General features: G+C 69.7%; 101 protein-coding genes and 4 tRNA genes (2 of these 105 running past the window's edge). 37 read left to right on the forward strand and 68 right to left on the reverse strand.

All coding sequences use genetic code 11. The features are described 5' to 3' along the window. Positions 1-308 carry the beginning of an arginase family protein gene (locus AC1PK7_RS12800; protein ID WP_481098374.1) on the reverse strand. It extends 571 nt beyond the left edge of the window, so 308 of the gene's 879 nt are visible here — the first part of the coding sequence; its start codon is at positions 306-308; its stop codon lies beyond the left edge, outside the window. A 1-nt stretch (position 309) separates the two neighbouring features. Then, on the reverse strand, positions 310-1,377 hold the full coding sequence (locus AC1PK7_RS12805) for a GNAT family N-acetyltransferase (protein ID WP_481098375.1): 1,068 nt from the start codon (positions 1,375-1,377) through the stop codon (positions 310-312). A 112-nt stretch (positions 1,378-1,489) separates the two neighbouring features. Here AC1PK7_RS12805 and AC1PK7_RS12810 point away from each other — a divergent pair, with 112 nt between their 5' ends. Continuing rightward, a complete protein-coding gene (locus AC1PK7_RS12810; RefSeq protein WP_160947413.1) occupies positions 1,490-1,762 on the forward strand; it encodes an acyl carrier protein in 273 nt (90 codons plus the stop codon). A gap of 6 nt (positions 1,763-1,768) precedes the next feature. Continuing rightward, positions 1,769-3,007, forward strand: coding sequence for a beta-ketoacyl-[acyl-carrier-protein] synthase family protein (locus AC1PK7_RS12815; protein WP_481098376.1), 1,239 nt, complete (start codon positions 1,769-1,771; stop codon positions 3,005-3,007). Between the two features lie 65 nt (positions 3,008-3,072). On the opposite strand, the gene AC1PK7_RS12820 is transcribed toward AC1PK7_RS12815, so the two are convergent. The 11 genes from AC1PK7_RS12820 to AC1PK7_RS12870 form a co-directional block, all read right to left on the reverse strand. Next, a complete protein-coding gene (locus AC1PK7_RS12820) occupies positions 3,073-4,428 on the reverse strand; it encodes an aspartate aminotransferase family protein (protein WP_420010221.1) in 1,356 nt (451 codons plus the stop codon). Between the two features lie 122 nt (positions 4,429-4,550). After that, positions 4,551-5,243 carry an MtnX-like HAD-IB family phosphatase gene (locus tag AC1PK7_RS12825; RefSeq protein WP_481098377.1) on the reverse strand — a complete coding sequence of 231 codons (693 nt, stop codon included), beginning with the start codon at positions 5,241-5,243 and terminating at the stop codon, positions 4,551-4,553. 550 nt (positions 5,244-5,793) lie between these two features. Beyond that, entirely contained in the window at positions 5,794-6,780 is a 987-nt protein-coding gene (acuI, locus tag AC1PK7_RS12830; RefSeq protein WP_481098378.1) for an acrylyl-CoA reductase (NADPH), read from the reverse strand. Positions 6,781-6,816: 36 nt separating this feature from the next. Continuing rightward, positions 6,817-7,434 carry an acrylate utilization transcriptional regulator AcuR gene (acuR, locus tag AC1PK7_RS12835; protein ID WP_420010063.1) on the reverse strand — a complete coding sequence of 206 codons (618 nt, stop codon included), beginning with the start codon at positions 7,432-7,434 and terminating at the stop codon, positions 6,817-6,819. Positions 7,435-7,612: 178 nt separating this feature from the next. After that, positions 7,613-9,766: a LamG-like jellyroll fold domain-containing protein gene (locus tag AC1PK7_RS12840; protein ID WP_481098379.1), complete on the reverse strand. Its 2,154-nt coding sequence runs from the start codon at positions 9,764-9,766 to the stop codon at positions 7,613-7,615. Positions 9,767-10,062: 296 nt separating this feature from the next. Then, complete coding sequence (locus tag AC1PK7_RS12845) at positions 10,063-10,323, reverse strand: hypothetical protein (protein WP_481098380.1); 261 nt, start codon at positions 10,321-10,323, stop codon at positions 10,063-10,065. Positions 10,324-10,330: 7 nt separating this feature from the next. Continuing rightward, positions 10,331-10,624, reverse strand: a complete 294-nt coding sequence (locus AC1PK7_RS12850) for a hypothetical protein (protein WP_481098381.1) — start codon at positions 10,622-10,624, stop codon at positions 10,331-10,333. 53 nt (positions 10,625-10,677) lie between these two features. After that, the gene (locus AC1PK7_RS12855) at positions 10,678-10,968 is read right to left on the reverse strand and encodes a hypothetical protein (RefSeq protein ID WP_481098382.1); all 291 of its coding nucleotides are present in this window, start codon (positions 10,966-10,968) and stop codon (positions 10,678-10,680) included. A gap of 125 nt (positions 10,969-11,093) precedes the next feature. After that, positions 11,094-11,180 (reverse strand) — tRNA-Leu (locus tag AC1PK7_RS12860). Positions 11,181-11,368: 188 nt separating this feature from the next. After that, on the reverse strand, positions 11,369-12,775 hold the full coding sequence (gene hemN / locus AC1PK7_RS12865; protein WP_481098383.1) for an oxygen-independent coproporphyrinogen III oxidase: 1,407 nt from the start codon (positions 12,773-12,775) through the stop codon (positions 11,369-11,371). Positions 12,776-12,819: 44 nt separating this feature from the next. Next, positions 12,820-13,263 (reverse strand): group III truncated hemoglobin, encoded by a 444-nt coding sequence (locus AC1PK7_RS12870; RefSeq protein ID WP_481098384.1) that lies wholly within the window; start codon positions 13,261-13,263, stop codon positions 12,820-12,822. 226 nt (positions 13,264-13,489) lie between these two features. Here AC1PK7_RS12870 and AC1PK7_RS12875 point away from each other — a divergent pair, with 226 nt between their 5' ends. From AC1PK7_RS12875 to AC1PK7_RS12885, 3 genes are all read left to right on the forward strand, one after another. After that, positions 13,490-13,795: a hypothetical protein gene (locus tag AC1PK7_RS12875; protein WP_019800681.1), complete on the forward strand. Its 306-nt coding sequence runs from the start codon at positions 13,490-13,492 to the stop codon at positions 13,793-13,795. Positions 13,796-13,806: 11 nt separating this feature from the next. Beyond that, positions 13,807-14,928, forward strand: coding sequence for a 4Fe-4S dicluster domain-containing protein (locus AC1PK7_RS12880; RefSeq protein ID WP_481098385.1), 1,122 nt, complete (start codon positions 13,807-13,809; stop codon positions 14,926-14,928). Positions 14,929-15,160: 232 nt separating this feature from the next. Then, entirely contained in the window at positions 15,161-16,177 is a 1,017-nt protein-coding gene (locus tag AC1PK7_RS12885) for a DUF2268 domain-containing putative Zn-dependent protease (RefSeq protein ID WP_481098386.1), read from the forward strand. A 135-nt stretch (positions 16,178-16,312) separates the two neighbouring features. On the opposite strand, the gene AC1PK7_RS12890 is transcribed toward AC1PK7_RS12885, so the two are convergent. The 3 genes from AC1PK7_RS12890 to AC1PK7_RS12900 all read right to left on the reverse strand — a co-directional run bounded on the left by AC1PK7_RS12890 (position 16,313) and on the right by AC1PK7_RS12900 (position 17,856). Beyond that, positions 16,313-16,627, reverse strand: coding sequence for a putative quinol monooxygenase (locus AC1PK7_RS12890; protein ID WP_481098387.1), 315 nt, complete (start codon positions 16,625-16,627; stop codon positions 16,313-16,315). A gap of 69 nt (positions 16,628-16,696) precedes the next feature. Further along, positions 16,697-17,497, reverse strand: a complete 801-nt coding sequence (locus AC1PK7_RS12895) for an alpha/beta fold hydrolase (protein ID WP_481098388.1) — start codon at positions 17,495-17,497, stop codon at positions 16,697-16,699. Continuing rightward, positions 17,494-17,856, reverse strand: a complete 363-nt coding sequence (locus AC1PK7_RS12900) for a nuclear transport factor 2 family protein (protein WP_481098389.1) — start codon at positions 17,854-17,856, stop codon at positions 17,494-17,496. Before AC1PK7_RS12900 ends, AC1PK7_RS12895 begins: the two co-directional genes overlap by 4 nt. A 105-nt stretch (positions 17,857-17,961) precedes the next feature. On the opposite strand from AC1PK7_RS12900, the gene AC1PK7_RS12905 reads away from it, so the two are divergent. Continuing rightward, on the forward strand, positions 17,962-18,756 hold the full coding sequence (locus tag AC1PK7_RS12905) for a helix-turn-helix domain-containing protein (protein ID WP_481098390.1): 795 nt from the start codon (positions 17,962-17,964) through the stop codon (positions 18,754-18,756). Between the two features lie 140 nt (positions 18,757-18,896). On the opposite strand, the gene AC1PK7_RS12910 is transcribed toward AC1PK7_RS12905, so the two are convergent. The 3 genes from AC1PK7_RS12910 to AC1PK7_RS12920 all read right to left on the reverse strand — a co-directional run bounded on the left by AC1PK7_RS12910 (position 18,897) and on the right by AC1PK7_RS12920 (position 20,322). After that, positions 18,897-18,972 (reverse strand) — tRNA-Gly (locus AC1PK7_RS12910). 398 nt (positions 18,973-19,370) lie between these two features. Beyond that, entirely contained in the window at positions 19,371-19,844 is a 474-nt protein-coding gene (locus tag AC1PK7_RS12915) for a DUF4087 domain-containing protein (protein ID WP_481098391.1), read from the reverse strand. Between the two features lie 19 nt (positions 19,845-19,863). Further along, positions 19,864-20,322, reverse strand: coding sequence for a hypothetical protein (locus AC1PK7_RS12920; RefSeq protein ID WP_481098392.1), 459 nt, complete (start codon positions 20,320-20,322; stop codon positions 19,864-19,866). Between the two features lie 248 nt (positions 20,323-20,570). Here AC1PK7_RS12920 and AC1PK7_RS12925 point away from each other — a divergent pair, with 248 nt between their 5' ends. From AC1PK7_RS12925 to AC1PK7_RS12950, 6 genes are all read left to right on the forward strand, one after another. Next, positions 20,571-21,143 (forward strand): RNA polymerase sigma factor, encoded by a 573-nt coding sequence (locus AC1PK7_RS12925; protein WP_481069268.1) that lies wholly within the window; start codon positions 20,571-20,573, stop codon positions 21,141-21,143. Next, entirely contained in the window at positions 21,124-22,173 is a 1,050-nt protein-coding gene (locus tag AC1PK7_RS12930) for a FecR family protein (RefSeq protein ID WP_481098393.1), read from the forward strand. The genes AC1PK7_RS12925 and AC1PK7_RS12930 overlap by 20 nt, the downstream gene beginning before the upstream one ends. A 67-nt stretch (positions 22,174-22,240) precedes the next feature. Further along, on the forward strand, positions 22,241-25,270 hold the full coding sequence (locus AC1PK7_RS12935) for a TonB-dependent receptor domain-containing protein (RefSeq protein WP_481098394.1): 3,030 nt from the start codon (positions 22,241-22,243) through the stop codon (positions 25,268-25,270). A gap of 127 nt (positions 25,271-25,397) precedes the next feature. Next, positions 25,398-27,068, forward strand: coding sequence for a tetratricopeptide repeat protein (locus AC1PK7_RS12940; RefSeq protein WP_481098395.1), 1,671 nt, complete (start codon positions 25,398-25,400; stop codon positions 27,066-27,068). A gap of 77 nt (positions 27,069-27,145) precedes the next feature. Then, on the forward strand, positions 27,146-28,348 hold the full coding sequence (locus AC1PK7_RS12945; RefSeq protein WP_481098396.1) for a DUF3142 domain-containing protein: 1,203 nt from the start codon (positions 27,146-27,148) through the stop codon (positions 28,346-28,348). Then, positions 28,335-30,542, forward strand: a complete 2,208-nt coding sequence (locus tag AC1PK7_RS12950) for a hypothetical protein (RefSeq protein WP_481098397.1) — start codon at positions 28,335-28,337, stop codon at positions 30,540-30,542. Before AC1PK7_RS12945 ends, AC1PK7_RS12950 begins: the two co-directional genes overlap by 14 nt. Positions 30,543-30,606: 64 nt before the next feature. On the opposite strand, the gene AC1PK7_RS12955 is transcribed toward AC1PK7_RS12950, so the two are convergent. After that, a complete protein-coding gene (locus AC1PK7_RS12955; RefSeq protein ID WP_481098398.1) occupies positions 30,607-31,173 on the reverse strand; it encodes a hypothetical protein in 567 nt (188 codons plus the stop codon). A gap of 30 nt (positions 31,174-31,203) precedes the next feature. Then, complete coding sequence (locus AC1PK7_RS12960) at positions 31,204-31,671, reverse strand: STY0301 family protein (RefSeq protein WP_481098399.1); 468 nt, start codon at positions 31,669-31,671, stop codon at positions 31,204-31,206. A gap of 227 nt (positions 31,672-31,898) precedes the next feature. Here AC1PK7_RS12960 and AC1PK7_RS12965 point away from each other — a divergent pair, with 227 nt between their 5' ends. Together AC1PK7_RS12965 and AC1PK7_RS12970 are read left to right on the forward strand one after the other, a co-directional pair. Beyond that, a complete protein-coding gene (locus AC1PK7_RS12965) occupies positions 31,899-32,294 on the forward strand; it encodes a DUF2628 domain-containing protein (protein ID WP_019802298.1) in 396 nt (131 codons plus the stop codon). 159 nt (positions 32,295-32,453) lie between these two features. Beyond that, positions 32,454-34,616 (forward strand): TonB-dependent siderophore receptor, encoded by a 2,163-nt coding sequence (locus AC1PK7_RS12970; protein WP_481098400.1) that lies wholly within the window; start codon positions 32,454-32,456, stop codon positions 34,614-34,616. Positions 34,617-34,712: 96 nt separating this feature from the next. Here AC1PK7_RS12970 and AC1PK7_RS12975 read toward each other — a convergent pair whose 3' ends face one another. Beyond that, the gene (locus tag AC1PK7_RS12975) at positions 34,713-35,897 is read right to left on the reverse strand and encodes a hypothetical protein (protein WP_481098401.1); all 1,185 of its coding nucleotides are present in this window, start codon (positions 35,895-35,897) and stop codon (positions 34,713-34,715) included. 388 nt (positions 35,898-36,285) lie between these two features. Between AC1PK7_RS12975 and AC1PK7_RS12980 the strand changes: the two genes are divergently transcribed. From AC1PK7_RS12980 to AC1PK7_RS12995, 4 genes are all read left to right on the forward strand, one after another. Continuing rightward, positions 36,286-36,359 (forward strand) — tRNA-Cys (locus AC1PK7_RS12980). Between the two features lie 192 nt (positions 36,360-36,551). Beyond that, positions 36,552-37,841: an NRAMP family divalent metal transporter gene (locus AC1PK7_RS12985; RefSeq protein WP_481098402.1), complete on the forward strand. Its 1,290-nt coding sequence runs from the start codon at positions 36,552-36,554 to the stop codon at positions 37,839-37,841. A gap of 147 nt (positions 37,842-37,988) precedes the next feature. Further along, positions 37,989-38,573, forward strand: coding sequence for an SOS response-associated peptidase family protein (locus tag AC1PK7_RS12990; protein ID WP_481098403.1), 585 nt, complete (start codon positions 37,989-37,991; stop codon positions 38,571-38,573). A gap of 223 nt (positions 38,574-38,796) precedes the next feature. Continuing rightward, positions 38,797-40,128, forward strand: coding sequence for a sigma 54-interacting transcriptional regulator (locus tag AC1PK7_RS12995; RefSeq protein WP_017917328.1), 1,332 nt, complete (start codon positions 38,797-38,799; stop codon positions 40,126-40,128). A gap of 73 nt (positions 40,129-40,201) precedes the next feature. Here the strand turns inward: AC1PK7_RS12995 and AC1PK7_RS13000 are convergent, their stop codons facing one another. From AC1PK7_RS13000 to kdsB, 17 genes are all read right to left on the reverse strand, one after another. Next, the gene (locus tag AC1PK7_RS13000; protein WP_481098404.1) at positions 40,202-40,981 is read right to left on the reverse strand and encodes a TIGR04290 family methyltransferase; all 780 of its coding nucleotides are present in this window, start codon (positions 40,979-40,981) and stop codon (positions 40,202-40,204) included. Between the two features lie 31 nt (positions 40,982-41,012). Next, the gene (locus AC1PK7_RS13005; RefSeq protein ID WP_017917327.1) at positions 41,013-41,285 is read right to left on the reverse strand and encodes a hypothetical protein; all 273 of its coding nucleotides are present in this window, start codon (positions 41,283-41,285) and stop codon (positions 41,013-41,015) included. After that, complete coding sequence (locus AC1PK7_RS13010) at positions 41,272-42,387, reverse strand: CgeB family protein (RefSeq protein WP_481098405.1); 1,116 nt, start codon at positions 42,385-42,387, stop codon at positions 41,272-41,274. The genes AC1PK7_RS13005 and AC1PK7_RS13010 overlap by 14 nt, the downstream gene beginning before the upstream one ends. Then, the gene (locus AC1PK7_RS13015; protein WP_481098406.1) at positions 42,387-43,478 is read right to left on the reverse strand and encodes a CgeB family protein; all 1,092 of its coding nucleotides are present in this window, start codon (positions 43,476-43,478) and stop codon (positions 42,387-42,389) included. Before AC1PK7_RS13015 ends, AC1PK7_RS13010 begins: the two co-directional genes overlap by 1 nt. Then, positions 43,471-44,595 carry a CgeB family protein gene (locus AC1PK7_RS13020; RefSeq protein WP_481098407.1) on the reverse strand — a complete coding sequence of 375 codons (1,125 nt, stop codon included), beginning with the start codon at positions 44,593-44,595 and terminating at the stop codon, positions 43,471-43,473. The genes AC1PK7_RS13015 and AC1PK7_RS13020 overlap by 8 nt, the downstream gene beginning before the upstream one ends. Beyond that, positions 44,592-45,755: a glycosyltransferase family 4 protein gene (locus tag AC1PK7_RS13025; protein ID WP_481098408.1), complete on the reverse strand. Its 1,164-nt coding sequence runs from the start codon at positions 45,753-45,755 to the stop codon at positions 44,592-44,594. Before AC1PK7_RS13025 ends, AC1PK7_RS13020 begins: the two co-directional genes overlap by 4 nt. Continuing rightward, on the reverse strand, positions 45,745-46,758 hold the full coding sequence (locus AC1PK7_RS13030; RefSeq protein ID WP_481098409.1) for a Gfo/Idh/MocA family protein: 1,014 nt from the start codon (positions 46,756-46,758) through the stop codon (positions 45,745-45,747). The genes AC1PK7_RS13025 and AC1PK7_RS13030 overlap by 11 nt, the downstream gene beginning before the upstream one ends. Further along, the gene (locus AC1PK7_RS13035) at positions 46,755-47,717 is read right to left on the reverse strand and encodes an MDR/zinc-dependent alcohol dehydrogenase-like family protein (RefSeq protein WP_481098410.1); all 963 of its coding nucleotides are present in this window, start codon (positions 47,715-47,717) and stop codon (positions 46,755-46,757) included. Before AC1PK7_RS13035 ends, AC1PK7_RS13030 begins: the two co-directional genes overlap by 4 nt. Beyond that, complete coding sequence (locus tag AC1PK7_RS13040; RefSeq protein WP_481098411.1) at positions 47,714-49,834, reverse strand: NAD-dependent epimerase/dehydratase family protein; 2,121 nt, start codon at positions 49,832-49,834, stop codon at positions 47,714-47,716. The genes AC1PK7_RS13035 and AC1PK7_RS13040 overlap by 4 nt, the downstream gene beginning before the upstream one ends. Beyond that, a complete protein-coding gene (locus tag AC1PK7_RS13045; protein ID WP_481098412.1) occupies positions 49,831-50,988 on the reverse strand; it encodes an NAD-dependent epimerase/dehydratase family protein in 1,158 nt (385 codons plus the stop codon). Before AC1PK7_RS13045 ends, AC1PK7_RS13040 begins: the two co-directional genes overlap by 4 nt. Then, positions 50,975-51,982, reverse strand: coding sequence for a UDP-glucuronic acid decarboxylase family protein (locus AC1PK7_RS13050; RefSeq protein ID WP_481098413.1), 1,008 nt, complete (start codon positions 51,980-51,982; stop codon positions 50,975-50,977). The genes AC1PK7_RS13045 and AC1PK7_RS13050 overlap by 14 nt, the downstream gene beginning before the upstream one ends. A 534-nt stretch (positions 51,983-52,516) precedes the next feature. Further along, positions 52,517-52,592 (reverse strand) — tRNA-Gly (locus tag AC1PK7_RS13055). Positions 52,593-52,628: 36 nt separating this feature from the next. Further along, positions 52,629-53,264: a CDP-diacylglycerol--glycerol-3-phosphate 3-phosphatidyltransferase gene (gene pgsA / locus AC1PK7_RS13060; RefSeq protein ID WP_010342633.1), complete on the reverse strand. Its 636-nt coding sequence runs from the start codon at positions 53,262-53,264 to the stop codon at positions 52,629-52,631. A gap of 9 nt (positions 53,265-53,273) precedes the next feature. Then, a complete protein-coding gene (gene uvrC, locus AC1PK7_RS13065) occupies positions 53,274-55,133 on the reverse strand; it encodes an excinuclease ABC subunit UvrC (RefSeq protein WP_371182571.1) in 1,860 nt (619 codons plus the stop codon). Then, positions 55,130-56,551: a hypothetical protein gene (locus AC1PK7_RS13070; protein ID WP_481098414.1), complete on the reverse strand. Its 1,422-nt coding sequence runs from the start codon at positions 56,549-56,551 to the stop codon at positions 55,130-55,132. The genes uvrC and AC1PK7_RS13070 overlap by 4 nt, the downstream gene beginning before the upstream one ends. Next, positions 56,548-57,036: a low molecular weight protein-tyrosine-phosphatase gene (locus AC1PK7_RS13075; protein WP_371182575.1), complete on the reverse strand. Its 489-nt coding sequence runs from the start codon at positions 57,034-57,036 to the stop codon at positions 56,548-56,550. The genes AC1PK7_RS13070 and AC1PK7_RS13075 overlap by 4 nt, the downstream gene beginning before the upstream one ends. Further along, on the reverse strand, positions 57,033-57,815 hold the full coding sequence (gene kdsB / locus AC1PK7_RS13080) for a 3-deoxy-manno-octulosonate cytidylyltransferase (protein ID WP_481098415.1): 783 nt from the start codon (positions 57,813-57,815) through the stop codon (positions 57,033-57,035). Before kdsB ends, AC1PK7_RS13075 begins: the two co-directional genes overlap by 4 nt. 214 nt (positions 57,816-58,029) lie before the next feature. Between kdsB and AC1PK7_RS13085 the strand changes: the two genes are divergently transcribed. Further along, complete coding sequence (locus tag AC1PK7_RS13085; RefSeq protein WP_481098416.1) at positions 58,030-60,216, forward strand: TonB-dependent siderophore receptor; 2,187 nt, start codon at positions 58,030-58,032, stop codon at positions 60,214-60,216. Positions 60,217-60,459: 243 nt separating this feature from the next. Here AC1PK7_RS13085 and lpxK read toward each other — a convergent pair whose 3' ends face one another. From lpxK to AC1PK7_RS13110, 5 genes are read right to left on the reverse strand one after another with little or no spacing between them, the layout of a single operon-like run. Next, positions 60,460-61,494: a tetraacyldisaccharide 4'-kinase gene (gene lpxK, locus AC1PK7_RS13090; protein WP_104609562.1), complete on the reverse strand. Its 1,035-nt coding sequence runs from the start codon at positions 61,492-61,494 to the stop codon at positions 60,460-60,462. Further along, positions 61,491-63,263, reverse strand: coding sequence for a lipid A export permease/ATP-binding protein MsbA (gene msbA / locus AC1PK7_RS13095; protein ID WP_371182580.1), 1,773 nt, complete (start codon positions 63,261-63,263; stop codon positions 61,491-61,493). Before msbA ends, lpxK begins: the two co-directional genes overlap by 4 nt. After that, positions 63,260-63,697, reverse strand: coding sequence for an ExbD/TolR family protein (locus AC1PK7_RS13100; RefSeq protein WP_010342642.1), 438 nt, complete (start codon positions 63,695-63,697; stop codon positions 63,260-63,262). Before AC1PK7_RS13100 ends, msbA begins: the two co-directional genes overlap by 4 nt. A 4-nt stretch (positions 63,698-63,701) precedes the next feature. Next, the gene (locus tag AC1PK7_RS13105) at positions 63,702-64,364 is read right to left on the reverse strand and encodes a MotA/TolQ/ExbB proton channel family protein (protein ID WP_481098417.1); all 663 of its coding nucleotides are present in this window, start codon (positions 64,362-64,364) and stop codon (positions 63,702-63,704) included. Beyond that, positions 64,258-66,810, reverse strand: a complete 2,553-nt coding sequence (locus tag AC1PK7_RS13110; protein ID WP_481098418.1) for a DNA internalization-related competence protein ComEC/Rec2 — start codon at positions 66,808-66,810, stop codon at positions 64,258-64,260. The genes AC1PK7_RS13105 and AC1PK7_RS13110 overlap by 107 nt, the downstream gene beginning before the upstream one ends. A 257-nt stretch (positions 66,811-67,067) precedes the next feature. On the opposite strand from AC1PK7_RS13110, the gene AC1PK7_RS13115 reads away from it, so the two are divergent. Next, complete coding sequence (locus AC1PK7_RS13115) at positions 67,068-68,132, forward strand: SDR family oxidoreductase (protein ID WP_481098419.1); 1,065 nt, start codon at positions 67,068-67,070, stop codon at positions 68,130-68,132. A gap of 646 nt (positions 68,133-68,778) precedes the next feature. Here the strand turns inward: AC1PK7_RS13115 and lolD are convergent. The 9 genes from lolD to AC1PK7_RS13160 all read right to left on the reverse strand — a co-directional run bounded on the left by lolD (position 68,779) and on the right by AC1PK7_RS13160 (position 75,427). Continuing rightward, positions 68,779-69,486, reverse strand: coding sequence for a lipoprotein-releasing ABC transporter ATP-binding protein LolD (gene lolD, locus AC1PK7_RS13120; RefSeq protein ID WP_481098420.1), 708 nt, complete (start codon positions 69,484-69,486; stop codon positions 68,779-68,781). A 37-nt stretch (positions 69,487-69,523) separates the two neighbouring features. Continuing rightward, on the reverse strand, positions 69,524-70,768 hold the full coding sequence (locus tag AC1PK7_RS13125) for a lipoprotein-releasing ABC transporter permease subunit (protein ID WP_010342649.1): 1,245 nt from the start codon (positions 70,766-70,768) through the stop codon (positions 69,524-69,526). A gap of 23 nt (positions 70,769-70,791) precedes the next feature. Further along, the gene (locus AC1PK7_RS13130) at positions 70,792-71,244 is read right to left on the reverse strand and encodes a hypothetical protein (RefSeq protein ID WP_481098421.1); all 453 of its coding nucleotides are present in this window, start codon (positions 71,242-71,244) and stop codon (positions 70,792-70,794) included. Further along, positions 71,195-71,443: an FAD assembly factor SdhE gene (locus AC1PK7_RS13135; RefSeq protein WP_481098422.1), complete on the reverse strand. Its 249-nt coding sequence runs from the start codon at positions 71,441-71,443 to the stop codon at positions 71,195-71,197. Before AC1PK7_RS13135 ends, AC1PK7_RS13130 begins: the two co-directional genes overlap by 50 nt. A 127-nt stretch (positions 71,444-71,570) precedes the next feature. Further along, positions 71,571-72,353, reverse strand: a complete 783-nt coding sequence (locus AC1PK7_RS13140) for a succinate dehydrogenase iron-sulfur subunit (protein ID WP_017908442.1) — start codon at positions 72,351-72,353, stop codon at positions 71,571-71,573. Positions 72,354-72,458: 105 nt separating this feature from the next. Beyond that, positions 72,459-74,249 (reverse strand): succinate dehydrogenase flavoprotein subunit, encoded by a 1,791-nt coding sequence (sdhA, locus tag AC1PK7_RS13145; RefSeq protein ID WP_010342654.1) that lies wholly within the window; start codon positions 74,247-74,249, stop codon positions 72,459-72,461. A 33-nt stretch (positions 74,250-74,282) separates the two neighbouring features. Beyond that, complete coding sequence (gene sdhD, locus AC1PK7_RS13150) at positions 74,283-74,669, reverse strand: succinate dehydrogenase, hydrophobic membrane anchor protein (RefSeq protein ID WP_010342655.1); 387 nt, start codon at positions 74,667-74,669, stop codon at positions 74,283-74,285. Beyond that, on the reverse strand, positions 74,666-75,058 hold the full coding sequence (gene sdhC / locus AC1PK7_RS13155; RefSeq protein ID WP_017912577.1) for a succinate dehydrogenase, cytochrome b556 subunit: 393 nt from the start codon (positions 75,056-75,058) through the stop codon (positions 74,666-74,668). The genes sdhD and sdhC overlap by 4 nt, the downstream gene beginning before the upstream one ends. Positions 75,059-75,118: 60 nt before the next feature. Beyond that, positions 75,119-75,427 (reverse strand): DUF1674 domain-containing protein, encoded by a 309-nt coding sequence (locus AC1PK7_RS13160; RefSeq protein ID WP_309252725.1) that lies wholly within the window; start codon positions 75,425-75,427, stop codon positions 75,119-75,121. Between AC1PK7_RS13160 and ygfZ the strand changes: the two genes are divergently transcribed. Then, positions 75,329-76,201 (forward strand): CAF17-like 4Fe-4S cluster assembly/insertion protein YgfZ, encoded by an 873-nt coding sequence (gene ygfZ / locus AC1PK7_RS13165; RefSeq protein WP_481098423.1) that lies wholly within the window; start codon positions 75,329-75,331, stop codon positions 76,199-76,201. The two genes, AC1PK7_RS13160 and ygfZ, sit on opposite strands and share 99 nt — an antisense overlap. 26 nt (positions 76,202-76,227) lie before the next feature. On the opposite strand, the gene AC1PK7_RS13170 is transcribed toward ygfZ, so the two are convergent. After that, the gene (locus AC1PK7_RS13170; protein WP_481098424.1) at positions 76,228-77,352 is read right to left on the reverse strand and encodes an ABC transporter ATP-binding protein; all 1,125 of its coding nucleotides are present in this window, start codon (positions 77,350-77,352) and stop codon (positions 76,228-76,230) included. Between the two features lie 441 nt (positions 77,353-77,793). Between AC1PK7_RS13170 and zwf the strand changes: the two genes are divergently transcribed. The 5 genes from zwf (at position 77,794) to AC1PK7_RS13195 (ending at position 83,728) form a co-directional block, all read left to right on the forward strand. Next, positions 77,794-79,230: a glucose-6-phosphate dehydrogenase gene (zwf, locus tag AC1PK7_RS13175; RefSeq protein ID WP_481098425.1), complete on the forward strand. Its 1,437-nt coding sequence runs from the start codon at positions 77,794-77,796 to the stop codon at positions 79,228-79,230. After that, positions 79,227-80,234, forward strand: coding sequence for a glucokinase (glk, locus tag AC1PK7_RS13180; RefSeq protein WP_481098426.1), 1,008 nt, complete (start codon positions 79,227-79,229; stop codon positions 80,232-80,234). Before zwf ends, glk begins: the two co-directional genes overlap by 4 nt. Next, positions 80,231-80,950 (forward strand): 6-phosphogluconolactonase, encoded by a 720-nt coding sequence (gene pgl / locus AC1PK7_RS13185; RefSeq protein ID WP_481098427.1) that lies wholly within the window; start codon positions 80,231-80,233, stop codon positions 80,948-80,950. Before glk ends, pgl begins: the two co-directional genes overlap by 4 nt. Before the next feature lie 137 nt (positions 80,951-81,087). Beyond that, positions 81,088-83,004, forward strand: a complete 1,917-nt coding sequence (gene edd / locus AC1PK7_RS13190) for a phosphogluconate dehydratase (protein ID WP_017909680.1) — start codon at positions 81,088-81,090, stop codon at positions 83,002-83,004. Positions 83,005-83,074: 70 nt separating this feature from the next. Next, positions 83,075-83,728 (forward strand): bifunctional 4-hydroxy-2-oxoglutarate aldolase/2-dehydro-3-deoxy-phosphogluconate aldolase, encoded by a 654-nt coding sequence (locus tag AC1PK7_RS13195; RefSeq protein WP_481098428.1) that lies wholly within the window; start codon positions 83,075-83,077, stop codon positions 83,726-83,728. Positions 83,729-83,888: 160 nt separating this feature from the next. On the opposite strand, the gene AC1PK7_RS13200 is transcribed toward AC1PK7_RS13195, so the two are convergent. The 9 genes from AC1PK7_RS13200 to AC1PK7_RS13240 form a co-directional block, all read right to left on the reverse strand. Further along, on the reverse strand, positions 83,889-87,014 hold the full coding sequence (locus tag AC1PK7_RS13200; protein ID WP_481098429.1) for a discoidin domain-containing protein: 3,126 nt from the start codon (positions 87,012-87,014) through the stop codon (positions 83,889-83,891). A 407-nt stretch (positions 87,015-87,421) separates the two neighbouring features. After that, positions 87,422-88,258, reverse strand: coding sequence for a carbohydrate ABC transporter permease (locus tag AC1PK7_RS13205; protein ID WP_010342667.1), 837 nt, complete (start codon positions 88,256-88,258; stop codon positions 87,422-87,424). Further along, the gene (locus AC1PK7_RS13210) at positions 88,255-89,136 is read right to left on the reverse strand and encodes a carbohydrate ABC transporter permease (RefSeq protein WP_010342668.1); all 882 of its coding nucleotides are present in this window, start codon (positions 89,134-89,136) and stop codon (positions 88,255-88,257) included. The genes AC1PK7_RS13205 and AC1PK7_RS13210 overlap by 4 nt, the downstream gene beginning before the upstream one ends. Further along, positions 89,133-90,428: a sugar ABC transporter substrate-binding protein gene (locus AC1PK7_RS13215; RefSeq protein ID WP_420010223.1), complete on the reverse strand. Its 1,296-nt coding sequence runs from the start codon at positions 90,426-90,428 to the stop codon at positions 89,133-89,135. Before AC1PK7_RS13215 ends, AC1PK7_RS13210 begins: the two co-directional genes overlap by 4 nt. A gap of 11 nt (positions 90,429-90,439) precedes the next feature. Next, the gene (locus AC1PK7_RS13220) at positions 90,440-92,029 is read right to left on the reverse strand and encodes a glucoamylase family protein (RefSeq protein ID WP_371182598.1); all 1,590 of its coding nucleotides are present in this window, start codon (positions 92,027-92,029) and stop codon (positions 90,440-90,442) included. 130 nt (positions 92,030-92,159) lie between these two features. Then, a complete protein-coding gene (locus tag AC1PK7_RS13225) occupies positions 92,160-95,132 on the reverse strand; it encodes a TonB-dependent receptor (protein WP_481098430.1) in 2,973 nt (990 codons plus the stop codon). 105 nt (positions 95,133-95,237) lie between these two features. Continuing rightward, positions 95,238-96,251, reverse strand: a complete 1,014-nt coding sequence (locus tag AC1PK7_RS13230) for a LacI family DNA-binding transcriptional regulator (RefSeq protein ID WP_017909687.1) — start codon at positions 96,249-96,251, stop codon at positions 95,238-95,240. 236 nt (positions 96,252-96,487) lie between these two features. Continuing rightward, positions 96,488-96,772: a BolA family protein gene (locus AC1PK7_RS13235; RefSeq protein ID WP_481098431.1), complete on the reverse strand. Its 285-nt coding sequence runs from the start codon at positions 96,770-96,772 to the stop codon at positions 96,488-96,490. After that, positions 96,769-97,068 (reverse strand): YciI family protein, encoded by a 300-nt coding sequence (locus AC1PK7_RS13240; RefSeq protein ID WP_481098432.1) that lies wholly within the window; start codon positions 97,066-97,068, stop codon positions 96,769-96,771. The genes AC1PK7_RS13235 and AC1PK7_RS13240 overlap by 4 nt, the downstream gene beginning before the upstream one ends. 374 nt (positions 97,069-97,442) lie before the next feature. On the opposite strand from AC1PK7_RS13240, the gene AC1PK7_RS13245 reads away from it, so the two are divergent. The 3 genes from AC1PK7_RS13245 to AC1PK7_RS13255 are packed head-to-tail and all read left to right on the forward strand — an operon-like array spanning position 97,443 to position 100,904. Then, entirely contained in the window at positions 97,443-98,384 is a 942-nt protein-coding gene (locus AC1PK7_RS13245; RefSeq protein WP_010342676.1) for a segregation and condensation protein A, read from the forward strand. Positions 98,385-98,407: 23 nt separating this feature from the next. Next, complete coding sequence (gene scpB / locus AC1PK7_RS13250) at positions 98,408-99,367, forward strand: SMC-Scp complex subunit ScpB (RefSeq protein WP_152182036.1); 960 nt, start codon at positions 98,408-98,410, stop codon at positions 99,365-99,367. Next, the gene (locus AC1PK7_RS13255) at positions 99,360-100,904 is read left to right on the forward strand and encodes a pseudouridine synthase (RefSeq protein ID WP_371182606.1); all 1,545 of its coding nucleotides are present in this window, start codon (positions 99,360-99,362) and stop codon (positions 100,902-100,904) included. The genes scpB and AC1PK7_RS13255 overlap by 8 nt, the downstream gene beginning before the upstream one ends. A gap of 175 nt (positions 100,905-101,079) precedes the next feature. On the opposite strand, the gene AC1PK7_RS13260 is transcribed toward AC1PK7_RS13255, so the two are convergent. Further along, positions 101,080-101,526 carry a pesticin immunity protein gene (locus tag AC1PK7_RS13260; RefSeq protein WP_481098433.1) on the reverse strand — a complete coding sequence of 149 codons (447 nt, stop codon included), beginning with the start codon at positions 101,524-101,526 and terminating at the stop codon, positions 101,080-101,082. Positions 101,527-101,773: 247 nt separating this feature from the next. On the opposite strand from AC1PK7_RS13260, the gene AC1PK7_RS13265 reads away from it, so the two are divergent. Then, positions 101,774-102,481: a hypothetical protein gene (locus AC1PK7_RS13265; RefSeq protein ID WP_420010103.1), complete on the forward strand. Its 708-nt coding sequence runs from the start codon at positions 101,774-101,776 to the stop codon at positions 102,479-102,481. Positions 102,482-102,680: 199 nt separating this feature from the next. Here AC1PK7_RS13265 and AC1PK7_RS13270 read toward each other — a convergent pair whose 3' ends face one another. The 4 genes from AC1PK7_RS13270 to AC1PK7_RS13285 all read right to left on the reverse strand — a co-directional run bounded on the left by AC1PK7_RS13270 (position 102,681) and on the right by AC1PK7_RS13285 (position 105,808). After that, complete coding sequence (locus tag AC1PK7_RS13270; protein ID WP_010343786.1) at positions 102,681-103,118, reverse strand: hypothetical protein; 438 nt, start codon at positions 103,116-103,118, stop codon at positions 102,681-102,683. Positions 103,119-103,459: 341 nt separating this feature from the next. Further along, positions 103,460-104,287 carry an amidohydrolase gene (locus tag AC1PK7_RS13275; RefSeq protein WP_481098434.1) on the reverse strand — a complete coding sequence of 276 codons (828 nt, stop codon included), beginning with the start codon at positions 104,285-104,287 and terminating at the stop codon, positions 103,460-103,462. After that, a complete protein-coding gene (locus AC1PK7_RS13280; RefSeq protein ID WP_481098435.1) occupies positions 104,284-104,592 on the reverse strand; it encodes a hypothetical protein in 309 nt (102 codons plus the stop codon). The genes AC1PK7_RS13275 and AC1PK7_RS13280 overlap by 4 nt, the downstream gene beginning before the upstream one ends. A 67-nt stretch (positions 104,593-104,659) precedes the next feature. After that, positions 104,660-105,808, reverse strand: coding sequence for a pyridoxal phosphate-dependent aminotransferase (locus AC1PK7_RS13285; protein WP_481098436.1), 1,149 nt, complete (start codon positions 105,806-105,808; stop codon positions 104,660-104,662). Positions 105,809-106,011: 203 nt separating this feature from the next. Here AC1PK7_RS13285 and ccmA point away from each other — a divergent pair, with 203 nt between their 5' ends. The 7 genes from ccmA to AC1PK7_RS13320 form a co-directional block, all read left to right on the forward strand. Beyond that, positions 106,012-106,659: a heme ABC exporter ATP-binding protein CcmA gene (ccmA, locus tag AC1PK7_RS13290; RefSeq protein ID WP_010343781.1), complete on the forward strand. Its 648-nt coding sequence runs from the start codon at positions 106,012-106,014 to the stop codon at positions 106,657-106,659. Then, complete coding sequence (gene ccmB, locus AC1PK7_RS13295) at positions 106,656-107,351, forward strand: heme exporter protein CcmB (protein WP_017907306.1); 696 nt, start codon at positions 106,656-106,658, stop codon at positions 107,349-107,351. The genes ccmA and ccmB overlap by 4 nt, the downstream gene beginning before the upstream one ends. A 128-nt stretch (positions 107,352-107,479) precedes the next feature. Beyond that, entirely contained in the window at positions 107,480-108,229 is a 750-nt protein-coding gene (ccmC, locus tag AC1PK7_RS13300; protein ID WP_010343777.1) for a heme ABC transporter permease CcmC, read from the forward strand. Further along, positions 108,226-108,402, forward strand: a complete 177-nt coding sequence (locus tag AC1PK7_RS13305; RefSeq protein WP_017912865.1) for a heme exporter protein CcmD — start codon at positions 108,226-108,228, stop codon at positions 108,400-108,402. Before ccmC ends, AC1PK7_RS13305 begins: the two co-directional genes overlap by 4 nt. Then, positions 108,399-108,848 carry a cytochrome c maturation protein CcmE gene (gene ccmE / locus AC1PK7_RS13310; protein ID WP_481098437.1) on the forward strand — a complete coding sequence of 150 codons (450 nt, stop codon included), beginning with the start codon at positions 108,399-108,401 and terminating at the stop codon, positions 108,846-108,848. The genes AC1PK7_RS13305 and ccmE overlap by 4 nt, the downstream gene beginning before the upstream one ends. A gap of 207 nt (positions 108,849-109,055) precedes the next feature. Next, positions 109,056-110,990: a heme lyase CcmF/NrfE family subunit gene (locus AC1PK7_RS13315; protein ID WP_481098438.1), complete on the forward strand. Its 1,935-nt coding sequence runs from the start codon at positions 109,056-109,058 to the stop codon at positions 110,988-110,990. Further along, positions 110,990-111,456: the 5' portion of a DsbE family thiol:disulfide interchange protein gene (locus AC1PK7_RS13320; RefSeq protein ID WP_420010107.1), read on the forward strand. The gene runs 139 nt beyond the window's last position; 467 of the gene's 606 nt are visible here — the first part of the coding sequence; its start codon is at positions 110,990-110,992; its stop codon lies beyond the right edge, outside the window. Before AC1PK7_RS13315 ends, AC1PK7_RS13320 begins: the two co-directional genes overlap by 1 nt.

Raw genomic sequence — 111,456 nt, forward strand, 5'->3', positions numbered from 1 at the left:
TGCACGCCGAACGGGAAGCGCATGTTGTCCGGATGGTTGTCGAACACCACCACCCGCAACGGCGCCTGCGCGCGCTGCGCCAGGCGCACGATCAACGGCAGGCTCAGGTGATGGAAATCGCCGCTGCCCAGCAGCACGGTGCCGTACCGCGCCGGCAGCGCCTGCTCCAGCGCCGCGCCGAAGCGGCGCAGCCGCGCCATCGAACAGGCGAAGCGCAGGTCGTCGCACCAGTCGCGCAGCGGCAGGCGCACGGCGTCGGGCACCGCGCCCAGCGAATCATCGAGATCGAGCAGGACCGGAGTGCGCATCTCAGTCCTCCTCGGCGGCATCGGCGGCCGGCCCGACGTCATCGGATTCGAACAGCGGCCGCAATCGGCGCAGCACGGCGCGCAGCAGCGGATTGCGCAGGTACACCGCGTGCCAGGTGTAGGTGAAGCTGGCGCCGAGCTGGGCCTTCACTTCCGGATCGGTCCAGCCGGCGACATAGACGGTCAGGCCGTGGCGACAGGCGTAGTCGAGGTTCTCGATCCAGCTCAGCGCGTACAGGTTGTGGTCGCGCGCGTCCGGATAGTGCAGGCCGATGTACTTGTCCAGCAGCCGCCCTTCGTGCACGTAGCACAGGTTCCAGCCGATGATGCGGCCCTGGTGCCGGTACACGAACACCTGCCCGCCCGAGTCGGCGTCGGTCAGCAGCGCGTCGAAGAACGGCGCGGTGAGCAGGTCGAAATGGATCTCGCTCTGCGCATACACCTCCTGGTACAGCGCATAGCAATGCGCGCGCAGCGCCGGATCGGCGAAGGCCGGGCCGGTCGGCAGCACCTCGATCTGCAGGTCGGCGCGCGAGCGCAGCTTGCGACGGATGTTGCGCCGGCGTCCGCGCGAGAGCCGCGCCAAATATTCATCGGTGGAAGCGAAGTCGATCGGCACCCAGGCCAGCGCCTGCCCGCGCAGCAGCACGTAGCCGTTGCGCTCGCAGGCGTCCAGGAACGTCTGTGCCCAGGCGTTGTCGGCGTCGGCCAGCAACGGCGAACGCTGTGGCACGTCCTTGACGATCATCAGCGCGCGGCGCCGGCCCAGTTGCGTACGCCACTGCCGCGGCAACTGCGCCGGATCGGCCGCGCGCGGCAGCCAGGCATATTCGCTGACGGTGCTTCCGACGAAGCTGGTGCGCGGCCGCAGCAGGCGCTGCCACAGCCGCTGCAGCGGCAGCCGCGCCACCTTCGTGCGCAGCGCGGGTTCGGCGGTGGTGAGCAGGTCGAAATCGGCCTCGAAGGCCGGCACCCCGTGCTCCAGGGGCTGGATCAGGAAACCGGCTGGCGGGTGCTGCAGGAACTGCCGCTGCAAGGCCTGCGGCTCGAGTTGGTTGACGAAAGGCATCTGCAAGATTGATCGTCTAGCGTGGAGAATGGATGCTGCGGCCCAGGCCGCAGCGTGCGATCCACCGGCGGCGGGCGCCGCGCGGTGGCCCTTCATTTCGCGGAGCACTGCCATGACCCCGTCCATCGAGTCGCAAATCCACAGCATCGTCGCCAAGCATGGCGAGATCGACCCGGCGCGCCTGACCCCCGATGCCAAGCTGCAGGACCTGGGCGTGGATTCGCTCGAGGCCATCGAAATCCTGTTCGACATCGAAGAACACTTCGACATCACCTTCCCGCAGCGCGACCCGAACCTGGACGACGGTTCGCTCGGCAAGCTGGTGCAGGCGGTCGAGGACGCCCTGGCGGCCAAGGCGGCCAGCGCGGCGCAACCGGCGCACTGACGCGCCATGGGCGCCTCTCCGCACGCGCGGCGCGTCGTCATCACCGGCATGGGCGCGGTCAGCGCGCTCGGCCTGGGCGCCGATGCCCTGTGGAGCGCGATGCGCGAGGGCCGCAGCGGCATCGCCGCCCTGCCCTCGCCCGATCCGCTCAGCACGTTGAAGATGCGCAAGGCCGCGACCCTGCCAGGGTTCGAACCCGACGCCACGCAGACCGGCGGCATCGCCCCCGGCCAGCTCGACCGCATGACCCAGATGGCGCTGGTCGCCGCCCGCGAGGCGATCGCCCAGGCCGGCCTGCCGCACGGCGATGCCGCGCTCGGCGCACGCTGCGCGGTGGTGGTCGGCACCGGCGTCGGCGCCGAACTCAGCCGCGACGAACAATCGCGCCGGCTGTACCGCGACCAGGCCGAACGCCTGCATCCGCTGACCATCGTGCGCAGCATGGCCAACGCCCCGGCCAGCCAGATCAGCATCGCCTTCGGCCTGCGCGGCCCGGCCTTCGCCGTGTCCAGCGCCTGCGCCTCGGCCAACCACGCCTTCGCGCAGGCTGCGCTGATGGTCCGCCACGGCCTGGCCGACGTGGCCATCGCCGGCGGCAGCGAAGCCTGCCTGAGCCTGGCGCTGATCCGCGCCTGGGAAGCGATGCGAGTGGTCAGCGACGACACCTGCCGGCCGTTCTGCGCGCAGCGCAGCGGCCTGGTGCTGGGCGAAGGCGCCGGGATGTTCGTGCTGGAAAGCGCCAAGCACGCCGCCGCCCGCGGCGCGCTGCCGCTGGCGGAACTGGCGGGATTCGGCATGAGTTCCGATGCCGGCGACATCGTCGCGCCGAGCATCGACGGCGCCGCCACGGCGATGCGCCAGGCGCTGCAGGATGCCGGCCTGGCCCCTGAGCAGATCGATTACATCAACGCCCACGGCACCGGCACGCAGGCCAACGACCGCTGCGAAACCCAGGCGCTGCGGCAGGTGTTCGGCGCACACGCCGAGGCGCTGGCGGTCAGCTCGACCAAGGCGGTGCACGGCCATGCGCTCGGCGCGGCCGGCGCGCTGGAACTGGTGGCGGCGATCGGCGCGCTGCGCGAGCAGGTGGTGCCGCCCACGGCCAACTTCCTCGATGCCGATCCCGAATGCGACCTGGACTACGTGCCCAACCAGGCGCGCGCCCGCCAGGTGCAGGCGGTGCTGAGCAATTCCTTCGCCTTCGGCGGACTCAATGCGGTGATCGCGCTGCGCGCGGCGGGCTGAAACGCCCGCCGCCGCAGACAACGGCGGGAGGCAACGCGAACCGCGCGCGTCGTCTCCCGCCCGGCTCATGCGACCTGCTTGGCGCGGGTCAGCAACTGGTCCAGCAAGGACAGGCCCAGGTCGATCTCTTCGTGGCTGATGTGCAGCGACGGCGCCAGCGTGATGACGTTCTTGTAGTAGCCGCCCACGTCCAGGATCAGGCCGATGCGCTTGCCGTTGTGGCGCAGCTCGCCTTCCAGGCCCATGTCGACCATGGTGTCGAGCAGCTTGCGGTTCGGCGTGAAGCCGTCCGCCTGGCAGATTTCCGCACGCAGGGCCAGGCCCAGGCCGTCGACGTCGCCGATTTCCGGGTGGCGCTTCTGCAGGTCACGCAGACCGTCCAGGAAGTGCGCGCCCTTGGCCATCACCATCGACTCGTAGTCGGTCTCGGCCAGCATGCGCATGGTCTCCAGGCCGACCGCGGTGCCCAGCGGGTTGGAGGCGAAGGTGGAGTGGGTCGAACCCGGCGGGAACACGGTCGGGTTGATCAGCTCCTCGCGCGCCCAGATGCCGGCCAGCGGGTTGAGGCCGTTGGTCAGCGCCTTGCCGAACACCAGCACGTCCGGGGTCACGCCGAAATGCTCGATCGCCCACAGCTTGCCGGTGCGGAAGAAGCCCATCTGGATTTCGTCCACCACCAGCAGGATGCCGTACTTGTCCAGTACCCGCTTCAGGCCGGTGAAGAAGTTCGGCGGCGGGATCACGTAGCCGCCGGTGCCCTGGATCGGCTCGACGTAGAACGCCGCGTACTCGCACTGCCCGGCCTTGGGATCCCACACGCCGTTGTACTCGGTCTCGAACAGGCGCTCGAACTTGGCCACGCACTGCTCGCCGTACTCTTCCTTGGACATGCCCTTGGGGCCGCGGAAGTGGTACGGGAATTCGATGAACTGGGCGCGGTCGAAATGACCGAAGCGGCGGCGGTAGCGGTACGACGAGGTGATCGCCGAGGCGCCGAGGGTACGGCCGTGGTAGCCGCCTTCGAAGGCGAACACCAGGCTCTTGCCGGCGCTGGCGTTGCGTACCAGCTTCAGCGAATCTTCCACCGACTGCGCGCCGCCGACGTTGAAGTGCACGCGGCCCTTGCGGCCCCACTTGCGCTCGGCGTCGACCGCGATGGTCTTGGCCAGCTCGATCTTGGTCGGGTGCAGGTATTGGCTGGCGACCTGCGGCAGGGTCTCGATCTGGCGGGTCAGCGCCTGGTTCAGGCGTGGATTGGCGTAGCCGAAGTTGACCGCCGAGTACCACATCTGCAGGTCCAGGTACGGCACCTCTTCGGTGTCGTACAGGTAGCTGCCGTCGCAGCGGCCGAAGATGCGCGGCGGCTCGCTGTAGTGCACGGTGTCGCCGTAGGAGCAGTACTGGGCCTCGTCGGCCAGCATCTGCGCATCGCTCAGCGCGCGCTGGTGGTCGGCACCGGTGCGCAGCAGCGCCTCCGGATCGGGCGCGACATCGCCATGCAGCGGTGCGAGCGAGGAAAGCGAAACATTCCGGTTCATCGGGATCAGGCTCGTTGGGTGACGGGAAGCGGGAAGGACACGGTGGTGGTCGTCGGCACCGCCAGGTCGGGCAGCAGGGCGATGGCGTCGTCGAAACCGGTGATCGCGCAGTGGGCGATCCCGTTGGCGCGGCAATGGCGCAGCAGACCGTCCTTGGCGAACACCAGGTCGGCCTTGCCGGCCAGGCAGAAATCGGAGCGGCCGTCGCCGATCAGCAAGGTCGCGCGCTCGGGCGGCTGTTGCGCCATCACCGCGCACTTGCAGGTGCCGCTGGGGCAGTCCGGCCGCGCATGCGGCGAGGCCATGCGCCATTCGCCCGCGTCGGTACGCAGCAGGCGGTTGGCGATGATCGGCAGATGGTGCAGGCCGTGGCGCGCGAGGATGCGGGCGATGCCGTAGTCCAGGCCGTCGCTGACGATGCTCAGCGGGATGCCCAGGCGCTCGGCCAGCGCCACGAAGCGCACGAAGGCCGGATCGATCCGCACGCCATCGAGCACCCGGTGCAGCGCCTCGACGTCGCCGTCGAGCAGCGCGACCTGCTTGCTCATGCACTCGCGGGCGCCGATCCGACCGGCGACCCAGTCGTCTTCCAGCTCCTGCCAACCGGGGCGCCCGAGGTGCTCGAGCAGGCTGTCGGTCACGTCCTGCAGGGACACGGTACCGTCAAAATCGCAAAGGATGTTCCATTGGGCGCGCAAGGTGGCTCTCCGGCTGATGGGGGCAGAGCCTAGGCACGCTGTCTTTCGCACTCCTTTCGGCGAAGTGAAAGAAAGCGGAGCGTTCACATTGGGCGTGGTAGGCCGGCGCCTGCTCGGCACGGACGCGCGGAAGCGTCAGCCCGGTCCAGGACGCGACGACGCCCGCGTCAGCTCCCAAGCGCTCCGCGGCGCAGTTGCGCGTGGTTTCGGCGGAAAAGCTTGCAAAGCGGGAGATTCGTCGAAGACGGCAACGTGGCCACCTTGGGCCCGCCTTCGGGACGTAAAGCGACGTCCATCCCAACGCAAAGCCGCCTCACTGCGTGCCGGGCCGTGGCTCATTGCCATCAGGAAACCAAGCCGCACCGCCGCCCACCATCCGTTGCGGATTGGGACCGGCGGCGCGCCCGCATGCGACAACGGCTGCACCTCCAGACAGATGGCCTACAGCAAACATCACAACGCCGGCATCGCCCTACCGGCGCGGCGGGCTGACAGGTGGCTTGCGCACGGCACTGCGATCGAGGCTCGCCGCCGAGGCCAGCCCCTCCCCTCAGCGATTGACGTCCACCACCAAGCGTCCGCGCACCTTGCCGTCGAGCAGATCGCGTGCGGCGCCGATGGCCTCACCCAGGCCGATGTCGCGGGTGATGGCGTCGAGCTGTGACAGGTCCAACTCCTTCGCCAGCCGCGACCATGCCTCGATGCGCTCGTGCCTGGGACGGGTGACGCTGTTGATCCCCAGCAGGCTGACCCCGCGCAGGATGAACGGCGCGACGGTGGCGGGAAACTCCATGCCCTGCGCCAGACCGCATGCCGCCACTGCCCCATCGGCGCGCGTACCGGCGCATACGTTGGCCAGGGTGTGGCTTCCGACCGAATCGATCGCTGCGGCCCAGCGCTCGGCCTGCAGCGGCTTGCCTGGTTGCGACAGAGTCGCGCGATCGACGATCTCCTGCGCGCCAAGCGCCTTGAGATAGTCTGCTTCCTGCGGACGGCCGGTGGAGGCGATCACGCGGTAGCCGCGGCGCGCCAGCAGGGAAATGGCGAAGCTGCCGACGCCGCCGTTGGCGCCGGTGACCAGCACCTCGCCATGCTCTGGACGCAGGCCGTGGCGCTCCAATGCGAGCAGGCACAGCATGGCCGTGTAGCCTGCCGTTCCGATCGCCATCGCCTGGCGGGCGCTCAGCGCCTGCGGCAAGGGGATCAACCAATCGCCGTCCACGCGTGCGCGCTGGGCCAGGCCGCCCCAGTGTTTTTCGCCCACGCCCCAGCCGTTGAGCAGCACCGCATCGCCGACGCGATAGGCCGGATCTTCGCTGTGCAGCACGGTACCGGCCAGGTCGATGCCCGGCACCATCGGGAAGCGGCGCACCACGCCGCCCCCTTGACCGGTGATGGCCAGGGCGTCCTTGTAGTTGAGCGTGCTGTACGCGACCTCGACGGTGACCGTCCCCGGCGGCAGGGCCGCGTCGTCCAGCGGCTGCAGCGCGGCGCGATAGCCGGCATCGTCCTTGTCGATGAGGATGGCGTTGAACATGAGCACTCCTTGGATGAGAGAGGGAAGCAAGCCGATCTAGCGTGGCAGGCCGGCGAAGTAGCCCTGTGCGAACACCTGCATCGGCGCGACGCTGCACGCCAGCCGTGCGCGCAGCACCGCGCCCTCCCAGCCGATCCAGAAGTACGCGGCAAGGGCATCGGCATCGGCATGCGCGGCCAGCACGCCCTCCGCCTGCGCTGAACGCAGACAGTCGGCCACCCGCTGCTGCCAGCCCAGCAGCACGGCATCCAGACGCGCGCGGAAGTCGCCGGGCAGCGTGGTCACTTCCTGAGCCAGGTTGCCGACCAGGCAACCACGCTGGAAGTCGAAGCGTTCCATGCCCTCCTGGGCGTCCTCGACGAAGTGGCGCAGACGCTGCAAGGCTGGCACCTCGTCGGCTTGCAGATGACGATCGAGCTTGCGCAGGAAATAGGCGTCGTACGCCTCGAGCACCGCCAGGCCGAAGGCGTTCTTGCTGCTGAAGTAGTGATAGAACGATCCCTTCGGCACCTTGACGCGGGACAGCACGGCGTCGATCCCGGTGGCCGCATAGCCCTGGCTGGTCAGCACCTCTATACCGGCGCGCAACAGCAGGTCGCGCGTGTCCTGCAGCGCGCGTTCCGACTTTGGCGGCCGCCCGCGGCGAGGCTGCACTGACGCGACTGGAAGCTCCATGCGCCGATATTAGACCGACTGTCTCAAAAAATACAAGGCCGAGAACAGGCCGGACGGACCGGCCAGGAGAGACGCGCTCGGTGTGTGCGAGATCGCATCGGTGCGGCCATGCACCGATGCGTGACAAGGCGTGCGGGCAGCGCAGCTCCCCGACCGCTCAGCGGGCCAGGCCTGCGATGAAGGCCGCGTCCTGCGCGCCGCTATAGATGCGCAGATCCTGCATGCGGCCCTTGAAATAAGGATCGCCGCCGTACTGGGAGCGGCCCAGCCAGGTCTGCGTCGTCTCGCCCAACTGGAAGGGATTGATCCAGATGCCGTCTGCAGTGGCGACTTGCTTGCCGTCCACGTAAAGCGTGCCCACCTTCCCCGAGAGTGCGACCGCCACATGCACCCAGCGTCCGGTAGGCAACGCATCGGCCGTGACCGACTCTTCGTTCCAGAACTGATTGCGGGAACTCGAAAAGCGCAGTTTGCCGCTGCCGTCGCGTGTGAGCAGCGCCATGTACGCCACGTCGTTGGAGCCGAAGTCAAAGATGCGCGCGTTGAACACCGACGCATCCAAGTACACCCACACCGCCACCGTGACATCGCCCAATGCCGACACCGCACCGTCGGGCAGCAGCACATGACCGCTGCGACCGTCGAACTGCAAGGCGCTGCCGCCATTACGGCCTGCACCCCAACTGGTGCCGCCCTGCAACTGTCCATGCCGCCCGCGGCCGCTGGCGTCGTTGGCATCGCCGTTGAGCGGCAGGTGCAACCACAGCTCGCCGGGAACCGCCACGCGCGCGGTCTCCGCACCGAGCATCGGCCCGGCGTCCTTGGTCAGTGCAACGATGCGGTAGTACCAGGTGCCCTGCGCGGGAGCGTCGGTGTAGGTACATGGATCGGCGACGCGTGCGATCGCCGCGAACGGGCCGTTGGGCGACGCGGCCCGCTGCACCACGTACAGCGAAGCGCCTGCACTGCCCCACCACGACAGTTGCACCTTTCCGTTGCTCAGGAAAGCGCTGAGGCCGCTGGGTGCGGCCGGCGCGACCGGATCGCGCGCATAGAGCAAGGTGCCGATGCCCGGCTGATCGCCACCATCGACGCGCTCGGGCCGGATCATGTCGCGCATCGCCTCGCTCCAGGGAGCCGCGAGTCCCTTGCGGTTCACATAGTGGTTGCAGATGAGTTCCCAGTTGGGCCGCAGTTGATTGGTGCCCGCCGTCGCGGTGCCCAATCCGAATACCCCGTTGTAGGGCGCGAACGGCAGCATGAACAGCGCATTGCCACTGGTATCGGTCAGATTGGTCTTGGCCACGTATTCCGCACCGGCCAACAACCGGTTGTTCCAATGACCGAACAGATCCTCGCCCTGATTCCAGGCCATCTCGCACAACATGCCGGCCAGCGAGATGCCGAGGGTCGAGTGCCCCTGATCGCGATGGCTCTCCTGCCATTGCCCCAGATACCCAGGATGCAGGTAGTAGACGTTGTTGGCGCTAGCGCCGTTGCCACGACCCGTCTTGTAGTAGCCGCTCGCTTCGGCCATCAGGTCGGTGCGGTCGCAGAACACGCCGATCGCATAGATGGAGCAGATGTTGGCCAGGTCCCAGTTGGCCCAGTAATGCGTGACCTTTCTGATCTCCGTGCCGTTGTGGTTGACCAGGAAGTCGTGGCACTTCGGGTAGAACACGTTGAGCAGCATGGCCTGGAAGCGTGCCAGGTCTTGCTCCGCCCAACCGGAGTACGTCCGCATCAGCTCGGCGGCGTTGGCCCACTGGTTGCCGTAGAGGCCCGAGGCAAGATAGACGTTCGAGTTGCCGCCCAGTTCGGTCAAGGTCGACGACCAGGCATTGAGGAACTCGACGGCCTTCTTCGCATAGCGCTCGTCGTTGCTGATCTTCCAGCGCAAGGCCAGGTGCAGTGTGCGCACCATGTCGCCGATCATCTGCCAATAGTTCTCGCCCTCCACGCCGCGCGTCACCACCGCCAGGGGACGCGGCGTCGCGTCGAGGTTGGTGTCGTTGGTCTTGAGCATCATGTTCCAACCGCCCACCCACGGCTCGGCGTTGGCAGCCAACTTGTCGCGGATGCGCTGCAGGTCGGCCTCGGTGACCAACAGGCCGGGATGCACGATGCCGGACATCCCGGACGCAGCGGTGGCCAGCGCATCGGCACCGCCGACGTGACGCAGCCTGGCAGACGTCGGCGGAGCGCCCACGGCACGTGCGGTGATTCCCAGTGCCAGCGCGCCTGCAGTCCCGAGAAGAAAGGTGCGGCGGCGCTGCAGGATGGCGTCGCCATCGTCGTTCGAATATTGCATGGCCTCTACCCTCCCCATCGAAAAGATGCGGGCGAGTCTAGCCTCAGGCACCGCGCGTATCGGCGATTGGAGCTGCGCCAGCGACCGGCAATGCGACGAACCATGACGCGATGCCGAAGCTTGCGTGATGCGGCGCGCGCCTTGTCATTTGGTAGACACGCGCGTCGCGAGGCCATGGCCGGGTGCCTTCCTTCTCAGAAATACAGATGAGAAATCATCCAGTAAGACGGTCTGGATCGACGATAACGAAGATCCGCCGGGGAAATGCTGGCGGATCCATCTGATTACTTCTTACATCACCAGTTGATGGCAACTCCATTTCCATCAACAATCTTGGCATCACCCAACATAGACCTAGCAAAATTAGCTGCCAGCTCGCTTGCCTGGGTCGGATCAATCCCTAGAATTTTTTTATCTTCCATCAACACTCCAGGCATATGTACGACACAATAGAAGTCATCTTCACCTGAAGGAATCGGCTCCGATATTTTAAGCAAAAAAGGCTCAATACTTCCATTTTTTTCAATAAAAGCATTGACATCTATATTTTCGCTCATTTTATTTTCATCCACACCTAGCTTTGACCTCTATCAATGACGCACGGAGTTGATCGATGTCAAACATGTCGCCTACCAACTGCTCGGTAGTGAGGCATTCCACAGGAGTGCCCGGTTCCGTAGCTGTCAATGCTGAGCCCGTCTCGCAATAGCTATAGACGTCTTGAAAATACCAGATATCACCATCCACATCTTCGTCAGAAAGATTTATCCCAAGAAAAACGTAAGCTGTTATCTCTGGGAAGCGCATCCCTGGATCAAGATAAGTAACCCTATAATAAATTTCATCTACATTTTTCATGCAGCGACCTCATTCGCTACGCAACGAAGTCATGGTGGATTACGGAATTCACGTCAGTAGCGCCTGGCCCCGGTCTCTTCCAACAAGTCATGGAGCCGATCGGCATCCAACATATCACCCTTCAACTCGTCGCCTGTCAGGCATACCACGGGAATGTCTGACTCTGTTGCGGTCAGAGCTGAACCAGATTCGTAATAGCTGAAGACGTCCTGAAAATACCAGGTATCGCCCTCCACATCTTCATCCGAAAGATTCACCCCAAGACAAACGTAAGCCCGTATGACGGGCAAGCGCATCTTTGGGTCCAGATAGGTAACTCGATAGTAGATTTCATCGACCTGCATGCAACCACCTCGTCGGCAGGCAAAGAATTCTTCGGCAGCGCCAGTCCAAGTTCCAGGCTGCAAGACAGCTGCACAGCGGCGGAGCCGATCGGACCCGCCAAAGCACTGAAACTCTTACACACCCATGGTGCCCGGAGCCGGAATCGAACCGGCATGGGGTTGCCCCCGGCGGATTTTAAGTCCGATGCGTCTACCAGTTTCGCCATCCGGGCCTGGTGGCGCGTAGCGTGCCTGATCGCGCGGCGCTTGTGAACCGCAGGGCGCTGCAGATCCACCAGACGCGCCGAACCGAGACACCACATTCCGGCATCGGCAGGCTTGCGCACCACCCCCGAAAAATCCCCGGCACCGCCGCCACGGCGGCACCGGGGATGCCAACGGCAAACGTGGCGCGCGGCGCTCAGATCGCGCGCGAGTAGCGCGCCGGCTGGGCGGGCTGGCGCAGGTAGCGGTCGAAGCACATGGCGATCAGGCGCAGCAACGGGCGGCCGCGGGCGGTGGCCTGGACCACGCCGTCGCGGTAGTCGGCCAGGCCGTCCGCGCACAGCGGCGCCAGCGCGCGAAGCTCCTCGCGGAAATAGCTGGCGACGTCGATGCCGTGGCGCCGCGCCACCGCCGCCACGTCCACCCGCCCCTGGCACATCAGCTGCTGGATCAACTCGGCGCGGAGGGCGTCGTCGGTGCTGAGTTGCAGGCCGCGCAGCACCGGGCTGTCGCCGGCATCCACCGCCGCCTCCCAGGCCGGCAGATCGCGCTGGTTCTGGCTGTAGCTGGCGCCGATGCGGCTGATCGCGCTGACGCCCAGGCCCAGCAGGTCGGTGTCGGCGTGGGTGGTGTAGCCCATGAAGTTGCGGTGCAGGCTGCCCTGCCGCTGCGCGCGCGCCAGGTCTTCCTGCGGCAGCGCGAAATGGTCCATGCCGATGTACTGGTAGCCCGCTGCAGAGAGCCGGCTGACCGCCAGCCCGAGCAGCGCCAGCTTCTGCTCGGCATCCGGCAGATCGGCGTCGGCGATGCGCCGCTGCGCCTTGAACAGCTGCGGCATGTGCGCGTAGCCATAGACCGCCAAGCGATCCGGGCGTGCGGCGATCACCGTCTCCAGGGTCTGCTCGAACCCGGCCAGGGTCTGCCGCGGCAGGCCGTAGATCAGGTCCACGTTGACCGAGCGCATGCCGTGCGTTCGGCAGGCGCGCAGGATGTCCAGGGTCTCGTGCACGCCCTGGCGGCGGTTGATCGCCTGCTGCACCAGCGGGTCGAAATCCTGGATGCCCAGGCTGGCGCGGTTGAAGCCCAGTTCGGCCAGGGCGGCGATGTCCTGCGGGGTCACCGTGCGCGGGTCCAGTTCGATGGACATCTCGCGGTCCGGCGCCTGGCTGAAGCGGAACAGGCCGCGCAGGCCCTGCACCAGTTCGCCGAGCAGCTCGGGCGCGAGGAAGTTGGGGGTCCCGCCGCCCAGGTGCAGTTGCACCACCTCGCGCTCGCCGTCGAAACACGCAGCCATCATCGCCGCCTCGCGCAGCAGCCGCTGCACGTAGGCGCGGCCGCGCTGCGGGTCGCGGGTGATGACCCGGTGGCAGCCGCAGTAGAAACACGGGCTGCGGCAGAATGGGACGTGAACGTACAGCGACAGCGGCCGCCGCGGATCGCTGGCCTGGACCGCGGCGAACAACTGCGCCGGGCCGAAACCGGTCTGGAAATGCGGCGCGGTCGGGTACGAGGTGTAGCGCGGGCCGGGACGATCGTAGCGGCGCAGCAGGTCGGCGTCGAAGGTCCAGGCGGCGGAGGGATCGGGCGCGGTGAGGATGTCCATGGACCGAGCATGCGCGGCGCCCGGCGCGGCCGCCTTGACTTGGATCAATCCGCGCACGCGGCCGACGGCAGCGGCGACACCGGCTCGAACGGGCGCCAGCTCATCTGGTGGCGGCGCCAGAAGGTCTCGGCGATGCGCTGGGCGATGTCGTCGGCCAGCAGCCGCATTGGTTGGTTGGCCAGTTCGGCGGTGGTGGCGCGGAACAGGCCCAGCCAGCGCTGGAACAGCAGGGCGCTGAGTTCGCGCATGGCCATGTGCCGCGGCATCGGCGCACCACGGAAGCGGCGCGTGCCGCGCAGCATCGCCGACCAGAAATCGCACAGCTGCCGCTGGTGCGCGTCCCAGTCCTCGATGTGCGCGGCGAACACCGCCGACAGGTCGGCATCGGCGCGTACGCGGCGGTAGAACGCCTCCACCAGCGCCTGCACCTCCGCTTCGCTGCATAGGTCCGGCCCCGGCAAGGGCATGCCTTCGATCTCGTCCCGCATGGCCCGCTCCACCTCTTTCGACCTGCCCAGTCTCCACGCGGCGGCAGCGGCGGCCTTGATCAGGATCAATGCCCGCCCGGCCCGCGCTGCCTAGTCTGCAGCTGCGGCATGCGCCGACGCCGGTGTCGACGGGGGATCGGCGGCCAGGCGGCTGGCAGGCGCGGCGACGTGTGGCGCCGCTGCCTTGGCGCATGCCGCATCTCCCTATCGCGATGGAACCACCGTCATGCCCTCAGCCGACGATCCGCTGCTCGACCCGCTCGATCCCGACGCGCCGCGCCCGCTGGTGCAGCGGTTGGGAGTGATCCTGTGGCCGAGCTTCCTGGTCGCCGGCGCCATGAGCGTGCTGTTCTTCGCCCTGGTCGATCCGCTGGCGCTGCGCGACATCACCTTCCCCGGCCGCCAGCTGAGCCGCGAACTGGGCTATACGGTGGGCTTCTTCATGTTCTGGCTGGCGACGCTGGCCTCGAGCCTGCTGACCGGCTTTCTGTTGCGTCCGGCGCCGCATGGCGACGACGCGCCGCTGTCCTGAGCGGACTGCCGATGCCGCGTCCCATTCCCCTGCACCTGGTCACTGCGCCCGTCACTGCCACCGGTCCTGCGCCGCCAAAACGCTATACGCAGGTGCGCGGCATCGTGCTTTGGCTGCTGTTTGCCGGTTTCTACATGCTGCCGTGGCTGCGCTGGCACGGTCGTCAGGCGCTGCTGCTGGACCTGCCGGCGCGGCGCTTCGATCTGTTCGGCTGGACCCTGTGGCCGCACGACGTCGGCTGGTTGCTGCTGGCGCTGGGGACTGCCGCGGCGGCGCTGGCGGTGCTCACCACCCTGGCCGGGCGCCTGTGGTGCGGTCTCGCCTGTCCGCAGACGGTGTGGAGCCATGCCTTCGCCTGGATCGAGCGCCGTTTCGCCGGCTGGCCCGCCGCGGCGCGCCACGTGGTGTGGGCGACGGTGGCGCTGTGGACCGGGGTCAGCTTCGTCGGCTATTTCGTGCCGGTCGCCGACCTGGTCGCACGCCTGCATCCATTCGCCTGGAGCGGCTGGGAGACGTTCTGGGTGCTGTTCTACGCGCTGGCCACCTGGGGCAATGCCGGCTTCCTGCGCAGCCAGGTCTGCCGCTACCTGTGCCCGTACGCGCGCCTGCAGCCGCTGCTGAGCGACCGCGACACGCCGCTGATCGGCTACGACGCGATGCGCGGCGAACCGCGCGGCGCCCGCGCCTGCGGCCACGGCAGCATTGCCCAGCGCGGGCGGCGCCTGCTCGATCCCGTCACCGCCCGCGACTATGCCTGGCGCGCCAGCATCGCCCAGCTCGCCGGCCAGGGCGGCAGCCGCGGCGAGGCGCTGGCTGCGTATGCCGGCACCCTGCCCAAGTTCAGCGCCGAGCAGCTCGGCGACTGCGTGGCCTGCGACGCATGCGTGCAGGCCTGCCCGGCCGGCATCGATCCGCGCAACGGCGCGCACTACGCCTGCACCGCCTGCGGCGCCTGCATCGACGCCTGCGATCGCAGCATGGACCGCCATGGGTTCGCCCGTGGCCTGCTGCGCCGGGCCGGCGCCAATGCCATCGACCGCCAGCCGCGGCGCTGGTGGCGGCGGCCGCGGCTGCTGAGCGGCGTCGCCGCGCTGTCGACCGCGCTGATCGCGTGGTGGTGGCTGGCGGCGTAAGCCGATCCAGGCCGGCGCCAGCCGTTCTTGCAACATCGAACGGGCATCGCCGCCCCTGGGCCATGCGAACCCACGCGTGCAAAACAGGAAGCGCTCAGGTGGCGAAGCGCAACCGCGCTACGCTTGAAGCCGCGATCGCCCCCCCCCCTCGCCCGCGTATGCGGACGCGATGGGCGCGACGCATGTCCCACGAAGCGGGACTTTCCCTCCACCGGATCCGCCAGGAGCGAACATGGGACACGCCAGGAATGGGCGCAGGCTGTTGACCTGCATCTGCCTCACCATCGGCCTCTCGACCATCACTCATTCGGCGAGCGCGGCGCCAGCGACCCACTATGTCGATCTCGCCACGCCGTTCGAACAGGCCGCGCTCGAGACGGCGGGCCAACCGGACGATGCACGGATCGCAGCGGTCCGGTCGCGCATCGATGCGATGCTGCCCGGGCTCTATCCAGAAGGTGCCGGCACAGACAAGCGGATCGGCGCCGCATTGCATCAGCTTTCCGCCGATCACGAGGGCTACGACCGCGCCATCGCCGATTTCCCGGCCGCCCTGAGCGGTGCGATCGCGCGATTCAAGCGTGCATTTCCCGGCTTCGCGTCACCGCTGCCGGTCTACCTCTATCACTCGCTTGGGCAGCGCGATGGCGGTTCGGACTACCTGCAGCCCGGCAAGCGGCACGTGATGCTCTTCGGCGCCGACCTGATCGCGAAGTACCACGCCGACGATTCGCTCGAACCGTTCCTGATCCACGAGCTCTTCCATCTGCAACACGCCCGCCACTTCGCCGATTGCGACCAACTCTGGTGCACGCTGTGGCAGGAAGCATTGGCCGTCGACGCGACCGCCACACTGGTGCCGCAGGCGACGGATCATCAATTGCTGCTCGACATCCCCGCACCCATTCGCGCAGCGACCGAACGCCGCTGGTCGGTGGCCCTGTGCTTCGTCGCTGCACATTTCGACGACGCCGACAGCGCGGCGACCTCCAGCGCCCTGCAGATGGGCGGTCGTCCCCCGGATGGGCTGCCGGATCGCTTCGGCTACTACCTGGGTCTGCGGCTTGCCCAGGCGACGGGCCTGGACATCGCCCGGCTTTCGCGCCTCGACAACAAGGCCGCGCGCCCGATCGCCCGGGCTGCGCTGGCGAAACTGATGACGGACGCAGCGGTCACCTGCGCAGCGCCTTCGGTCGGCCCCGCGACGATGCGCCAGCAGACGAACGGTGCGTCAGGCGATGGACGCTGAGGCGCCGATGTCCTTGCACGCAACCGCGCATCGGTCTGCGCGACCTCGGCCAGGTTCGCGGTCGTCTCCACCACGATGCTCGCGCGAAACCGAGTCCAGCCTCCTCCAACCGCACTCCGTCATTCGCGGCCGACCTCAATCGGCGCGCAACACCGTCCAGATGGCGATCTGCCTCGGCGCAAGCAGCAGGTCGTCCAACGCGGCGCGCCACTCCCGCCGGTACGGCCGATGCAGTTGCACGTCGAGGACATCTTCGCGATCGGCCCAGGTCTCGTGCAGCTGGAAGACATTCGGCCGCTCGGGATCGACGTGCAGCGCCGCACGCACGAAGGTCTGCTCGTGACGCATCGCGTCGAGCACCGGGTCGAGCAGCATGCGAAAGCGGTCGACCTGATCCAGCTTGACGTGGAAGGTGATGACGTACGTTTCAGGAAGTGTTCTCGCACTCATGCCAGCGTCTCCGCTATCTGCACTTGGGCGACACGATCGGCGCCGTCGCGTTCGCTCTCGACCCGCAGCTCATGCGCAGCACCTCACCCGCCGCACGATATCGCCGGCAAGCCGCGCCGCATGCGTCACCATCACGCCGTGCGCCACGCCTTCGTAGACGATCAGTTCGGCGCCCGGGATGATCGCCGCATAGACACGGCCACTGGCATCGAGCGGCGCGGACACGTCGCGATCGCCATGCAGGAGGGTGACCGGCAACGTGAGCGCGGCGGCCTCCGCCGAGAGATCGCTCAGCGCGATGGTGCGCTGGAACGCGACCACGGCGCGGCGCGAGCAGTCCAGCACCATGGCGGCCATCCACGCGTTGACGCGGTCCGATGCACCTGGCGCGAAGGGCGCGATATTGGCGTCGATCCAGCCCGACAGGTCGCAGGCGAGCTGCGCGCACAATGCATCCACCATCGCCGGAGTGATCCCGACGTCGCCGACGACCCGCGGGCCGGTCGCGCCGACGAGGATCAATCGCGCGATCCGGGTACGCCCATGGCGCGCGAGGTAGCGGATCGCCTCGCCGCCCGCCCCCGAATGCGCCACCAGGGTGACGCCCTCCAGGTCGAGCGTCTCCAGCACGGCGGCCAGGTCGTCGGCGAGCGCGTCGTAGCCGTAGTCGGCACGGTCGGTCGATCGTCCGTGGCCATTGCGGTCGTACGCGATGGTGCGCAGGCCCGCGGCGTTGAGATGCAGCATGGTGTCGCCCCAGATCCGGCCATCCATCGCCCAGCCCGCCAGCAGGACCACAGGCGGACCCTCGCCCCAGTCGCGCACGAACAGCGCATGACCGTCGCCACGCGCGATGAAGGCCGGCGTCATGCGCTGTCCTTGTCGAGAAAGCCGATGACTTCGGCGATGCGCCCGTCCGCTGCGAGTCGGGCGATATCGGTGCCGGCGGCGATCGGCGCGCCGTGTTCGGGCGACAGCGTCCAGGAAAAGCGCACGAAGGCGCCATGCGCATCGGGCGTGCCGCGCAGCGCGAATCGGTGGCCGGGAACCTGTGCGCGGGCAGCCGCGATCATCGCGGCGATGCCGTCATGGCCTGCGCCCGTCATCATCGGGTCGGCGTAGCGGGCATCGGGGGTCCAGCCGTCCGCCAAGCGCCGGTCGCGCGAGGCCGCATCGGCATCGTTCCATAGCGCAAGATAGGCACGTGCCAGCGTGTCCGGGTCGTTCATCGCCATCTCCTCGTCGTTGATGGGCCGAGCATGCCGATGCCGATCGGACGACGCGATTACCTCACAGGTAATGGCCCCACCGCCGCAGGTCGCTAGGATGAGGACATGACCACACACGCGATCACCGTGGGCGACGTGCTGCGCGACTGGCGGGCCAGGCGCCGGCTCAGCCAACTCGATCTGGCCTGCGCGGCAGAGGTGTCCACGCGCCATCTGAGCTTCGTCGAGAGCGGGCGGGCGGCGCCCAGCCGCGACCTGCTGCTGCGCCTGGCCGAACCGCTGGCGATGCCGCTCAGGGAACAGAACCGGCTGCTGCACGCGGCGGGCTATGCGCCGGTGCATGGCGAACGCGCCCTCGACGCGCCCGACATGGCGGCCGCGCTGGCGGCCGTCGACGCGGTGCTGCGCGCTCACACCCCGTTTCCTGCACTTGCGGTCGACCGTCACTGGAACCTGTTACGCGCCAACGACGCAGCGGCCGCGATGCTGGTCGGCATCGATCCGGCGCTGCTGGCGGCGCCCGTCAACGTGTTGCGCGCGACCCTGCATCCCGATGGCCTGGCGCCGCGCATCGCCAACCTCGCCGAATGGCGGCACCATCTGCTGGCCCGGCTTCGCCTCGACATCGACCGATCGGCCGATCCCGAGCTCGAAAGGCTGCATGCCGAACTCAACGGCTTCCCCTGTCCGGCCAGCGATCGCCCGCATGGCGCTGCCGCGCGGATCGCGGTGCCGCTTTCGATCCGCAGCGGAGCCAGCGGGAGCATCCTGTCGTTTCTCTCCACCACCACGGTCTTCGGTACCGCAACGGACGTGACCCTGGCGGAGCTGACGCTGGAATGCTTCTACCCCGCCGACGATGCGACCAGACAGGCGCTCCTCGCCGGCTCGCTTGCGTGAGCGAAGGCGCAGCGCGCAGCGCCGGCAGCGAGGCCGGATCTGGCGTTCTCAGGGAAAAGACGGATCGCGGAAACGAAAAAAGGAGCTGCAGCTCCTTTTTCGGGGTTTCACCCGCCTCGCAAGAGGCATGTGACGCAATCTGGAGCGGGAAACGAGACTCGAACTCGCGACCTCAACCTTGGCAAGGTTGCGCTCTACCAACTGAGCTATTCCCGCTTGGGAGCCGCGCATTCTACACGCCTCCCTGGAGGTGCGCTAGCCCTTCGTTGCAAAAAAATGTCCGCCGCCGGCCGGCGGCGTGCCAGATCGCGATTCGGCCTTTCCATTCGCGGTTCTGCGGCGTTGGTGCGGACCGGCCAGCCGGCGCGACACGCAACCGCGGCCGTCCGATCCTGAACGCAGCGAACGGTGACCATGGCGAGGTCGGCCGGGCATGACCACCTCGCTGAATCGGAGCCCCACCGCCGGAAACGGGCGCAGCGCCTTCCCGACGCGGCCAGCAAGACGCTCGCGTGGCGTTGGAACCGCCGGCCAACCTGCATCGCGTTGCGCATTCTCGGCAGCAACGCGTCCCCGATGGCAACGCGCCGGCATCCGGCCACGCAACCGAGGCGCTACTTCAGCGGATTCTCCGGCTCCCTGCCCTGCAGCGCCTTGTCCTGTCGGCAGGTCTTCAAGGACTGCACCGTGGCCGCCACGATCGTGGTGACCTCCTGGGTGTCGTCACGCGCGCGCACCTTGAGGCAGGCGCAGCCATAACCGGCACTGCCTGTGCCGGTCGCCACCCAGCGCGCCGGCGGAAACGTCGGCCACGTGCCCTCGGCCTGGTGCCCTCCCTGTTGGCCGACGGTCCACTCGCCGTCCTTGTCCACGAGCGTGGCATTGCCTGGCGTGGGATTGTCGAACCAGCCGCAGCGGGTGACGGTCTGCGCAGGCGGCGCCGCCTGTGCAACAGCGCCCAGGCTCAGCGCGGCGACCAAGGCCGCGCCGATGACGCGCATGCACTGCAGGACGGGGCGCGTTGGGGGCATGAGCTCAGGCGCGAATGGCGAGGCCGGCATCATCGCAAAAACGACCTGTGCCGGCATGCCAGAACGCCGCAGCGCGTCAGCGCCCGTTCCCCTGCTCCTGGTAGTCCGTCAGGTAGTGCTCCGGATTGCTCTGCGCCGACAGATCGGCGTCGTAGCGCACCGAGGTCGGCTTCGGCGTGCCCGGCACGTACAACTCGCCCGTGGCCTCGCTGACGATCAGCAGCACGTAGGGGCGGCCGTCGAGCTGCACGGTGTAGCGCGTGTCCCTGTCGGTGCTGCGCGTGCTGGCGAGCAGGATCCTGCCGTCGATGGCGCTGTCCGCGTCGATGACTTGGATCAGCGCCTGCTGGCGCTCACGCGGGCCATAGCGCAGCGTCGACACTTTCACGCCATCGGCCGAGGCGTAGGCCTTGACTTGCTTGGCCACCTCCGGCCGCGCCGGCTCGGCGGATGCGCTGGTGGTGGCGCCAGCCAGCGGCAGCGCGCACAGCAGGAGGGCGAAGGTGTGGTGACGCAAACGGGACAGCAGGTGCATTGGCCGGGTCCTTGGTGGGAAACTAGATGGAGTGACCGGGCCGATCGCCTCGGCCCGTGCTGGAATAGACGAAGCAGACCGCCGCTTCCCCCATGGCAGCGGACCGAGGAGTAGCACAGTGACAGGACGCACCCTGCTTTGCCGCTGCGGCGGTTCCCTGGCAGCACCGCCCCCCCCGCGCCGCGACGCGCACGCCCAGCGCCTGCGCCGCCGTGCGCGTGCGCGGCGGGCCTGCATGGAGCGATGCCATGGCGAATGAACTGGACCGCTGGTTCGCCCAGCACATCCTCGCCCACGAGTCGGCGCTCATCGCCTACCTGATGCGCTGCTGGCCGCATCCGCAGGAGATCCACGATCTGCGCCAGGAGGTCTACACGCGCGTCTACGAAGCGGCGCGGCGCGCCTTGCCGGACACGCCGCAGGCGTTCCTGTTCGCCACCGCGCGCAACCTGATGGCCGACCGGGTGCGGCGCAGCCGTATCGTCTCCATCGAGGCGGTGGGGAATCCGGACGACCTGAACGTCCTGGTGGACGAACGCTCGCCGGAACGCTGGCTCGGCGGCCGCCAGGTGCTGGCACGGCTGGCCCATGCCCTGGACCGGCTGCCGGACCGCTGCCGCGAGGTGATCTGGCTGCGGCGGGTGGAGGAACTTTCGCAGAAGGAGGTGGCGGTGCGCCTGGGGATCAGCGAGAAGACCGTCGAGAAACACATGGCCAAGGGCGTGCGCCTGCTCGCCGATCATTTCCATGGCGCGGTGGTGACCGCCGCGCCGATGCCCGTCGTGCTGCAGGAACCGCAAGATGGAAAGCTGGGCGATTGAAGCGCTGGCCGCACAGTGGCTGACGCGGCGCGAAAGCGGCAACTGGCGTGAGGCGGACCAGGCCGAACTCGACGCGTGGCTGGAGGCGTCCACCGCGCACCGGGTCGCATTCCTGCGCCTGGACGTGGCCTGGAACGAGGCCGCGCGCCTGCGCGCGCTGGGCGCCGGCATTCCCGCAGGGCACCCGGCGCCGCGCGGCCTGAGCACGGGCCTGACGGTGACGCCGGGACCGTCGCTTCCGCCGCCAGCCACGCCGCGCACGGGCGCTATGCGACCGCGCGCCGCCTCCCGTCGCCGCGGATGGCTGCTGGCCGCGCTCGGGGCCGCGGCCAGCGTCGCGGTCGCCGCCGGGCTGTATCTTCGCCTGGCGCCAGGGATGACGATGGCCCAGGCCTACCGCACCGAGATCGGCGAACTGCGCACCGTCACCCTCGCCGATGGCTCACAGGCGACGCTGAGCAGCGACAGCCTGCTCAAGGCCAGCATCGGGCGGCAGGCGCGCCGGGTGGTGCTGCAGCGAGGCGAGGCGTTCTTCGCGGTCCGCAAGGATCCGACGCGACCGTTCGTGGTGCAGAGCGGGGTGCGTCGCGTGGTCGCGGTCGGCACCCGCTTCGACGTGCGCCAGGACCACGATGCGCTGCGCGTGGTGGTGACCGAAGGCATGGTGCGCATGGAGGAGACCGACGCCATGGACCGCACGCAGGCCGTGCTGCTGCCGGCCGGCAGCATCGCCACGGCGGATGCGCAGGGCGCGCGCGTGCAGCGCAGCAGCATCGCCGAGGCGGAGCGGCAACTGGACTGGCGCCAGGGCTACCTCAGTTTCGACGACGTGGCGTTGCCGCAGGCGGTGGCCGAGATCAACCGCTTCAACCGGCGGCCGCTGGTGCTGGCCGATCCGGCGCTGCAGGCGCTGCGGATCAGCGGCAGCATCCGCTGGAACGACCTGGAGGGCTTCGCGCGGCTGCTGGAACGCGAGTATCCGGTCAGCATGGAAGCGCATGCGGAAGCGGTGATCCTGCACCGCCGTTAGCCGCCGCAGCCGCGCCGTGCTGCGCCACGCCGCACGCCCCGTTCCATCGCACCACCAGGAGGTGGAGATGTCGCATCGCTCGATCCAGCGGAGACTGACGTGCGGCGCGCTGCTCGCCACGGCAGCCGCCGCGGCGATCGCGCAGCCAGGCGGCTTCGACATCCCGGCCGGGCCGTTGGCGCCGGCACTGAACGCGCTGGCGCGGCAGGCAGGCCTGCAACTGCTGTATCGGCCCGACCTGGTCCGCGACCTGTCCACCCGCGGCGTGCACGACATCGCCGATCCGCTGCAGGCACTGGACGCGCTGCTGCAGGGCACCGGCCTGCAGGCCCGGCGCGAGGGCAGCGATCTGGTGCTGCGGCGCTTGGCCGCGGTCGCCGCACCGGCGCCTGTGCCACCTGCTGCCGCGGCGACGGCGCAACTCGCCACGCTGCAGGTGACCGGCTCGCGCATCCCGCGCGCGCAACTGGAGGGGCCGGCGCCGGTGACGGCGATCGACGCCGGGCAGATCCGCGCCAACGGCTTCCAGCGCCTGCCGGATGTGCTGCGCGCGCTGACCCAGAACGGCGGCGAGACCCAGAGCCAGCAATCGGCCAGCGGCGCCGATTACACGCCGGGCGCCGAACAGGTGAGCCTGCGCGGGCTGGGTCCGAACCACACCCTGGTGCTGATCAACGGCCGCCGCGTGGCCGACTTCCCATTGCCGTTCAACGGGCGCAGCAACTTCGTCGACGTGGCGAGCATCCCGCTGGCCATGGTCGAGCGCATCGAATTGCTGAGCGGCAGCGCCTCGGCGATCTACGGCTCCGACGCGATCGCCGGGGTGATCAACATCCTGCTCAAGCGCGACGCCGACGGCACCACCGTGGACGCCCGCCTCGGCCAGAGCAGCCGCGGCGACGCACGCACGCTGCAGGCCAGCCTCACCCACGGCTTCTCCGGCGAGACGCTGTCCGGCCTGGTCAGCGTCGAGGCGAATCTGCACCAGCCGCTATGGGCATATCAGCGCGCCCGCCAGGATTCCAGCAGCGACGCCCCCACCGCGCGCGCGGCGGCGCCGCGGCGCGCGTTCCTGCGCACCGATGCCAACGACGTGTATCTCGATCCGGGCGCGGCGACCTGTGCGCGGCTGGCGTCGCTCAACGATCACGACACCGGCTACAGCGCGCGCGACGGCGAAGGCGGCGGCGGCCTGCCCGGCTACTACTGCGGCAGCCGCCGCGCCATCGGCTACGGCACCGTGCTGCACCGCCGGCGCAGTCTCGATGCCTATGCCACGCTGCACCGCGCGCTGGGCACGCGTGCCGAGTGGTTCGCCGACGTGCAGGTGGGCCTGCAGGACATCGCGCTGATGCGCGACGTACCGGGCTGGGCCTACATGCGCCCGGACGGCAACGAGGAAGGCTATTTCTACAACCGCCGCACCGCCCAGGTGGAGTACTGGAGCCGGCAGTTCGCCCCGGAGGAAATGGGCGGGCTGGACGTGGGCATGGTCCACAACCGGCAGCAGCGGCTCAGCGTGGCCACCGGCGTCGAGGGCGCGCTCGGCAGCGGCGATTGGTCCTACGAGGCGGTGCTGAGCCACTCCCAGGCGCGCCTGCGCACCACCTGGCCGCAGATCGTCGCCGCGCGTGCCAACGCCCTGTTCCTCGGCGAGCAGGTCGGCGTGGACCCGGGCTCGGGCTATCCGATGTTCGATGCCGACCCCGCACGGCTGTACACCGCGCTGACGCCGGCCGAGTACGCCGCGATCGCCGCACGCACCACCTACCGACCGCAAACGCGGGTCGACGCGGCCACGCTGACCCTGCGCCAACCGGCACTGGTCGGCCTGCGCGGCGGCGACGCCGGCCTCGCCCTCACCGCCGAGGTCGGCGCGCAGGCCTACGCCCTGCACCCCGACCCGCTGGCGACCCAGTCCTACTACTACAGCTGGCGCGACGCCGACGGCGCCGGCCAGCGTCGGCGCGGGGCGCTGGCCGCGGAACTGCGCCTGCCGCTGCTGGAGCCGCTGACCGTGGACAGCGCGGTGCGCTACGACCGCTATGTCTACTCCGGCCGCCAGATCGGCCGTTTCACCTGGAGCAACGGTCTGGAATGGCGACCGAGCGACCGCCTGCTGCTGCGCGCCTCGCAGGGGCTGGCGTTCCGCGCACCCGACCTGCACTACCTGTACGCCGGCGAGGGCATCGACGAAAGCGTGGGCACGGACTATCTCCGTTGCGCCCGCGAAGACGCCGCCGTGGCCGCGGCCGATTGCCGCTTCGACAGCGAACCGCTGCTGCGCCGGCGCCGCGGCAACCTGGACCTGAAGCCGGAGACCAGCCGTTCGTGGACGGCCGGGCTGGTGTGGTCGCCGCGGCAGGGGCTGGACCTGAGCCTGGATTACTTCGCCATCGATCTGCGCGACCAGGTGCAGGATCTGTCCGCCGACCGTGCGCTGCGCGACGAAGCCGACTGCCGCCTCGGCCGCCGCCCGCTCGCCTCGCCCGCCTGCCAGCAGAGCATCGCCCGCGTGTCCCGCAGCGCCGACGGCCGGCTCTACGCCGTCGCGCTGGCGCCGATGAACCTGGCGCGCACCACCACCAGCGGCATCGATGCGCTGCTGCACGGGCAACGCGAGACGCGCGTCGGGACGTTCGACGTGTCGCTGGCCTACACCTGGGTCCGCCAGTACCGCACCCAGCTCTACGCCGGCGAGCCGATGCAGGACGCATTCGCGGCGAACAGCGGGGTCGACATGCCGCGCACCAAGGCCAACGCCAGCCTGCGCTGGTCGCGCCAGGCCTGGTCGGCGACCCTGCATGCGCAACGGCTGGGGCGCCTGCCCAGTTGGGAATCGGCCTTCGGCCGCCACGATCCCGGCAGCGGACGATCGCCCTGGATCGGCGCCAGCTACCGCGTCAACGCCACCGTGGAATGCTGGCTCGACGCGCGCAGCACGCTCTCGCTGGCCGCGACCAACCTGCTGGATGCGATGCCGCCACGCGATCGCAGCGCCACCGTGTATCCGTTCTACGACATGTCCTGGTTCGACACCGTCGGCCGCCAGCTATTCGTGCAGTACACCCGGCGCTTCGGGGCGGCGGCGCCCTAGTCGCGCGAGGCGGCACGGTAGGGAAAGCCGCGACTGGCTCGTCTATCTACCGCAACGTCCCCCGCGGGAGACGCTGCCGCGCACTGCTGCCGGTTCCCGCACCGCCCTGTTCCGGAGCATCCGCTGCATGCAGACCCTGATCCAACGCGGCATGGCCGCCCTCCACCAGGACGACCTCGAGGGCCTGTACACGCTGTGGTCCGGCACCACCGTGCTCAACCATCTGCAGGCGGCCGACCTCGACCTGCTGATGCAGCGCTGCGATGCGCGGATCCAGGCAACGCCGGGCGAGGCGGCGCCGTGGCGGCTGAAGTGCCTGGTCTACCTGGACCGCAGCGAACATTTCACCGGCGACCGCGCGCAGGCCTTGCGCACCGTCGCCGCCTGGGCCGAGCGCGCGATCGGCCTGGCCCCGCACGACGCCGAGGCGCACCGCCTGCTCGGCAGCGCGCACTACTGGCTGGACGAACCCGCCGCCGCGATCGACGCCTACCGCACGGCGCATGCGCTGCAGCCACAGGTGGATCTGCAGGTCCGTCTGTTCGAGATGGAAGCGCTGCCTACCGGGCAATCGCCACAGCTGCTGCAGCTGGATTTCCGCGACCGTCACGCCTGCCACTACTACGGCGCCGGCGTGTCCATCGGCAAATGGAAGCACGCGGGGATGGATCCGGCCGACGCCGGCTACGTCGATGCCGTGCAGTTCGCACTCTACGAGCACGGCACCACGCTGTTTCGGCAGGCGCTGGAGTTGGGCGATGCGGCGACCTGCAACACCGACACCCACAGCTTCGCGATGTGCTGCAACAACCTCGGCCTGCTGTACCTGGACCGCGGGCTGTACGCGCAGGCGCAGGCCATCCTCGAGGAAGGCCTGCGCCACAACCAGTTCCAGTTCTTGTACCAGAACCTGCGTACGGCCTATCGCCAGCAGGGCATGCATGCCGAGGCGGCGGAGCTGGCGCTGACCCTGATGCTGGACTACGACCTGGACACGCCGCTGTTCCTGGATTGCGCGCAGGCGGCGTGCAGCCATCTCAACCGCGTCGGCCGCCATGCCGACGTGCTGGAGATCGCCGATGCGGCGCAGGAGGCGTTCGAGGTGCTGCCCGACGACGCCCAGGCCGATCCGGACCTGCTGCGCCTGTACGCGCTGGTACAGGCGCACCATCGCCTCACCGCCGCGCGGGCGCTGGGCCGGCTGCAGCCGCAGCAGGTCGACACCGACCTGTCGCAGGCGGCCGCGCAGGCGAATCCGCACGACCTGGACACGCTGTTCGTGCATGCCAGCGCGCTCGGCGAGGCGCGCGCGTACCCGGCCGCGGTCGACGCCTACGGCGCCCTGATCGCCCAGACCACGCAGCAGCAGGACGCGCAGGCGCGCAAGCGCGCGCGGCACGGGCGCGGCTACCTGCTGCTGTACTATCTGCCGGACGCCAAGGCTGCACTGCAGGACTTCCTCGCCGTGCAGCGCGACGGCACGGACGACTTCTACACGCACTACTACCAGGCCAACTGCCATTACGTGCTCAAGGACTATCGCAGCGCACTGCCGGCCTGCGACGCGGCGCGCGCCCTGCTCGACGACGACCTGTTGCAGGCGGACCCCGGCTCGGCGGCGCAGCTGTACATGATGGAAGCCAATTGCCACATGAACCTCGGCGCCTATCCCGCATCGGTCGCCGCCTTCGAGCGCTCGCTGGCGCTGCACGAGCGCGCGGACGTGCGCGAGAGCTACGACCTGGCCCAGCAACTGGCGGCCAAGCCGAAGAAGCGGCTGTTCGGGCTGTTCTCGTGATGGCCGGCGCATGAGCCACGCTTCGCACACTGCCCGCCCGACGGGGCAGTGGCCGCGCGTGTCCTGACCCGGCCGCCGTGTCGCTGCGCCACGCGCTCCTCGGGCTGAGCCTGCTGCTTGGCGGCTGCGCGGCGTCGCCACCGGCACCGCTGGAGCAGCAGGTCTACGTCTGGCAACGGCAGTGGAGCGCCGCGCACGCAGTGGCGCTGGCGCAGACCCGCGCGGACTTCGCAGCGCTGCGCGTGCTGGCGCTGCAGGCGCATCCGCGCGCCGGCTGGGGCCGCGCCGCGGTGGATCTGCGGCAGCTCGCCGCCGATGGCCGCCCGGTGATCGCGGTGGTGCGGCTGGACGGGCAATTGCCGGCACTGGACGCGGCGCGGATTGACACCGAGGTCCTGCAGTTGGTGCGCCGCTGGCGCGCGGCCGGCGTGGCGCTGCGCGGCGTGGAGATCGACCACGATTGCGCCACCGCGCGCCTGCCCGCCTACGCCGTGCTGCTGCGGCAGCTGCGCGGCGCGCTGCCGACCGATCTGGCGCTGAGCATCACCGCCCTGCCCGCCTGGCTGGACAGCCCGGCGCTGGCGCCGCTGTTGCGCACGGTCGACAGTTCGGTGCTGCAGGTGCATGCGGTGGACGCGCCCGCGGCGGGCCTGTTCGATCCGGTGCAGGCGCGACACTGGGCCGACCGCTACGCCCAGCGCAGCGCCAGGCCGTTCTGGCTGGCCCTGCCGGCCTACGGCGTGGCCCTGGTCGACAACGCCGATGCCGATACCGACGCCACGCCGCTGATCGAAAGCGAAGCGCCGCTGTCGGCACGCGGCACGCGCCACGAATTGCGCGTGTCGCCACAGCAGCTGGCCGTCTTCGTCGAGGCGCTGCACGCGCACCGCCCGCCGCACCTGGCCGGCATCGTCTGGTTCCGCCTGCCGCTGCCGGGCGATCGCCGCGCCTGGTCGCTGGCGACGCTGCAGGCGGTGGTGCACGGGCGTCCCTTGCAGGCGGCGGTGCAGGTACACGCCAGCGGCAGCGGCCCGGTCTACGACCTGATCCTGGCCAACCACGGCACCGCCGCGGCTGCGCTGCCGCGGCGCGTGGTCCTGCACGGCAGCACCTGCGAGGCCGGCGACGCCCTGGGCGATTACCGGCTGCACCTGCCGGAGCAGGGGCCCCGCTTCGACCGCACCACCGCTTCCTCGTCCCTGGCCGCCGGCGAACGCCGGGCACTTGGCTGGGTCCGCTGCCGCAGCCTGCACACAGGTGCCATCGATGTCCTGCCGTGATTCCCGGCGCGCCGCCGCGCTCGCCGTCGCGCTGATCCTGCTGCCGCTGGGCCGCGCCCGCGCCTGCGGCCCGGAGTTCCCCTACCGTCTGCTCGACGACCGCGCCGGCTCGCTGGCGCAGTTGCCGGAAGGCAGCTTCGCCCGCGAGGTGCAACGCCTGGGTGCGCCGATCGACGGCCTCGGCCGCGCCAGCGCAGCGACCCTGCCGCGCTACTGGGACGCCGGCGCGCAGTTCCCGCAGCAGCGCGATGCCGTCGAACGCACGCAACTGGGCGCTGCGCGGTTCGCCCGGATCGAACAACTCCGCGCGCTGGACGACGCGCGGCGCGTCGAGCGCGAAGGGGCCGACCTGCCGCCGGAACTGCGCCTGTACACCGCCGGCGCGGTCGCATTCGCGCAGGGGCATTATCCGCAGGCGGCGGACTATTTCCGCCAGGTGCTGGCCCTGCCCGAAGCGCAGCGCCGCACGCGCAGCACCTGGGCCGCCTACTCGCTGGGGCGCAGCCTCGCGCTGGCCGCCGACGGCGCGTTGGCCGGCGATGCGCTGGCGCAGCGGCAGGCGTACCGACAGCAGGCGCGGCAGGCCTTCCAGCAGACCCGTGCGCTGCGCCTGGCCGGGTTCGACGACCCGCTGGAGCTGGGCATCGCCAGCCTCGGCGAGGAGGCGCGCCTGCTGCTCGCCAGCGGCGACTGGAACGGCGCGATCGGCCTGTACGCAGTGCAGGCGGCGCAGGGCTCTGACACCGGCATGAGTTCGCTCAAGCAGGTGGCCGCCGACCTCGCCCGCCGCAGCGATGCCGAACTGGCGCCGCTGCTGCAGCAACAGGCGGTGCGACGGCTGCTGATCGCCAAACTGCTCAGCGACACCACCGCGTTCGACCCCGAGACCGGTAGCACCCTGTCCTCGGCGCGCTTCCTGCGCCTGCTCGAACAGGCGCAGCGCGAACCGGTGGAAGACGCCGACCGGCTGGCGGCGTTGGCCTATCGCCAGGGCGATTACCCCGCCACCGCGCGCCTGCTCGCGCATGCCGGCGACAGCGGCCTGGCCTGGTGGCTGCGCGCCAAGATGGCCATGCGCGACGGCGACGCGGCGCGCGCCGCCCAGGCCTATGCGCAGGCATCCCGGCGCTTCCCGCCGAACGAAGATTGGGGCACCCGCCGCAACGGCGACTGGAGCAACGAGACGGTCAAACCGCAGTGCCGCATCGAGGGCGAAGCGGCGATCCTGGCCCTGCAACGCGGCAGCTACGTCGACGCGTTCGCACAGCTGTACCGCAGCGGCGACCTCTACTGGGAAGACGCCGCCGCGGTCGCCGAGCGTGTACTCACCGTGCAGGAACTGCAGGACTACGTGGATCGCCACGTCCCCGCTGCGCCGCCGACCGCCGCAGATGCGGCAGCCGAGTACTGGGAGCGGACACCGGCACTGAAACTGCGCGAACTACTGGCGCGCCGGCTGATGCGCGACGGCCGCTACGACCAGGCACTGCCCTACTTCGCCCAGGCCGAACTGCGCGAGGCGGCTCGCCGTTACCGCGATGCACGGCGGCAGGCTGAATCGGCCTGGACCGGCATCGGCCGCGCCGAGGGCCATTACCAGGCCGCATTGATCGCGCGTCGCCAGGGCATGGAACTGCTGGGCTACGAACTGGGGCCGGACAACCGGGTGTACGCCGGCAACTACGCCGAAGCGGCCTCGCATGCGCAGCTGCGCCCGGGCGGCCTGATCGCCGCCGCCGAAGCGCAGCGCTGGACCGCCACCGCCGCCCGGCCCTACCGCCGCTACCACTACCGCTGGATCGCCGCCGCCCTGGCCGATCGCGCCGCCGACGACCTGCCCGCACGCAGCCAGGCCTACGCCGCGGTGCTGTGCCAGGCCACCGACTGGTTGATCACCCTCGACCCGGCGCAGGCGCGCCACTCCTACCAGCGCTATGTCGCGCACGGCGCCCTCAACCCGGTGCCCGGCAAGGCCTATGTGTTCGGCGTGGGCGCCTGCGAGACGCCGGATTTCGAAAGCGCGCGGCGACGCCTGTGGATCGAGCGCGGCCAGGCCATGCGCAAGTTCGTGCACACGCATCGAGTCGCTCTGGGCGCGGCCGGGCTGGCGCTGCTGACCGCGGCGGCCTGGCTGGTGCGTCGCCGCGTGCGGCGCAAGTCGCGCGAAAAGAAGACACAAACGCCGAAGGGCTGAGTCAACCGCCGGGTCGGGCGATCGGGCGCCTGGCAGCAGCCGCCCGCCATCACCGACGAAACCGTCAGGCCCGCGCTACACCGCCCTGGCCAATCCCGAATCCCCAATCCCGAATCCCGAGGTAGGGATCGCCCTCCCTCGCTCGTCTCTTCTCCAGGAGTTTCCCTTTCGGGCTGGAATCGCGTCGGCGCACGCGGCGCCGGCCGCTCCGCCGTCCTGGACGACCGTTCTCCCGATGCAGCACCGCACCACGCGCGACAAGGACGTCACTGCCCGCGACATGCGCCGCGTGGCGTTCGCGTGCCTGCGTCAGTCCCGCATGCACGCAGTCTGGAGACGGCGCACAGTTCCAGCAGCACCAGGCCAGGCAGGCGATCACCATCGCAGCCAAGCAGCACAGGCGCACGCTGCGGCTGCGGCTCAGCAGCGCGTGCACGCCCTGCACCAGCAGCAGCGCGGCCAGCACGCACAGGCCGACCAGGCGCCCGTTGCCGCTGTGCTGGAAATTGGCGGAGGACAACTGCGGATCGGGACAGTCCACCCATGCGTACGGGCTACCGGACACGGCATACAGCAGCAGCATGCCCAACGCATAGCCGCTCCAGGACAGCACCTGCGCGGTGATCGCCACGGCCTTGCGCGCGCCTGCCATCGCGCGACCTCACTCGCACACGAACAGGGTACCGGCGGCCGGCTCGGTGCCGCTGGCACGCAGCGGCCTCGTCTCGCAACGCGCGACGTCCTCGACGCGCCGCGACACCTGCACCAGGCCATCGGGTCCATAGCCGCACACCAGGTAAATACCGTGCGGGTCGGGCGCATCGAAGCGCCAGATCGACACGCCCGCATCACCCGGGCGGCGCGTGTCCTCGTTGCTCGGCACCAGCGCCGCCATTTCCCGCGGCGGCCCGGAATAGACGCCACTGGAGAACAGCCGCAGCGACGGCGCGGCGGCGAATGCGACGCGGGCGTCGGCCGGCAGGTCGGGACTCTGCAATGGCGCTTCGGCCAAGCGCAGGCGCTCGGGACACTGCAGCGTCTGCCTGGCTGCGGCCGGCACCGCCAACAGGGTGGCGACGAGCAGCGGCAGCGCGCGGCGTGCCGTAGCGGAAATGTCCCTCAGAACCATCGCGAGCTCCTGGTCGACTGCGGCATCAAGACCGGCCAGGGCGTCCCTCCTGGCCTACCACTCCCGGCGCTCCCCGCAAACACGGCGAGCCAGCTCGGCGGAGCGCGCCTACGGTGCCCACGTCATCGCCAAAGGTCAACGCGCCACCACCACGCCCGACCGGCGCGGTCGCGCGCGTCGACGCTCCCGCATTCCCCCACCCCAACCACCCGAAGAAGAGAACCCCGATGCACAGCACGACCCACGACTACAGCCAGTACAGCCCGAAATGGCAGTTCCGCTTCACCTTCTACGACACCTACGGCGAACCCAAGTCGGCAAGTTTCAAGGAGGCGATGAAGGCGCTGCCGTTCAAGGAGAAGCTGCGCCTCAACATGAACTGGTTCGCCTTCTTCTTCGGCTTCATCTACCTGTTCGTGCTCGGGCTGTGGCGCAAGGCGCTGATGCTGCTCGCCATCTCGCTGTGCTGCGGCATCGTGCTGACCTTCCTGCCGGACGCGGCCACCCGGGCCTTCGGCATCGCCTACTCGATCCTGGTCGGCATGACCGCCAACTACGCCTACTATCTGGACAGGGTGAAGGGCAGCACCAGTTGGAACCCGTTCGAAGGCATCCGCTGGTAACCGCCCGCTCGCGCAACGCCCAGCACACGCAGCGTCCGCCGCCGCCACGGCGGCGGACCCATCATTCCCTCGCCACCCAGGCCCGCGCCCAGGCAGCCCTTCCCTCCGCGTGTGCGACCCGTTCGTCGCGCACAGGCATCGCAACGAAGGAGCAGCCTGATGTCGCCCATGTTCTACCGCCCGGCGTTCGCGCGCCGCACGCGCCGCGTCGCACCGCTGGCCGCCGCCATCGCCGTCCTTGTCACGGTCGGCCCGCACGCCGCGCATGCGCAAGACGCCACCACCCTGCCCGCCGTGCGCGTCAGCGAGCGCAGCAATCCCGGCACGCGCAGCAGCACCGCCACCAAGACCGACACCAGCCTGCTGGAAACGCCGCAGTCGCTGTCGGTGATCGACGACGCGCGCATGCAGGCCCAGGGCGCACAGACGCTCAAGGACGCGCTGAGCTATACGCCCGGCGTGATCCCCACCCGCTACGGCACCGACTCGCGCTACGACTGGATCTCGCTGCGCGGCTTCGATGCCTATGCGCCCGGCTTCTACCTGGACGGCATGCCGCTGCGCAACAACGGCAACTGGGGCATCTGGCCGATCGAACGCTATGGCGCCGAGCGCATCGAGGTGCTGCGCGGCCCGGCCTCGGTGCTGTACGGACAGAGCGGCCCGGGCGGGCTGGTCAACGCGATCAGCAAGCGGCCGACCGCCGAACCACTGCACGAGCTGCAGGTGCAATTAGGCGATCACCAGCGCCGGCAACTCGCCGGCGACCTGTCCGGGCCGCTCAGCGAGGACGGCACCGTGCTGTACCGCCTCACTGCCCTGGCGCGCGAGGCCGAGCTGCCGGCCGGTGGCATGCGCGACGACCGCCGCTTCCTGGCCCCGGCGCTGACCTGGGCGCCCAGCGCGGCCACCCGCCTCACCCTGCTCTCGCAACTCGGCCGCACCCGCGCCGGCGTGTACCTGCGCATGCGGCCGGCGGTGGGATCGCTGGTGCCGACCGCGATCGGCACCTATCTCCCCAGCCGCCTGTTCGAAAGCGACCCGACCTACAACCGTTTCGACCTGGACACGGCAATGTTCGCCGCGCTGTTCGAACACCGCGTCAACGACGTGCTGCGCCTGCGCCAGAACGCCCGCTACGGCCGCCTGAAGGTGGACTACCGCAGCGTGCAAGGACGCGGTTTCGTCATCGACGATCCCGCCGATCCGCTGGACCTGGCCAACTTCGCCCGACTGCGCCGCAGCGCCTCGGACAGCAGGGAAACGGTGCACGCGCTGAACCTGGACAACCAGCTCGAGCTGCGCCTGCACGCCGGCGCCGTGCAGCACACACTGCTGTTCGGCCTGGACTACCAACGCACGCGCATCGACCAGGTCAGCCGCAGCGGCGGCACCACCACGCCGCTGGACATCCGCCATCCGGTCTACGGCGATCCGGTCCAACTGCCTGCCCCCTGGTACGACGGCATCGCCACGGTGAGCCAGACCGGCCTGTACGTGCAGGACCAGGTGCGCTGGCGCGAGCGCTGGCTGCTGACCGTCGGCGCGCGTTACGACCGCGCCGACAGCCGGCTCGACAGCCGCCTGGACGGCAGCCGCAGCGACATCGTCGAACGCAAGGCCAGCAAGCGCGCCGGCCTGACTTACGTGGCCGCGAACGGCTGGGCGCCGTACCTGAGCTACAGCGAATCGTTCGTGCCGACCGCCACGCGCGACCCGCTGAGCGGCCGCGCGTTCCGCCCGGAAAGCGGGCGCCAGTACGAAGCCGGCCTGCGTTTCCAGCCCGACGGCGGCACCCAGTCGTACAGCGCCGCCGTGTTCGACCTGCGCCGGCGCAACTACCTGACCTACGACCCGGACTACGTCCCGCGCCAGACCGGCGAGACCGTGGTCCGCGGCCTGGAACTGGAGGCGACGCTGCACCCGCTGCCGCGTTTGCAACTGATCGGCTCCTACAGCTACACGCCGACGGTGCACGTCACCGCCAGCAGCAATCCAGGTGAACTGGGCAAGCCGCTGTCGGCGGTCTCGCGCCACGCCGCCGCCCTGTGGGGCGACTATCGCTTCGACAGCGGCATCCGCATCGGCCTGGGCGCGCGCTACACCGGCACCAATCGCGGCGACCTGGACGCCGCGCGCGCCGAGGTGCCGGCATTCACCCTGTTCGACGCACTGCTCGGCTACGACCGCGATCGCTGGAACTTCGCCCTGAACGTACACAACCTCGCCGACAGGACCTACCTCAGCAACTGCGACGCCCACGACAACTGTTACTACGGCGAACAGCGTCGGGTCACCGCGACGGCGACGTATCGCTGGTGAGGCGGCGCGGGCGCGATGGCGGCCTGTGTCCATCGCGCCCGCGTCCTCAGCGAGGCGATGCGCAGGCTGCCTCTCGACACGATGCGGTGGCGAGGCTCACTCACCCACGTTCGTTGCCTTGAAGCCAGCGCGCCCGCAGGCGGCGTCGTAGGCGTAGTCGCCCGCGGCGAGCAGGTGGCGACCGCTGTTGAGATGGGCCGGTGGCGTCTTCAGCGGCCCGCGCCACTGCACGCTGTCCGGCGTCGCCGCCTTGCCGTCGCCGACCGCGAAGGCATAGCCGAATACTGGCTGACCCTTCGCGTCGACGACGTCGAGCCGCAGTTGGGTCGCGTCCGGCACCACGCGCGTGGGATGGCCGGCGAGGTCAGTGGTGTGTTGCAGGCTCTCTGGCGTGGCGGGCGGGACCACCGGGTTGAGCATCATGTAGGACACGCCGGTGTCGGGCAGCAGCTTGCCGCAGACGCGATAGTCGCTGCCGCTGCCCGGGAAACTGGCGCAAGCGGTCGGCGCCAGCCAGTCGCTGGGCGCGCCCGCCGTGGCCGCGCCACGCTGCAGCGGCACCATGGCGAACCCCTGCAATGCCGCCTGGCTGACGCCCAGGGTGATGCCCTTGGCGCTGACGATGTAGCCGGGGCTCATGCGCTGCGCACGCATCTGCACCAGGTTGAGGAACGGATTGCGCGCGGCGTCGACGCCGCGGTCGTAGCCCACCCCCATCATGCCGAAGTTCGGGGAGATGGTGCTGCAGTTGCGCAGCACCTGCGTGCTGCTGCTCAGCGCGGGGCTGCCGTCATAGCCGGCGCAGGTGGCGGGCACCTGCGCCAGCGGCTTGGGTTGCTGGGCCACGTTGGCGACATCGCAGGTGCACTGCGCGGCCAGCACGGTGATGCGATCCACGCGCGCCGCGGCGCTCTTGCCGTCGGCGGAGACGCCGAGCCGCATCGGCACGTCCACGTACTTGCCGGGATGGTATTTGCTGTCGCTCGAGTAGAAGATGTGTCCAGGCGTATTGGAAGCGTCCCAGGCGCTGCGCAGCGCGTCGCTCAGCGGCACCACCACGCCGGTGGAGCCGGTATCCACCTCCAGCACCTGGCTGCCGCTGCTGCGGCCATCGGCATCGCTGCCGAGCTGCACGCGCACCTGATAGGCGAATTTCGGCGTGGCCTTGGAGACCAGCGGCAGGTTCACGGTCTGCGACTGCAGCGCGCAGGTCTGCGCGGCGGCGGTGGCGCTCGCGGCCAGGCAAAGCACGGTGCCGCTCCAGCGTGTCCATCGGTTCATGGCGATGTCTCGGTTGGGTGTGGCGTCATGCTAGAGCGCGGCGGCACGGCGATCGTGCGCGAATCGGCGCGAGGCGGCGCTTGTCTACTGCCACCGGCATGGCGCTGTGGTCGGCATTCCAGTCGCGACGCGGCGCGACGTGCGCATGCAAGGCCTTGCATCCAGCGGCTCGGCAATGCCTGCGCCCCGCGCAGTGCAGGGTTGCCAAGCCGTGGTGCTTGGTACACAATGCAGTCCGTTGCGCGCCGGACTGATTCAAAAACATCTTTTGAATCAACGCGTTGGACGAGAGCCGCAAGGCAGCGTCCGATTCCCGCGCCAGGGCCCCGGCAGCGGGGCTTTGTTTTTGTCGGGCGCCCAGGGCGTTGCGGCAAGACGTCAGTCCACCGGCCTGGTGGCAGAGTGGTTATGCAGCGGACTGCAAATCCGCGTACGCCGGTTCAATTCCGACCCAGGCCTCCATCTTGTTTCGACGCCACGGGCCGCTTGCTGCGGCCCGTTTGCGTTGGTGGCTTGCGGTGCGATCGCCTGCCCCACGCAGGCGCCGCGATCGTGCTGCACCTGCCCGCCTTCACTTCGCGTACGCAGTACCGCCGACGCCGCATTTAGGCCGGCCTGCCTAGGGTCGATGCTCTGCCCAAGCTGCCGATCGCGATGACCCCACCCGCCGCGCATGCCGAGCCCGCGCCTACCCGGCGGCGCGGGCTGTTCCGTCTGCTGGGGTCCGGCGTGGTCACCGGCGCCGCCGACGACGATCCGTCCGCCATCGGCACCTACGCCAGCGCCGGCGCGCGCTACGGCTTCGCGTTCCTGTGGATCGCGCCGGTGCTGTTGCCGATGATGTACCTGGTGGTCTACCTGTCGGCGAAGCTGGGGCGGGTGACCGGCAAGGGGCTGTTCGCGATCATCCGCGACCGCTATCCGCGCTGGGTGCTGTACCCGGCCGTCGGGTTCGCCTTCGTCGGCAACGTGATCGAAGCGGCGGCCAATCTCGGCGGCATCGGCGCGGCGCTGAACCTGCTGATCCCGCTGCCGGTGCCGGCGATCGTGGTCGCAGCGGCGCTGGCGATCTTCCTGCTGCAATTCTTCGGATCCTACCGCCTGCTGAAACGGATCTTCCGCTGGCTGGCGCTGGCGCTGTTCGCCTATGTGGCCGCTGCGCTGCTGGCGCGCCCCGACCTGCGCCAGGTGTTGCGCGGCACCTTCGTGCCGTACGCCGAGTTCAGCCGGGAGTATCTGTCGATGATCGTCGCCTGCATCGGCACCTCGCTGTCGGCCTATATCTTCACCTGGCAGTCCAACCAGGAAGTGGAAGAACAGATCGCCGCCGGACGGCGCAGCGTGGCCGCGCGCCAGGGCGCCAGCGCCGGCGAACTGCGCCGCACCCGTCGCGACGTCATGGTGGGCATGCTGTTCTCCAACATCATCCTGTACTTCATCCTGCTCTCCACCGCCGCCACCCTGCACCGCTCCGGCCAGACCGAGATCGCCACGGCGGCACAGGCCGCGGCCGCGCTGGAGCCGTTGGCCGGGCCCGCGGCCAAGTGGCTGTTCGCGCTGGGCGTGGTCGGGGTGGGCTTCCTGGCGGTACCGGTGATGACCACCGGCGCCGCCTACGACCTGGTGCAGGGCATCGGCCACAAGGGCAGCCTGCACGCACAGCCGCGCGAAGCGAAGCTGTTCTACGCGACCATTGCGCTGGTCACGGCGATCGCGGTGGGGCTGAATTTCCTCGGCGTCAACCCGATGAAGGCGCTGGTGCTGTCGGGCATCGTGCAAGGCATGACGGTTCCGCCGCTGCTGTTGCTGATGATGCGGATGAGCAACGACCGCACGCTGATGCGCGGCCGCGTCAACAGCCGCCTCACCAACGCGCTCGGCTGGATCACCGTGGCAGTGACCTTCGCCGCCAGCGCCTGCCTGCTGGTCACGCTGCTGCGGTAGGCGCGCAAAAGCTGCGCGACTGAAAAACTTTCGCTGGCGCGCGCCGCTGGCTGCGCGGCGCAGGGCGCACCGACGCGCCGGATGGGAAGAAGAAGATGCTGGCACGCGTCCTGCGTCTACAAGGCATCCGCTTTCGGCCGCACCGCGATGATCCTCAGCTTTCTGCAATCCCGCCTGCCCGCCTGGCCGGTGCAGGATCCCGTCACCGCCGGACGTACCAGCGAGATCGCTGCCGGCCAGCAAGCGCAGATCCTGGTGCTGTGGGGCGGCGAAGTGCGCAACGAGCGCGCCCTGTTCGGGCGCCGCGATGCGCCGCAGGACCCGCTGATCACCAGCGAACGTCGCGAACGCGCCTGGCAGGGCGCGCAGACCGCGGTGTGGGAAACGCAGCGCTGCCTGGTGCCGATCGCCGGCTTCCGTAGCGCCGACGCCGCACGTGGCGGCCCCTGGATCTGCGAAGACCCGGGTCCGCTGTTCGCCGCCGGGTTGCGCAGCAGCATGCAGACCCAGGAGGGCTTTCATCTCTCCTGCTTCTCCCTGCTCACCGAGGCGCCTGCAGTGCCCGCACTGCCGGACGAAGTGCCGGTCCTGATCGGCGCCGACGACGTCATCGGATGGCTGTACCTGGATGGGCAGGACGCATTGCGGCGGCTGGAGGTCGCGCAACAGCGGCGCTTCGTCAGCGTCGATGCCCTGCTGCGCGGTCCCTTGCCACCCGAGCGCATGCATTGAGCGCAGCCGCGCGCGGTCGGGAATGTGCCGGATGCCGCAGGCAGGATGCGGCGTCGCGCACAGGCGGTGCTGCAGAGCTGCTCCGTGGATGCGAGCGTTGCACACATTGCTGAAGCGGCCGAATCCGCTTCAGCATGATGAGGGATCGAATCAGGATGTTTTCGCCTTGCGCTCACACATGCGGAGGACGATGGAATGACCTGATTCGCGGAGTACAACCCGCATGACCAAACCCCTGCTTGCGATCGTGGATGGCAACATTTCGTTGTCGGACCATGTGTCCACCTTCTCCCAGCGCCGCGGCCTGGCGCTGACCCGCCTGCCCTCGCTCGAACATGCGCGGCACTGGCTGCAGCAACAACGCGCCGACCTGCTGCTGCTCGACGGCGACGCCGAGCGCGGCGCAGCGATGGACCTGATCAACGGCCTGGCCGGCCGCTCGGACGCGCGCGTGGTGCTGCTGGCCACCGAGGCGCAGATGCCGAAATGGCGCGGGCTGGCCGGCGACAGCGTGCAGCTGCTGCAGCGGCCGCTGCCGTGGACGCAGTTCGACGGCCTGCTCGATCAGATCCTGTGCCGCCTGCCGCCGCGGCGCGGGATGGCACGCTTCGGCCTGGTCGGCGAATGCGCAGCGATCGCGCGCGTGCAGCGCGACATCGCCCGCGTCGCGCCATTGGACATCTCGGTGTTGGTTGCCGGCGAAACCGGCACCGGCAAGGAACTGCTGGCCAAGGCCATCCACGAGGCCAGCGGCCGCAGCGGGCGCCTGGTCGCGGTGAACTGCGGCGCGATTCCGCCGGAACTGCTCGCCAGCCAGCTGTTCGGCCACGAGCGCGGCAGCTTCACCGGCGCCAACCAGCGCCACGCCGGCTATTTCGAACAGGCGCAGGGCGGCACGCTGTTCCTGGACGAGATCGGCGAAATGGCGCCGGAACTGCAGGTGTACCTGCTGCGTTGCCTGGAAACCGGCGCGATCACCCGCGTCGGCAGCGACGCGGAAGTCCGCCTCGACGTGCGCATCGTCGCCGCCACCCACCGCGACCTGCTGGGCGAGGCCAGCACCTTGCGCCGCGACCTGTATTACCGGCTGTCGCAGTACGTCATCGAGTTGCCGCCGCTGCGCGAGCGCGGCGACGACGTGCACCTGATCGCCGACACGCTGCTGGACACGCTCAATCGTCGCTATGGGACCAGCAAGCAGTTCGACACGTTCTCGCGGACCGTGCTGGGACGGCACCGTTGGCCGGGCAACGTGCGCGAACTCTCCAGCGCAGTGACGCGCGGCTATTACCGTGCCGACGGCGAGGTGGTGACCATCGAGCCGCTGCTGCACGGCGAGGTGCCCATGGCGCAAGACGTGCCTTGCCACTGCGGCAACACCGGCGACGCGGTGACGTTCCGCGTGGGCACGCCGCTGAAGCAGATCGAACAGGAGATGCTGGTGCGCACCCTGCGCATCACCGGCGGCGACAAGTCCGCGGCGGCGCGCAGCCTGGGCATCAGCGTGCGCACCATCTACAACCTGATGTCGCGCGGCGACCGTGACGTCAACTGAGCGCGGGAGGGCGCGCCGTCGCGGCGCGCCGCAGCCGTAATGCGGCCATGGCGTCAGGGCGCGGCTGGGCGGATCAGTCCAGGCCGCAGGCCGCGCGCAGTTCCTCTTCGATCGGCGCGACCTGGCCGGGCGGCCGCTGCTGCGGCCGGCACAGGTAGGTTTCTTCGGCGATGCGCGCGTCCACCGCGAACCCGGCGCTGCGCAGCATGGCTTCCACGCCGGCATGGTTCGGTGCCCACCAGTTGGTGGGATCGTCGGCTAGGCGATGCTCGATGAAGGCCATCTTCGGCCAGCCGGGCGCGCACATGCGCCCGCGCTCGAGCATGCCGATGTCGCGCGGCGCCGGATAGACCTCCTCGCCGGGCATGGTCATGGTCTGCAACACCAGAATGCGGCGACACAGGCGACGCACGATGTCCAGGGCCAGCAGCGGATGCCGCAGGTGGTACAGCACGCCCATCATCCACACCAGGTCGTACTGCGCGGCCTCGCGCGCCAGCGCATACAGCTGCATCTGCCGGAAACGCACGTGACGCTCCAGCCCGAACTGCTTTGCGGCCCATTGCGCCTGCCGCAGGTAGTGCGGATTCATGTCGATCGCCACCACCTCGGCGCCGCGCCTGGCCAGCTCGAAACTGTAGAAGCCGGCGTTGCAGCCGATGTCCAGCACCCGCCAGCCGCGCAGGTCGGCCGGGACATGCGGCGCGATCTGCCGCCACTTGCAGGCCGGGAAATCGCCGTACGGATGCGTCGGCAGGGTCTGCCGGCCATCGGGCAGGTGCAGGTTGTGGAACCACGGCCCCAGCGCCTGGATCGGATCGACCGGGTCGAGGGACGGAACGGCGGATTGCATGGCGGTCTCCCGGGAAGGCGCCGAGCGCGGCTCAGCGGTTGACGAACTTGAAGAAGCGGCTCTGGCTGCCGTCGCTGGTCTTCTCCTGATACAGGAAGGCCAGCTCTTCTTCTTCGAACTTGTCGAAGAAGTCGTCCCAGCTGATTTCTTCCAGCGCCGCATCGTCGCGGAACAGGATGCGCAGCACGCCGGCATCCTCGTCGGCTTCGGTGCCGCGCACGCTGGCCGGACGGCCGCCGCGCGCCTCGGCCCAGCGGCGGATCTCGTCGTGATCGGTGGTGGTCTTGGCGTCATGCGAGGGCATGCGAGGATCTCCTGGCGGAGGTGGATGGCGCCGCGTCGGCGACGCGGTCGAGGGCATCGTGCAGGGCCTGCGCGCGATGCGCGGCGGTGTGTTCGGCGAGCACGCGGCGGCGCCCCGCTTCGCCGATCGCCATGCGCTGCGCTTCCGGCAGCTCGCGGAGCCAGCCCAGCACGTCGGCCGCACGCCGTGCGATCAGGATTTCCCTGCCAGGCGCGAACAGCGTTTCCAGGCCTTCCCAGGGATCGGAGATGATCGGCGTGGCGCAGGCCGCCGCTTCGAACAGGCGCACGCTGGGCGACCAGCCGGCCAGCACCATGTCGGCACGGGTCAGATTGAGGGTGAAGCGCTGCTGGTTGTAGAAGTCCATATGCTGCGCCGGCGGCAGGTGCGCGCAGCGCTGCACGTTGTCCGGCCAGACGATGTGTGGCGGATACAGCGGACCGGCGATCACGAAGCGGCCCTGCGGCCAGGCCAGCGCCGGCTGCAGCAACAGCCGCTCCAGCGGCGGCTGGCGGTCGTCGCTGTAGGTGCCCATGTAGCCCAGGTCGTAACGATGCACCTGCGGCTGCGGCCGGTATTGCTCCGGATCGAACGCGCAGTACAGCGGCACGGCGCGCGGGGCGCCATAGACGCGTTCCAAGCGTTGCAGGGTCGGGCCGCCGGTGAAGGACAGATACAGGTCATAGTGCGGAATCAGCGCCGGCGACAGGTAGGCGCAGTCGCCGCGCTGCAGCGCCGCCAGGGTCACCGGGGTGTCGATGTCGTAGAACGCGACCACGCCGCGCGCGGTCTGCTGCACCCACGTGCCCACGGCGATGCCGTCGGGCACGTAGGAACCCACGATCACCAGGTCCGCCGCGGCGATCGCGGCGGCGTGCCGATCCTGCAGTTCCTCGAGGCTGGCATACAGCACCGGCGCGCACGGCAACTGCGCCGGCGGATCCTGGTGCTCGGCGTACCAAGGCACGTCGCGCTCCAGGAACAGCACGCGGTCGCCGCGCGCCTGCAGCGCCGCGATCAGTGCACGGTAGGTGGTGGCATGGCCGTTGCCCCAGGACGAGCGCAGGCTCAGGCCAAGGATGACGATATCGCGCGCGGCCATCACGCCGCCTCCCGCTGGCGCGCGTCCAGCAAGGTTTCCACCTCGCGCGCACGGTGCGTATAGGTGTGGTCGCGCAACAGGCGCTGCCGTGCCCGCGCGCCGATCGCCTGCGCCTGCGCGGCGTCGATGCATTGCAGGTAATGCGCCACCTGCTCGCTGTCGTGCGCGACCAGCACCTCGCGCTGCGGTTCGAGGAACGCCTCGATCCCTTCCCAGGCATCGACGATCAGGCAGGCGCCGGCGCCGGCCGCCTCGAACACCCGCGTCGGCGGCGACCAGCCGAAGCGCGCCATGCTGTCGCGGTTGACGTTGAGCACCATGCGCACGCTGCAGTTGAAGGCGTTGTGGTCGCGCGTGGACACGTGGCCGAGCGTGCGCACGTTGTTCGGCAGGTCTGCGTCCCAGCCGCTGCCGCCGAGCAGGAATCTCGCGTCAGGCAGGCGCCGCGCCGGTTCCAGGAAGAACTGCCGCACCCGCGCCTCGCGGTCCGGCAGGCGGTTGCCGAGGAAGCCCAGGTCGGCAGCGAAACCCGGCTGCAGCGGCGCCGGATGGTGGCTCGAAGGATCCAGCGCGTTGTAGATCGGCACGCAGTCGGCCGCGCCCAGCGCCCGATACGCGCTGACCACGCGCGGCCCGCCGCCGTAGGTCAGCACCAGGTCGTAGCGCGGGATCTGCACGCGGAACGGATCGTCCGCATCGGCCTGCACCCGCTCCAGCGTCGCCGGCGCGTCCACGTCCCAGAACAGGACCTGGGTGCGCGGCGAGCGCAGGCCAAGCACTTCGCGCTCCAGGAACGCATCGAACACGCCGACGCCGCTGGCCTTGACCACCACGTCGGCGCCGCGCGCCTGCTCCAGCGCGCGCGCCGCATCGGCCTCGGCGGCCCCGGGATACACGGTGACCTGCGCCCACTCCGGATCGTCGATGTCGCGGTGCTGCTGGCGCCCGAACGCATCGGGCTCGAAGAAGTGGATGCGGTGGCCGCGCTGCGCCAGTGCATGCAGCAGGCCGCGATAGTAGGTGGCCGCCCCGTTCCAGTACGAGGACACCAGGCTGGAACCGAAGAAGGCGATCTGCAACGGGCTAGGCATGACTGAGGCTCCGGTGGTTGGGGTGCACGGCGGGCGCGTCGAGTTCGGCGAGGACCGCCAGCAGTTCGTCGACGCGGTGCGCGCAACTGTGGCGGGTGCGGATGGTGTGCAGGCCGTGCATGCGCAGCGCCGCGGCCAGCTCGGCGTCGTGCAGCACGTCGTGCAGGTGGCGCTGCATCTGCGCACCGTCGCGCGCCACCAGGTAATCGCGGCCGGGCGCGAACAACTGTTCGGCGTCCTCCCACGGCGCGCACACCAGCGGAATGCCGCAGGCCAGCGCCTCGAACACGCGGATCGTGGGAATGCCGGGCAAGGCGCGCACGTAGGGCCGCCGCGGCACGTGCACGGTGACGCGGAAATGCGCGAACGCCTGCGGCGCGCGATGGTTGGGCAGCCAGCCGGCATAGTCGATACCGGCCGCGGCCAGCGCCTGCAGGGCCTGCGGCGGGTAGCGCACGCCGTGGATGCGCGCGCGCAGGCGCAGGCGCCGCACCGGCTGGATCAGGAAGGTGTCCAGTTCCTGCGCGCGCTCGTCGTCGCCCCAGTTGCCGATCCACAGCAGGTCGCCCTGCTGCGCCTGCCCGAGCTGCGGCTGGAACACGCGCAGATCCGCGGCCTCGTGCCAGGTCCACACGCGCCGGCTCCAGCCATGGCGCAGATACTGCTGGCGCACCGCTTCGCCGAAGGCGAGTACGCCGTCGTAGTCGGACAGATCGAACCGCGCCATCTCGTCAGGGGCGCTGACCGAGCGGTGGTGGGTGTCGTGGAACAACACGCGACATCCGGCAGGCGCCTCGCGGCCGATCCGCGCGATCAGCGCCGGCGCGTTCCACTCGTGCACCAGCGCCACGTCGGCGCCGTCCAGCACCTGCGCCAGATCCAGCGTGGCCAGGTCGTAGCGCGTGCTGCGCAGCTGCGGAAAGGCGTCCGCAAAGGCCTGCAACGGCGCTTCGCCCTCCTCCGCCTGCAGTTGCGCACGGCTCCAGCTGTCGTGCGGCTCGTACACCGCCACCGCGTGCCCGCGCGCCTGCAGTTCGGCGACGATGCCGCGCAGGAAATGCGCATTGCCGTGGTTCCAGTCCGACACCAGCGAGTGATAGAACAGCACGAATTTCATGCACCGACTCCGATCGAGGAAAGCAAGGGGACCGGCGGGCCGGCGCGTCCGGCAACGCGGGGCGTGCCGCGATGCGCGATCAGCGCCCGATAGCGCTGGCGATAGGCCGCGGCCATGGCGGTGGCGGTGTAGTGCCGCGCCTGCGCCACCGCGCGCCGGGCCATGCGCTGACGCAGCAGCGGATCGCCGATCAGGCGCTGCAACTGCGCCGTGAGCGCCCGTGCGTCGTCCGGCGCGACGTACAGCGCCGCATCGCCCCAGACCTCGCGCAGGCTGGGGATGTCGCCCAGCACCAGGGCGCAGCCGGCCTGCGCCGCTTCCAGCGCCGACAGCCCGAACGGCTCGTAGCGCGCCGGCAGCGCATACACGCTGGCGCGGGCCATCCAGCGACGCAGACGCGACGGCGGCAGCTGGCCCAGCAGCAACGCCGGCGCGATCGCCGCGGTGCCGCCGTCCGGATGCGCCGCTTGCCCGGCGATGCGCAGCGCCCAGGGCAGCTGCGGCGCCACCGCGGCCAGCGTCCGCAGATTCTTCGCCTCGTCCCATAGCCGTCCTGCCGCCAGCACCAGGGGCCGCTTGGCGCTGGCCGGCACCGGCCGCGACAGCGGCGCGGTGCCATTGGCGATCACGCTGCACGGCACGTCCAGCGGATACTGCGCGCGCAACGCCGCCAGCATCGCCTGGGTCGGCGCGACCACGTGATCGGCCGCCGCCAGGCCCGCGGCGACCGTGGCGCGGTAGTGATCCCACTCCGGCGGCAGCGCCTCGCCGCGCACCGCCTGCCACCAGGAGCCGACGCAGGAATGCGCGGTCATCAGCACCGGTGCGGGCCACGCCAGGGCGCCGTGCGCATAGTCGTTCAGATGCACCACGTCCGGACGCACCTGCGCCGCCAGTGCCTGCAGCCAGCGCCCGGCCGAGGACACATCGGCCCAGGGATCGTCCATCCACAGCAGCCGGTAGCCGCTGGCATGCAGGCGCAGTCCCTGGATCGCCGCGGCCTCGCGCCACTGCGCCGGCGTGGGGGTCGCGCCCATCGTCGCCAGTTCCACGCGATCGCCCTGCGCGGTCAGCACCCGGCACAGGCTCAGCGCGTACTGCCACACGCCGCCGACGGTGTCGGCGGTCATCAGGATCCGCAGCGGGCGCTCAGCGTCCATAGAGCGCATCCACGGTGCGGGCGACCTCGAGCAGATGCAGCGCCGCCGGGTCGAAACCGGGGTCGGTGGCCAGGCGCTCGGCCCAGTCCAGCAAAGCGCGCCCGCCCCAGGCGTCCGGTGGCGAGGCCAGACGCTCGCAGCGCGTGCCGTCGAAGCGGTCCACGGTGAAGTCGAAGAACGAGCCGTCGACATTGCGCAGTGCCGCGCCGCCACCGGTGCCGTACACGTTGGCCTGGATCACCGCGTCGCAACCGGCCGGCAGCCGCCACGAGCAGGCCATGCGCACGCTGGCGCCGTTGTCCATGCGCCACTGCGCGCTGGCGTAGTCCTCCACCTGCCGCACCGGCCGGGTCAGCGGCCGGCCTTGCGCGTACAGCGCCGCCTGCAGCTCGTGATGGCCGCCGCTGCCGGTGAGCCACATCGCCAGGTCCAGCAGATGGATGCCCAGGTCCATCACGCAGCCGCCGCCGGAACGGGCGATGTCGTAGAACCAGTCCTTGTCCGGGCCGTAGGCGTTGTGGAACAGCAGGTCGATCGCGAACACCTCGCCCAATGCGCCCTGCGCGATCTGCTCGCGCAACGTCGCCATGCCCTTGGCGAAGCGGTAGCTGAAATCCACCGCGAGCAGGCGGTCGTGGCGTTGCGCCAGCGCCAGCACCTGCTCGGCTTCGGCGGCGGTGCGGGTCAGCGGCTTCTGGCAGAACACCGCCAGGCCGCGCTGCAGGGCCGCGGCGGCCTGCGCCGCGTGCGCGCCACTGGGCGTGGCGATGACCACGCCATCCAGGTCCTCGCGCGCAAGCAGCGCCTCCAGGTCGGGCAGCAGGTCGGCGGCCGGTGCGTCCTGGCGTGCGTCGTGCAGCGCCGTCGCGCTGGCATCGGCGATCGCCACCACCTCGCCGAGCCCGCTGTCGGCCAGGGCGCGCATGCGCGCGCGGCCGATCCAGCCGACCCCGAGGAAGCCCAGCCGTGGCGCGCGCCAGCGCGGTTGCGCGTACGCGTTCATGCCAGCACCACGGCTTTGAGGAACCCATCCGGGCGCGCGTCCATTGCAGCGAATGCCTGCGGCAACTGGTCCAGCCCGTAGCGGTGGGTCAACAGCGGGAACGGATCCAGACGCCCGTCGGCGACCGCCTCCACCGCCTCCTGCAAGCCGCGCAATGCCACCTGCGGATCGCGTTCGTGCGCGTTGACCACGTCCAGGCCGCGCCAGTTCCACTGCTGCATGTCGACCTGGCGCGGGCCGTCCTGGTGGTAGCCGGCGATGACCAGGCGCCCGCCCTCGCCACACAGCGCGCTGGCGATATCCAGGGTGACCTGCTCGCCTGCGGCCTCGATCACCCGCAGGCAGCCGCTGCCGCCAGTGAGTTCGTGCACCGCGCCGATGGCGGCATGGCGATCCTCGGTGGCCAGGGTGGCGCTGGCGCCGCACTGGCGCGCGACCTGCAGGGCGTAGTCGCGCCGCGACAGCGCGATCACTTGCGCACCCAGGCCGGTGGCCAACTGGATCAACAGCGCGCCGATGAAGCCCACTCCGACCACCGCCACGGTCTGGCCGGGGCGGATGTCGCTGCGGCGCAGGATGTTCATCGCACAGGCCAGCGGCTCGCCAGGCACGTGGCGGCCGTCCAGCGCCGGCGGCAACCGCACCAGCGCATCGGTCTCGGCCAGGTCGTACTCGGCGTAGGCCCGGCCGGACAATAGCGCGACGCGATCGCCCGGTGCCCAGCCCTGCACCTCGGCACCGACCGCGTCGATCTCGCCCCAGCCTTCGTGGCCCGGCGCACCGGGTTCGAACGGATAGGCGAACCAGGGCCGGCCGGCCCACACAGGCAGATTGGACGCGCACACACCGCAGCCCTGCAGGCGCACCCGCACTTGCTGCGGGGCGGGTTCGGGACGCGACTGGCGCTGCGTGACGATGCGGCCCGGGCCTTCGAACACGGCGGCATGCATGCTGTTCATGCGGCGTGGATCCTCCGTTGCGGTGTGGAAACAGGTGCGGCGCGCCCGGCCTGCGTGTGCAGCCAGCGGTGCAGCCGGGCGATGCCGGCCTCGGCGCCGACGCGAGGTGACCAGCCGGTGGCCGCGGCGAAGGCGCGGGTGTCGGAGACGTAGTAACGCTGGTCGCCGACCCGCGGCGCCGCGTGCGCCAGTTCCAGGCGATGGCCGACCAGCGACTCGATCCGGCGCAGCACCTCGCGCAGGCTGGCGGCATTGGAGGGGCCGCCGCCCATGTTGAACGCCCGCCCGGACAGCCGCGGCATCTGCGCCTGGCATTGCAGGAACGCCTCGACCAGGTCGTCCACGAACAACAGATCGCGGACCTGGCGGCCATCGCCGTATACGGTGATCGGCTGCCCCTGCAGCGCGCGGATCAGGAAATGCGCGACCCAGCCCTGGTCTTCGTTGCCGCATTGGTGCGGGCCGTAGATGCAGCTCATCCGCAGCACTACCGCCTGCAGGCCGAAGCTGCGCGCATAGTCCAGCACGTACTGGTCGGCACCGCCCTTGGAGCAGCCGTAGGGGCTATGGAAATCCAGCGCGCGGCGCTCGTCGATGCCGCGCGCGCGCAGCAGCGGATCGCTCGGCTGGTAGCGCTGCGCGTCGGCTTCCAGCGCGACGTCGTCCAGCGCGCCATAGACCTTGTTGGTGGAGGTGAACAGCAGCGGCGGCGGGCGCCGCGCGCCGCGGATCGCCTCGAGCACGTTGAAGGTGCCGCGCAGGTTGACCTCGAAGTCGTGCGACGGATCCTCCAGGCTGGAGGTCACCGCCACCTGCGCGGCCAGGTGGAACACCTGCGCCGCCTGCGCCACCGCATCGCCGAGCAGATGCCGATCGCGCACGTCGCCCACTTCCACCTGCAGACGCTCGCCGGGATAGTGGCGACGCAGCCACTGCAGGTTGTGCTCCACGCCCGGGCGCGACAGGTTGTCGTAGACGATGACCCGACGTCCGCTGTCGAGCAGGCGCGCGGCCAGATTGGTGCCGATGAAGCCGGCGCCGCCGGTGATCAGCACCGCATCCTGCCCACGCGACCGCGGCAGGGTGTGGATCGGCGCGTGCGCGTCGGCGCGTGGCGCGACCGTCGGCGCCGGCGCGAGGTCCGGGCGCGGTGCGCGCGACAGGTTGGCGCCGTGCTCGTGGTGCAGCGACGCCAGCGCCTGGATGCCGTCGTAGCCCTGCTCGGCCCACAGCCGGTACAGCAGCTTGGCGCGGCCGCGCTCGTCGCGCAGGCCGAAGTGATAGTGGCGCTCGTCCTCGTGGAAACCGTCCTGGTGGCTGATGCTGCCGTGCAGGTCGCGCGCGGCATACCAGTACAGCCGCTCCACCGGCGCATCCAGGGTCTCGCGCAACTGCCGTACCTGCTCGATCTCGTCATGCCGCCAGGTCGAATACCCGGTCTCGCTGAGCCAGACCTGCGGCTGCAGACCGTGCGCGGCCAGCACCGCGCGGACGTCGCCGAGCACCTCCGCCCACGGCCGGCGGCGGAAATCCCAGGTGCCGGGGAAGCCGTGCACGCCGACCGCGTCGATGTGCGCCAGCGCCCCGCGTTGCGCCATCAGCGCCAGCCAGTTCGGATCGGTCGGGCACATGCCGCCGAGCAAGGTCTTCTTGCCCAACTGGTGCGCCCAGTGCGCGGCCTGGCCGATCATCTCGGCGAAGCGCTGCCAGTCGTGGTCCAGGTGCCAGTCCCAGTCGTTGAGGTTGTTCGGCTCGTTCCACAGTTCGATCCACTCGAAGCCGGCGCCGAAGCGGCCCACCACCTGGTCGATGAAATCGGCGAAGGCTTTGCTGTCGCGCGGCGGCGACGCCGTGCGCGGCTCCAGCCCCAGCGATGGCGGGGTGTAGCAGAAGCACGGCAGCACCTCGCAGTGCGCGCTCAGCAGCGGCATCAGCCAGGCGTACCAGCGCTCGCCTTCGGCGGTGTGCCAGTCGGCCCAGGAGAACTGGGTGCGTAGCCGGCGCACGCCGAGCTCGCGCATGTCGCGCAGCAGCGCATGCACCGCATCCTCGTCGCCGATGCGCAACCATTCGATCAGGCCGATCTCGGCCAGCCGTTCGCGTGCCTGTGCGCTCATCCCTGCAACCCCCGCCGCGCCAGCTCGGCATTGGCCGCCTCCACACCGTCGGCAGCGGTCTGCTCGCGCAGCCACTCCACCAGTTCCTCCAGGCCCTGCTGCAGGTCCACCTGCGGCGCATAGCCGATGCGTTCGCGGGCCAGCGCGATATCGGCGAAGCAGTGGCGGATGTCGCCGACCCGGTAGTTGCCGGAGACCTGCGGCGGCAGATCGTCGATGCCCATCGCCGCGGCGATGCGCTGCGCCACTTCGTTGATGCTGACCGCCTGGCCGCTGCCGACGTTGAGCGCCAGGCCGGCGGCGCTTTCGCATTCGTAGGCCAGGCGGCAGGCGCGCGCGACGTCGCTGACATGGACGAAATCGCGGCGTTGCGCACCGTCCTCGAAGATCACCGGCGGTTTGCGGTTGAGCAACCGCGCCGCGAAGATCGCCAGCACGCCGGTGTAGGGATTGGACAGCGCCTGGCGCGTGCCGTAGATGTTGAAGAAGCGCAACGCGGTGGTCGGGATCGCATACGCCTGGCCGACGATCAGGCACAGGCGTTCCTGGTCCAGCTTGGACAGCGCGTACACCGAGGACGGTTCGGCCGGCTTGCGTTCGTCGGTTGGCACCGGCTGCAGCGGGCGCCCGTCCACGCTCGGCTCCCACTGCGCGCGGCGCAATTGCGCCAGCGGGCGCTCGCGCACCGGCACCGGCGTGCCGTCGGCATCGACGTAGGCGCCCTCGCCGTAGATGCTCATGCTCGACGCCACCACCAGCCGCTGCACCGGCCGCTCCACCAGCGCTTCCAGCAGCACGGCGGTGCCGAGATTGTTGGTATGGGTGTAGTGCGCGATCTGGTACATGCTCTGGCCCACGCCGACCGCCGCGGCGAGGTGGAACACCCCGTCCACATCGCGCAGCGCAAGCCGCACCGCCAGCGGATCGCAGACGTCGCCGACCATCAGCTCCACGTCCTCCGCGAGATACGCCGGTCGCGCGGCCTGCGTGCCGTGCACCTGCGCGCACAGGTTGTCCAGCACCCGCACCCGGTAGCCGTGGGCAAGCAGTTCGTCGGCCAGATGCGAGCCGACGAAGCCGGCGCCACCGGTGATCAGCACGCGCTTGCCGGCCTGCGCGCGGCTGGCGCTGCTCCTGAGTTCATGCACAGTCACGTTCCACCTCCAGGTCGGGGATGTCGTGCAGATGCGCCTGGAACCAGGCGATGGTTTGGCGCAGGCCCTCGTCCAGCGCCACCCGCGGTTCCCAGCCGAGCTCGCGCCGCGCCAGCCCGATGTCCGGACAACGCCGGGTCGGATCGTCCTTGGGGATGGGCCGGCGCACGATGCGCGAGGACGAGCCGGTCAGCGCGAGGATGCGCTGCGCCAGTTCGGCCACGGTGATCTCGTGCGGGTTGCCGAGGTTGACCGGACCGGTCCAGCCGTGCGGGCTGCGCATCAGTTGCACGATGCCCTCGACCAGATCGGAGACGTAGCAGAACGAGCGGGTCTGGCTGCCGTCGCCGTACAGGGTCAGCGGTTGCCCGCGCAGCGCCTGCACGATCAGGTTGGACACCACCCGGCCGTCGTCGTTGCGCATGCGCGGCCCGTAGGTGTTGAAGATGCGCCCGACCTTGATGTCGGTGGCATACAGGCGGTGATAGTCGAAGAACGCCGCTTCGGCGCAGCGCTTGCCCTCGTCGTAGCAGGCGCGCGGGCCGATCGGGCTGACCGCGCCGCGATAGTCCTCGCGCTGCGGATGCACTTCCGGCTCGCCGTAGACCTCGCTGGTGGAGGCCTGGAAGATGGTCGCGCCATTGCTGCGCGCCACCTCCAGCAGATTGATCGCGCCTTCCAGGCAGGTCTGCAGGGTATGCAGCGGACGCGCCTGGTAATGCACCGGCGAAGCGCAGCAGGCCAGGTTGAACACCCAGTCGACCTTGGCCTGATACGGCTGCACCACGTCGTGGGCGACGAAGCGGAAACGCGGACGCGCCAGCAGGTGCGCGATGTTGTCCAGCGAACCGGTCAGCAGGTTGTCCAGCACGGTGACGTCGTAACCGTCGTCCAGCAGACGCTCGCACAGATGCGCGCCGACGAAGCCGGCACCGCCGGCGACCAACGCGCGCGGTGGCGCTTGGGTGGTAGGGGAAGGAATTGCGCCATCCATCATCGACTCCTCGCAGAGGCCGGGCGTCATCGCCTGGCGTGGGAGACTCAGCGCAAATCGCGTGCCAAGTACCGGCGAAACCGCAGCGCAATGCGGCGGACGGCGTCGCTGCGCGCGATGCCGCAGACGTTTCGGCGACGGCCTGCCGCGTTCTGTGACCGACGCGTACGCAATGCGTGCATGCGCGCGTGGGCGTGACGTGAAGTCAGCCGCGCGCCTGCAAGGCGCGGAGGAAAAAATTGCCGGACTGGGGCCGCGTCAGCGCGTGACCTGCGCCAGCGGCGCGGCCCATGCTGCAACGGTCGCGAATGCTCGGCCGACCGGGCCGCAGTGAGGGAGGCGGAACGTTCTCGCCTCCGCGCGGCTGGCGCGACCATCGGGACGGCGCATCCGCACCGGCGATGCGCCATGCCCCCGTGTCAGGCGAGCGCCGTGGCTTCGGCCGGCATGCCCGGCATGCGGGCATGAAAAAAGGGCCGAAGCCCTTTTTCGGACATCCGGTGCATCTGCACTGGATGTCGGTACTGCCGAATGTGGAGCGGGAAACGAGACTCGAACTCGCGACCTCAACCTTGGCAAGGTTGCGCTCTACCAACTGAGCTATTCCCGCTTGAGGCCGCGAATTCTACCGGGACCACGCAGCCTGTCAACCGTTGCCTTCGATTTTTTTCGCGTTCTTTTCCGCCACCGCGGCGCGCTCGTCGTCGCGCAGGCTCGGCCAGGCCGCATGCAGGTACTGGATACCCGACAACAGGGTCAGGATCGCGGCGATCGCCAGGGTCCAGTCGCCGACGTGGAAGACGAACAGGCCCATCCACACGCTCTCCGGCGGCGAGCCGTCGGGCATCACCGAGTACAGCAGACACAGCAGCGCCACCATCTGCGCGGTGGTCTTGATCTTGCCGATCATCGCCACGCGCACCTTGGCGCGCTGGCCGATCTCGGCCATCCACTCGCGCAGCGCCGACACCGCGATCTCGCGGCCGACGATCACCGCCGCCCAGAACGCCATCCACGGCGTCGGGTGGCCCTGCACGATCAGGAACAGCGCCACCGCCACCATCAGCTTGTCGGCCACCGGATCCAGGAACGCGCCGAACGCGGAGTACTGGTGATAGCGCCGCGCCACCCAGCCGTCCAGCCAGTCGGTGAACGCGGCCAGGCCGAAGATCGCCGCCGAGGCGAAGTTGGTCCAGGTGTACGGCAGATAGAACACCAGCACCAGCACGGGGATCATCACGATCCGCAGCAGCGTGAGCCAGGTGGGGATGGTCAACTTCATTGCGCTGCTCTACTCGCCTGCCGGATCGGGTACCGGCAGCCCGTGCAGGTTAGCGTAGATTCGTGCAGCCAGTGCGTCATTGATCCCTTCCACCCGCGCGATCTCGGCCTCGCCGGCGGCCTTGAGCCCGGCCAGTCCGCCGAAGTGCTTGAGCAGGCTGGCGCGGCGCCGCGGGCCGATGCCGGGAATGTCCTCCAGCTTGCTGGTCATGCGCGCCTTCTGGCGGCGCCCGCGGTGGCCGGTGATGGCGAAGCGGTGCGCCTCGTCGCGCACCTGCTGGATGAACTGCAGCGCCGGCGACGCCGCGCCCGGCCGCAGTTCGCGCCCGTCCGGCATCACCAGGGTCTCGTGGCCGGCGCGGCGCTCGGCGCCCTTGGCCACGCCGATCAGCAGCACCCCGTCCACACCCAGGTCGGCGAGCGCGCCCGTGGCCTGCGCCAGCTGGCCGGCGCCACCGTCGATCAGCAGCACGTCCGGCAGCACCACGTCGCCCTTGCCCTCGCCTTCGGCGGCGCGACGGAAGCGGCGCTCGATCGCCTGGCGCATCGCCGCGTAGTCGTCGCCCGGCTCGATGCCGCTGATGTTGTAGCGGCGGTACTGGCTGCGCACCGGGCCGCTGGCATCGAACACCACGCAGGAGGCCACCGTGGCCTCGCCCATGGTGTGGCTGATGTCGAAGCATTCCACCCGCTTGACCGGCTCGGCCAGGCCGAGCATCTCGCGCAGCGCCTCGCTGCGCGCATGCTGGGCGTTGCGGCTGGTCAGTTCGGTGACCAGGGTGGCCTGGGCGTTGCGGCTGGCCAGCTCCAGGTAGCCGGCGCGCTCGCCGCGCACATTCCACTTCAGCTGCACCTTGCGCTCGGCGGCCGAACTCAGCGCCGCCTCGATCAGCTCGGCGTCGGGAATCTCGCGGTCCAGCAGCACCTCGCGCGGCGGCGCGTGCTCGACGTAGTACTGCGACACGAACGCGCCCAGCACTTCGGCGGCGCTGTCCTCGCCATTGGTCTTGGGGAAGAACGCGCGGGTGCCGAGATTGCGCCCGTCGCGGAACGCCAGCAGCAGCACGCAGGCGTTGGCGCCCTGGGTGGCGCAGGCCAGCACGTCGAGGTCGGCGGCGCGGCCGTCCACGTACTGCCGGCTCTGCATGCTGCGCAGCGAGCCGAGCAGGTCGCGCAGGCGCGCGGCGCGCTCGAACTCCAGGCGTTCGCTGGCGGCCTGCATGGCCTGCACCAGTTCCTCGCCGAGCTGGTCGCTGCGCCCTTCCAGGAACAGCGTGGAGCGGCGCACCGCCTCGGCGTACTCGTCGGCCGCCACCAGCGCCACGCACGGCGCGCTGCAGCGGCCGATCTGGTACTGCAGGCACGGCCGCGAGCGGTTGCGGAACACGCTGTCCTCGCAGCTGCGCAGCTTGAACAGCTTGTGCATCAGGTTCAGCGTCTCGCGCACCGCGGTGACGCCGGGATACGGCCCGAAGTAGCGCCCGGGCACCGCGCGCGGGCCACGGTGCAGGGTGATCCGCGGCCACTCCTCGCGTGTCAGCAGCACGTAGGGATAGCTCTTGTCGTCGCGCAGCGACACGTTGTAGCGCGGCGACAGCGACTTGATCAGCTGGTTTTCCAGCAGCAGCGCCTCGCCCTCGCTGCGGGTGACGGTGACGTCCATGCGCGCCACCTGCGCCAGCATGGCCATGGTCCGCGCGTTCTTCGGCGAGCCGCTGAAGTAGCTGGACACGCGCTTGCGCAGCGCGCCGGCCTTGCCGACGTAGAGCAAGGTGTCGTCGGCGGCGTACATGCGGTAGACGCCGGGCGCGGTACTGAGGTTGGCGGCAAAGGCCTTGCCGTCGAACGGGGGCAATTCGGGGGTACTCATTCGCCGATCGCGAGGTCGCGCAGTTCGCCGCTGGCGATGTCGTAGCGCAGCACCGCATGCGCATCGGTCTCGGCGATCCACACGGTGCCCGCGCTCACCGCCAGCCCGCCCGGGCCGTGCAGGCGCCGCGGCAATACCGCGGTGGAGAGTTCGCCGCCGCCCAGGCGCAGACTGCGCAGGCTGCCGTTGCCGCTGTCGGCGATCCACAGCAGCGGCGCGTCCGGGCTCAGCGCGATCGCCTGCGGGAACTGCAGGCGGGCACGGCTGCGCGGCCCGTCCTCGTTACCGAAATCCCACGGCCCCTGGCCGCCGAGCAGGGTCTGCACCAGGTCCCCGCGCAACTGCATCGAGCGCACCGCCGAGCCCAGCGCATCGCACACGTACAGCACCTGCTGCACCGCGGCCAGGCTGCACGGCTGCGCGAACGCGGCCAGGTGGCCGCTGCCGTCGCGCAGCTCCAGCGCGCCGGCGCCCGCGCGCCAGCGCAGGCTGCGGCTGCCCAGGTCGTAGCTCCAGATGCGGTTGTCGCCGGCCATCGCCAGGTGCACCTGGTTGTCGGCGATCACCACGTCCTGCGGATGGTTCAACGGCGCCAGCAGCGGTTGCTCCACCCGCCCCTCGACCGGCTCGCCGGCGCGGCCGTTGCCGCACAGCGTGTCGACCTGGCCGGTGAGCAGGTTGATCCGGCGCAGCGCATGGTTGCCGGTGTCGGCCACGTACAGCACGCCGCGCTCCAGCGCCAGCCCGCGCGGACGGTGGAATGCCGCCTCGCCGATCGCGCCATCGATGAAGTCGGCGGTGCCGATGCCGAACTGGCGCAGGACGCGGCCATTGGTGCTGCATTCGAGAATGCGGTGATGACCGCTGTCGGCCACATACAGCAGGTCGTCGGCCACCACCAGGCCGGTCGGGAAGCGCAGCGGCAGGCGCGGCTCCGGCTGGGTCTCGCGGGCGTCGCGCAGGTCCTCGTCCAGCGGCGGCGGCTGCCCGGCGCACAGCGCGTGCAGCGCCTTGTCCAGTTCGGCGCCGCCGATGCCGACCAGGCGCTCGCGCTCGACACCGCCGGCGTCGATCAGCACCAGGGTCGGCCAGGCCTGGATGTCGAAGCGCTGCCAGGCGGCCCAATCGGCATCGAGCAGGATCGGCGCGGACACGCCCTGGCTGCGCAGCAGCTTCAGCGCGCGCTGCGGCTCGCGCTCGCTGTCGAAGCGCGGCACCTGCACCACGATCACCTGCAGCCGTCCGGGATTGCGCGCCTGCCACTGGCCGAGTTCGGCCAGACGCTGCGCGCACCACACCGAGGCGGCATTGACGAAGGCCAGCACCAGCGCCCTGCCCTGCAGATCGCGCAGGCGGATCGGCTCGGCGTTGAGCCAGGCGCCGGACGCGGGAAGTTCCAGGGCGGCGATGGAATTCATCGGCCGATTATGCCGGAGCCGAGGTCGGCGGACAGTCGTGCCACGCTGCCGGCGGCCGCTTCGTCTACCAGTTGCCAGACCTGCTCGAACTGCGCGCTGCCGCCGGTGTACGGATCCGGGATCTCGCTCCGGCCTTGCACGCCGGCCCAGGGCAGCCACAGCGCCACGCGCTCGCGCGCCGACGCCGGTGCGCGCTGCAGCACGTCGCGCAGGTTCGCCGCATCGGCGCACAGCAGCCAGTCGAATTCGGCAAAGTCGCGGTCGCGCAGTTGCCGCGCGCGCAGGCCGGCGATGTCCACGTCGTGCGCGGCCGCGCAGGCCACCGCGCGCCGGTCCGGCGGCTCGCCGCGGTGCCAGTCGCCGGTGCCGGCCGAGTCGACCTCCACCACGCTCGCCAGCGGCGAGCGCTGCAGGTGGTGGCGCAGCGCGCCCTCGGCCATCGGCGAACGGCAGATGTTGCCCAGGCATACCAGTAGCAGCTTCATGCCTGGCCGCCCTGCAGATAGGCCTCGGCGCGCGCCAGGTCCTCGGGCGTGTCCACGCCCGGCGGGAACGGCGCCGGCGACAGCGCCACCGCGATCCGGAAGCCGGCTTCCAGCACCCGCAACTGTTCCAGCGACTCGATTCGCTCCAGCGCGCCCGGCGACATCGCCGCAAACCGGCGCAGGAAGCCGGCGCGATAGGCATAGATGCCGATATGCCGCAGCCACGGGCCGGGCAGCGGCAGCTGCGCCTGCGAGGCGGCGAAGGCGTCGCGGTGCCAGGGGATCGGCGCGCGGCTGAAGTACAGCGCATCGCCGTCGGCGCGGCGCACCAGCTTGACCACGTTGGGATCGAACAGGTGTTCGGCCGCGTCCACCGGCGTGCCCAGGGTCGCCATCTCGGCGCCGCTGTCGGCCAGGGTCCGGGCCACCGCGACGATGCCGGCGACCGGCGCGAACGGCTCGTCGCCCTGCAGGTTGACCACCAGGGTCGCATCGTCCCAGCCGGCGATGTCGGCGCACTCGGCCAGGCGGTCGGTGCCGGAGGCGTGGTCGCTGGAGGTCGTGGCCACATGCACGCCGTCCAGGTCGGCCACTGCGGCGGCGATGCGCGCATCGTCGGCGGCCACCCACACCTGCGTGGCACCCGCGGCGAGCGCACGCCGGGCCACGTGGCGGATCAACGGCTCGCCGCCGAGCGCACGCAAGGGCTTGCCCGGCAGCCGCGAGGCGGCATAGCGGGCCGGGATGGCGACCACGAACGGCGGCACGGCGGCGCTCATGCCGCCACCGCGCCGGCGGTGGGAACGTCACTGGCGGCGGCAGGCAGGTACGGGAGCGGGTCGAATCCGGCCATGAATTGATCTTTCTCCGTCAATTGTTGAGAATAGTTCGCATTCGCCATTCGACGACCGGACTGTCACAGCACGTGTGCCGCTGCGACAGCCTCTGGCGCGACGACCGCGTTGCCTTCCGCCCATTCTATAGACCCCACCGATGAACCTCCCCGCACATCCGCTCCGATCCGCTGCGCCGCCCTCCTCCGCCACCACGCGCCGTGCGCTGTGCCTGGCCATCGCCGCATTGCTGCTGCCGGCTGCGGCCGGCGCCGCCGAGGCCGACGTCAGCGCGACCGGCGACCGGCAACCCACCGAGTTGGAGAAGCTGGATGTGGTCGCGCAGCGCAAGGACGGCTATGCCCCGCCGCCCAGCGCCACCGGCACTGGCCTGGTGCTGAGTCCGCTTGAGACGCCGCAATCGGTGAGCAGCATCGGCCGCGAGCAGATGGACGACTTCGGCCTGCGCAACGCCAACGACGTGCTGGCGCTGGCCACCGGCGTCAACGTGGAGAAGATCGAGACCGACCGCACCTACTACACCGCGCGCGGCTTCGACATCATCAATTTCCAGGTCGACGGGCTGGGCCTGCCGTTCACCAACGGCGGCGCCGAGGGCGACCTGGACACGGCGATGTACGAGCGCGTGGAGGTGCTGCGCGGCGCCAACGGCCTGCTGTCCTCGACCGGCAACCCGTCGGCGACGATCAACTTCGTGCGCAAGCGCCCGACCCAGGACCTGCAGGGAAGCGTCGGCGTCACCGCCGGCAGCTGGGACATGCGGCGGGTGGACGCGGACCTGTCGGGCAAGCTCAACCACAGCGGCAGCGTGCGCGGGCGCATCGTCGCCGCCGGCCAGGACGGCGACAGCTACCTGGACCGCTACTCGCTGAAGAAGCGCAGCGTCTACGGCATCGTCGAGGCCGACCTGAGCGACAGCACCCTGCTCAGCGTGGGCGCCAGCGACCAGAAGAACGAACCCCACGGCGGCATGTGGGGCGCCCTGCCCCTGTACTACAGCGACGGCAGCGCCACCCACTATGCGCGCTCGACCAGCACCTCGGCCGACTGGTCGTACTGGAACAGCACCGACAAGCGCGCGTTCGTGGAACTGCAGCAGGCGCTGGGCGGCGGCTGGCAGCTCAAGGCCGCGCTGAACTACCGCAAGCTGGAGTCGGACGGCAACCTGTTCTACGCCTACGGCACGCCCGATCGCGCGACCGGGCTGGGGCTGTACTCCTACCCCTCGCGCTACCTCAGCCACGAAACCCAGAAGTACGCCGACCTCTACGCCAGCGGTCCGTTCGTGCTGGGCGGACGCGAGCACGAACTGGTCGCCGGCGTGAAGTGGGCCGGCATCGACGTCTCGCAGGTCTCCACCTACCCCGATTCCAGCGACACCAGCGCCTGGTTCGCCCTGCCCAGCCTGGAGAACTGGAGCGGCGACATCGCCCTGCCGGCGTTCACCACCGCGCCGACCGGCGCCGCGTTCGACATGATCCGCCGCAGCGCCTACGCCACCGCGCGCTGGAATCTGAGCGATGCGCTGAAGCTGATCACCGGCGTCAACCACACCCGGATCGAGAGCCGCGGCCAGAACTACGGCGTGCAGCACGTCTACGACGCCAGCAAGACCACCCCGTTCGTCGGCGCGGTGTACACCTTCGATCCGAACTACGCGCTGTACGCCAGCTATGCGGAGATCTTCAATCCGCAGACCGAACTGGACCGCAACCTGCGGGTGCTGGACCCGATCACCGGCAGCAACGCCGAACTGGGCATCAAGGGCCAGTGGCTGCAGCAGCGGGTCAATGCCTCGTTCGCCATTTTCCGCGCCAAGCAGGACAACACCGCCGAAGCCGATGCCTACGTCGGCACGCTGCAGACCTACAAGCCGGTGGACGCCACCTCCACCGGCTACGAGTTCGACATCGCCGGCCGGCTCGGCGAACACTGGCAACTCAATGCCGGCTACACCCAGCTGAGCCTCAAGGACGACGCCGGCAACAACGTGCGCACCTACGTGCCGCGCCGCACCTTCAAGCTCGCCAGCACCTATACCGTGCCGCAGTGGGAAGCGCTGAAGCTGGGCGCGACGCTGACCTGGCAAAGCGACATCTCCCGCGACCAGCAGGCCGTGGACACCAGCGGCAATGAGATTTTCACCCGACAGGACAGCTACGCGCTGCTCGGGCTGATGGCGCACTACGACTTCACCCCGCAGTTCAGCGCCACGCTCAACGTCTACAACGTCACCGACCGCAAGTACATCAACAGCCTGTACTGGGCGCAGGGCTACTATGGCGCGCCACGCAACACCGCGCTGTCGCTGACATACAGGTTCTAGCGCGGTCCGCCGACGCAACGCGGCGCTCAAGGCGTAGGCGGCGACGAGCGGCGCAGCAGGCGAAGGCGCTGCGCTGCCTGCGTACCGCCAAGCACCTCTCGGAAGCGTCTTGAGCGTCCTGTAGGAGCGGCTTCAGCCGCGATGGGACTTACCGGTAACGCCCATCGCGGCTGAAGCCGCTCCTACGGGGAGACGCTGGATCCGGCGCGATTGCGGCGGAAACAGCCGATGCGCGGCGCGCCGCTAGTCGCCGGACTCGCCGGCGCGGCCGCGCAGCTTGTCCAGCCGATCCAGCAGGCCGATCCAGAACGCCGCCGGCAGCTCGGCGACAAGCGGCACGCTGAAGCACCAATCGTTGACGAAGGCGGCGCACTTGACCGCGTCCTTCTCGGTCATCAGCACCGGCAGTTCGCTGCCGAAGGCCAGGTCCGCGGCGCGGTACTGGTGGTGGTCGGGAAAGGCATGCGGGACCACGCCGATGCCCTGCGCGCGCAGCATGTCGAAGAAGCGCTGCGGATGGGCGATGCCGGCCACGGCATGCACGCGCTGGCCGGCGAAGCTGCGCAGCGGCCGCGCACGGCCACCGCGCAACGGCTGCGCGCTGTCGATGCGCAGGCGCATCGCCCATTCGCCGAAGCCGGCTTCGAGCGCGCCGCTGTCGCTGGCTTGGCCGAGGTTGATGACCCGGAAATCGCATTCGTTGCCGCGCGCCACCGGCTCGCGCAGCGGCCCGGCCGGCAGCAGACGGCCGTTGCCATAGCGGCGCTGGCCGTCCACCACCTCGATCTCGATGTCGCGCTGCAGGCGGTAGTGCTGCAGGCCGTCGTCGCAGACCACGATGTCGCAGCCGGCCTGCAGCAGCGCGCGCGCCGCGGCGACGCGGTCGCGGTCCACCCGCACCGGCACCCCGGTCTTGCGCGCGATCAGCACCGGCTCGTCGCCGCCCTGCTCGGCCGACGTGCCCGGCTCGATCCAGCGCGGCTCCTGCGGCTGGCTGCGGCCGTAGCCGCGGCTGGCCACGCCCGGGCTCCAGCCGGCGTCGCGCAGGCGCTGCACCAGGGCGATGGTCAGCGGCGTCTTGCCGGTACCGCCGGCGGTGAGGTTGCCGACCACCACCACCGGTGCGGCGATGCTGTGGCGCTTGCGCCAGCCGCGCCGGTACAGCGCACGGCGCAGCGCGATCGCTGCCGCGTACAGAGGGGTCAGCACGCGCGCGTGCAACGGCGGCGAACCCGTGCCGTACCAATAGGCGGGGGTGTGTGGCCCGCGCTCGCTCATCCGAACTGCCTTTCGCGGAACTGCATGCTGTGCAGGTGCGCATACACCCCGCCCAGCGCCAGCAACTCGTGGTGGGTGCCGCGCTCGACGATGCGGCCGTGGTCCATCACCAGCACCTGGTCGGCGTGTTCGATGGTCGACAGGCGGTGGGCGATGACCAGCGTGGTGCGGTCGGGCATCAGCCGGTGCAAGGCGTCCTGCACCAGCCGCTCGGATTCGTTGTCCAGCGCCGCGGTGGCCTCGTCGAGGATCAGGATCGGCGCGTCCTTGAGCATCGCGCGGGCGATCGCCAGGCGCTGGCGCTGGCCGCCGGACAGGCGCCCGCCCTTGGCCCCGACCTGCGCCTGCACGCCCTCGGGCAGGTGCTCGACGAACTCCATCGCGTTGGCGTCGGCGATCGCCTGCTGCAGTTGCGCCGGGCCCGCGTCGCGCATCTCACCGTAGGCGACGTTCTCGGCGATGCTGCCGTCGAACAGCATCACCTGCTGGCCGACCAGGGCGATCTGCCGGCGCAGATCCTCCAGGCGGTACTCCTGCAGCGGATGGCCGTCGAGCAGGATCTGCCCGGACTGCGGGTCGTAGAAGCGCGGGATCAGCTTGACCAGGCTGGACTTGCCGCTGCCGGAGCGGCCGACGATGGCGGTGACGGTGCCGGGTTCGGCGACGAAGCTGACCTCGGCTAACGCCGGCCGCGCCTGCCCCGGATAGGCGGCGGTGACCTCGCGGAACTCGATCCGGCCCTGCGCGCGCTCGATGTGGCGGGTGCCGCTGTCCTGTTCCTCCGGCGCATCCAGCACCACGAACAGCCGCTGCGCCGAGGCGACGCCCCGCTGCAGCATGTTCTGCACGTTGGTGAGGTTCTTCAGCGCCGGGATGATCGCCATCATCGCGGTCATCAGCGAGACGAACTCGCCGGCGGTCAGGCGCCCGGCCAGCGCCTCGTGACCGGCGATCAGCAGCAGCGCGGCCAGGCCGATCGCGCCCAGCAACTGCACCGCGGCCGAGGAGATGCCGCGGGTGGATTCGACCTTCATCGCCAGATGCAGATTGGTGTCGGCCAGGTGCTGGTAGCGCTCCATCTCGCTGGCGCGCGCGCCGTAGACCTTGACCTCCTGGTTGCCGGACAGGGCCTGCTCGGCGGACTGCATCAGTTCCGCGTTGCTCTCCTGGATGCGATGGCTGACCCGCCGGTAGCGCTTGGCCACGCGGTCCATCACCCAGGCCAGCGGCGGCGCCACCAGCAGGATGGTGACGGTCACGGTCCAGCTGTACCACAGCATCACCGCCAGCGCGCCGACGATCTGCAGGGTCTGCTGCACCATCACCTTCATCGCGTCGACCGCGGCCTGCGCCACCTGCTCGCTGTCCGACCCCAGCCGCACCAGCATCGAGGCCACCGGCTCGGCGTCGAAGCGGCTGCCCGGCAGGCGCAGGTACTTGTCCAGCACGTTGACCCGGAAATCGCGGGAGATGCTCCGCGCCGCACGCCCCATCGACATGTCGGTGACGTAGCCGGCGATGCCGCGCAGCACGAACAGGCCGACGATCTGCAACGGCAGCCACATCGCCACCTCGCGGTTGCGGGCGATGAAGGTCTCGTCGGTGATCGGCTTCATCAGCGCCAGGAAGCCGGAGCCGGCCAGCGCTTCCAGCAGCGCGCCGACGGCGGCGATCAGCAGCAGGCCGCGGTAGCCGCCGGCATAGGACAACAGGCGGCGATAGGTCCGCCAGGGGGAATCCTGGACGGGCACGTCGGTGGGTACATTCACTTGGAGCTTCCGTCCCTGTTGACTTCGGGGGCAGTGGCGATGGCGATGCGGCGGAATCCGAGCTGGCCCAGCGCGTCCTGCGCGGTGACCACCGCCTGGTACGGCGTGCGCGCGTCGGCGCGCAGCAGCACCGGCTGTTCGCGGTCGTCGCCAGCGACCTGGGCGATGCTGCGCTTGACCGACTCCACGTCGGTGCGCAGCACTTCCTGGTCGTTGATGAAGTAATGCCCGTCGGCGTTGATCAGCACGCTCAGCGCGCGCGCCGGCGGAGGCGCGTTGCGGTCGCTGGCGTTGGGCAACTGCAATTGCAGCGTCGAACGGGCATCGAAGGTGGTGGTCACGACGAAGAAGATGATCAGCACCAGGATGACGTCAATCAACGGCACCAGGTCGATATGCGGCTCGTCCTGGCCACGGTCGTCGCGGATCCGCACCGGCTCAGCCCTTGGCCGCCGCGGCGTTCGGCGCGGCGCCACGTGCCGCCGGCGCCGCGGCACGGCCGTGGCCGTCCAGCGTGTCGGTCAGCGCGGTGGCTTCCTGCTCCATCTCGATCACATAGCCGGCGATGCGCCCCTTGAAGTGGCGATGGAAGATCAGCGCCGGCACCGCGATGATCATGCCGGTGGCGGTGCACACCAGCGCCTTGCCGATGCCGCCGGCGAGCTGATTCACATCGCCCAGGCCATGGTCGAGGATGCCGAGGAACATCTGGATCATGCCGACCACGGTGCCGAGCAGGCCCAGTAGCGGCCCGGCCGAGGCGATCGTGCCCAACGCGTTCAGGTAGCGCTCCATGCGGTGCACGACGTGCCGGCCGGTGTCCTCGATGCGCTCGCGCACGATCTCGCGCGGGCGGTTGCGCACGTCCAGGCCGGCGGCGAGCAGCGCGCCCAGCGGCGAATTGCGCCGCAGCGACTCGATGTGGGTGGGATCGAGCTTGCCGCGCGTGGCCCAGTTGCGCACTTCCTGGCCCAGTCCCGGCGGCAACACCTCGCTACGGCGCAGGCTCCAGAACCGCTCCAGGACGATCGCCAGCGCGACCACGCCCAACAGCAGCAACGGCACCATCGGCCAGCCACCGGCCTTGACCAGTTCCCACACGTCGCAACCCTCCGGCACGCTCGGCCGTTCGTTCACTGGCCGATAGGATAGCAGCCGCCCGCGCCCGCTCCGCCGCGTCCCACAGCCGCGCCCGCCAGGGCCGCCGCTCGCGCAGTTGCAGGCCGGCGCGCCCCAGCCACACGCGCAGCGCGCCACCCTGCGGCGTGCCGGCCACCTCGGCGCCGGCGGCCTGCCAGCGCGCCACCACGCCCGGATGCGGATGGCCGAAGCGGTTGCCGTAGGCCGCCGAGACCAGCACCAAGCGTGCGCCGGTGGCGGCGACGAAGGCCGGCTGCGAGGAATGCGCGCTGCCATGATGCGGCGCCACCACCAGGTCGGCGCGCAGCGCCTGCGGCGCCTCGCGCAGCAGCTTGCGCTCGACCACGTCGCCGATGTCGCCGGCCAGCAACAGCGCACCGTGCGCGGTCTCCACGCGCAGGACGCAACTGGACTCGTTGCGCAGATAGGGAAAGTGCCGCGCCGGATGCAGGAACCGGAAACGCACTCCATCCCACTCCCAGGCCTCGCCGGCCACGCAGGGCCGATCCACCGGCAACGGCGCGCCAGCCGGGGCCTGGACCAGGCCGATCGGCAGCGCCGCGCGCACCGCGGCCAGGCCGCCGGCGTGGTCGTTGTCGCCATGACTGATCACCGCGCGATCCAGCCGCGCCACGCCAAGCGCATGCAGCGCCGGCACCACCACCCGCTCGCCGGCGTCGTAGCCATCCTCCACCGCCGGCCCGGTGTCGTACAGCAGTTGATGGTGGGCGGTGCGGACCAGCAACGACAGGCCCTGCCCCACGTCGAACAGCACCAGATCGACCTCGCCCGGCCGCGGCCGCTCCAGCGGCGGGTGCAGCAACGGCAACCACAGCAGCGCCGCCAGCGGCTTGCCCGGCACCGCGCGCGGCAACAGCAGCCAGAACGCGCCCAGCAGGGCCAGCGGCAGCGCCCAGTCGCGCGCCTCCGGCAGCCAGCGCAGCGCGAAACGGCTCTCGCCCAGGGCGACGAACAACGGCCAAGTCAGGTCGAAGCAGGCCGCGGCCAGGCGCCACAGCCAGGCGCCGGCACCGGCATGCAGTGCCTCCAGCGCGGTGCCGAGCAGGGCCAGTGGCACCACCACCAGGCTCCACCAGGGGATCGCCAGCAGATTGGCCAGCGGCCCGACCAGCGAGGCCTGCCCGAACAGCATCGTGCTCACCGGCAGCAGGCCGACCGTGGCCACGCCCTGCGCGGTCAGGAAACTGCGCAGCGTCTCGCGCCAGCCGCGCCCGGCGTCGGGCATGCACCAGGCCAGCCAGGCGACGCCGAGGAAGCTCAGCCAGAAGCCGGCCGAGAGCACCGCCAGGGGGTCGCAGAGCAGCATGGCGATCGCCGCCAGCGCCAGCGCGTCGACCACCCGCACCGGCCGCCGCCACAGCCGGGCCGCGACCACCACGGCGATCATCAGCGCGGTGCGCACGGTCGGCAGGGCCATGCCCGACACCAGGGTGTAGCCGCCGGCGCCGAGCAGCGCCAGCGCCGCCGCGGCCTGGCGGCGCGGCCAGTAGCGGCCCAGTTGCGGCCACAGCCGCCACAGGCCGCCGCCGAGCAACGCGAAGGCGCCGGCGACCAGGCCGACATGGAAGCCGGAAATGGCGATGAGATGGGTCAGGCCGGCGGCACGCAGGATGCGCCAGTCGCGATCGTCCAGCCGCCGCGTGTCGCCCAGCGCCAGTGCCTGCACGTAGCGCGCCGAGGCCTGCGGCACGGCCGCGGCGATGCGTGCGGACATGCCGGCACGCCAGGCGTCGATGCCCTGCCCCGGCGTCAGTTGAGCTGCCGCACGCGGCGCCACCACGTAGCCGCTGGCGCTGATCCGCTGCGCCAGCGCATAGGCCTCGGCATCGAAGCCGCCGGGATTGCTCAAGCCGCGCGGTGCACGCAGGCGCACCTGCAACTGCCAACGCGCGCCGGCGCGCAGGGCGCTGCGCGGTCCAGCCTGGTGCGTGCCGAAGTCGTCGTACCACGCCAGTTGCAGCAGGCGCCCGCGCACCGGCGCCGGCTGCGCCGCGTCGCTGTCCACGCGGAACAGGAAGCGGGTGCGGCGGGTTTCCGCCTGCGGCAGTTCCACCACCTGGCCGCGGACGTCGACCACGCGCTTTTCCCAGTCGGCCGGCAACTGCCTCGCCAGCACCATGCCGGCGACCAACACCAGCCAGCCGGCACCGATCGCGAACGCCCCCAGCCAGCGCCAGCGCGGCGCCGCCACGTACAGCGACGCCCCGGCGAGCAGGATCGCCACGGCCAGCGGCCAGGGCAGCAGGCGCGGCAGCCACAGCGCGGCCAGCACACCGGCGGCGAGGCTGGCCGCGACCGCAGCGCCGAACGGCGCCGGTGCCGGCCAGCGCGACCCGCCAACGCCAGCGACGTCTCGACGCGGCACGGCCTCTGCTGCCAGTTGCATGTGCTTGCCCTCCTTGGCATCGGCGGATCGGACGCAACGACACGACTCCGCGCGGGCATCCACATCGTGCAATGCCATCGTGATCGCCGTGCCAGCGTCGCATCGCGATTCGACGCGGGCCATCGGGCTACGCCGGGACACCGCGTCAGAATTTGCCTAAGCCGAGCGCGCGTCGCGTCACAGTCCTGGCGCAGTTCGCCGCAGCTTCATCGCCAGGCGCCTATGGTGCTGTGCCTAACGTCGTAAGGAGTGCGCGCATGCGCAAGGGCATCGCACTGATCGTCGGAGTCACTGGCATCTCCGGCTACAACCTCGCCAACGTGCTGGTCGCCGACGGCTGGACCGTCTACGGGCTGGCGCGCCGCCCGGTGCCGCAGGAAGGCGTGATCCCGGTGGCGGCCGATCTGCTCGACCGCGACGCCACCGTGGCCGCGCTGCGTGGGTTGCCGATCACCCACGTGTTCTTCTGCACCTGGACGCGGCGCGACACCGAGAAGGAGAACGTCGCCGCCAACGGTGCGATGTTGCGGCACCTGTGCGAAGGCCTGGACGGCGCAGCGCTGCAGCACATGGCGCTGGTCACCGGCACCAAGCATTACCTCGGCTCGTTCGAGCACTACGGCAGCGGCAAGGCGGAGACGCCGTTCCGCGAGAGCGAACCGCGGCAGCCGGGCGAGAATTTCTACTACACGCTGGAAGACCTGCTGTTCGACGCCGCCGCGCGCCACGGCTTCGGCTGGAGCGTGCACCGCTCGCACACCATGATCGGCCAGGCCAACGGCAGCAATGCGATGAACATGGGCGTGACCCTGGCGGTGTATGCGACGCTGTGCAAGCACACCGGGCAGCCCTTCGTGTTTCCCGGCTCGCGCGCGCAGTGGGACAGCCTCACCGACCTCACCGACGCCGGCCTGCTAGGCCGCCAGTTGGCCTGGGCGGCGACCAATCCGGCCGCACGCAACCAGGCCTTCAACACGGTCAACGGCGACGTGTTCCGCTGGCGCTGGATGTGGGGCGAGATCGCCGCGTTCTTCGGCCTGCAGCCGGCGCCGTATCCAGAGGCGCCGATGCCGCTGCAAGCGCGTCTGCAGGACACCGCGCCGGCCCTGTGGCGCGAGATCGGCGAGCAGCATGGGCTGGTGCAAGCGGACGTCAACCAACTCGCCTCGTGGTGGCACACCGATGCCGACCTCGGCCGCGAGTTCGAGTGCGTCAACGACATGACCAAGAGCCGCGATCTCGGCTTCCTCGGCTACTACGACAGCCGCGCCTCGTTCCTGGAGCTGTTCACGCGACTGCGCGTGCAGCGGGTGATTCCCTGAGGCACGCGGCTGGGTGAGGAGTCACCGATGCAGTGGGAAAGCGGCAATCCGGAAGGTTGCCGCCTCTGGGGAACGCGGTGCGCTCCAGGACGGTCGCCGTTGTCGGGACATGCACTGCACTGCCGCGGCGACGCGTTTGCTGCGCATGCTCAACGAAGTTTTTCGGCGCCGACAGCAACCAACGCCGGCGACGTGTCCGGCTTGTTCGTCGCGGCTGAAGCCGCTCCTACATGGGGTGCATGTGTAGGAGCGGCTTTCAGCCGCGACGGGCTCTACCGGTGATGCTCCGTCGCGGCTGAATCCGCTCCTACGGGGCGCTTGCGCTAGAAGTGCTTTCGCCTGTCCGAGGATCTTCGGCGTCGGCAGATGCAAGGAAGCCGCTGCAACTTGCTACCTCATTCGTGGAGCCTCACATCCCTCCACCGCACGGCGAAGCGGCGATGTGCACTGTGGAAGGGACTTCAGTTCCGACGCGCATTGCATCGGGTCGCAGGACACCGCTCTAGTCGTGACCGCAAGCGCTGCACAGCAAGCCAGGCTGTCACGCCTGGCCCCGCACGCAACAGACTTCAGCGGCTCGCGACCTCGGGCCGCGACTATTCCCGACACCCTGCAAGGAGGCGACACATGCCGCCGCCACGCTGGTTCAAACGTCCGCAGGCGCCAATTCGCGCAGCTTGCCCTGGTGCAATTCCAGCACCCGGTCCAGCTTGCGTGCCAGGCTGCGGTCGTGGGTGACCAGAACCAGGCTGGTGCGCTGCGCGCGGTTGAGTTCGAGCATCAGCGCGAACACGTTGGCCGCGGTCTTGTCGTCGAGGTTGCCGGTCGGCTCGTCGCCGAGCACGCAGGCCGGGCGATTGACCAGCGCACGCGCCACCGCGGCGCGCTGGCGCTCGCCGCCGGACAGCTCGCCCGGCTTGTGTTCCAGACGATGGCCCAGGCCCACCGATTCCAGCAGCGCCCGCGCGCGCGCATCGGCATCGGGCATCGGCGCGCCGCCCAGCAGCACCGGCATCATCACGTTCTCCAGCGCGGTGAACTCGGGTAGCAGGTGATGGAACTGGTAGACGAACCCCAGCGAGCGATTGCGCAACTGCCCGCGCGCCGCGTCGGTCAGCGCCGACATGCGCTGCCCGGCCACGTAGACCTCGCCGGAGGTCGGCACGTCGAGGCCGCCGAGCAGGTGCAGCAGGGTGCTCTTGCCGGCACCGGATGCGCCGACGATGGCCACGGTCTCGCCGGCGGCCACGCTCAGCTCCAGCGCGTCGAACACCGGCGTGCGCATCTTGCCTTCGGCGTAGGTCTTGGCCAGGCCTTCGGCGCGGATCGCCGCGTCCGCTTGTGGCTTCTGCATTCCCGACTCCCGATTCCCCATTCCCGATTCCCGGCCCTCATTCATAGCGCAGCGCCTCCGCCGGCTGCGTGCGCGCCGCGCGCCAGGCCGGGTACAGCGTGGCCAGGAAGCTCATCAACAGCGCCACGATGGTGATCACCATGACGTCGTGCGGCTGCATGTCGGTGGGCAGGCCGGTGATGTAGTAGACGTCCTCAGGCAGCAGCTTGATGTTGAACACCGCCTCGATGCCGGCCAGGATCCGCTCCAGGTTGAGCGTCAGCACGATGCCGCCGATCACGCCGGCGACGGTGCCGATCACGCCGATCAGCGTGCCCTGCACCATGAACACCTGCATCACCCCGCCCGGGCTCAGTCCCAGCGTGCGCAGGATGGCGATGTCGGCCTGCTTGTCGGTCACCAGCATCACCTGCGAGGACACCAGGTTGAACGCACCCATCGCGATGATCAGCGACAGCAGGATGCCCATCACCGTCTTTTCCATTTTCAGCGACTGGTAGAGGTTGGCGTTCTCGCGGGTCCAGTCGCTGACCATGTACGGGCCGTGCAGGTTCAGCGCCAGGTCGCGCGCCACGTTCCAGGCCTGGTCCATGTCGTACAGCTTCAGGCGCACGCCGGTGACGCCGTCGCCCATGCGCAGCACGCGCTGCAGGTCCGGCATGCTGGTCACCGCCAGGCCGCGGTCGATCTCGTTGTAACCGGCCTCGAAGATGCCGCTGACGGTGAAGCGCTTGTAGCGCGGCACCATGCCCATCGGGCTGGCCTGCGGCTCGCCGAGCATCACCACGACCTTGTCGCCGACGCCCACGCCCAGCCACAGCGCCAGCTCCTGGCCGAGCAGGATGTTGTAGGACCCCGGGGTCAGGCTGTCGACCGAGCCCTGCTTCATCTTTTGCGCCAACACCGAGACCTTCGCCTCTTCCTTGGGCAGGATGCCGCGGACGATCGCCGGCTGGTTGCGCTGGCCGGTGAGCAGCGCCTCTTCCTCGACGTAGGGCGCGGCGCCGGCGACGCGCTTGTCGCGCATGGCCACGTCCACCGCATGCTGCCAGTCCTCCATCGGCGCGCCCTGCGCGCTGACCGTGGCGTGCGCCGCCATCTGCAGCAGGCGGTCGCGGATCTCCTTCTGGAAGCCGCTCATCACCGCCAGGGTGGTGATCAGCACGGTCACGCCCAGGGCGATGCCGAGGATCGAGGCCATGGAGATGAAGGAGATGAAATTGTTGCGGCGCTTGGCGCGCAGATAGCGCAGGCCGATGGCCACGGGTAAGGGTTTGAACATGCGCAGCCACCATCCAGGGAGCGCTATGGTGCCATTTGCGGCGGCGCAGACGAAGCGGCAAGGGCCGAAGCGGCCAGACGCAGTTCACGTCGTGCCGCCGCCGGCAGCGTGTCCGGCCACCACGCCAGGCGCTGCGTGCGCCCCTGCGCGTCGCGCCAGCACACGAACGCCAGCGGCCCGCGCCAGGCAACCTGCAGGTCGTTCACCGTCGCGCCGTCGACGCTGGGCGCACCGGCACCGGCAGGAAGCACCAACGTGCGCGGCGCCCGCCCGGACTCGCGGCGCAGCAGCCACGCCGCGTACAGCAGCGCCAGCACGGCCGCCGGCCAAGCCAGACGTGGCGGCAGGTCCGAGCCGAGCAGCGACAGCGGCGCCAGCGCGCCGAGCAGGGTCAGCGCGGCCAGCAGCCAGCGCGAGGGGCGCCAGTCAAGCCGGCATGGCGCGGATGGAAGCGATGAGATCGGCGGCGCGTGCATCGGGACAGGCCTCGTAGCCCATGAACCAGCGCCACAACTTATCGTCCTCGCAATCGAGCAGGTATAGGAAAACCCCGCGCTCGGCCTCGGAAGCTTGCCCCCAGCGCCGGTCCAGGTAGCGGCCGAACAACTGGTCCAGTTCGCGCATGCCGCGCCGGCAGCGCCAGCGCAGCTTCTTCAGTTCGGTGCTCTCGTCCATCGCATGCGCCCTTGCCTGGGGGCGGCGCCGCACGGCAGCCGCCGAAAACGAACGCGGCACCGAACCCGAAAGCCGGTGCCGCGCGGTCGGCGGGCAGGCCCGCCGCTTGGAACGTGCGCCGCTGCGATCAGGCGCGGCGCGCCATCATCAGCTTCTTGATCTCGGCGATCGCCAGCGCCGGGTTCAGGCCCTTCGGGCAGGTCCGCGCGCAGTTCATGATGGTGTGGCAGCGGTACAGCTTGAACGGATCTTCCAGATCGTCCAGGCGCGCACCGGTGTCCTCGTCGCGCGAGTCGATGATCCAGCGGTAGGCCTGCAGCAGGATCGCCGGACCCAGGTAACGCTCGCCGTTCCACCAGTAGCTCGGGCAGCTGGTCGAGCAGCACGCGCACAGGATGCACTCGTACAGGCCGTCGAGCTTCTTGCGGTCCTCCGGCGACTGCAGCCGCTCGCGATCCGGCGGCGGCGGGGTCTGGGTGCGGATCCACGGCTTGATCGAGGCGTACTGCGCGTAGAAGTGGGTCAGGTCCGGCACCAGATCCTTGACCACGCTCATGTGCGGCAGCGGGTAGATCGGCACTTCCTTCTTGCCGCAGTCGCTGATCGCCTTGGTGCAGGCCAGCGTGTTGGTGCCGTCGATGTTCATCGCGCACGACCCGCAGATCCCTTCGCGACACGAGCGGCGGAAGGTCAGGGTCGGGTCGATCTCGTTCTTGATCTTGATCAGCGCGTCCAGGACCATCGGGCCGCACGCGTCCAGATCCACCTCGTAGGTGTCGGTCCGCGGGTTGCTGTCGTCGTCCGGATTCCACCGGTAGACCTTGAAGGTCCGCACGTTCTTCGCGCCCTTGGCGGGAAAGTGCTTGCCCTTGCCGATCTTGGAATTCTTGGGGAGGGTGAACTCTGCCATGGCTTTTAAATCCGGGATTGGGGATTAGGGATTGGAGATTCGGGCGAGAGCAGGAAACGAAGCGTTTTCGAATCCCGAATCACCAATCCCCAATCCCGGCTTTGGTCAGTAAACGCGCGGCTTCGGCGGCACCACGTCCACGTCCTTGCTGAGCGTGTACATGTGCACCGGGCGGTAGTCGAAGCTGCACTGGCCCTTGTCGTCGACGGTGACCAGCGTGTGCTTCTGCCAGTTGACGTCGTCGCGGTCGGGGAAATCCTCGTGGGCGTGCGCGCCGCGGCTTTCCTTACGCTGTTCGGCCGAGTTGATCGTCGCCACTGCGTTGAGCAGCAGGTTGTTCAGCTCGTAGGTCTCGATCAGGTCGGAATTCCACACCAGCGAGCGGTCGGACACCTTGACGTCCTCGAAGCTGGCGAAGATGTCGGCCATCTTGTCCACGCCTTCCTTCAGCGTCTTGCTGGTGCGGAACACCGCTGCGTCGGACTGCATGGTGCGCTGCATCTTGTCGCGGATCACCGAGGTCGGGGTGCTGCCGTTGGCGTTGCGCAGCTTGTCCAGCAAGCCCAGCGCCTTGTCGCAGGCGTCGCCCGGCAGGCCCTTGTGCGGCGCGCCGGTCTTGATCGTCTCGGCGCAGCGGTTGGCCACCGCGCGGCCGAACACCACCAGGTCGAGCAACGAGTTGGAGCCCAGGCGGTTGGCGCCGTGCACCGACACGCAGGCGGCCTCGCCGATGGCGTACAGGCCCGGCACCACCGCATCGGGGTTGTCGCCGTCCTTGCGCACCACTTCGCCGTGGTAGTTGGTGGGGATGCCGCCCATGTTGTAGTGCACGGTCGGGATCACCGGGATCGGCTGCTTGTGCACGTCGACACCGGCGAAGATGCGCGCGCTCTCGGCGATGCCGGGCAGCTTGTCGTCGATCACGCCCGGGCCGAGGTGGGTCAGGTCGAGCAGGATGTGGTCCTTGTGCTCGCCGACGCCGCGGCCTTCGCGGATCTCGATGGTCATCGAACGCGACACCACGTCGCGCGAGGCCAGATCCTTGTAGTGCGGGGCGTAGCGCTCCATGAAGCGCTCGCCGCTGCTGTTGCGCAGGATACCGCCTTCGCCGCGCACGCCTTCGGTGATCAGGCAGCCGGCGCCGTAGATGCCGGTCGGGTGGAACTGCACGAACTCCATGTCCTGCATCGGCAGGCCCGCGCGCATCACCAGGCCGCCGCCGTCGCCGGTGCAGGTGTGCGCGGAGGTGGCGCTGAAGTAGGCGCGGCCGTAGCCGCCGGTGGCCAGCACCACACCGTGGGCGCGGAACAGGTGCAGCGAGCCTTCGGCCATGTCCAGGGCGAGCACGCCGCGGCAGGCGCCTTCCTCGTCGAAGATCAGGTCGAGCGCGAAGTACTCGATCATGAAGCGCGCGTTGTGCGCCAGCGACTGCTGGTACAGCGTGTGCAGCATGGCGTGGCCGGTACGGTCGGCGGCGGCGCAGGTGCGCTGCGCGGACGGGCCTTCGCCGTACTTGGTGGTCATGCCGCCGAACGGACGCTGGTAGATCTTGCCGTCCTCGGTGCGGCTGAACGGCACGCCGTAGTGCTCCAGCTCGATGATCGCCGGGATCGCCTCGCGGCACATGTACTCGATCGCGTCCTGGTCGCCCAGCCAGTCCGAGCCCTTGATGGTGTCGTAGAAGTGGTAGCGCCAGTCGTCCTCGCCCATGTTGCCGAGCGCGGCGGAGATGCCGCCCTGCGCGGCCACGGTGTGCGAGCGGGTCGGGAAGACCTTGGTCAGGCAGACCGTCTGCAGGCCCTTCTGGGCCAGGCCGAAGGTCGCGCGCAGGCCGGCGCCGCCGGCGCCGACCACGACCATGTCGTACTTGTGTTCGGTGATCTTGTAAGCGGACATCGAAATGTGGTTCCTAGAGGGGGCGCCGATGGATCAGGCGATGCCCAGCGCGATGCGCGCCACGGCGAAGATGCTGACGATGGCGCCGAGCACGGCGACGAAGCGCACGATGGTCTGCGCGGCCAGGGCCAGCAGCGAGGTGTGCACGTAGTCTTCCAGCACCACCTGCATGCCGAGCTGGGCGTGCCAGAACGCGGCGATCAGGAAGCCGACCAGCAGGATCGCGTTCCACGGCTTGGCCACGGCCTCGGTGGCGGCGACGTAGTCCGAACCGAGCAAGCTCAGCACGAAGATCAGGAACCAGATCGACAGCGGCACCAGCGCGGTGGCGGTCAGGCGCTGCAGCACGAAGTGCTCGGTGCCGGTCTTGGCCGCGCCCAGGCCGCGGACGTTCTTCAACGGGGTGCGATAGCGGCTCATGCGGTGGCTCCCAGCAGCACGTAGGCCCACACGGCGGCGGTCAGCACGAAGCTGAGCACGACCGACAGCCAGCCGATGGTGACGAAGGCGCGGACGGCGTAGCCCTGGCCGAAATCCTGCAGGATGTGGCGCAGGCCGCCGAACAGGTGGAAGGCGAAGCACCAGGTCCAGCCGAACAGGAACACCTGGCCGTACCAGGCGCCGGCGATGTCGCGGAAGCAGTTCCAGGAGGCGGGACCGAGCATCAGCGCCAACAGGCCGGCGGCGATGATCAGGGCACCGATCGACAGCACGATGCCGGTGGCTCGATTCAGGATCGAGGTCACCATCTGGATCTGCCAGCGATAGACCTGCAGATGCGGGGAAAGAGGACGTTCGCGCGTAGCCATTCGCTGGGCTCGTTGTCTCGGCTGGGCGGCGTGCTTAAGGCCGCGTTGGCTCAAAGCTGCTCAAAAATCGATGCAGCGTCCGTTTTTCTCCCAGTCGCCGTAGCGCGTCGGCTCGAGGCCGCCGCGCCCGCCGATCTCCCGCGGCGCAGGCTCGGTCTGCGGAGGGGTGTCCTCGGCGGGCCGCTGCGTTTCGGGATCGGACTCGGGTGTGGGGGTTGGTTGGCCTATCATGCGGGTCTCACAACTCGTCAATTTTAGTCCTCCCCTCTCGTGCCTGACAACCTGAATCTGGAATCCGGCGGTTTTTCCGCCTTGCCACACCTGCAATACGTCGCATTGCGCGGTCCGGATGCAGCGGCCTTCGCCCATGCGCAATTCGCCAACGACGTGCAGGCGCTGGCCGTGGGCCAATGGCAGTGGAACGCCTGGCTCACCGCCAAGGGCCGGGTGATCGCGGTGTTTGCACTGCTGCGCCAGGCCGACGACGCCTTGCTGATGCTGCTGGCCGACGGCGGCGCCGAGGAACTGGCAACGGCACTGGGCCGCTTCGTGTTCCGGCGCAAGCTGCGCGTCACGGTCGAGGACACGCTGCGTGCTTTCGGTCGTTTGAGCCTACCCGAGCAGGCCCGCGGCGCGACGTCGACGCACGATGAGGCCGGCGTGATCGAACTGGACATGGGCGGCGACGGCCTGCCGCGCACCCTGCGCCTGGTGCCGGCGCCGGTCGCGGATGCGCCGGCCGCCGACCCGGCACTGGCGGAGGCCTGGCGCGCGGCCGACCTGCGCCTGGGCCTGGCCCGGCTTGCGCCGAGCCAGCGCGAACAATGGACGCCGCAGCAGTTGGGCCTGGACCGACTGCACGCCTTCAGCGTCAAGAAGGGCTGCTACCCCGGCCAGGAAATCGTTGCCCGCACCCATTTCCTGGGCAAGGCCAAGCGCGCCGCGCAGTTGTTGGAAGTGGAGGCGACCGTCGCCATCGACGCACCGGTGCTGCGCGACGGCCAGCCGTTCGGCAACGTGGTCAGCGTCGCCGGCACCCTGGCGCTGGCGGTGCTGCCGCTGGACGAGACGCCACCGACGGGGCTGGACGTCGACGGCCACCCCGCACGTTGGCAACCCCTGATTGACGGCCTGGCGCGCTGAACGCGCGCCGCAACGCCAGCTTTCGCTTACGGCTGTTGCGAATCCCCAATCCCCAATCCCGACTCCCGCGCCTCCAGGCGCCCCCCACTCTCGGCATCGAAGAAATGCAGCGCGTCGCCGCGCACCGCCACCCGCAGGCGCTCGCCCAGGCCCGGCAGCGCGCGCGGCGCCACCCGCATCACCAGCGGCTGCGCGCCGTGGCTGAGATTGACGAAGATCTCGTTGCCGACCGGCTCGATCACCTCGATGGTGGCCTCGAAGCCGCCCTGTGCGTCGTCGCTGGGCTGCAGGTGCTCCGGCCGCACGCCGATCGCCAGTTCCCGCCCCAGCCATTGCGGCGCGACCTGCGCACCCGGCAGCGGCACTCGCCCGCCGTCCTGCAACTGCAGTTGCAGGCCGCCCTCCTCCACCAGCCGCCCGCGCAGCACGTTCATCGCCGGGCTGCCGAGGAAACCGGCCACGAACAGGTTGGCCGGACGGTCGTACAGCGCCATCGGCGTGTCGATCTGCTGAATCACCCCGTCCTTGAGCACGACGATGCGCTGGCCCAGGGTCATCGCCTCGACCTGGTCGTGGGTGACGTAGATCATGGTGGTGCCGAGCTTGCGGTGCAGTTGCGCGATCTCGGTGCGCACCGAGTGGCGCAGCTTGGCGTCCAGGTTGGACAGCGGCTCGTCGAGCAGGAACACCGCCGGCTCGCGCACCAGCGCGCGACCCAGCGCCACGCGCTGGCGCTGGCCGCCGGACATGGCCCGCGGCAGCTTGTCCAGCATCGGGGTCAGGCCCAGGGTGTCGGCGGCGGCGGCCACGCGCTGGCGGATGACCTCCTTGCTCTCGCCGCGCAGCTTGAGCCCGAACGCCAGGTTCTCGGCCACGGTCATGTGCGGGTACAGCGCATAGCTCTGGAACACCATGGCGATGTCGCGGTCCTTCGGCGCCACCTCGTTGACCACGCGCTCGCCGATGCGCAGCTCGCCGCCGCTGATCTCTTCCAGGCCGGCGATCATCCGCAGCAGCGTGGACTTGCCGCAGCCCGAGGGCCCGACCAGCACCATCAGTTCGCCGTCGGCCACTTCGAAGCTGGCCCCGTGCACGGCGACCTGGCCGTTGTCGTAGACCTTGCGGATGTTGTCCAGTTGTACTTTCGCCATGTATCCGGTTTCCGGCAGTGAGGAACGGGCTGCCGCCGGTCCCTCCCGAGGGCAGTGCATACGAATTCGGGTCGCATCATGCCCGCGCGCAGGCAACAATGGATCGCGATGCGGTATTCTGCCATGTAACCGTTTTCACGGGGCAACATCGAGCCTGGGAGGGCATGTAATGCGATCCGCCAGCCGCCGCTCCGGCGCGCGCCCGTCATCCTGCCGGATGACAGCCGACCTGCAGCATGAGGCATTGGAGAGGTATGCTCAGAGGTCTGGCAGTCGTATTCATCTCCTGGATCGTGCGTTCCCGCCTGGCGGCCCTCCCGCGTCACGCCCTCGCCCGAACCGGCCGGATACAGGCCGTTGCCGCCGTTCGCTTTCCCACGCCACGTCACTCCTAGCCCCCAGGTGATCGACACCATGTCACCCGAAACCGAAACCCGGTCGATGCACGATACCTTCCTGTTGTTCGGCGCCACCGGCGATCTGGCCCAGCGCTACCTGTTCCCCTCGCTGCTGCGCATGCTCGACGACGGCTTCCTGCCGGAAGACTTCCGCATCCGCGCGCTGGCGCTGTCGCCGCACGACACCGCCAAGTTCCACGAGATCCTCAAGCCGCGCCTGCAGGCAGCGATGCCGCAGATCGGCGAATCGATCGTACAGGCGCTGCTGGCGCGCATCGACTACCGCTCGGTGGACCTGCGCGATGCCGAATCGGTGGCCACCGCGGTGCGCGACCTGACCGCGCGCCGCTGCGTGAGCTACCTGGCGATCCCGCCGGGGCTGTACATCAGCACCTGCCAGGGCCTGGCCCTGGGCGGCGCCCTGGCCGCACCGCACCGGCTGATGCTGGAGAAGCCGATCGGCCACGATTCGGACAGCGCCCGCGAGATCGTGCAGGCGATCGGCGCGCTGATCGACGAGGACCGCGTGTTCCGCCTGGACCACTACCTGGGCAAGGCCGCGGTGCAGAACCTGATCGCGCTGCGCTTCGGCAACACCCTGCTGGAAGCGGTGTGGAACCGCAACTACATCGAGTCGGTGGACATCCTGGTCGCCGAGAGCGAGGGGGTGGACGGCCGCGACGCCTACTACGCGCGCTCCGGCGCGCTGCGCGACATGGTGCAGAGCCATATCCTGCAGCTGCTGTGCCTGGTGGCGATGGAGCCGCCGGCATCGCTGGAAGCCGACCGCATCCGCGACGAGAAGGTCAAGGTACTGCGCGCGCTGCGTCCGCTGAGCGCCGAGCACGCCGCCCGCGACAGCGTGCGCGGGCGCTACACCGCCGGCACCATCAACGGCCAGCCGGCGCAGGCCTACCAGCCGCCGGAAGGCAGCGACGTGGAGACCTTCGCCGCGGTCACCGCCTACATCGACAACTGGCGCTGGGCCGGGGTGCCGTTCCGGCTGTGCACCGGCAAGCGCCTGGCCGAACGCTCCACCCGCGTGGTGGTCACGCTCAAGCCGGTCACCCACTGGCTGTTCGAGCGCCCGGCCGCGCAGCAGGTGGCGCCGAACCGGCTGACCTTCCAGTTGCAGCCGCAGGAGAACATCGAACTGGGGCTGATGAGCAGCCTGGCCGGCCCGGAATGGGGCGCGCTGGAACTGCAGCCGCTGGAACTGGAACTGTCGGTGCCCACCGGCCTGCACCGGCGCATCGCCTACGAGCGGCTGATGCTCGACGCGCTCAACGGCAACCATGCGCTGTTCGTGCGCGACGACGAAGTCCGCGCCGCCTGGGCCTGGATCGACAGCGTCAGCGCCGCCTGGGCGCAGGCGCAGCTGCCGCTGCTGCCCTACCCGGCCGGCAGCTGGGGACCGGAGGAAGCGCAGGCCTACGTGTCCTGCGACCAGTCCGGCGCCGCGCCGAAGGTCGCGCAATGAGCGCGCCGCAGCGCCCGGTGCTGGTCGCCGACATCGGCGGCACCAATGCCCGTTTCGCCCTCGCCGATCTCGACGCCTCGGTGCCGCTGCTCGACGACAGCACCCAGACCTACTCGGTGGTGGAATTCCCGTCGCTGGGCGACGCCGCCCGCCACTACCTGGAACAGACCGGGGTGGACGCGCGCAGCGGCACCTTCGCGGTCGCCGGCCGCGTCGACGGCGACGAGGCGCGCATCACCAACCATCCGTGGGTGATCTCGCGGGCGCGCACCCGCGCCATGCTCGGCTTCGACGAACTGCACCTGATCAACGACTTCGCCGCGCAGGCGATGGCGATCAGCCTGCTGCGGCCGCAGGACGTGGTCCAGGTCGGCGGCGCCAGTTGGACGCCGGCGCCGGTCGAGGTGCCGCGCAACTACGGGGTGATCGGCCCCGGCACCGGCCTGGGCGTGGGCGGCCTGCTGATGCGCGGCGGGCGCTGTTTTCCGCTGGAGACCGAGGGCGGCCACGTCAGCTTCCCGCCGGGCACACCGGAGGAGATCCGCATCCTGGAACTGCTCTCGCAGCAGTTCGGCCGCGTCTCCAACGAGCGCCTGATCTGCGGCCCCGGCCTGGTCAACATCCACCGCGCGCTCAGCGAGATGGCCGGCGACGATCCGGGCCCGCTGCAGCCGGAGGACATCACCGCGCGCGCCGCGCAGGGCGACTACCGGGCGATGCGCACGGTGGACGTATTCTGCGCCGTGTTCGGGGCCATCGCCGGCGATCTGGTGCTGATGCAGGGCGCCTGGGAAGGCGTGTTCCTGACCGGCGGGCTGGTGCCGAAGATGCTCGACGCGATCCAGCATTCCGGGTTCCGCCAGCGCTTCGAGCACAAGGGCCGGTTTTCGTCGATCATGGCGCGGGTGCCGTCGCTGGCGGTGATCCACCCCCGTCCCGGCCTGCTCGGCGCCGCCGCCTACGCGGTGGACGCCGCGAGGCAATCCCCAGGAGCCATCGCATGAGCCCCACGCTGTCCGACCGCATCACGCTGATCCGCTACGACGATCCGGACGAATGGATCGACGCGGCGGCGGCCGAGATCGGCACCGCGCTGCGCGAGGAGATCCAGCGCCGCGGCGGCGCGCGCCTGCTGCTGTCCGGCGGCACCACCCCGGCGCCGGTGTACCAGGCGCTGGCCGAGCTGCCGCTGGACTGGTCGAAGCTGGAAGTCGGCCTGGTCGACGAGCGCTGGCTGTCGCCGCAGGACAGCGACAGCAACGCCTACCTGGTCCGGCACAGCCTGCTGGACCGCGCCGAGGAGGCGCGTTTCGAACCGCTGGTGCGGGTCGGCAAGCCGCTGCAGGAGAGCGTGCACGCCGCCAACCTGCACGCGCAGCACGCCCCGGCCGCGTGCATGGCGGTGCTGGGCATGGGCGGCGACGGCCACACCGCCTCGCTGTTCCCCGGCGCCACCGACCTGAACAAGGCGCTGACCAACCCGCTGCCCTACGCCGCGCTCGACGCCACCGGCTGCCCCGGCGCCAACACCTGGCCGCTGCGCATCACCCTGACCCCCGCCGGCCTGGCGCCGATCGGCCAGCGCATGCTGCTGTTGCGCGGCAAGCAGAAGCTGGAGGTGCTGGAGCGCGCGCTGGCCGGCGCCGACCCGCACGAGTATCCGATCCGTGTCGCCTTCGATACGCCGGGCGCGCGCCTGCGCGTGCATTGGTGCGAGTGAGGCGGGGATTGGTGATTAGGGATTGGCAACAGCTACGCGCTGACGCTTTTCCGCTCTTCCGATTCCCCTTGCCGATTCCCGCTCTTCCGATTCCCGATTCCCGTTTCCCGACTCCCCCTTCATAGCCACGTCCGCCAATGAGCCTGCATCCGACCCTCCACGCGATCACCGAACGCATCCGCCAGCGCAGTGCGCCGTCGCGGCGTGCCTACCTGGCCGGCATCGACGCCGCGCTGCGCGACGGTCCGTTCCGTAGCCGCCTGAGCTGCGGCAACCTCGCCCACGGCTTCGCCGCCTGCGGCCCCACCGACAAGAGCCGGCTGGAAGGCGGGATCACCCCCAACCTCGGCATCATCACCGCCTACAACGACATGCTCTCGGCGCACCAGCCGTTCGAGCACTACCCGGAGATCATCCGCAGCACCGCGCGCGCGCTCGGCGCCACCGCGCAGGTGGCCGGCGGCGTGCCGGCGATGTGCGACGGCGTGACCCAGGGCCGGCCGGGCATGGAACTGTCGCTGTTCTCGCGCGACGTGATCGCCCAGGCCACCGCGATCGGCCTCAGCCACGACATGTTCGACACCAGCCTGTATCTGGGCGTGTGCGACAAGATCGTGCCGGGCCTGCTGATCGGCGCGCTGGCCTTCGGCCACCTGCCGGCGGTGTTCGTGCCGGCCGGGCCGATGACCCCGGGCATCCCCAACAAGCAGAAGGCCGAGGTGCGCGAGCGCTACGCCGCCGGCCAGGCCACCCGCGAGGAACTGCTGGCCGCCGAATCGGCGTCCTACCACGCCCCCGGCACCTGCACCTTCTACGGCACCGCCAACTCCAACCAGGTGCTGCTGGAAGCGATGGGCGTGCAGTTGCCCGGCGCCTCCTTCGTCAACCCCGGCACCCCGCTGCGCGAGGCGCTGACCCAGCAGGCGACCGAGCGCGCGCTGCGCATCACCGCCCTGGGCAACGACTTCCGTCCGCTGGGCCGGTTGATCGACGAGCGCGCCATCGTCAACGCGGTGGTCGCGCTGATGGCCACCGGCGGCTCCACCAACCACACCATCCACTGGCTGGCGGTGGCGCGCGCGGCCGGCATCGTGCTGACCTGGGACGACCTGGACGCGCTGTCGCAGCTGGTGCCGCTGTTGGCGCGGGTGTATCCGAACGGCGAGGCCGACGTGAACCACTTCGCCGCCGCCGGCGGCATCGGCTTCGTGTTCCGCGAGCTGATGGATGCCGGGCTGATGCACGACGACCTGGCCACCATCGTGCCCGGCGGCATGCGCGCCTACGGCGACGAGCCGTGCCTGCAGGACGGCAAGCTGAGCTACGTGCCGAGCCCGGCCAAGAGCGCCGACGAGGCGGTGGTGCGCCCGGCGTCCAACCCGTTCGAGGCGCAGGGCGGCCTGCGCCTGCTGCGCGGCAACCTCGGCCGCTCGCTGATCAAGCTGTCGGCGGTGAAGCCGCAGTTCCGCACCATCGAAGCCCCGGCCGTGGTGATCGACGCGCCGCAGGCGCTGAACAAGCTGCATGCCGCCGGCGCGCTGCCGCACGATTTCGTGGTGGTGCTGCGCTACCAGGGCCCGCAGGCCAACGGCATGCCGGAACTGCATTCGCTGGCGCCGCTGCTGGGCCTGCTGCAGAACCAGGGCCGGCGCGTGGCGCTGGTCACCGACGGGCGCCTGTCCGGTGCGTCCGGCAAGTTCCCCGCGGCCATCCACGTGACCCCGGAAGCGGCGCGCGGCGGGCCCATCGCCCGCGTGCGCGAAGGCGACATCGTGCGCCTGGACGGCGAGGCCGGCACCCTGGAAGTGCTGGTGGACGCCGCCGAGTGGGCCGCGCGCCCGCTGGCGCCGAACACCGCGCCGGCCGCGCACGACCTGGGCCGCAACCTGTTCGGACTCAACCGCCGCATGGTCGGCCCGGCCGACCAGGGCGCGCTGTCGATCTCCTGCGGCCCGCCGGCCGCCGACGGCGACCTGTGGAACTACGACGCCGAGTACGACCTGGGCCGCGATGCCGAGGCCGCCGCCGCGCCGCACGAATCCAAGGACGCCTGAGCCGCCTGCCTCACCCTGCCCCGGCCGTGCGCGGCCGGGGCCTCGCCCCCCCTTCGCAACCGAGACGCCCATGACCATCGCCGAACACCAGACCAAGGCCGAGCAGCTGCTGCGCGCGGCCGGCATCCTGCCCGTCGTCACCGTCCACAGCCTGGAAGAAGCGCGCCGCGTGTCGGCCGCGCTGCTGGAAGGCGGCCTGCCGGCGATCGAACTGACCCTGCGCACGCCGGTGGCGATGGACGCGCTGGCGATGCTCAAGCGCGAACTGCCGGACATCGTGATCGGCGCCGGCACCGTGCTCAACGCCACCCAGCTGCAGCAGTCGATCGACGCCGGCGCCGACTTCATCGTCACCCCGGGCACCACCCCGACCCTGGCCGACGCCCTGGCGCAGGCGCCGCTGCCGGTGGTGCCGGGCGCGGCCACCCCCAGCGAGCTGCTGGCGCTGATGGAGCGCGGCTTCCGCGTGTGCAAGCTGTTCCCCGCCTCCGCCGTCGGCGGCCTGGCCATGCTCAAGGGCCTGGCCGGCCCCCTGGCCGAGCTCAAGCTGTGCCCCACCGGCGGCATCGGCGAAAGCACCGCCGCCGAGTACCTGGCCCAGCCCAACGTCGTCTGCATCGGCGGCTCGTGGATGGTGCCCAAGGACTGGCTGGCCGACGGCGCCTGGGACAAGGTGCGCGAGAGTTCGGCCAAGGCGGCCGCGATCGTGTCGGCGGCGCGGTAGGGCCGCGGCGGCCGCGGCTGCGGCCGCCGGGATTGGGGATTCGGGATTGGGGATTCGTATAAGCGGCCCCTCCCCGACGCCCTAAAAAAAGCGCCGGCATGCCGGCGCTTTTTTGCTTTTGCTGTTACGAATCCCCAATCCCGAATCCCCAATCCCGGCCTCACCGCACCTCAATCTGCACATCCGCCGGCAACGCGTGGATGCGCAGTTCGCCGTGCTCCCACTGCGCCGCGTCGCCGTTGACCAGGGTGCGGCCCGGTTCGCCCGGGTACGGCCACGGCAGCACCAGGCCGCCGCTGGGCACGCGCAGGCCGTCGGGGATGTTCAGCAGCAGGCGGTTCTTCTGCCGCCGCAACTGGTAGCTCAGCGGGCCCTGCGGGGTGCGCAGCTGTTCGATCGCCACGCCCTTGCCGTCGAGCCAGTCGGCGGGGATGCCGGCGGCCAGCACCAGGCTGTCGTCGACGTCGCGGGCGTAGGCGAACATGTCCAGCACCGAGCGCACGAAGTCCGAGGCGACCCAGGCATGCGGCAGGTCGCCGAGGAAGAACGGCTTGCGCGGCGTGCGCGAGACCACCTCGGCCCACTGGTTCCACGCCTGCGGCGTGCGGTCCTTGAAGAAGAACTGCGTCGCCTCCCACGCGCGCTCGCGCCAGCCCAGGCGCACGAACGCGGACACGTTGCGCCACTCGTAGGGGGTGTAGTCCTTCCACTCGCGGGTGCCGTCGCGACGGCCGACGAATTCGCTCCAGTAGCGCTCGAAGGTGTTGTCGAGCAGCGCCTGCGGCAACCGGCCCTGCTCGCCGCCCGGCGCCAGTGCGATGGTGGTCGAGGTCGGATCGAAATCGCCCAGCTCCGCCGAGCCCGGCAGGAAGTCGATGTGGTGCTGCTGGGTGGCCGCGTCCAGCGAGGCGTACAGGTCCTGGCGGAACTGGTCGCGCGAGGAGGCGAAGCGCGCGGCATCGTCGATGCGGCCGAGTTCGGCGGCGATGCTCACCGCATCCTTGTAGCCGCGCAGCGCCCAGAAGTTGTCCCAGTACGAGTGCATCGGCTTGGCCGAATAGCCCTCGTGACTGATCGACACCGGCATCATCCCGTAGAAAGCCGCATTGCGCGCGCGGTTCTCGTCGGTGCGCTCGCTCAGCCGCAGCTGCTCCATGTAGGTGTACGCGCCGAGCACGTGCGGCCACATCTGCTCCAGGAAGGCGCGGTCGCCGCTGTAGCGGTAGTAATCGGCGACGCTGTAGATCAGTTCGCCATGGCTGTCGTTCTCCGGCACCGGGTCGCTGCCGCGGTCGTCCACGCAGCACGGCACCATACCGTTGGCGAACTGGTACGGCGCGTACCATTCCACGTACTCGCGGACCACGTCGGCGCGGCCCAGCCGCAGCAGTCCTTCGGAAATCATCGCGCCGTCGCGGATCCAGCTGCGCGAATACGAACGCGTGCCCGGCTGCAGGCGCGGGCCGATGCGCGAGATCAGCATGTGCGCCAGCGCGGTGCGCAGCGTGTCGGTGACCGCCTTGCCCTGCGCCGGCACGTGCAACTGCACGCGGTCCAGCTTCTCGTGCCACTGCGCGGCGACCTGCTGCTGCGCGCGTGTCGCATCGAAGCCCGCCGGCAGCGCGGCGTTGCCGGTCTGCGGGATCACCAGCGCCACCTCGCGCACCTCGCCCGGGGCCAGCCGCCCGCGGTACAGCAAGGCGCCAGAGGCCAGTCCGTCCGGATCCTGCGCCTGCTGCGGCAGGCCGCTGGCGTCGGTGCTCAGCCGTTCGACGTCCATGCCGGCGTCGAACGCGCTGGCGTAGGCGGCGTCCGGCTTCTGCACCGCGAACACCCGCGGCTGGCCGTTGACCTGCACCTGCGTCCCGGCGAAGGCCAACGAGCGGATCGGGCTGACCCCGCCGACGGTGTTGAGGAACTGGCTGGGCGGATTGACCTGGAACGGACGCACCGCCAGCGCCAGTGTGTAGTCGTGCGGCTGCTTGCTCGGATTGCTGAGCCGGTAGCGCGCCACCAGTTGCGCCTGCTCCGGCTCGCCCTGCACGAAGGCGGTCACGCGCAGCGCGGCGTTGTCGTGGCTCCAGTCCACGCTGGGAATCGGCAGGTAGTCGTCCTGCAGGCTCTGTGCGGTCTTGACGTCGGCCCAGCTCAGGCGCTTGCCGTCCAGCAGCAGGAACGGCTCGATGCTGAAGCCGCCCTTGCCCACCTCGATCGCGCCATCCTCGCCGACCAGACCCTGCTCGCGGCCGCCGTCCAGGCCGATGATGGTCCAGTACGGCTGCTCGCCGCTGAAGCCGCGCGGGAACCAGCCGCGGGTGGACTGCGCCGCCACCGACTTGATGAAGTCGTTCTGGGTCGCGGCGAAGGCCAGCGGCTGCAACGCGATGTCGGCGATGCCGTAGCGGAAGCTGGGGCCGTCCTGCAGGTCGAAGCGCACGTAGCGCGCCTCGGTCTCCGGCAGCGCCAGCCAGTCGGTGCCGCCGTTCCCGGCGGTCACGGTGCGCAACTCGCGCCAGCTACGGCCGTCGGCCGAGCCCTGCACGGTGTAGCGCGAGGCGTACACGCCCGGCGCCCACTGCACCTTGGCGCCGCCGAACTCGCGTACCTTGCCCAGGTCCAGCATGATCGTCTGGTTCTTGGCGTTGCCGCTGTACCAGACCGTGTCCGGCTTGCCGTCGGCGATGCGCTGCTCCAGCGCCGGCGCGGTATCGGCGCTGACCTTGACCGTCAGCGGGGAGGTGTCCTGCGGCGGCAACGGGGTCAGGGTCAGCTGGTCGAAGCACACCGTGCCCGCGCCGCCGACCTGGTTGTAGATGGTGAACTCGATCTGCGCGCTGCGGGTCAGCTCCTTCTCCGGGCTCGGCCCCCAGGCCTTGTCGATCTGCCGCTTCTTGTAGGTGACCGTGCTCCACTGCGTGGGGAAGTCGTAGCGCGGACGGTTGACCCACCACACGTTGTCGCCGCTGGCGTCGACCAGCTTGAACTGCAGGTCGTTGCTCGGCGACTCGCCGCGCAGTTGGAACGCGAACTGGTAGTTGTCCGGGTAGTCGATCGGCACGCTGCGGCGAATCCCGGCGTAGCCGGACACGCCGTTGAAGTCGTAGTCCAGGCACAGCGCCTTGGCGCGGCCGCCGCTGGGCGCCTGCACCAGCCGGGTGGAGGCGGTGACCTGGTTGGAGACGACGATCTGCCACTTGTCCAGATCGTTGAAGCTGTCCAGCGTCACCGTGGAGGTCGGCGGCGCGGCGACGGCCTGGGCGGCCGCCAGTCCCAGTATCGCCAGCATTGCGCGTGCGCACGTCGTCGCCATCCCGTCCCTCATCGTGTTCCCCGTTCGTTCGTCGTATCTGCTTCTGTCGAGGGGCGTCGGCCCCGATGGAGTATCCCGTGCCACTGTCGCGGCTGAGCCGCTCCTACAGGCGTGCGCCCAAGGCCACGCGTTCGGCACGGTTTGCGCCTACGACGCTCGATGATACCCATCCATGGCGTGCCTCTCCGACACCGGAACGTCCGGCCCGGCCATCAATGGCCGGGCGTTCGGCGCAATGCGCGCCAGTGGCGCTCGATGTTCCGCATCGATGCTGCCGTCCATGGCGCAACCATCCCACACCAGAACGTCCGGCCCGGCCATCCGTGGCCGGGCGTTCGGGGCGTTCGGGAACGCGCGAGCCAGTGGCTCGCAAGCGCGTTCGCTCACCCCTTCACGCTGCCGAGCAGCAGGCCCTGGATGTAGTAGCGCTGCAGCGCCAGGAACAGCGCCAGCACCGGGATCACCGTGACCACTGCACCGGCCATCATCATCTCCACGTCCATGATGTGCTCGCGCGACAGCGCCGCCAGCGCCACCGGCAAGGTGTAGTGCTCCTGGTCGGTCAGCACGATCAGCGGCCACATGAAGTCGTTCCACGCCGCCATGAAGGTGAAGATGGTCAGCGTCACCAGCACCGGCTTGAGCATCGGCAGCACGATCTGGAAGAAGATCCGCAGCTCGCCGGCACCGTCGATGCGCGCGGCCTCCAGCAGCTCGTCCGGGATCGAACGCGCGTACTGGCGCACCAGGAAGATGCCGAACACCGTCGCCAGCGCCGGCACGACCACGCCGCCGAAGTTGTTGACCAGGTGCAGCTGCTTCATCAGCAGGAACAGCGGCAGCATCGCCACCTGCGCCGGGATCACCAGCGCCGCCAGCAGGATCTGGAAGATCCGCTCCTTGCCGACGAAGCGCAGCTTGGCGAACGCATAGCCGGCCATGGTGTTGATCAGCAGCGAGCCAAAGGTGATCGCGCACGACACCAGCAGGCTGTTGGCGAAGTTGCGGGCCATGCCGGTGCGCGAGAACAGCTCGCCGTAGTTGGCCAGGGTGGCGCCGGTGGGCAGCATCGGCGGCGGGAAGCGGCTGGCCTGCCCCGCCGGCATGAACGACACCGACACCATCCACAACAGCGGCGCCAGGCTGATCACGGCGAGCAGCAGCAGCCCGCCGTTGACCAGCAGCGTGTTCCAGCGCGAGGCGCCGATCTCCCGGCTCATACCAGGTCCCTCTTGCGGCCGAAGCGCAACATCACCGTCGTCACTCCCAGGATGATCAGGAACAGCAGGAACGCCACCGCCGAGGCGCGGCCGAGGTTCCACCACTTGAAGCCTTCCTCGAACATGTAATACAGCACGCTGACCGTGCTTTGCAGGGGATCGCCACGGGTCATCACGTAGGGTTCGGCGAACAGCTGGAAGTAGCCGGACACGGTGATCACCCCGACCACCAGCAGCACCGGTCCCAGCATCGGCAGGGTGATGTGCAGGAACTGCCGCCACTTGGAGGCGCCGTCGATGCGCGCGGCCTCGTACAGGTCCTGCGGGATCGCCTGCAGGCCGGCAAGGAAGATCACCATGTTGTAGCCGAAGTTCTTCCACACCGCGAACAGCATGATGGTCGGCATCGCCCAGTGCGGGTCGCCGAGCCAGTCGATCGGGCCGATGCCCAGGTGCGCCAGGCCGTAGTTGACCAGGCCGTAGCTGGTGTGGAACAGGTAGCGCCAGATCACCGCCACCGCCACCAGCGTGGTCACCACCGGCGCGAACAGCGCGGTGCGGAACAGCGCCTTGAAGCGCGCCACCGGCGCGTTCAGCAGCAGCGCCGCGCCCAGCGAGGCGCCGATGGACAGCGGCACGCCGACGATCACGAAGTATGTGGTGTTCCACAGCGACTTCCAGAACATCGGCGTCTGCAGCAACTCGATGTAGTTGCCGAAGCCGACGAAGCGCAGGTTGTGGCGGTCGGCCAGCGAATACAGGTCGAAGTCGGTGACGCTCAGCGCCAGCGCCGACAGCACCGGCAGGCCGAAGAACACGCCGATCACGATCAGCGCCGGGCCGGCGAACAGCCAGCCGATCAGGGAACCGCGCTTCATGGCGCCGCTCCCGCGGCCGGCGCCGCCGTGCCTTCGCGGTGCTGCTGGTGAATCCAGCGGCGTTTCTCCAGGATCTCGTCGACCCGCTTGTCCAGTTCCCGCATCGCCTTCTCCTGCGGCTCACCGCCACGCACCACGCGCTCGGTGGCCAGCCGCATCTCCTGCACGATGCGCTCCCACTCCAGCACCTTCGGTGCCGGCTTGACCCGTTCCAGCTGATCGCGGAACGCATGCGCCAGCGGATCCTCGGCCAGCGACGGATACGCCCAGGTGCTGCGCCGCGGCGGCATGTCGCCGATCAGCGCGTGGAAGCGCGCCTGGATCTGCGGCCGCGACAGGAACTCGATCAGCTTCCACGCCGCGTCCTTGTGCTCGGACTTGCGGAAGATCACCAGGCTGGTGCCGCCGGCGATGCCCGCGCCGGGGCCGTCCGGGCCGGGCAGCGGCATGGTGCCCCACTGGTCCTTGAGCGCGGCCGGCTGCACCTTGCGGAACTCGCGGATGTTCCACGGGCCGGAGATGTAGAACGCGTAGAACCCGTTGAAGAACTCGTCCCAGACGTTGGAGATCTGCGTCTCCGACATCTTCGGCGCCCAGCCCTGGTCGAACATGTTGGCGTAGAACGCCAGCGCCTTGCGGAAGCCGGGGCTGTTGAAGTTGCCGTAGTTGTCGTGGTCGCGCAGCAGCGGATCGGGCATCTGCAGACCCAGCGACAACTGCTGCTCGAACTCGTTGAGCGGCATCAGGATGGCGTAGCGCTTCGGCCCGACGTGCTTCTTCACCGCCGCCATCGCCTGCTCCCACTCGGCCCAGGTCTGCGGCAGCTTGGTCACCCCGGCGTCGCGCAGCATGTCCTTGCGATAGAACAGCAGGCGCGTGTCCACGTACCAGGGGATGCCGTAGAGGTGACCATCGATGACGCTGGTGTCCCAGATGCCCGGGAAGTAGTCCTTCGGATCGACCACCTTGGAGCGGTCGACGTAGGGCTGCAGCGGCTGCAGCGTGCCCAGTTCGGCGAATTCCGGGATCCAGGTGTTGCCCAACTGGCACACGTCCGGCAGACCGTCGGCGGCGAAGGCGGTGAGCAGCTTCTCGTGCGCGGCGGTCCACGGGATGTTCTGGATGTCCACGTGGATGCCGGGATTCTCCTTCTCGAACTCCGGAATCAGCTCGGCCACCACCTCGGCCTCGCGGCCCATCGCCCAGAACCGCACCACCTCGCCCTGCGGCGCGCGTGCGCAGCCGCACACCGCCAATACAACCAAACCCAGCGAAACCCAACGACCGATCATGCGTGCTGTGCTCATTCCGGCTGCTGCGGCTGGCGCTGGGCGGGGTTGGACTGCGCCTCGGCGGCGGCGGCACGCGACTCGGCGATGCCCAGCGCACGTGCATTGGCCGCCTGCTCATCCTTCTTGGGCAGCGGCTGGGCCTCGCCCTCCGGGGTCAGCCAGCCGCCGGTGAAGCCGGCGCGTTCCAGCCCGGTGCGCAGGTACTTGTTCTTCTTCATCACGTTCCAGACGAACTCGTTGCGGTAGTTGGCGATCATGGTGACGATCGCACCCTGGTCGATGCCGATATAGTCGCCGGCCACCCAGCCGCGGTTGGGAATCATGCGACCGGTCTTGAGCGGAATATCGTAGTTGAAGCTGGGGTTGAACGAATCCAGGAAGCCGTAGCTGGAATACAGGAAGTCGCCGAAGCGCTTGTGCATTTCCTGGGTCGCCGGAATCACCACCTCCGGCGCGAACACGATCGAGGACACCGCCGCGGTCGGCGCGATGGTGCCGTCGTCGAAGGCCTCGAACAGGCCGGCGCCGCGGGTGCGGTAGTGGAAGAACTGGCGCTGCTCGCCGCGGTACTCCTGGGTGGTGTTCTGCGGACCGTCGCTGGCGGTCAGGCCCCACACGTTCTCGCCGTACTCCTTCCACTTCATCGGATTGTCGATGGCGTACTCGCGCTGCGCCAGCGTGGCGCGGCGGCTGTTGAGGAAGTAGTCGATGCCATGCTCGCGCATGTACTGGTCCTGGATGTCGCGGAAGTCGATCCAGACGTGGTTGTACTGGTGCGCGAACAACGGACCGAACGCCAGGTACTCCTGGCCGTAGTACACGCCCCAGTCCTTGTTGTAGGTGCGGGTCCATTCCTGCCACGCATCCGGCTCGATCGGATGGGTGGGCGAACCCAACGCCAGCAGATACACCATCATGCCTTCGTTGTAGCCCATCCAGTCGTGCTGGATGAAGCCGCGCTCGGGATACCAGCCCATCGTGATCAGCGGCTTGCGCTGCTGCATCCACGGCCAGTCCACGCGCCGGTACAGGGTATCGGCGATCTGGCGGATCTCCTTCTCGTCGGCCGTGTCGCCGTCGTAATAGGACTGGGCGAACAGCACGCCCATCATCAGCAACGCGGTATCAATGGTCGACAATTCCACCCACTGGTCGTAGCGCAGCCCCTTCTGCATGTCCAGGAAGTGGTAGTAGAAGCCCTTGTAGCCGGCGCGGCCGGTACGCTGCGGGCCGACCGGCACGTCGCGCAGGAAGCGCAGCGTGGTCAGGGTGCGCTGCACCGCCTGCTCGCGGCTGATCCAGCCATTTTCATAACCGATCGGATACACGGTCAGGGCGAAACCGATCGAGGCGATGGAGGCGAACGGGCGCGACGGATAGCGGTCCACCGCCATGCCGTTCTGCTCGTTGGTGGTGTCCCAGAAGAACTGGAAGGTGCGGCGTTCGATGTCCTCGAACAGTGGGGGCAGTTCCGGCTTGAGAAGCTTCGGCGGCAACTCAGCCTCGACCAGGATGACCTTGACCGGCTTCTTTTCCACCGCCTTCGGCTCCTCGTCGGTCTTCTTGCACGCCGTCAGCAGCACCCCTGCTGCCATCAGCATCAGCGAAAACCTGATGAAACTGCGCTGCTTCTTCATCCCGCCCCCCGTGAAATCGTTTACACGCCCACAAAAAATAACCCACTTTCGCATCGCCGCGGCCCCCGTCCGAGGGGAGCCGCGGCGACCTTGCTTACCAGTTCAAGCCGAACGACAGCTTGAACGTCCGCATCGGCGAGGCAAGCACGCCGCTCGGCGAACCAAACGCCGTATTCAGGTCGGCATAGGTGCCGGTGTCGGTGTTGTAGTCTGCGTAGTTGGTCCAGTTGAACAGGTTGATGACATCGGCGCGCACATTGAACTTGATGCCCGACCCGGTGTCCCATTCCTTGTTCGCCGCCAGGCTGAATTCCTTGTAGCCCAGCGTGGCGTCCGGCTTGTACTGGATGATATAGCACTGGTCGTTGCCCGCCAGGCAGTTGGTGCCGTAGCGCGGGGTCTGGCTGGCCAGCGACAGCTTGGCCGACAGGGTGATGTCGTACGGCAGGTCGTAGATGCCGGTGACCACCAGGCGGTTCTTCGGAATGCCGCCGGCCTCACGCCAGCCGTAGCCGGCCATCGACGGCTGGTCCAGTGCGTAATGCTCGCCGTACTGACGGTTCTCCTTCGCGTCGGAGAAGGTGTAGGCCACGGTCAGGCCCCAGCCCGATTCCTTGTCGTAGGGCTTGTCCAGCTTCAGCGCCAGCTGGTTGTTGCGCGTCTTCAGGCCGTTGGTGCCGAGCACGATCGCGCTGTAGCCGTTGGGCGAGTCGGTGGGCACGCCGGAGGTGGTGCCGGGCAGGAAGAACGAACCGTCGGCACGGCGATTGCCGCGCAGGAACACGAAGCCGTCCTCGCTGACGATGCGGCTCAGGGTCACGTCCGTGTACCAGTCGTTGCCCCAGAAATGCAGCATGTTGCGCATGCCCAGGCTGAACTGGTCGGAGTACGGCACCTTGATGTTGTTGTCGATCAGGTACACCTCGCGGCCGCCGCCGGTGCCGGCGCTGGTGGAGGCGGCCAGCCCGTTCAGGCCGGCCTGGGTCGCATAGCTCCGGTCCCATGCCACGCACGGCTGGCCGAGGCACGGCGTGTTGGCGCTGCTGAAGTAGTAGCTGTAGGAGCGGAAGTTGTTGTTGAGCTGCTCCAGCGCCAGGTAGTCGAACAGGTTGCGGTCGTAGGCGCGGCCGGCACCGCCGTAGATCACGTGCGCCTGGTCGCCGAACAGGTCGTAGGAGAAGCCCAGGCGCGGCTGCCAGGCGTCCTTGAACGCCTTGCGGTTGTTGCCGGTGCTGATGTAGTTGGCGATGTCGTAGTTGGCGTTGTCCAGGTTGCGCCAGGTCAGCAGCGCGCTGGCGACGTCGGCCGGGGTGACGAAGTCGAGGAACGACGGGGTCTTCTCGTAGTCGTAGCGCACGCCCAGGTTCAGGGTCAGGTGCTCGTTGACCTCCCAGTCGTCCTGCAGGTAGATGCCGTACTGCTTGTTCTGCGACTGCACCGAACCGCCGTCGCCGGTGTCGCCGAAGCGCACCCGGTACGGCGTGTCGACATCGCTGAGGATGTTGTAGTAGTACTGCGGATTGGCCGGATTGATCTGGGTCGAATCGAGCTGGATGTCCTTGTACTTCACACCCATCTTGATGGTGTGGCTGCCGTGCCACTCGAGGCTGTTGAGGGTCAGGTCGTCCTGCAGCGTCCAGCCCTTCTGGCCCTTGTTCTGGAAGCTGCTGCCGGCGCCGGCGCTGAGGATGGTGGTCTCGTTGCCGGCCTGCGGCACGTAGGACAGCACGTAGCCGTTGCCGTCGTTGAGCGGGGTCTGGGTCCAGAACGCGCTCTCGTAGCTCAGGTTCAGGTCGTTGAGGAAGGCCTCGCCGCTGTACTGCCAGCGCAGGTTGGCGCGCTTTTCCTTCTGCCCGTTGCTGCTGCCGTGCTGGTAGGTGGTGGTTTCACCGATGTCCGACAGCTCGTCTTCCTTGCGGTACTTGCCGGTCAGTTCGAACAGGTTGTTGTCGCCCAGGGTCCAGTCGATCTTGCCGAAGTACAGGTCTTCCTTGAACGGGGTGCTGTAGGTGGCGACCAGCGGCTGCAGCTGCGCCGGCAACTGGTCGACGCGGTCGGCGTAGATGCCGCCCGGGATCACCGTGTTCGGCGTGGTGTATTCCTTGGCCTCGTAGGCCACGAAGAAGTGCGCGCGGTCCTTGAGGATCGGGCCGCTGAAGGTGGCGCCGTACTGGGTCTCGGAGAAGTCGTCGCGCTGGCCGGCCTTGCGCTCCAGCGGGCTTTCGGCGCGCCAGTCGTCGTTGGTCGTATCCCAGAAGAAGCTGCCGTGGAAATCGTTGGTGCCGGACTTGGTCGAGGCCACGATCGCCGCGCTGCTGACCTGGTCGAACTCGGCCTTGTAGTTGGAGGTGATGACCTTGTACTCGCCGATCGCCGACTGCGGGAACGGGTTGCCGCGGCTGGAATCCTGGCCGCTGACGCCGCCGGTCAGCACGTAGTTCTTCTGGCTGATGCCGTCGATGTAGACGTTGGTACCGTTGGCCGAGGTCGCGCCGGAGCGCACCGTGGTGTTGCCCTTGGCGTCGCGCTGGAACTGCACGCTCGGCACGCTGTCGGCCAACTCCAGGAAGTTGCGCGTGGCCTGCGGCAGCTTCTCGATCTGCACGTTGGAAATGTAGGTGGCGTTCTCCGAGGTGCGGGTTTCCACCAGCACCGGCGGCGCCTGCACCTGCACCGCGTCCAGCGTGGTCGCGCCCTGCCCGTTGGCGGTGGCCGCTTCGCCGCCCACGCCCAGATCCAGGGTGGCGGTCTGGCCGACCTGCACGGTGACGTTCTGCGAGGTGGTCTTGCCGTCGGCGGTGACGTCGATGCGATAGGAGCCCGGCGGCAGGCCGCCGACCGAGTACACGCCGTTGTTGGCCTGCACGCTGCGGCTCAGACCGGTGGCCAGGTTGGTGGCGGTGACCTGCGCGGACGCGGCCGGCGCCGAATCGACCTTGACCTGGCCGCGGATGGTGGCGCCGGTGCTTTGCGCGAACGCCGGCGCGGCGCCCAGCAGCAGGCAACTGGCGAGGGCGCAGCTCAACAGCTTGCGCGTGGGCCGGGCGGAGTGCGGGGTGTGTTGCATGTGGGGTTTTCCCTCCAGGAAGACGTGATGCTCGTTATGGGTGGTGCGTGGTGCTTCGATGGAACGAAGTGGAACAAGCGATGCGGCGCGGAACACCGCGTCGCATCAGGAACGGGCCGTGCTGGAATCGCGCACGACCAACGTAGGAACCAGGGTCTGCCGCTGCCGGTCGTCGGCGTCGGGCCGATCGATCAGTTGCAGCAGGCGATGCATCGCCTGCTCACCAAGCCCGGCGATGCTGACGCGCATGGTGGTGAGAGACGGGTGAACGAAACGCGCCAGCGGGATGTCGTCGAAGCCGGCCAGCGCGATGTCGTTGGGCACGCGCACGCCGCTCTGGGTGAAGGCGTAGAGGCAGCCGAGCGCGGTCATGTCGTTGGCGGCGAACACCGCATCGGGCAGCGTGCCGGCCTGCAGCATCGCCTGCCCCGCGCGGTATCCGGAAGCCTCGTCGAAGTCGCCCGGAAACTCCTGGCCGTGCGCCTCGCCGGAATGACGCGCGATGGCGTCGCGGAAGCCGCGCAGGCGTTCGCGCGCGTCGAAGTTCAGTTCCGGGCCGCCGATGAAGGCGATGCGGCGATGCCCCATCGCCAGCAGGTGTTCGGTCATCGCCACCGCGCCGGCATGGTCGTCGATGCTCAGCACCGGGTACTCGGTGCCCGGCAGGTGGGTGTTGATCAACACCGTCGGCAGCGCCTGCGGCAGGTTGTCGGTGAGGAAGCCCGGGCGCTCGGCGTACGGCGACAGCACCAGCAGGCCGTCGACGCGGCCGCGCATCGCCCGCAGCGCCCGCCCCTGCTCTTCCGGGTCGCCGTGGTAGCTGGACACCAGCAGGTGCTGGCGGCGCGCGCGCGCCGCGCCGTCGATACCGCGGATCAGTTCGGAGAAGAATTCGCCGTACAGGTCGGGCAGCACCACCCCCAGGGTCTGGGTGCGGCGGCTGCTGAGGCTGCGCGCGGCCGCATGCGGGCTGTAGCGCAGGCGCTCGGCCACTTCCAGGACCAGGGTCCGGACCGGCGCGGCCACGTTCTCGTGGCCGTTGAGCGCACGCGACACGGTGGCCACGGAGACCCGGGCCTCGCGTGCGACATCTTTGATGGTGACCGCGCTCTTCGCCATCGTGCCGCCCTCCGCGGCAGAGACCTTGAGAAACTGGCGCGGACTGTAATCGTTTTCAGCGCAAGGCAGAAGCCTTTTGTTATTTCCCCAATAAAATCATTTCTTTTCAGACACTTGGATAATGCGAAAGCGGCCGGAATCGTACCGCAGTGCAACATAATCCAGGTGCAGATTCCGGTTCTGCACGGGGTGCCCACCCCGTTTTCGGGCCAGCGGCACCCCACCCGCCGCGCGCGTCAGCCGCCCGTGCCCGGCACCTCGGCGCGGATCGACAGCGCATGGATATCGGTCTGCATCATCTCGCCCAGCGCCGCGTAGACGGCGCGGTGCCGGGCCAACGGCCCCATGCCGGCAAAGGCCACACTGACCACGCGGACATTGAAATGCCCCCGGCCATCGCGCGCGCCGGCGTGGCCGGCATGACGGTGGCTGTCGTCCTCCACCTCCAGCGCCTGTGGCGCGAACGCAGCCTCCAGCGCGGCGCGAATCCGCGCCACCCGCTCGGCGCCGACCTTGCTCATGGCAGCACCTTGCGGAACGGCCGCACCTCGACCCGCGCATAGACGCCGGCGTCGACATACGGGTCGGCCTCGGCCCAGGCCCGCGCATCGGCCAGCGAGTCGAACGCGGCCACCACCAGGCTGCCGCTAAAGCCGGCCGGGCCCGGATCCTCGGCGTCGATCGCCGGGCACGGCCCGGCCAGCAACAGCCGTCCGGCCTCCTGCAACTGGGTCAGCCGCTGCAGATGCGCCGGCCGCGCCGCCGCCCGCCGCGGCAGCGCATCGGCCACGTCGTACCCCTCGATCACGTACCACATCGCGTCTCCGCCCTCGTTCCTTAATCTATGGACATGGCATTGTAGGACCTGGCCCGGCACGGCGGCGCTGGACACCGACCCCGCCGGCGCATTACCCTTGGTTCCATTGCACGCGGCCGGATGCAGCGGCCCGTCGGTGATCGGCGACCCCAAGCCCCTTCCGACGACCGATTCGCTGCCTGACACCGCCCGCGCAGACGTCCTCCTCCGTAGGTCCCGCCGCCGCGACACGCGTGGCGTGCGTCGTGTGTCTTGTTGAAGTACCGAGCGCGTTGCGGGGACGACGCGCCCTTGAACCGCAGCACTGTCGGCAAGGAGCCGCGCCGGGTCGCGCCTGCCCGGCCCTTCGCCACCGCAACACCGATGTCCAACCGATGACTTCCGAACTCGCGCTCGACGCGAACCCGCCAACCCAGACGACCCCGCCACAGCAGCAGGAAATGCCGCTGGCGGTCGTGCATGGGCAGCCGGTGCTGCAGATCCCGCAGGATCTGTACATTCCGCCGGATGCGCTGGAAGTGATCCTGGACGCGTTCGAAGGCCCGCTGGACTTGCTGCTGTACCTGATCCGCCGCCAGAACCTGGACATCCTGGACATCCCCGTCGCCGAGATCACCCGGCAGTACGTGGACTACATCAACGTGATGCAGGAGCTGCGCTTCGAACTGGCGGCCGAATACCTGGTGATGGCCGCGATCCTGGCCGAGATCAAGTCGCGGATGCTGCTGCCGCGGCCGCCGGCCGAGGACGGCGAGGAAGTGGACCCGCGCGCGGAACTGGTCCGCCGCTTGCAGGAGTACGAACGCTTCAAGCAGGCGGCCGAAGACATCGACGCGCTGCCGCGGCAGGACCGCGACACCACCCCGGTGCACGCCCACGTGCCGGACCGTGCCGCGGTCAAGCTGCCGCCGCCGGTGGAATTGAAGGAAATGCTGCTGGCGCTGTACGACGTGCTCAAGCGCGCCGAACTGTTCAGCGGCCACGCGATCAAGCGCGAGGCGCTGAGCGTGCGCCAGCGCATGGGCGATGTGCTGGGCCGTCTGGACGATGGCAAGTTCCACCGTTTCGAATCGCTGTTCAGTGCCGAGGAAGGCAAGCTCGGCGTGCTGGTCACCTTCCTGGCATTGCTGGAACTGGCCAAGGAGCAGTTGCTGGACATCGTCCAGGAGCCGCTGGCGCACGTCCCCGCCGAGGCCACCGAGCGGCCGCCGATGCCACCGATCTACGTCAAATCGCTGGCGCTGGGCAACACCAACGCGCCGCTGCAGTTCAACAGCGAGTTCGACGACAGCGACGCCGCCGACGCCACCACCTGAGTCCACCGAGAACCTGCCCCCGCATGGATCAAGCGCTGATCAACCGCATCGTCGAGGCCGCCCTGCTCGCCGCCAACCAGCCGTTGCCGCTGGCGCAGTTGCACGGCCTGTTCCCGGAGGAGGAGCCCGCGCCGCCGGGGAGCATCGAGCGCGCGCTGGAACTGCTGCGCGAGGCCTGCGAGGGCCGCGGTGTGGAACTGGTCGAAGTGGCCTCCGGGTTCCGCTACCAGGTGCGCAGCGACGTGCACGCCTGGGTGGCGCGGCTGTGGACCGAGCGCAAGACCCGCTACACCCGCGCCACGCTGGAGACCCTGGCGCTGATCGCCTACCGGCAGCCGATCACCCGCGGCGAGATCGAGCAGGTGCGCGGCGTGGCGGTCAGCAGCAACATCATCCAGGCGCTGGAAGAGCGCGAGTGGATCCGCGTGGTCGGGCACCGCGACGTGCCGGGCAAGCCGGCGCTGTTCGGCACCACCAAGACCTTCCTGGACTATTTCGGGCTCAAGCGCCTGGACGAACTGCCGCCGCTGTCCGAACTCAGGGACATCGGCGAACTGGAACCGCAGCTGCCGCTGGACCGCGACGCGCTGCCGGTCGGCGACATGGCCCAGGCCGATGCCGCGCCGGGCGAGGCCGCCGATCAGGGCGACCAGGGCGACACCACGGCGCAGGCCGCAGCCGCCGGCGAACCCGCCGAGCCTGCCGCGACGGCGCAGGCGGACGCGGCCGTGGCCACAGACACCGACACCAGCGACACCGCAACACCGCACACCCCCGCGACCGACGACGCCCACGCGCCGACGGCCACGGATTCCACGACCGCCCCGACGGGCGAACCCGAAGCCGCGCCGGGAGAGCGCGCGGCGGATGCGAACGAAGCCGAAGACAACGCCGTCGCGACGACGACCGTGGCTGTTGACGATGCCGATTCCGAACCACAGGCCGACGCGCAACGCGCCGGCCGGAGCCAAGTAAATGAGTGACACCTCCCGCAAGCTGTCGTTGAACAAGCTCTCGCTCAAGCGCGACGCCGCTGCCGCCGAGCAGCCGAAACTGGAAGAACGCCTGCACAAGGTCCTGGCCCAGGCCGGGCTGGGCTCGCGCCGGGCGCTGGAACAGCGCATCGCCGACGGCCTGGTCAAGGTCAACGGCGAGGTCGCGCAGACCGGCATGTCGATCCGCAGCGGCGACAAGATCGAGCTGGACGGCCGCAGCTTCGTCGCCAGCGCGCTGACCGAGCCCTCGCGCGTGCTGATCTACAACAAGCCCGAAGGCGAAGTGACCACGCGCGAAGATCCCGAAGGCCGCCCGACCATCTTCGAGGCGCTGCCGGCGCTGAAGGGCGCGCGCTGGATCGCGATCGGCCGCCTGGACATCAACACCACCGGCCTGCTGCTGCTCACCACCGACGGCGAGCTGGCCAACGCGATGATGCACCCCTCCTACGAGATCGAGCGCGAGTACGTGGTGCGCGTGCGCGCCCCGGAAGGCGAAGAGACCGTGCCCGACAGCATGATCGAGCGGCTCTCGCGCGGCGTGTTGCTGGAGGACGGCGGCGCCAAGTTCGACGAGATCGAACGCATCGGCGGCACCGATTCGCACGACTGGTTCCGGGTGGTGGTCAAGGAAGGCCGCAACCGCGAAGTGCGGCGCCTGTGGGAATCGCAGGGCTGCCAGGTCAGCCGGCTCAAGCGCACCCGCTACGGCAAGATCGCGCTGCCGCGCGAACTGCTGCGCGGGCATTCGGTCGAGCTGGCGCAGGACAAGGTCGAGGCGCTGCGCGCCGAGCTGAAGCTGGAGGAAGGCACCCCGTCGGCGCTGACCCTGCAGCCGGTGATCGGCCAACGCAAGGCGGCCAAGGCCACCGTGCAGGTCGGCCGCGGCGGCAACGCCTACGTCAACGGCCACAACACCGCCGACGAAGGCCGCGAGCTGCGTCGCTTCGACACCTTCCGCGAGGACCGCGGCCGCGGCCGCGGTGGCAAGAAGCCGCACGGCGGCCTGACCGTGAGCGGCGAAATGGCCGCCAAGCAATCGCAGAAGCCGTTCAAGCAGCGCACGCCGAAGGGCCCCAAGCCGCTGCCGGACGGCAACCCGGCCGCGTTCCGCACCTGGTACGTGCCCGATGGCGTCAGCACCGGCCCGACCGGCCACCGCAACGCCGGTCCCGGCGGTCGTGGCCAGGGTCAGGGCCAAGGGCGTCCCTACGCCAAGCCGCGTCCGGCCGGTGCCGGCGCCGGTGCGGGCGCCGGCCAGGGCCGCGGTCCGGGCCAGGGCCAGCAGCGCAAGGCGCATCCCTACGGGCATCCGGGCAACGCGCCGAGCTTCCCGTCCGATCACGCCACCCCGGGCTTCAACCCCTACGGCGCCGCGCCGCGGGCCGCGCGCCCGGCCGGCGGCCAGAAGCGCGGCCCGGGTCCGGGCGGACGCCCCGGCGGCGGCAATCGCCCGGCCGGCGGCCGCCCGGGTGGCGGTGGCCGTCCCGGTGGCGGCGGCAACCGCGGTCCGCGCGGCGGCTGAGTCGCGGCGCCGGCGCATCGCGCGTCGGCGCGCACCGCACCCGACAGGGCGCCTGCGCAAGCGGCGCCCTGTTTTTTGAGGGACGCTATCGACAACGGGGACCGCGCGCGCCGTCAGGCTGCGGCAGCCCCCTCACGCAGGTGGTGCGACGGCCCGCATCGCAGCCGCCGTGCACTCACACGCCGGCGGGCGCGTTCTTGCAGTCCGCAAACCCCGCAGGGACCTGCCTGGCGGTCCACATGCCCTGAGACGCTGTCGAAACCAGCAACGCCGAGGTTGCGTTGTAGCTGGGGGCGCGTGACTCGCCGGGCCTGGCCAATCCCGTGTCATGGAAGCACAGGCGCACGGACGTGGCATCGGCCGACAGCACCTCGAAGCGCATCATCCAGCCCTTGTCGGTCTGGAGCAGGCGCGCGCCATCGGCGGTTTTGGTGACATCCACGAAGCCATAGTCCGCGAACGTCGTCTTGCCCGGCAGGCGGCGCGGGCCGACCGAATTGGGGAACGAGGTCAGGTCCAGATGCTGGATGACCGCGTCCGTGATGCCCGCCTGCGGCGGCGCGGCCGGTGACGAAGCGCTGAGGCCAAGCGCGACAAGGCCAACAAGCACTGCGGGGTTCATGCGGACGATCTCGCGTGCAGAGGCAGGATCGGATGATAGGCGCCGGGAACGCCGGCACTCAATGGAGCGGGCCGTGACGGCTGCAGCCGAAGCGGCCCCCGATGGTGTCCCCGCCATTTGCACGACATGCGTGTGGCGATACCAGGGCGACCGGCATCGCACCGTTCGCCCTGCGCGAACGAAGCCGATATCCTGACGCATCTGGCGGCCGCCGCGGGTGGCCGCCCCTCACCGACCAGGAATCCCGATGACACGGAAGATGAAGATCGCCCTGCCGCTGCTGATCGCCGGCGTGCTGAGCCTCGCCGCCTGCCAGAAGGCGCAGCAGAAGGCCCAGGAAGAGATCGCCGCGGCGCAAAACCCCTACCCCGCCAGCTCGCCGCTGCACGCGCCGTTCGATCGCATGCTGCGCAAGCTGGCCAACGATCCGCGCTACGTGGCGCTGCTCAAGCAGAGCGGCCCGCAGGCGCAGCAGGCCGGGTTCCAACTGGCGCAGAACGGCATCGCGCGGCTGGACCACGCCACGCTGGAACAGCGCCTGGAGATCCTGTCGCAGGTCAGCGACAAGGTCGACGTGCCGCAGTGCGCGGTGCTGGCCCGCGGCGGCAATCCCAACGACGCGCAGGCGTTGAGCGCGGCCATGCTGTCGGGCCTGGAAAAGCTGCCGCAGGCGCAGATCGACCGCTGGTTCGACGTCTCGCTGAAGGCCACCGACGCGGAGTTGAACAAGACCCCGGCGCAGCCGGTGGCGCCGCAGCAGATCCAGGCGGCGATGGGCACGCTGGTCAAGTCGCTGCCCGCCGACCAGCAGCAACGCCTGATGCGGGTGTTGCCGCAAATCGCCACGGCCAACGACGAGGACGCCTGCTGGACCGCACGCACGCTGTATCGCCAGACACTGGCGACGCCGGAGCCGGTGCGCGGCCAGTTGGCCTGGGTGTTCGCGCAGCAGTAACCGCGCGCGCGAAGCGCGTCCTCGTCCTGGGCGCGCTTTGCCGGGTCGCATCGCACTTCCGCCCCAGGGCGGGCATCCGCGCGTGGCTGCGGAACCCGTTGACCTAAAAAAGAATCCAGGCGCGATGCGCCTGGATTCTTTGCTTTCTTCGCCTTTTGTCGGTTCTGCCTGCGCCGCAGCGCAAGCAGAACGTGGCGCCTTACCGACGGCGCTCGATCACGAAGTTGCCGACATTGACGCCGAGGTCGACGCCCTCTCCGGTGCCGGCCAGGGCCAGCGAGATGTCGCCCTTGGTGACGACTTGCGCCGTGCTGGACTTCACCACGCCCGCATGGGCTTCGGCGGCGGCATAGGTGCCGAACAGGTCGTTGAGGCTGTAAGCGCCGCTGAAGGTGCCGCGGCCTCCGACGATCTTCGACTTGCCGACCGTCAGGCCACCGCCCTTGCTGCTGATCTTGACCGGGATCACCGCGCCGTCGTTGCAGGTGATGGTGCCGGTGCCCTTGGCGGTCTTGTAGAACACCGACCAGCCGGACAGGTTGAAGGACAGCTTGCAATCGATGTTGCCGGCGGCCTGGGCCTGCGGCGCCAGGGCGGCCGCGCCCAGCAGTGCGAGCAGAGAAAGCGACTTGATCATGTGGGCATTACCGGTGGGAGGACGAGGCGCGAGCGTAGCAACGGGAGTGTCGTGGTCGCGACAAGGCTGCCAGGGCGCCGCGGGTGCGTTCAGCAGGCATTTCCACTCGCGGCGGGCGCGACCGGCCCCGGCCTGGCCGGAGCACAGGCAGGAGGCGAGGCCGGCGCCAAACGTCTCTGAAATCCGTTTGCCATACCTCTGCCTGAGCGCCGTCGCTTTTGTAGGCGCGGCTTCAGCCGCGACAGGCGTAGCCAGAAGGCCGGTCGCGGCTGAAGCCGCTCCTACGACAGGCGTCCTCGGAAATAGCAAGATGAGGTTTCCGGCGTCACTGGAGCCGGAGGCTAGTCGTCCAGGCTGAAGGCGTCCGCATCGAGCATGGCCGGGAAGCGCGCGCGATGCGCCGCCAGCGCCGCGGCGGAGATGGTGGTGGTGGCGACCTGCTCGCGCTCGCGGATCTCCAGTTGCGGCTGGCCGAGGAAATCGATCACCGCGCTGTCGCCGGCATAGTGCAGCTCGTTGCCGTCCACGCCGACGCGGTTGACCGCGGCCACGAAGCACAGGTTCTCGATCGCGCGGGCGCGCAGCAGCGTGCGCCAGGCGTAGGCGCGCGCCGACGGCCAGTTGGCGACGAACAGCTGCAGATCGAAATCCAGCTGACCCGGGCGCTCGACGTCGTAGCGGTTGCGGCAGAACACCGGAAAGCGCAGGTCGTAGCAGACCTGCGGATTGATCCGCCAGCCCTTCCACTCCACGCACAGGCGCGCGCGTCCGGCGGCATAGCGCAGGTGCTCGTTGCCGTAACGGAACAGATGCCGCTTGTCGTAATGCTGCAATGCGCCGTCCGGCGTGGCCCACAGCAGGCGGTTGAACACCTTGGCCTCGCCATCGGCGTCGGGCACGCGCAACTGCACGCTGCCGGTCACCGCCGCACCCAGCCGCGCCGCCTGCTCGCGGATCCACGCCACGGTCGGCCCGTCCATGTCCTCGGCCTGCGCCAGCGCATCGTTGGAGAAGCCGCTGGTGAAGGTCTCCGGCAGGACCACCAGGTCGGTGACGCCGGCCAGCGGCGCCAGCAATTCGGCGTAATGCGCGCGGTTGCCGGCCGGATCGTGCCAGCGGGTATCGCCCTGGACCAACGAGATCCTCAGATCCTGTGCCACCTGTGTCATCCCCAACGTACTCCGATGCAGATCGTGCCGACCAGGCACAGCAGGCCCAGTGTAGGCGTTACCCATGGCAGGTGCCGCACCAGGCGGTTGGCGAGCGCGCCCCGCTCCTGCGGCGTCAACACCGCAAGGTAGCGGTCCACATAGGCCTGCCGCCGGAACGGCACCACGCTGAAATCCATCCCCACCCGCTGGCCACGATCAGCCAGCCCGGTCAGCACATGCCCGTAGAACAGCGCCCCGTCGACCACCGCGCAGACCGCCGCCAGCCCAAACGTCACCCCGAAATAGATGCCTGCCACCGACATGCCCCACCCCGCCCAGGAACCCGCTTCTACGAATCCCAAATCCCGAATCCCCAATCCCGGCGGCTCGTCAGAGCCGCTGCAAGCGCTCGATCGCCGCATCCAGCGTCGCCTCGTTCTTGGCGAAGCACAGCCGGGCAAGGCGCTGGGCGGGCGGCGGGTCCTGGTAGAACGGCGACAGCGGGATCGCCGCCACGCCCTTCTCGATGGTCAGCCACTTCACGAACTCGGTGTCGGGCAGGTCGCTGACCGCCGAATAGTCGACAAGCTGGAAATAGCCACCCGGCACCGGCAGCGGCTTCAGCCGGGTACCCAGCAACTGTTCGCGGAAGCGGTCGCGCTTGGCCTGGTAGAACGCGCCGAGCTGCTCGTCGTGCTCGGGCTGCTCGCGGATCATCGCGGCGAAGGCGTGCTGGGCCGGGCCGAAGCTGGCGAAGGTGTTGTACTGGTGGACCTTGCGGAACTCGGCGCTGAGCGCCGGTGGCGCGATCGCGTAGCCGATCTTCCAGCCGGTGCAGTGGTAGGTCTTGCCGAAGCTGGAGACGACGAAGGCTCGCTCGCGCAGTTCCGGCCAGCGCAGCACCGACTCGTGGCGGCGGCCGTCGAACACGATGTGCTCGTAGACCTCGTCGGAGATCAGGAAGATGTCGCTGCCGCGCAGCAGCTCGGCCACCGCCTGCAGGTCGTCGGCACCGAACATCGCCCCGGACGGGTTGTGCGGGCTGTTGAGCATCAGCAGGCGGGTGCGCGGGGTGATCGCCGTGCGCACCCGCTCCCAGTCCACCGCGAACGTCTGCGGGTCCAGCGGCACGTGCACCGCACGCGCGCCGGCCAGGTCGATCGCCGGCTCGTAGCTGTCGTAGGCCGGATCCAGCACGATCACTTCCTCGCCCGGGCGCACCACCGCGTGGATGGCGTTGAACAGGGCCTCGGTGGCGCCGCTGGTGACGGTGACCTCGGTGTCGGCATCGACCTGGGCGCCGTAGCAGCGCAGCGCCTTCTCGGCGATCGCCTGGCGCAACGCCGGCACGCCGGTCATCGGCGGGTACTGGTTGTGGCCGTCGCGCATCGCCCGGTCCAGCGCCTCGATCAGCCGCGGCGGCACCGGGAAGTCGGGAAAGCCCTGGCCCAGGTTGACCGCGCCGTGCTCGGCGGCCAGTTGCGACATCACGGTGAAGATGGTGGTGCCCACCTTGGGCAGCTTGGTCTGCGGATGCATGCGGGGATCTGCGGGCAGCGGGAAAACGCCGAGTGTACGCAAAGCCGCTTGCCGGCGATGCGGCAACGGCCCGCCGCCCTTGCCGCAGTGCGCGCACATCGCCGCACATGGCCGCCGCCGGCATCCGCCGGACGCCCGCATGCCGATACAATGCGCGCCTTCCCCTGCCGCCCGCCGCCGCGCCATCGCCGCGGCCTTCGCCGATGACCGATCCGCTGTACACCCCGCCGCCGCTGCTGGCCGCGCACGGGCTCACGTTCGCCCGCGACGACGCCGCGGTGTTCGGTCCGCTGGACTTCCACTTGGATGCCGGCGAGGCGCTGCTGGTGCAGGGCGACAACGGCGCCGGCAAGACCACCCTGCTGCGGGTGCTGGTCGGCCTGCTGCGCGCCGAGGCCGGGCGCATCGAGATCGACGGCCACCCGGTGCGGCGCGGCGACCGCGCCCGCTTCATGGCCTACCTGGGCCACCTGGGCGCGCTGAAGGCCGACCTGAGCACCCTGGAGAACCTGCACTATCTGTGCGGGTTGCAGGGGCGCCGCGCCAAGCAGATGCCCGGCAGCGCCCTGGCCATCGTCGGCCTGGCCGGCTACGAGGACACCTTAGTACGGCAGTTGTCGGCCGGGCAGAAGAAGCGCCTGGCGCTGGCGCGGATGTGGCTGTCGCCGGCACCGCTGTGGCTGCTCGACGAGCCCTACGCCAACCTCGACCTGGACGGCATCACCCTGGTCAACCGGATGATCGCCGCGCACCTGCGCAGCGGCGGCGCGGCCCTGGTCACCACCCATGGCGCCTACGCTGCCCCGCCCGTGCGCACGCGCATGCTGACCCTGAGCGGAGTCGCCGCATGAGCCTGGCCACGCCCGTTCCCTCGCTGTGGCAGGCCACCCGGGCGCTGCTGCTGCGCGACCTGCGCTTGCTGTGGCGGCGCCGCGGCGACGCGCTGCAGCCGGCGCTGTTCGCCCTGCTGATCGTGGCCCTGTTCGCGCTGGCGCTGGGCAACCAGCCGCGCCTGCTCGGCGAGGTGGCCGGTGCCGCGCTGTGGCTGGCGGTGCTGCTGGCCGGCCTGCTGGCGCTGGACAGTCTGTTCCGCAGCGATGCCGAGGACGGTTCGCTGGAGCAATGGCTGCTGGCACCGGTGCCGCTGGCCTGGCTGGTGCTGGTGCGGGTGCTGCTGCACTGGGTCACCACCGCCTTGCCGCTGATCGTGGCTGCGCCGCTGCTCGGCGAATTGCTGCACCTGCCGCATGACCGCATGCCGGTGCTGCTGGCATCGTTGGCGCTGGGGACCCCGCTGCTGAGCCTGCTCGGCGCGGTGGTCGCGGCGCTGACGGTGGGCATGAAGCGCGCCGGCATCCTGGTCGCGCTGCTGGCCTTGCCGCTGTACGTGCCGGTGCTGGTGTTCGGCGCCGGCAGCGTGGCGGCGGCGGCGCAAGGCCTGGACCCGGCCGGCGGCCTGCTGTTGCTGGCCGCGGGCCTGGTGGCGGGCCTGGTGCTGGCGCCATTGGCGGCGGCCGCGGCGATCCGCATCTCGCTGAGCTGAGCCATTGGCGCAGCGCGGGCGCGGCGGCGGACGTACCATGCAAGCGCAGTGCTCCCTCGCCGTTCCGCCGTTGTCGCATCGAATGTTGTCGCATCGAAGCCCGCCTTCCGCCAGCTAGAATCGTCCGCATGGCCTCTCTCGTCCGCTGGTTCCACCAACTCGGTTCGCCGCCGACCTTCGATCGCTTCGCGGCGCGCTGGACCCCGTGGTGCTACCTGGCGGCGCTGCTGCTGGCCGGCGTGGGCATCTGGCAGGCGCTGTTCGTGGTGCCAGCCGACCGCCTGCAGAGCGACGCCTTCCGCATCCTCTACATCCATGTGCCCAGCGCCTGGATGAGCCTGTTCGTGTTCGGCCTGATGGCCGTGTACGCCGCCATCGCCCAGGTGTGGCGGATCAAGTTGTGCGAGATCCTGGCGATGGCCTGCGCGCCGATCGGCGCCGCCTTCACCCTGATCACCCTGCTGACCGGCAGCATCTGGGGCAAGCCGATGTGGGGCGCCTGGTGGGACTGGGACCCGCGCCTGACCACCGAACTGATCCTGCTGTTTCTGTACATCGGCGTGATGGGCCTGTACCTGGCCATCGAGGACAGGCGCACCGCCGCGCGTGCGGCCGGGCTGCTGGCCATCGTCGGCGTGGTGCTGTTGCCGGTGATCCGCTATTCGGTGGTGTGGTGGAACTCGCTGCACCAGGGCCAGACCATCCGCCTGTTCGGCCAGTCCAGCATGGATCCGAGCATGCTGCCGCCGCTGTGGCTGATGGTGGCCGCGACCAAGTTCTGGTTCGCCGGCTCGCTGCTGGCGCGCGCGCGCGCCGACAACCTGCGCCGCGAGGCCGGCAAGGACTGGGTGACGCAACTGGCGGAGGCACGCGGATGAACTACCTGCCGTATGTGGTCGGTGCCTACACGGTGTTCGCCGGGGTGCTGCTCGCCGATTTCGTGCTGGCGCGGCTGCAGGTGCGCAACGCGCTGCGGGCGGCACGGCTGCGCGCACAACGCAAGCGCCAGGCCAAGGCCGAACCGGCGCCGCCGCTGGAACTGAGCCGATGAATCCGCAGCGCAAGCGTCGCGTGCTGTGGCTGATGCTGCTGGTGCTGGCCGCGGGCCTGACCACCACGCTGGTGGCGATGGCGCTACAGCGCAATGCCGCCTACCTGTACACCCCGGCCGAAGTGCTGGCCGGCAAGACCGGCGCGCACGCGCGCTTCCGCCTCGGCGGCATGGTCGAGAAGGGCTCGTTCCAGCGCGCGCCCGGTTCGCTGCAGTCGCACTTCCGGGTCACCGACGGCGATGCGCAACTGACCGTGCGCTACGACCGGATCCTGCCCGACCTGTTCCGCGAGGGCCAGGCGGTGGTGGCCACCGGCAGCATGCACGACGGCGTGTTCGTCGCCGAGGACGTGCTGGCCAAGCACGACGAGACCTACATGCCGAAGGAACTGGCGGACAAGATGGGCAGCGCGCATCGCAAGCACGATGTGGGGGCGATGCAGTGAGGGGCTGGAGGGGCGGGAATCGGGATTGGGGAATGGGGAATGGTCCAAGCAAAAGCGCTGGCCCGTTCGTTGGTAGCACCGAGCAGCGTCGACCGAATATAGGGACGCCGCATTGCAAGGCGTGCATCCCGCATCCCGCGTCTGCGGATAGCAAGCATCTGGCGTCGTGTGCCCCCCTGCCCGCTCCCGCGTTCTGGCTCGAGCGCCATGCTGCCTGAGATCGGCCAGCTCCTGCTGATCCTTGCCCTGCTCACCGCCGTATTGCAGGCGGCGCTGCCGCTGGCCGGCGCGCAGCGCGGCGATGCGCGCTGGATGGGCGTGGCGCGGCCGGCTGCGTTCGCGCAACTGGCGCTGGTCGCCGGCGCCTTCGCAATCCTTACCCACGCCTTCGTGACCCAGGATTTCTCGGTGGCCTACGTCGCCGAGAACTCCAACTCGCTGCTGCCGCTGGTGTACCGCTACTCCGCGGTGTGGGGCGCGCACGAGGGCTCGCTGCTGCTGTGGACGTTGATCCTGGCGCTGTGGACCGGCGCGGTGGCGCTGTACTCGCGGCGCCTGCCGGCGCACGTCGTCGCGCGGGTGATCGGCACCCTGGCGCTGGTCAGCATCGGCTTCCTGGCGTTCCTGCTGTTCACCTCTAACCCGTTCGCACGGCTGCTGCCGGCACCGCTGGAAGGGCGCGATCTCAATCCGTTGCTGCAGGATCCCGGCCTGGTGATCCATCCGCCGCTGTTGTACGCCGGCTACGTCGGCTTCGCGGTGCCGTTCGCCTTCGCCATCGCCGCGCTGCTGGACGGCCAGGTGGACGCGCGCTGGCTGCGCTGGACGCGGCCGTGGACCAACGTGGCCTGGGGCTTTTTGACCATCGGCATCGCGCTGGGCAGTTGGTGGGCGTACTACGAACTGGGCTGGGGCGGCTGGTGGTTCTGGGACCCGGTGGAGAACGCCAGCTTCATGCCGTGGCTGGCCGGGGCGGCACTGCTGCATTCGCAGGCAGTCACCGAGAAGCGCGGCAGCTTCGGCGCCTGGACCCTGCTGCTGGCGATCGCCGCGTTCTCGCTGTCGCTGCTCGGCACCTTCCTGGTGCGCTCGGGCGTGCTGACCAGCGTGCACTCCTTCGCCGCCGACCCCGCCCGCGGCCTGTTCATCCTGGTGTTCCTGAGCCTGCTGTGCGGCGGCGCGCTGCTGCTGTACGCACTGCGCGGCGGCCGCGTGGCGGCGGCGGCCGACGAGGCGCGGCAACGCTTCGCCCCGGCCTCGCGCGAGACCCTGCTGCTGGCCAACAACCTGCTGCTGACCTGTGCCTGCGCGATGGTGCTGCTGGGCACGCTGTATCCGCTGCTGGCCGATGCGCTGGACCTGGGCAAGCTGTCGGTGGGGCCGCCCTACTTCGGCACCTTGTTCATCGTGCTGATGGCGCCGCTGGTGGCGCTGCTGCCGTTCGGCCCGCTGACCCGCTGGCAGCGCGAACAGGCGTCGCGGCCGCTGGCGCTGCTGGCGCCGTGGGCGGGCCTGGCGCTGCTGGCCGGGGCGATCGGCTTCTTCCTGGCGCCGCAGGGTGCGTGGAAGACCGCCGCCGGCGTCGCCGCCGCGACCTGGGTGCTGCTGGGCACCGCGCGCTTCGTGTGGAGCCGGCGCCAGCTCAAGGGCAGCCGCTTCACCGCCGAGATGCTGGGCATGACCCTGGCCCACGCCGGCATCGCGGTGTTCCTGGCCGGCGCGCTGCTGGTCGAGGCGCTGGAGCAACAGCGCGAAGTGGCGCTGGCGCCGGGGCAGCACCTGGACCTGGGTCGCTACCGCTTCGAACTGCAGGGCCTGGACCAGCGCAAGGGCCCCAACTACGTGGCCGAGCGCGCGCACGTGCAGGTGTTGCGCGACGATCGCCCGCTGGCGCTGCTGCACCCGGAAAAGCGCCTGTACGCCAGCGGCGGCCAGAACATGACCGAAGCCGGCATCCATCCCGGCCTGTTCGGCGACGTGTACGTCGCCCTCGGCGAGCCGCTGGGCGGCAACGCCTGGGCGATGCGCGTGCACGTCAAACCTTTCGTGCGCTGGATCTGGCTTGGCGCGGCGCTGATGGCGCTGGGCGGTTTCGTCACCGCCGCCGACCGGCGCTTCCGTCGTTCTCCGGAGACCCCCTGATGTCCGCTCCCGCTCCACGTCGCCTGCCGCTGCCCGCCATCCTGCTGGGCGCGCTGTTCTTCCTCGGCCTGCTGGCGTTGATGGTGTATGCGGTGCAACGCTCCGGCAGCGCCGATCGCGACGCGCTGCCGTCGGCGCTGATCGGCAAGCCGGCGCCGGCGTTCGCACTGCCGTTGCTGCACGATGCCTCGATCCGCGTGCGCAGCAGCGAGCTGCTCGGCGCGCCGTACGTGCTCAACGTGTGGGGCAGCTGGTGCCCGGCCTGCCGCGAGGAACATCCGGTGCTGACCCGCTTCGCGCTGAGCAAGCGCGTGCGGGTGATCGGCTACGACTGGAAGGACAGCCGCGAGGATGCGCTGCGCTGGCTGGAGCAGTTGGGCAATCCGTTCCTGGCGGTGCTGTTCGATCCCGAGGGGCGCACCGCGATCGACTGGGGCGTGGCCGCGGCGCCGGAGACCTTCCTGGT

This window comes from Xanthomonas sp. NCPPB 3174 (assembly GCF_056725205.1).

Coding starts and splice junctions, on each gene's coding strand:
- AC1PK7_RS13040 (WP_481098411.1), bottom strand. CDS start 49,834: ATGAGCGCACAGGCACGCGAACGGCTGGCCGAGATCGGCCTGATCGAA.
- AC1PK7_RS13000 (WP_481098404.1), bottom strand. CDS start 40,981: ATGCAATCCGCCGTTCCGTCCCTCGACCCGGTCGATCCGATCCAGGCG.
- AC1PK7_RS12895 (WP_481098388.1), bottom strand. CDS start 17,497: ATGACGCCGGCCTTCATCGCGCGTGGCGACGGTCATGCGCTGTTCGTG.
- AC1PK7_RS13025 (WP_481098408.1), bottom strand. CDS start 45,755: ATGGACGCTGAGCGCCCGCTGCGGATCCTGATGACCGCCGACACCGTC.
- AC1PK7_RS13210 (WP_010342668.1), bottom strand. CDS start 89,136: ATGAAGCGCGGTTCCCTGATCGGCTGGCTGTTCGCCGGCCCGGCGCTG.
- AC1PK7_RS12950 (WP_481098397.1), top strand. CDS start 28,335: ATGTCCTGCCGTGATTCCCGGCGCGCCGCCGCGCTCGCCGTCGCGCTG.
- AC1PK7_RS13110 (WP_481098418.1), bottom strand. CDS start 66,810: ATGCAACTGGCAGCAGAGGCCGTGCCGCGTCGAGACGTCGCTGGCGTT.
- AC1PK7_RS13270 (WP_010343786.1), bottom strand. CDS start 103,118: ATGATCAAGTCGCTTTCTCTGCTCGCACTGCTGGGCGCGGCCGCCCTG.
- AC1PK7_RS12990 (WP_481098403.1), top strand. CDS start 37,989: ATGATCCTCAGCTTTCTGCAATCCCGCCTGCCCGCCTGGCCGGTGCAG.
- AC1PK7_RS12905 (WP_481098390.1), top strand. CDS start 17,962: ATGACCACACACGCGATCACCGTGGGCGACGTGCTGCGCGACTGGCGG.
- acuI (WP_481098378.1), bottom strand. CDS start 6,780: ATGTTCAACGCCATCCTCATCGACAAGGACGATGCCGGCTATCGCGCC.
- AC1PK7_RS12970 (WP_481098400.1), top strand. CDS start 32,454: ATGTCGCCCATGTTCTACCGCCCGGCGTTCGCGCGCCGCACGCGCCGC.
- AC1PK7_RS13010 (WP_481098405.1), bottom strand. CDS start 42,387: ATGGCCGCGCGCGATATCGTCATCCTTGGCCTGAGCCTGCGCTCGTCC.
- AC1PK7_RS12850 (WP_481098381.1), bottom strand. CDS start 10,624: ATGAAAAATGTAGATGAAATTTATTATAGGGTTACTTATCTTGATCCA.
- sdhD (WP_010342655.1), bottom strand. CDS start 74,669: ATGAGCCGCTATCGCACCCCGTTGAAGAACGTCCGCGGCCTGGGCGCG.
- AC1PK7_RS12925 (WP_481069268.1), top strand. CDS start 20,571: ATGGCGAATGAACTGGACCGCTGGTTCGCCCAGCACATCCTCGCCCAC.
- AC1PK7_RS12855 (WP_481098382.1), bottom strand. CDS start 10,968: ATGCAGGTCGATGAAATCTACTATCGAGTTACCTATCTGGACCCAAAG.
- AC1PK7_RS12810 (WP_160947413.1), top strand. CDS start 1,490: ATGACCCCGTCCATCGAGTCGCAAATCCACAGCATCGTCGCCAAGCAT.
- AC1PK7_RS12900 (WP_481098389.1), bottom strand. CDS start 17,856: ATGAACGACCCGGACACGCTGGCACGTGCCTATCTTGCGCTATGGAAC.
- pgl (WP_481098427.1), top strand. CDS start 80,231: ATGAGCCCCACGCTGTCCGACCGCATCACGCTGATCCGCTACGACGAT.
- AC1PK7_RS13315 (WP_481098438.1), top strand. CDS start 109,056: ATGCTGCCTGAGATCGGCCAGCTCCTGCTGATCCTTGCCCTGCTCACC.
- AC1PK7_RS13050 (WP_481098413.1), bottom strand. CDS start 51,982: ATGGATGGCGCAATTCCTTCCCCTACCACCCAAGCGCCACCGCGCGCG.
- AC1PK7_RS12975 (WP_481098401.1), bottom strand. CDS start 35,897: ATGAACCGATGGACACGCTGGAGCGGCACCGTGCTTTGCCTGGCCGCG.
- AC1PK7_RS13115 (WP_481098419.1), top strand. CDS start 67,068: ATGCGCAAGGGCATCGCACTGATCGTCGGAGTCACTGGCATCTCCGGC.
- hemN (WP_481098383.1), bottom strand. CDS start 12,775: ATGGACATCCTCACCGCGCCCGATCCCTCCGCCGCCTGGACCTTCGAC.
- lpxK (WP_104609562.1), bottom strand. CDS start 61,494: ATGAGCGAGCGCGGGCCACACACCCCCGCCTATTGGTACGGCACGGGT.
- AC1PK7_RS13240 (WP_481098432.1), bottom strand. CDS start 97,068: ATGTGGTACGTGATCGAGGGGTACGACGTGGCCGATGCGCTGCCGCGG.
- AC1PK7_RS12915 (WP_481098391.1), bottom strand. CDS start 19,844: ATGCCGGCACAGGTCGTTTTTGCGATGATGCCGGCCTCGCCATTCGCG.
- AC1PK7_RS13275 (WP_481098434.1), bottom strand. CDS start 104,287: ATGACACAGGTGGCACAGGATCTGAGGATCTCGTTGGTCCAGGGCGAT.
- AC1PK7_RS13225 (WP_481098430.1), bottom strand. CDS start 95,132: ATGCAACACACCCCGCACTCCGCCCGGCCCACGCGCAAGCTGTTGAGC.
- kdsB (WP_481098415.1), bottom strand. CDS start 57,815: ATGAGCGCCGCCGTGCCGCCGTTCGTGGTCGCCATCCCGGCCCGCTAT.
- AC1PK7_RS12985 (WP_481098402.1), top strand. CDS start 36,552: ATGACCCCACCCGCCGCGCATGCCGAGCCCGCGCCTACCCGGCGGCGC.
- AC1PK7_RS12935 (WP_481098394.1), top strand. CDS start 22,241: ATGTCGCATCGCTCGATCCAGCGGAGACTGACGTGCGGCGCGCTGCTC.
- ccmC (WP_010343777.1), top strand. CDS start 107,480: ATGGCCTCTCTCGTCCGCTGGTTCCACCAACTCGGTTCGCCGCCGACC.
- AC1PK7_RS13125 (WP_010342649.1), bottom strand. CDS start 70,768: ATGTTCAAACCCTTACCCGTGGCCATCGGCCTGCGCTATCTGCGCGCC.
- AC1PK7_RS12875 (WP_019800681.1), top strand. CDS start 13,490: ATGCCCTCAGCCGACGATCCGCTGCTCGACCCGCTCGATCCCGACGCG.
- zwf (WP_481098425.1), top strand. CDS start 77,794: ATGCACGATACCTTCCTGTTGTTCGGCGCCACCGGCGATCTGGCCCAG.
- AC1PK7_RS13005 (WP_017917327.1), bottom strand. CDS start 41,285: ATGCCCTCGCATGACGCCAAGACCACCACCGATCACGACGAGATCCGC.
- AC1PK7_RS13245 (WP_010342676.1), top strand. CDS start 97,443: ATGACTTCCGAACTCGCGCTCGACGCGAACCCGCCAACCCAGACGACC.
- AC1PK7_RS13215 (WP_420010223.1), bottom strand. CDS start 90,428: ATGATCGGTCGTTGGGTTTCGCTGGGTTTGGTTGTATTGGCGGTGTGC.
- AC1PK7_RS13170 (WP_481098424.1), bottom strand. CDS start 77,352: ATGGCGAAAGTACAACTGGACAACATCCGCAAGGTCTACGACAACGGC.
- AC1PK7_RS13260 (WP_481098433.1), bottom strand. CDS start 101,526: ATGAACCCCGCAGTGCTTGTTGGCCTTGTCGCGCTTGGCCTCAGCGCT.
- AC1PK7_RS13265 (WP_420010103.1), top strand. CDS start 101,774: ATGACACGGAAGATGAAGATCGCCCTGCCGCTGCTGATCGCCGGCGTG.
- AC1PK7_RS13135 (WP_481098422.1), bottom strand. CDS start 71,443: ATGGACGAGAGCACCGAACTGAAGAAGCTGCGCTGGCGCTGCCGGCGC.
- uvrC (WP_371182571.1), bottom strand. CDS start 55,133: ATGAGTACCCCCGAATTGCCCCCGTTCGACGGCAAGGCCTTTGCCGCC.
- AC1PK7_RS12840 (WP_481098379.1), bottom strand. CDS start 9,766: ATGCAATATTCGAACGACGATGGCGACGCCATCCTGCAGCGCCGCCGC.
- AC1PK7_RS13015 (WP_481098406.1), bottom strand. CDS start 43,478: ATGCCTAGCCCGTTGCAGATCGCCTTCTTCGGTTCCAGCCTGGTGTCC.
- AC1PK7_RS13070 (WP_481098414.1), bottom strand. CDS start 56,551: ATGAATTCCATCGCCGCCCTGGAACTTCCCGCGTCCGGCGCCTGGCTC.
- AC1PK7_RS12995 (WP_017917328.1), top strand. CDS start 38,797: ATGACCAAACCCCTGCTTGCGATCGTGGATGGCAACATTTCGTTGTCG.
- AC1PK7_RS13075 (WP_371182575.1), bottom strand. CDS start 57,036: ATGAAGCTGCTACTGGTATGCCTGGGCAACATCTGCCGTTCGCCGATG.
- AC1PK7_RS13195 (WP_481098428.1), top strand. CDS start 83,075: ATGACCATCGCCGAACACCAGACCAAGGCCGAGCAGCTGCTGCGCGCG.
- AC1PK7_RS13220 (WP_371182598.1), bottom strand. CDS start 92,029: ATGCTGATGGCAGCAGGGGTGCTGCTGACGGCGTGCAAGAAGACCGAC.
- ccmA (WP_010343781.1), top strand. CDS start 106,012: ATGACCGATCCGCTGTACACCCCGCCGCCGCTGCTGGCCGCGCACGGG.
- AC1PK7_RS13020 (WP_481098407.1), bottom strand. CDS start 44,595: ATGAAATTCGTGCTGTTCTATCACTCGCTGGTGTCGGACTGGAACCAC.
- AC1PK7_RS12960 (WP_481098399.1), bottom strand. CDS start 31,671: ATGGTTCTGAGGGACATTTCCGCTACGGCACGCCGCGCGCTGCCGCTG.
- ccmE (WP_481098437.1), top strand. CDS start 108,399: ATGAATCCGCAGCGCAAGCGTCGCGTGCTGTGGCTGATGCTGCTGGTG.
- AC1PK7_RS12880 (WP_481098385.1), top strand. CDS start 13,807: ATGCCGCGTCCCATTCCCCTGCACCTGGTCACTGCGCCCGTCACTGCC.
- AC1PK7_RS12890 (WP_481098387.1), bottom strand. CDS start 16,627: ATGAGTGCGAGAACACTTCCTGAAACGTACGTCATCACCTTCCACGTC.
- AC1PK7_RS13160 (WP_309252725.1), bottom strand. CDS start 75,427: ATGGGCGAAGGCCGCTGCATCCGGACCGCGCAATGCGACGTATTGCAG.
- glk (WP_481098426.1), top strand. CDS start 79,227: ATGAGCGCGCCGCAGCGCCCGGTGCTGGTCGCCGACATCGGCGGCACC.
- AC1PK7_RS12845 (WP_481098380.1), bottom strand. CDS start 10,323: ATGAGCGAAAATATAGATGTCAATGCTTTTATTGAAAAAAATGGAAGT.
- AC1PK7_RS13205 (WP_010342667.1), bottom strand. CDS start 88,258: ATGAGCCGGGAGATCGGCGCCTCGCGCTGGAACACGCTGCTGGTCAAC.
- AC1PK7_RS12965 (WP_019802298.1), top strand. CDS start 31,899: ATGCACAGCACGACCCACGACTACAGCCAGTACAGCCCGAAATGGCAG.
- lolD (WP_481098420.1), bottom strand. CDS start 69,486: ATGCAGAAGCCACAAGCGGACGCGGCGATCCGCGCCGAAGGCCTGGCC.
- edd (WP_017909680.1), top strand. CDS start 81,088: ATGAGCCTGCATCCGACCCTCCACGCGATCACCGAACGCATCCGCCAG.
- ccmB (WP_017907306.1), top strand. CDS start 106,656: ATGAGCCTGGCCACGCCCGTTCCCTCGCTGTGGCAGGCCACCCGGGCG.
- AC1PK7_RS12920 (WP_481098392.1), bottom strand. CDS start 20,322: ATGCACCTGCTGTCCCGTTTGCGTCACCACACCTTCGCCCTCCTGCTG.
- AC1PK7_RS12805 (WP_481098375.1), bottom strand. CDS start 1,377: ATGCCTTTCGTCAACCAACTCGAGCCGCAGGCCTTGCAGCGGCAGTTC.
- AC1PK7_RS12885 (WP_481098386.1), top strand. CDS start 15,161: ATGGGACACGCCAGGAATGGGCGCAGGCTGTTGACCTGCATCTGCCTC.
- AC1PK7_RS13235 (WP_481098431.1), bottom strand. CDS start 96,772: ATGAGCAAGGTCGGCGCCGAGCGGGTGGCGCGGATTCGCGCCGCGCTG.
- AC1PK7_RS13130 (WP_481098421.1), bottom strand. CDS start 71,244: ATGCACGCGCCGCCGATCTCATCGCTTCCATCCGCGCCATGCCGGCTT.
- sdhA (WP_010342654.1), bottom strand. CDS start 74,249: ATGTCCGCTTACAAGATCACCGAACACAAGTACGACATGGTCGTGGTC.
- AC1PK7_RS13305 (WP_017912865.1), top strand. CDS start 108,226: ATGAACTACCTGCCGTATGTGGTCGGTGCCTACACGGTGTTCGCCGGG.
- AC1PK7_RS13030 (WP_481098409.1), bottom strand. CDS start 46,758: ATGAACGCGTACGCGCAACCGCGCTGGCGCGCGCCACGGCTGGGCTTC.
- AC1PK7_RS13140 (WP_017908442.1), bottom strand. CDS start 72,353: ATGGCAGAGTTCACCCTCCCCAAGAATTCCAAGATCGGCAAGGGCAAG.
- AC1PK7_RS13035 (WP_481098410.1), bottom strand. CDS start 47,717: ATGAACAGCATGCATGCCGCCGTGTTCGAAGGCCCGGGCCGCATCGTC.
- AC1PK7_RS12870 (WP_481098384.1), bottom strand. CDS start 13,263: ATGCGGGACGAGATCGAAGGCATGCCCTTGCCGGGGCCGGACCTATGC.
- AC1PK7_RS12930 (WP_481098393.1), top strand. CDS start 21,124: ATGGAAAGCTGGGCGATTGAAGCGCTGGCCGCACAGTGGCTGACGCGG.
- AC1PK7_RS12815 (WP_481098376.1), top strand. CDS start 1,769: ATGGGCGCCTCTCCGCACGCGCGGCGCGTCGTCATCACCGGCATGGGC.
- pgsA (WP_010342633.1), bottom strand. CDS start 53,264: ATGAAGTTGACCATCCCCACCTGGCTCACGCTGCTGCGGATCGTGATG.
- sdhC (WP_017912577.1), bottom strand. CDS start 75,058: ATGGCTACGCGCGAACGTCCTCTTTCCCCGCATCTGCAGGTCTATCGC.
- AC1PK7_RS13285 (WP_481098436.1), bottom strand. CDS start 105,808: ATGCATCCGCAGACCAAGCTGCCCAAGGTGGGCACCACCATCTTCACC.
- AC1PK7_RS12940 (WP_481098395.1), top strand. CDS start 25,398: ATGCAGACCCTGATCCAACGCGGCATGGCCGCCCTCCACCAGGACGAC.
- AC1PK7_RS13255 (WP_371182606.1), top strand. CDS start 99,360: ATGAGTGACACCTCCCGCAAGCTGTCGTTGAACAAGCTCTCGCTCAAG.
- AC1PK7_RS13200 (WP_481098429.1), bottom strand. CDS start 87,014: ATGCTGGCGATACTGGGACTGGCGGCCGCCCAGGCCGTCGCCGCGCCG.
- scpB (WP_152182036.1), top strand. CDS start 98,408: ATGGATCAAGCGCTGATCAACCGCATCGTCGAGGCCGCCCTGCTCGCC.
- AC1PK7_RS13085 (WP_481098416.1), top strand. CDS start 58,030: ATGAACCTCCCCGCACATCCGCTCCGATCCGCTGCGCCGCCCTCCTCC.
- AC1PK7_RS13230 (WP_017909687.1), bottom strand. CDS start 96,251: ATGGCGAAGAGCGCGGTCACCATCAAAGATGTCGCACGCGAGGCCCGG.
- AC1PK7_RS12820 (WP_420010221.1), bottom strand. CDS start 4,428: ATGCTGGCCGACGAGGCCCAGTACTGCTCCTACGGCGACACCGTGCAC.
- AC1PK7_RS13280 (WP_481098435.1), bottom strand. CDS start 104,592: ATGTCGGTGGCAGGCATCTATTTCGGGGTGACGTTTGGGCTGGCGGCG.